We start from the raw sequence: 110,988 nt of genomic DNA, 5'->3' as shown, positions 1-110,988 counted from the left end.
CGACTTCGACAAAGCCGTTCTGAAACCAGAAGGCAAAGCGAAGCTGGACGACGTGACCTCGAAACTGGGTTCGATCAACCTGGAAGTGATCATCGCCGTCGGCCACACCGACTCCGTTGGTACCGATGAATACAACCAGAAGCTGTCGGTACGCCGCGCTGAAGCTGTCAAGGCCTACATCATCTCCAAAGGCGTTGAAGCCAACCGCGTGTACACCGAAGGCAAGGGCGAGAAACAGCCGGTTGCAGACAACAAGACTGCAGAAGGCCGCGCCAAGAACCGTCGCGTAGAAATCGAAGTCGTGGGCACCAGCAAGTAATTGCTCGTCCCGTAGGACAGAAACCCCGCCCCGGCGGGGTTTTTTTACGCCCGCTGCTTTAGAATAGCGGGATGAGTCCCGTAGCATTTATTTAGTCCTTACCAGAGCCCATGAACGCCGATCCATTAGAACTGCAAAAATTCTCCGACCTCGCGCACCGCTGGTGGGACCCGACCTCCGAGTTCCGCCCGCTGCACGAAATCAATCCGCTGCGCCTGGAATGGATCAACGCGCGCGCACCGCTGGCCGGCAAGAACGTCATCGACATCGGTTGCGGCGGCGGCATCCTCAGCGAATCGATGGCGCGCAAGGGCGCCACGGTGACCGGCATCGACCTGTCCGAGAAGGCGCTGAAGGTGGCCGACCTGCATTCGCTGGAATCGGGTGTGCAGGTGCGCTACAAGCTCATCGCCGCCGAAGAGATGGCGGCGCAGGAAGCGGGCCGCTACGATGTGGTGACCTGCATGGAAATGCTCGAGCACGTGCCGGACCCGGCCGCCATCGTGCGCGCGGCCGCCACGCTGGTCAAGCCAGGCGGCCATGTGTTCTTCTCCACGCTGAACCGCAACCCCAAGGCCTACCTGTTCGCCATCCTCGGCGCCGAATACCTGCTGCGCATGCTGCCCAAGGGCACCCACGACTACGACAAGTTCATCACGCCGTCCGAACTGTCGCAATTCATCCGCAGCGCCGGCCTTGAACTGCAAGGCTTCAAGGGCATGGGCTACAATCCGTTGACCAAGATCTATTCCCTGAACGACGACACCAGCGTCAATTACCTGGTCGCCACCACCCGTCCGCTGTAAGAACTCATCCATGACCCTACCTACTCCTCCGCGCGCCATCCTGTTCGACCTCGACGGCACGCTGGCCGATACCGCGCCCGACCTGGCCGCCGCCGTCAACCTGCTGCGCGCCGAGCGCGGCCTGGCGCCCACCGCCTATGAACTGCTGCGCCCGACCGCCTCGGCCGGCGCGCGCGGCATGATAGGCGCCGCCTTCGGGCTGAAGCCGGAGGACGAAGGCTTCGTCGAGCTGCGCGACGGCTTCTTCCACAACTACCAGGCGGCGATGGCGGTGCACAGCACGCTGTTCCCCGGCATCGTCGAGCTGCTGGCCGGCATCGAGCAGGCCGGGCTGCAATGGGGCATCGTCACCAACAAGCCGTCGCGCTTCACCGATCCGCTGCTGCCGCTGATCGGCCTGGCACACGCGGCCTGCGTGGTGTCCGGCGACACCACGGCGCACGCCAAGCCGCACCCGGCGCCGCTGCTGGAAGCGGCCGGCCGCCTCGGCCTGGCGCCGGAGCAATGCTGGTACGTCGGCGACGACCTGCGCGACATCCAGGCCGGCAAGGCCGCCGCGATGAAGACCATCGCCTGCGGCTGGGGCTATTGCGGACCGGTCGAGCCGCAGGGCTGGCAGGCCGACTATCTGTTTGATAGTCCTTTGGAATTGTTGGTACTGATGCAACACTCGTTGACGGGCAATACCGAACTGGCCGCGTAAACTTGGCGACTTAGCATTTGATACCGCTAACCGTTGTATAGACGTATCAATGGTAACGGTGTCATTTGAATCCAGGCACTAAACGGTTGTTCAGGAAACTTAACTACGTATAATCGGCGCCTGACTGCGTAGTATTACTTATTTCCTCAAGGCCACAAACTCGCTGAACGGAAAGGGAGACAGTCACCAACTATCTCAACTTTCCAATCAGGAGCATCATGAATTTTCCTGAGATGGCTGCCACGACCTCGCAGCCTTACTCCGAGCAGTTCGCTGTCTTAGCCGCCAACCTGGACGAGCCAGGCGCCCCGCAAAGCTGGATGGCCAGCGTGGCCGACGCCAAATACCACTGGTACGACCTGGTGGCCGGCTTCCCCGAAACCCCTGACATCCGCGATCCGATCGGCCGCTACCAGCGCCGCATGCAGTTCGAGCTCGAAGCGCTGGCGGAAAAACGCCACCTGTTCTTCGCCGTCACCCGTCCGCGCGTGCGCTTCGACGTCGGCGGCGCGATCCAGTGGGGTTTCTTCTCGCTGAAGCTGACGCTGCCGCTGCTGATGGGCCTGGCCGAAACCAAGGAAACCATTTCCATCGAACTCAAGGTGCCGTTCGCCGCCACCCTGAAGAAGCCGGCCGTGACGCTGACGCCGAACTTCATCACGCTGAACTGGGGCGGCCTGGTCGAAGCGTTTTCGATCCACGACATCCTGCAAACCTACGCCCACACGCTGAAGGTGCCGAGCAAGGTGGTCTACGTCGGCCAGACCCGCGACGCCGAGGCCCGCCTGTCCAAGGGCCGCCTGCCGGCGCTGCAGAAGCTGCACGCGCAAGCGGCCGGCGAGCTCGACATGCTGCTGCTGGTGCAGCAGCTGGATGTGCAGGTGACCTGCGCCGACGGCGATCCGGCCGACGCCCCGCACAACGCGCATCCGGTCGCGGCCGACGCGCTGCAGGGCGAGCGCATGGACGTCATCGAGGCGGCGCTGATCCGCTACTTCGAAGGCAGCGCCGCCAGCCGCGTGCGCAGCCAGGAAGAGCGCACGCTGCGCGCCGCCCGGCTGCAGGACGCCCAGGCCAACAGCAGCCTGGCGCAGCTGACCATCGACCTGCAGCTCGACCAGGCCAGCCACTACCGCTACCTGGGCTCCGAGCACATGGCCGCCGCCAAGCGCCACCTGCTGAGTTGCTACATCGCCGACGGCGCCGCCATGGTCGCGCCGCTGCCGTTGCCGGTGCCCGCCAAGGGCGCAAAAAATTAAAGCTCCGGAGGCCGGCGCGGATGCGCGCCGGCCTTGCCAGTGTTACATTGTGTGTAGAATTACCAGATTCCCCAGATTGCCATGTGGAAATATTCACGTGGACGTACTATACTGGGGGAATACATACGAGACACTCTGGAGCCCGCCCCATGACGAGCGATTTGCCCGACTCGATCGCTGACGACTATCCCGACCCTTCGCCGGATGAGCTGGGCGTGGGGGCGCTGTTCGCCGAAGTGCAGGAACCCTTCCACGACCTGCTGGCGCCGCCGGTGGACCACGACGACCTGCTGCCGCTGGCGCCGCGGCGCACCGCGGCGCCGCAAACCTGGACCGTCACCGTGGCCGACGCCAAGTTCCACTGGTACGACCTGGTGGCCGGCTTCCCCGAGATTCCCGACATCCGCGATCCGGTCGGCCGCCACCTGCGCCGCATGCAGTTCGACCTTGAGGCGACCACCGAAAAGCGGCTGATTTATTTCGTCGTCAACCGTCCGCGGGTGCGCTTCGACACCACGCGCAGCACCAGCTGGGGCTTCTTCTCGCTCAAGCTGACGATCCCCATCCTGCTCGGCGCCGAGGAAAAACGCGACAGCCTCACCATCGAACTCGAAGTGCCGTTTGCCGCCACGCTGAAAAAGCCCAGTGTCATCGTCACCGACCGCTTCATCACGCTGAACTGGGGCGGCTTGATCGAGGCGCTGTCGATCCACGACATCCTGCAGAACTATGAGAACACGCTGACCTTCCAGAGCAAGGTGCAGTACGTCGGCCAGACCAAGGATCCGATGGGCCGGCTGGCGCGCGCGCGCCTGGCGCCGGTGCAGAAGATCCACCGCGACAATGAAGAGTTCAACGACATGCTGCTGCTGATACAGCGCATGAACATCGAGGTGATTTCCGACGACGGCGATCCGGGCGAGCTGCCGGAGAACCAGAACCCGATAGCGGCGGACATCCTGCTGAAGGACCGCATCGACGTCATCGAATGCGCGCTGATACGCTACTTCGAAGGTCCGCAGATGCACGGCCGCAGCGACAAGGAAGCGGAAGTGCGCAGGCAGCGTCTGCGCGAGGTGCAGGCGGCCAACCACCTGGAGCACTTCCGCATCGACCTGCGGCTGGACAATCCGGGCAAGTACGAAGATCTGTTCTCGGCCCACGCGGGCGTGTCGCGCACTCACATCATCGACTGCACCATCGTCGACGGCGAGGTGCTCGTCACCCGCGTGCCGGACAAGCCGGCCAAGGGCTGATACCCGGGTTTAAAGCTTGGCCGGCTGGTACAGCTGGTCGAACAGGCCGCCGTCCGAGAAGTGCGCCTTCTGCGCCTTGGTCCAGCCGCCAGCCACTTCGTCGATGGTGAACAGCTTCACTTTCGGGAACTGGTTGGCGTACTTCTTCGCGGCCTTCTCCACCGTCGGACGATAGTAGTTCTTCGCGATGATCTCCTGCCCCGCATCGGTGTACAGGTAATCCAGGTAGGCCTGCGCCACCTTGCGGGTGCCATGCTTGTCCGCCACCTTGTCGACCACCGCCACCGGCGGTTCGGCCAGCACGCTGATCGACGGCACCACGATGTCCACCTTGTCCGGGCCAAGCTCCTTGACCGCCAGGAAGGCTTCGTTTTCCCATGCGATCAGCACATCGCCGATGCCCCGCTCGACAAAGGTCACCGTCGAGCCGCGCGCGCCGGAATCGAGCACCGGCACGTTTTTAAACAGCTTGGAGATGTAGTCCTTGGCGGTGGCCTCGCTGCCGCCCGGCTGCTTCAGCGCATAGCCCCAGGCCGCGATGTAGTTCCAGCGCGCGCCGCCGGAGGTCTTCGGATTCGGCGTGATGACCGAGATGCCCGGCTTGACCAGGTCGTTCCAGTCCTTGATGCCTTTCGGGTTGCCTTTGCGGACCAGGAACACGATGGTCGACGAATACGGCGTGCTGTTGTGCGCCAGGCGTTTCTGCCAGTTCTTGTCGAGCAGGCCGTGCTCCGCCACCTCGTCGATGTCGTAGGCCAGGCCCAGCGTGACGACGTCCGCATCGAGGCCGTCGATCACCGTGCGCGCCTGCTTGCCGGAGCCGCCATGCGACTGCTTGATGGTGACGCTGTCGCCGGTCTTGGCCTTCCACTGCCTGGAGAAGGACGCGTTGACGTCCTGGTACAGCTCGCGGGTCGGATCGTAGGACACGTTCAGCAGCGAGATATCGGCCGCATGCGCGGTCGCCGCCACCGCGCCAAGCAGCAGCGCGGAATGAATCAGTTTTTTTACAAACATCAGTAGTTCTCCTTTTGGACAAGTTGATTTTTATGCGATGCCGCCACCGGCGGCACCAGGGTAATGCTGGCAATACGCGCCGCCATCTGCTGGTCGGTCAATGGGCCGGTGCCGCTGTAGCGGTCCAGCACCAGGTAGATCACCGGCGTGATGTACAGCGTGATCACCTGCGAAAACAGCAGGCCGCCAACCACGGCAAGGCCCAGCGGCTGGCGCAGTTCGGCGCCGGCGCCCCAGCCGAAGGCCAGCGGCAAGGCGCCCATCAGCGCCGCCAGCGTGGTCATCATGATCGGCCGGAAGCGCTGGATACAGGCCGCGCGGATCGCCTCCGGCGCCGGCAGCCCCTGATTGCGCTGGGCGTCCAGCGCGAAGTCGATCATCATGATGGCGTTCTTCTTGACGATCCCGATCAGCATCAGGATGCCGATGATGGCGATCAGCGTCAGGTCCATGTCGAACAGGCGCAGCGTGATCAGCGCGCCCACCGCCGCCGACGGCAGGCCCGCCAGGATGGTCAGCGGATGGATATAGCTCTCGTACAGCACCACCAGCAGCACGTAGATCACCAGCACCGCGATGGCGATCAGCACCAGCTGGCTCGATTGGGTGTCCTGGAACACCGCCGCCTCGCCGCCGTACTTGGTGATGATGGAGGCCGGCAGCTGCACTTCCCTGCCGATCGCCGCGATGCGGTCGGTGGCGTCGCCCAGCGCGGCGCCGGGCGCCAGGTTGAACGACAGCGTGATCGCCTGCAGCTGCCCCTGGTGGTTGACGGCCGTCGGCCCGACCGTGCGCACCACGCGCGCAAAGCTGGACAACTGCACCAGCGCGCCGCCGCTGCCGCGCACGCTGACCTTGTCGAGCGCGGCGTCGAACTGGCGGTCGGCCGCTTCCATGATGACCTGGTAACTGGCGCTCGGCGCGTAGATGGTGGAGATCTGGCGGTCGCCGAAGGCCAGGTACAGCGCGCTGCGCAGGTCCGCCATCTGTACGCCCAGGCCGCTGGCCTTGTCGCGGTCGACGTCCAGTGTCGCCTGCAGGCCCTTGTTCTGGGTGTCGCTGGTGACGTCGCGGAACAGCGGATCGGCGCGCATGCCTTGCATGACCTTGTCGGCCCAGCCCTCCAGCGCGTCCGGCGTCACGCTCTGCAGCGTGTACTGGTAGCGGCTCTTGCTGGTGCGTCCGCCCAGCTGCAGGTTCTGCATCGGACTGAAATAGACCGCGATGCCGGGCACCGTGCGCGCCGCCTTGCGCAGCGAGTCCAGCGTTTCCTTCATGCCGGCCCGTTCGCCCTTCGCCTTCAGCGTCAGGATCAGCCTTCCGCTGGAGGTGCTGTTGCCGCCGCCGGGACCGCCTGCGCCGGTAAAGGACAGCACGCCCTGCACGTTGGGGTCGGCCTGCAGCGCCTTCGCCACCCTGGCCTGCAGCGCCATCAGCGCCGGCATCGACACGTCCTCCGAAGCCTCGGTGATGACGCGGATGCGGCCCAGGTCCTCCTCCGGGAAGAAGCCTTTGGGAACGGACTGGTACAGCACCGCCGTCAGCACGAAGCTGGCCAGCGCCGCCAGCAGCACCGCGTTACGGTGCCGCAGGCCCCAGTCCAGCGTGCGCTCGTAGGCACCGGTCAGCCGTGCGAAGGCGGCTTCGAAGATATTGCTTTCGGCGTGCGCCGCGTTCTCGTGGGTGAGCAGGCGGCTGGCCAGCATCGGCACCAGCGTCAGCGACACCAGCGCCGAGACCAGCACCGCCAGCGACACCACCACCGCGAATTCGTGGAACAGCAGGCCGATCACGCCCGGCATGAAGAAGATCGGGATGAACACCGCCACCAGCGACACCGAAATCGAGATGATGGTGAAGCCCATCTCCTTCGAGCCGTTCAGCGCGGCCTTCAGCGGCGGCTCGCCGCCCTCGATGTGGCGCACGATATTTTCCAGCACCACGATGGCATCGTCCACCACCAGCCCCACCGCCAGCGTGATGCCGAGCAGCGAGACGTTGTCCAGGCTATAGCCGGCCCAGTAGAACAGCACCATGGAGCCCAGCAGCGAAATCGGCAGCGTGACCGCGGGGATCAGCGTCGCCGACGCGCGGCGCAGGAACAGGAAGATCACCAGCACCACCAGCACCACGGTCAGCGCCAGCGTCAGGTTGACGTCGTGGATGGCGTCGCGGATCGACAGCGAGCTGTCGCCGCTGAGCGTCACGCTGATCGACGCCGGCAGCTGCGCCTGCAGCAGCGGCATCAGCTTGCGCACCGCGTCCACCACCTTCACCGTATTGGCATTGGGCTGCCGCTGGATCTGCAGCACCACGGAGCCTGCGCCGTTGTAGTTGGCGCTGGTGCGGACCGATTGAAAGCTGTCCTCCAGCGAGGCCACCTCCTTGAGCCGTATCGGCAAGCCGTTGCGGTTGGCGATAATCAGTTCGCCGAACTGCGCGGCCTTCATCAGGCGCGCGTCGGCCTGGATGGTCAGCGTCTGGTCCGGGCCTTCGATGATGCCCAGCGGGGAATTGGAATTGGCCGCCTTGACGGCGTTGGCCAGCTCGTCGAGCGTGATGTTGCGGGCGTTGAGTTTTTCCAGGTCGGCGCGCACGCGCATCGCGAAACGCTTCTGGCCGTTGACGTTCACCTGCGCCACGCCGTCCAGCGTGGCCAGGCTGGGCGCGATGAGGTTCTCGGCAAAGTCGTTCAATTCGGTCAGGCCCAGCGACGGCGAGTTAAGCACGATGAACAAGGTCGGGCCGTCGGCGGGATTGGTCTTGCGGTAGGACGGCAGCTCCGTCACTTCCGGCGGCAGCGAGCGCTGCGCGCGCAGCAACGCGGCCTGCACGTCCAGCGCCGCGACGTTGATGTCGATGCTGGGATCGAACTCCAGCGTCAGCGCGGTGGTGCCGGACGAGCTGCTGGAGGTGATCAGGTTCAAGCCGCCGATGGTGGCGAACTGCTTCTCCAGCGGCAGCGCCACCGACGACGCCATCGTCTCGGGACTGGCGCCAGGCAGGTCGGCGTTGACGTTGATGACCGGCGTGTTATAGCTGGGCAGCGCGGCGACCGGAATGCGGAAGCACGCCATGACGCCGGCCACGATCAGCGACAGCGACAACACGAACACCAGCGCGGGCCGGCGGATGCACAACTCGGAAATGTTCATCGCGCGCTCCCGCCGGCGTCGGCCACCAGCGCGTCCTTGCTGGCGTCTTTGCCCGCCTTGACCTTGGCGCCGGGCTTCAGATTCTGCTTGCCTTCAATGATGATCTGCTCGCCGCCGGTCAATCCCGAGACGGCGGCCTGGTTGCCGAAGGCGTGCAGCACCCGCACCTTGCGCGGCTGCGCCAGCTGATCGGCGCCGACCGCGTACACCACCGCGCCCTCGGGATGGGTCAGGATGGCCGCCAGCGGCACCACGACGGCGTCGCGAATAGTCGCCAGCGTGACGCGCGCATGCACGTACTGGCCCGGCCACAGCCGCGTATCGGTATTGTCGAATTGCGCCTTGACGCGTATGGTGCCCGCCACCGCATCGACGGAACTGTCGATGAAACTGAGCTTGCCTTGCAGCGTGCGCGCGGATGTGCCATCGCCCAGGCTTGCGCTGACCGCGACCGCGCCTGCCTTCTGCCCGGCCAGCAGCGCGGCCAGTCCACTCTCGGGTATCGTGAAGCTGACGGCGATAGGATGAATCTGCGTCACGCTGGCCAGCGGCGTGTTGGCCTGCACCAGGCTGCCCGCAAAGACATTGACCGCGCCGACGCGCCCCGCCGACGGCGCGCGTATCGTCGTGTAACTCAGATCGACCTGCGCGGAACGCAGCGCCGCCTGATCGGCCTGCAGCAGCGCGCGCTGGCTCTCAACCTGGGTTTGCAGGCTGTCCGCAGCACTGACGGAGATGAAGTTTTGCGCCGACAGATCCTGGCTGCGCTTGAACTGGCGCTCCAGGTCGGCCAGCGTGGCCTGATCGCGCAGCAGTTGCGCCTGCGCGCGGTCCAGCGCCGCGCGTTCGCTGCGGTCGTCCAGCGAGAACAGCAAGGCATCGGCCGCGACAAACTGGCCTTCCTTCACATGCACCCGCGTCAGCAGGCGGCTGACGTGGGGACGGATTTCCACCGTATTCAAAGGCACCACGGTGCCGTTGGCTTCCAGCTCGACCGGCACGTCGCGCCGCAGCGCCGGCGCCAGCCGCACGCTCGGAACGCCGCCGGCTGCCTTGGCCGATGGAGCGGCGACCGCCTGCGCAGGCTGCGGACGGCCGAGCGCGAAATAGCCGCCCGCCGCCACGCAGGCCAGCGCGGCCACCGCCACACTTGTACGCTTCGCCTTCAACCGCCCGGCTCCGTCAATACCGACAGCTTGGTCACTCCGGAGCGCTGGATATTGGCGATCACCTTGGCCACGGCGCGATACGGCACGCCCTGGTCGGCCTGCAGGCTCAGCGCCAACTCGGGATCCTTGGTCACCAGGTCCTTCAGCTCCGGTTCCAGCGCGGCCGGCTCCACTTCCCGCTTGTCGATGAAGATCTTGTTGCTGCCGTCAATACTCACCGTCACCGTCTTCGACGGATTCGCCGGAGTGGTGGTGGAAGTCTTCGGCAGGTTGATGCGCACCGCGTTGTTTAGCAGCGGCGCGGTGAGGATGAAGGTCACCAGCAGCACCAGCATCACATCCACCAGCGGCGTGATGTTGATCTCGCTGACCACGTCGCTGCTGTCTCTACCAGTCGAGAAGGCCATTATGCGTATGCTCCCTGCTGGACCGGCCGCACGGCTTGCGGCGCGGTGCGCGATGCGGGACGCGTCACGCGGAAGCCGTTCTTCTGCGCCAGGTTGACGAAGTCGGTGGCGTAGTTATCCAGCTCGGCGGCCGTCACTTTCAGCCGGCGCACGTAGAAGTTGAACGCCAGGACCGCGGGCACCGCCACCGCGATGCCGACGCCGGTGGCGATCAGCGCCTCGCCGATCGGACCGGCCACTACGTCGATGCTGGCCGAACCGCTCTTGCCGATGGCGCCCAGCGCATGAATGATGCCGAATACGGTGCCGAACAAGCCGACGAAGGGCGCGGTGCTGCCGATCGACGCCAGCACCGCCAGCCCGCTTTCCAGCGACTGGTATTCCTTCTGGATTTGCTGGCGCAGATGGCGCTCCAGCAGCTCCTGCCTGTCCCAGCTGTGTTCCAGGTCACTGCTGGCGTCGCCCGATTCGCTCACATGCAGCGCTTCGAAGCCTATGCTGGCCAGCCGCGATTTCGGACTGGCGTCGCTGGCCAACGCGCTGGCGGCGTCCAGCGTGCTGGCGCTCCAGAACTGTTTGGTAAATTGTTTATCCCGTTTTCCCAGCCGGTAGTGCTGCACGCCCTTGGCCAGTATCAACACCCAGGTAACGACGGAGAACAGCACCAGTGCGTACAGGGCGCCTTGAACGATAAGATCTAAGTAATAGGAAGACATGGAGTGCACCCTTAGTATAAAAAGTCAGGAAAGTTTGAAATTCAGTGGAACCTTGACCCAGCCGTCGATCGGCGTCTGGCCGCGCTTGGCGGGATCGAACGACCACGCCAGCACCGCCTTCACCGCAGCGTCGTCGAGTATCTTGTGACCGCTGGATTTATCGACGGCGACGTTGTCCGGTTTGCCCGAGGCCAGCACGTGGACCTTCAGCACAACCTGCCCTTGCAGGCCGCGGTCCTGCGCCAGCGCCGGATATTCCGGCGCCGGATTGCTGCGGTAGCCCGCATAGCCGCGCGGCTCGGTGATTGGCTCGGGTGCCGGCGGCGCAGGCGGCGCGGCCACTGGAGCCGGCGGTGCCGGTGTCGCCACCTGTACGGTGTTCGCGCTTGGAGGGCCGTCGTCGATCGGTGCCTGCGCCACTACCGGCACTTGCGGCGGCGCTTTGGCCGGCGCAGGCGCCACCTTGGCGACCTGCGGCTGAATCTTGGGCGGCTCGGGTGGCGGCGGTGGCGGCGGCGCAAACTCTATCGCCAGCGGTTCGGCCGCTTTCGGCGGCAGAGGTTCGATTTGACCGCCCTGGTGGAAGGCGATGATCACGCCTGCATGCAATACCACCGCAAGGCCGACCAGCGCAGCCAGGCCGCGCTTGTTGCCTTTGCCGGCAATGCCGGTACGTGGAATCGCAGCGCTGACCGGTGCAGCCGCTTCAACCGGCTGCACGCGCGGAGCGGGCCGCGCCTGCCGGCGCACCGCCGCGCGGCGCGGCGAATAATTCATACTCTCAAAAGTCAGTGCGGTCATGATGATGCCCTTTCGCTATTGTCCTTGCACATCCTTGAGCAGAAACCGTGCCCGGACTTCAAGTGACTGATTTCATTGAAAACTCTGTATTTCATCGGCCGCCAGCTGCTGCGCAGCCAACAGCCCGCGCACGACGGCTGCTTACCAGTGAACAGCGCCGCTGGCGGCGGACACCACCGCAGTGGCGGCGGCCAGCGCCAGCACCAGCGCGGCCCAACTACCCTTGATCGCGGAGGCGCCAACGCGCACCTCCTTGAATCCGGTCACCATCGGCTTGACCAGGTTATCCTTCTTGAGAACGAGGTAGACCAGGATGGCGACGATGTGCAGCGCCAGCACCCCCAGCAGCACATACGCCAATTGCTTGTGCAGGCCGGTCAGACGATTTGCCAGCCCCTCCTCCACCAGCGCGAACAGCGGGCCGGTGAACGAGATCTCGTCGTTGCCGAACAAGCCCGTGGTGGCCTGCACCGCCAGCAGCCCAAGCAGCGCAAACACCGACAGCGCGCCAAGCGGATTGTGCCCCTGCCCCTTCCAGCGGCCGCGCAGATAGGCCCGCAGCTTGCCGGCGGTCGGCGCGAAATTCACGAAGCGGGCATGCGTGGAACCGGCGAATCCCCATACCAGCCGGAAGGTCACCAGTCCCAGTATCGCCAGGCCCGCCTTGCCGTGGATTTCCATCCAGTCGCCGCCGATCTCGCCGCTGACGATGGCGACCGTCACCGCCAGCACCAGCGACCAGTGAAATATCCGCGTCGGCAGGTCCCATACCAGGATGCGTTTGCCGGCCGGTGCCGCAATCTGCGGCTGCACTTCCTCATAGGTGGCGCGCTTGTTCATGGCTGGACTCAGTTCGGGGCTGCGGCGGCAACCTGCTTGACCGGCGGCGCGATGCGGACAATCTTGCCGCCCTGCGATTCATAGTCTTCCGAGCCGGCGGCGCCGGCCACCTTGAAGCCCTTGGCGGTCAACAGGTCGCCGACGGCGCCGGCGCGATGGGCGTGGTTCGAGACGGTGACGATGACGCGGTCCTTTGGAATATAGGCCAACTGGTTTTCGACGTCCTTGGCCTGGATATTCAGGAAGACAGGGAAGCTGCCCTTGGTCGTTACTTCGTCCGGACGGCGCACGTCAATCACGACCAGCTTTTCCGGCTTGGCCAGCAGCGCGTCGACTTCAGCGCGCTCCAGTTGTTTGGTCTTGTAAGTCCAGGGTTGCGCGGCTTGCTGCGCGAATGCGGAAACGCTGGATACCAGCGCCAGTGCCAATGCTGCTATGTGGATTTTTTTCATGGTGTGTGCTTTCGAAGTGAATGAGTGAGATGGCTCATCCGCTTCGTTCGCAACTATCATGCCAAGCACCTGCGTATCGCGGAACGCCCGTATTTGCTGGCTTCCTGCAGTTTTTATCCGCAACGGCCTGGTGATGCGCCAACAGAAAATACAGCAGAGCTGTTGTGGATTCAACAGCGCCTTCAGTCGTTCCACGCGCAGTCGCTACCCCGTACGCAAGCATGCGGGCACGCCAATACTGGTGCTTAAACATATACGTTAATCGTATAAACAATTTATCCGTGATGGCACGTAACTTGCGAAATAGAGCTCAATACCACCGCCACCATCAGGAGAGCAAAGTAATGAGCAAAACGCATAACGTTTTACCGAACCACTTCCGAGCGGCGCCGTTGGCCGCAGCTGTTGTCGCCGCGCTGGGCCTGCTGGCTACGGGTTCGCTGCATGCCGCCGACGCGCCGACCATCGCTGATCTGCAGGCGGAAATCGCCCGAGTACTGGCGGAGAACGCCAAGCTGAAACAGGCGCTGGCCGCGCAGGCGCAAGGCGGTTCGGCAGCCGCCCCGGTGGCGCCGGCTGCCGAGGCTCCGGCGCCTACCCCCACCGTCGCTGCGGCCGAAGAAGAACCGCAGGCATTGGGCGCCGTCACCGTGCGCGGCAAGAAGAAGATCGAACTGCTGAAAGACGTGCCCTTGTCCGTCTCCGTAGTCAGCGGCGCGGAGCTGGATCGCGAACTGGCGCAAGACCTCAGCGCCATCACCAAGCGTAGCGCCGGCATCCAGTTCAACCAGAACAACACACGCGGCGCCTCGCTGTCGATACGCGGCCTGGGCAAGCGCTCGTTCACCGAAACGCAGGATCCGAGCGTCGGCATGGTGGTCGATGGCGTCAGCTACGGCTTGTCGCAACTGGCTAACTTCGATTTCTACGACGTCGATTCGGTCGACGTCACGCGCGGCCCGCAAGGCACGCTGGGCGGCAAGGGCGCCAGCTCCGGCGTGGTCAGCGTCAACACCAAGCGTCCGTCGTTCTACCCGAGCGCCGACTACCAGATCACCTACGGCCAACGCGACACGCTGATCGCCAAGGCCAATCTCGGCGGCCCGATCATCGACGACCTGCTGGCCTGGCGCGGCTCCTTCGTGGTCGACCGCAGCCGCGGCTACTACGTCAACAACTTCGATACCAACTACAGCCTGTATAACAAGAACCGCGTCAGCGGCCGCACCCAGTTCCTGTTCACGCCGACCGCCGACTTCAACGTCCGCGTCAGCTTCGATCTCGAGCCGCACGCGCCGCAAGTACAGAACGGCCTGACCTTCTACAAGAATCAGCCCGACCGCTTCGCCGACGGCTCGCTGACGGACCCCAGCGGCACCACCACGCGCGCCAAGCTGACCGGCTTCACCAACGCCACCGGCGTCTACACTCCGGGCCGCGCATGGTTCGCCGGACGAGATTTCAACGGCACGCCCTACACCTATGACAACAACTACATCGGCGACAACAACCTTAACTTCAACGAGAACCAGGGCCAGACCGTGCATAACAAGGGCGGCCAGATTGACCTGACCTGGAACGTCGCCAACCACACGCTCAGCTCCATCACCGCCACCCGCAAATACACCTTCGACGCGCACAACGACGAAGGCACGCCGTTCGACATCAACCGCAACGGCGGCGGCGGCGTGGATTACCAGCAGTTCAGCCAGGAGTTCAAGCTCAAGTCCAAGCCGGGCGGCGCCTTCGACTACGTGGCCGGCCTGTTCTACCTGAAGACCGACGACGACATCGCCTCCAAGACCGGCTGGGGTTCGGACGCCGGCGCGTGGTTCGCCACCGTCGGCCAGTACAACACGCTGGACCGCAACGCCGGTGCCAACCGCGGCGCGGGCCTTGCGCTGCTCAAGGACTCGCTGGACGACGCAGTGGCTAAAGGCGACACGGTGGTGCACACCAAGAGCTCGGCGATCTACGGCAACGCCACCTGGCACGCGACCGACGCGGTCAGCCTGACCGGCGGCCTGCGCCTGACGCACGAAAACCGCAACACCACCGACACGCGCTTCCTGACCGCCAACGGCGCCGGCGCGGCCCTCAATCCGGTCTCCGTGCGAGGCGTGCAGCTGGGCGGCTTCAACTCCACCGCCAGCGGCGCGCTCGCCACCGGCAACAGCTCTGCGCAACTGGCGCTGGCCGATGCTGTGGCCAACCGCTACTTCGGCGCAGCCTCGTACGGCGCCCTGACCACCGCGCAACTGGCGCAGGTGGCGGCGGCCAAGGCGCTGCGCGCAGGCCAGGTCGGGCAGCTTATCAGCGGCATCACCAGCTATTACAACGACAACCTGACCACCTCGACGCTGAGCCCAAGCTACCGCTTCAACGACAACGTCACCGGCTATACCTCGTGGCAGTATGGGGAGAAGTCCGGTTCGGCGCTCAACGTCAACGGCTTGTCGGCCAACGTGCGGCCGGAAAAGACCAACGCGTTTGAAGTCGGCCTGAAATCGAGCCTGCTGAACAACACGCTGATCGTCAACGCCGACCTGTTCCAGATGAATATCCGCGACTACCAGTCGACGGTGCGGGTGGTGGACGACTTCACCACGCAGACCAACATCGCCAACGGCCAGGCCAATCCGACCGCCTACGTGACGGCGCAGGGCAACGTGCCCAAGGCGCGCGCACGTGGCCTGGAGTTGGATGCGGTGTACTCAGGCATCCAGAACCTCAGCATCCGCGTATCCGGCGCCTACACCGATGCCCGCTACATCAGCTTCCCGCAGGCGGCCAAGCCGGACGAACTGGGCTACCTGACGGCCACCTACGTCGACCAGAGCGGCCTGACGCTGCCCGGCGTGGCCAAATGGACCGGCAACGTCGGCGCCGAGTACCGCGCGCCGGTGTGGGCGGACAGGCAGTTCCACACCAGCTTCAACACCGCCTTCACCAGCCGCTATAACAACAGCGACACGCTGTCCTCCTACGGCTACGTTCCGGGCAATGCGATAACCGACTTCGCCATCGGCCTGTCGACCAAGAGCGGCTTCGATGTCAGCCTGATCGTGAAGAACCTGACAGACAACCGCAAGCACGAGCCGGCATGGGTCAGCTATGCGCCAAATCCGTATCCGCGCTGGTACGGCCTGACCTTCAGCGGCAAGCTGTAAGTCCAACAGCGGCCTGCTGTTTATTCAACAGCAGGCCGCAGCATCTGCCCGCGCAGCAGCAGGCGCCTTCCTCGCACTCGGAAGAAATCCCAGTCAAATCAATCACATGGGCGATATGAAGGCGCTGGCCCGGTAGTTGCTATCTAAAGCTTAGAGAGCCGCATTAACACCTATCAGAAGGAGCAAGTCAGTGAACAAGCCCGCAATAAAGATACTATCGATCGCCGTGCTGCTGTGCTTTTCCGCCGTGCTGTCGGCTGCGCCGGAGGACGCCTCCAAAGCCGCAACACCGACCGCTGGAAAGGCATGGGCCTATACCACGCCAACCCAGCCGACGGTCCCCGTGGTCAAGCAGAAGGCCTGGGTGCGCACGCCGGTCGACGCCTTCGTGCTCGCCAAGCTTGAAGAGAAAGGCCTGAAGCCATCACCGGACGCCGACCGCGCCACCTTCATCCGCCGCGCGACACTGGACACCTGGGGCCTGATCCCGACGCCTGAAGAGGTTAAGGCCTTCGTCAACGACAAGTCGCCGGACGCCTATGAAAAGCTGGCCGACCGCCTGCTGTCGTCGCCGCATTACGGCGAACGCCAGGCGCGCCGCTGGCTGGACTTGGCGCGCTATGCCGACAGCGCCGGCTTCCAGAACGACACCACCCGTCCGAACAACTTCCGCTACCGCGACTACGTCATCAACAGCTTCAATGCAGACAAGCCGTTCGACCGCTTCACCCGGGAGCAGCTGGCTGGCGACGAGATCTGGCCTGACAGCCAGGAAGCGAAGATCGCCACCGGCTTCCTGGCCGGCTATCCGGACAACTCGAACTCACGCGACCTGGTGCAGCGCAAATACCAGATCGCCACCGACATGACGGACCTGGTCGGCGAGACCTTCCTCGCCGCCACCGTCGGCTGCGCGCGCTGCCACAATCACAAGGCGGACAAGGTCACCCAGAAGGAATACTTCCAGCTGCAGGCCTACTTCGCCAACACCAGCTTCGACGAAAAAGCGCCGGCCGCCAAGGGAGAGGGCGAACTGGCTTACGAGAAGCAGCAGAACGCCTACCGCGAAGCGACCAAGGATATCCGCGCGCAGCAGAAAGCCATCCTGGACACCGTGCGCGCCGTGGCCGTCAAATATCACAAGGAACGCTACCTGACCGACAGCCGCGAGGCCATCTTCAAGCCGGAAACGGAATGGAACGCGATGGACCGCTGGGTCAACTTCCGCCTGAAGTCCGTCAGCTCGGAGCAGGACGTGGTGGCCTACCTGAAGCTGACCGCAGAAGACAAGGACACGCCGGACTACAAGCCGGAAAACGTCGAGAAGTGGAAGCAATACCAGAAGCTGACCGCCGACTTGAAGAAGTTCGACAAGCTGCGTCCTGAAAAAGGCAGCCTGACGCTGACCACCGCCACCGAGCTGGGTCACCCCGACGCGCCGCCGACCTTCGTCCGCTTCGGCGGCGTGCATGAGCGGCCGACGGATGAAGTACAGCCTGCGCTGCCGGTGCTGTGGGCCGGCGCCAACGCCAAGCTGGAGATCAAGCCCACCGCCACCTCGTCAGGCCGCCGCACCGCGCTGGCCAACTGGCTGGCAAGCCCGGACAATCCTCTGACGGCGCGCGTGTTCGTCAACCGCGTCTGGAGCCAGTACTTCGCCAACGGCATCGTCGGCACCGTGGCGGACTTCGGCCGCGCCGGCCAGAAGCCTACCCACCCGGAACTGCTGGACTACCTGGCCACGGACTTCGTCAAGCAAGGCTGGAGCGTCAAGAAGCTGCACCGCGAGATCCTGCTGTCGAGCGTCTACCGCCAGTCCTCCGGCCAGCGCGACGATGTGCTGAAGGTCGACCCGGACAACAAGCTGCTGGCGGTCTATCCACGCAAGCGCCTCGAAGCCGAGGAAATCCGCGACTCGCTGCTGGCCGCATCCGGCCAGCTGGAAGACAAGATCGGCGGCCCTGCCGTATTCCCGCCGGTGCCGTCGAACTTCAACGCCGGCAATCTGTGGACGCCGTCGAAGGATCCGGCGGAGCAGAACCGCCGCAGCGTATATGTGTTCGTGCGCCGCAGCGTGCCGTATCCGCTGATGCAGAGTTTCGACCTGGCCGATCCGTCGCATGCCCATCACAAGCGCGACGTCACCACCACGCCGCTGCAAGCCCTGACGCTGTTCAACAGCGACGTGGTGTTCGGCTGGTCGCAGGCCCTGGCTGGCCGCGTGATCCGCGAAGCCGGCAAGGATGAATCGGCGCAGATCAACCGTCTGTACGAGATCCTGTTTGCCCGCGTTCCGAACAAGAACGAAAAGGCGGCGCTGAAGGACTTCCTCGACAAAGAGGAAAAAATCATCCTGGCCAAGAACGCGCAAGGCAAGTTTGAAATCGCCGTGCCGTCGGGCCTGAAAGAGAACCAGCAAGTTAATCCGGTCCGGGCGGCGGCGTTTGTCGACCTGGTTCACGCAGTCGCCAATTCCAACGACTTCGCCTACCGCTTCTAATCATTCATACAAAGGACAGCACCATGAGTATCAATTCCCGTCGCGACTTCCTGCTTAAATCCAGCCTGGGCCTCAGTGCCGGCGCCCTCACCGGCCTGCTGCCGGGCGGAGGCCTGCTGCACGCGGCCAGCGCCGCCGAGCTGGCCGATCCGCTGGCGCCGAAGCAGCCGAACTTTCCGGCCAAGGTCAAGTCCGTGATCTGGCTACACATGAACGGCGCGCCAAGCACGCTGGACCTGTTCGACTACAAGCCTGACCTGATCAAGTTGGCGGGCCAGGACGTGCCGGCCTCCTTCCTGAAAGGGATCAAGACCAGCACCCAGGGCGGCGTCGGCAAGCTGTATGCATCCAAGCGCACCTGGAAGCAGCACGGCGACAGCGGTTCGTGGTTCTCGGACCTGGTGCCGAGCATCGCCACCCAGTCCGACAAGATCGCCTTCATCAAGTCCAGCGTGACGGTCGGCGCCACGCACGACATCTCGATCCTGAAGCTGAACACCGGCGACCTGAGTCCAGGCCGTCCGTCGCTGGGCGCGTGGGTCAGCTACGCGCTGGGCTCGGCCAATCCGGACCTGCCGCCGTACGTGGTGCTCTATAACGGCAAGAGCGAGCCTAGCGCCGGTTCGGTCAACTGGAACTCCGGCTTCCTGCCGGCGGTATATCAAGGCACGGCCTTCCGTCCGGGCCCGTCGCCTATCCTGTACCTGGAACGTCCGGAGCTACGCACGGCGGCCCAGCAGCGCGCTTCGCTGGACCTGCTCAAGCGCCTCAACAACGACGGTGCGGCGCGCTACTCGGCTGATACCGAGCTGAAAGCCCGCGTACGCTCCTACGAACTGGCCGACCGCATGCAGGTGGCCGCGCCGGAAGCCGTGGACCTGACCAAGGAAAGCGACGCCACCAAGGAGCTGTATGGCCTGAACGACGAAACCAGCGCCAGCTACGGCACCACGCTGCTGCGCGCCCGCCGCCTGGTGGAACGCGGCGTGCGCTTCATCCAGGTGGTGTCCGGGGCGCCGGACGGCCAGACCGAAATCACCAGCTGGGATGCGCACAGCGAACTGGAAAAGAATCACACCGTCAACGCCCGCATGATCGACAAGCCGATCGGCGGCCTGCTGGCGGACCTGGAAGCGCGCGGCCTGCTGGAATCGACGCTGGTGGTGTGGACTTCGGAATTCGGCCGCACCTCGTATGGCCAGAGCGGCAATGGCCGCGACCACAACCCCTGGGGCTACACCCAATGGGTGGCGGGCGGCGGCGTCAAGGCCGGCACCACCTACGGCGCCACCGACGAAATCGGCCTGCAGGTTGCGGACAAGGACAAGGCGGTCGACACCTACGACCTGCATGCGACCGTGCTGCAGCTGCTGGGCCTCGACCACCTGAAAACCACTTTCCTCAACAACGGCCGATCGGAGCGTCCGACCGTCGTCTACGGAAAAGTCATCAAAGAACTGTTGGCATAAGAAAGAAAATACACATGAAAAAATACAGCATAGCCGTGATCCTCGCACTGGCCACCGCAGCGGCCCACGCTGGCGACACCAAGGTAGTCCTGACCGGCGCTGAAGAAACGCCGGCCGTCGCCACCAGCGCCAGCGGCAGCGGTACGATCTCGGTCGGCGCCGGTGCCGAGCACGCGGTCAGCGGCGGCATCACCACCAAGGAAGTGCAGGCCACCGCCGCGCACATCCACCTGGCCGCCCCGGGCAAGAGCGGTCCGCCGGTGATCACGCTGGCCAAAACCGGCGACAACACCTGGTCCGTTCCGGCCGGCGCCACGCTGAACGACGAGCAGTACGCCAGCTACCTGGCCGGCAACCTGTATATCAACGTGCACAGCGCCGACCACAAGCCAGGCGAGATTCGAGGCCAGTTGCGTCCATGAGGTCAGGTAAAGCCATTTTTGTGATTGCAGTGTCGATGCTGCTGTCGGCCGGAGTCCGGTCGGCGGAGGAGCTCAGCGTCGACCTGATGCAGACCATCGAGGACACCAACAAAAGCCTGTCTTCCAATATCGCCCTCAGTAACAAGCAAGGCGCCACCGCCGACGCGAAGGAACTGACGCAGATGTTTGCGGAGGTCGAGACATTCTTCGACCACAAGGGCGATGCGAAGAACGCGGTGGACCTGGCGAAGCAGAGCAAGGACCTGTCGTCCGAGATCGTCGGCTACGTGGCGGCCAACAATTTTGAATCGGCCACCACGGCTGCCACCACGCTGTCGCGCACCTGCCGTACCTGCCACACGTTTTACAAGAAGGAGTAGCTTATTTTCAGAGTATTGCAGACGGCGGCGAAGTTACTGACGCTGTTGCTGACGATGATGCTGTCGCCGGCCCTCGCCGCGCCGCCGGGCGATCCGGTGGCCGGCAGGGAAAAGGCCGATACCGAGCGATGCCTTGAATGCCACGGCACCGCCGGCGAAGGCCAGGGCTTCAGCAACGGCACCGACGGCAAGTTCGCCAAGCTGGGAGGCCAGTATCCGGCGTATATCGTCAAGCAGATACAGGACTTCCGCAGCGGCAAACGCAAGCACGAGTTCATGAAGATGATGGCGACCGGGATCAGCGACGCCGACCTGGCCGACATCGCCGCCTACTTCGCCACGCTGCCGGCCCTGGCCGGCACGCCACGCGCCGCCCCGGCCGCAGCGCAGGACGCCACGGCCCATCCGGTCGCGCGGCAGCTGTATGCGCAAGGCGACCCGGCGCGCAAGCTGCCCGCCTGCGTCGCCTGCCACGGTGACGGAGGCAAAGGCGTGGCCGGCGTGGCGCCGGTGATCGGCGGCCAGGGACAGCGCTACCTGGAGCAGCAACTGCAGGACTGGCGCAACGGCAGCCGCAACAACAGCGCCGGCGGCGTCATGAACCAGCTGGCGGCACCGTTGACCGACGCCGAGATCGAATCGCTGGCGCGCTACGTATCCGAGATGTAGACATCCAACCAAAACAGGAATATCAATGAAAAAACTGATCATCGCATCACTGCTGGCCGCAACGGTCGTCCTGCCGGCCAGCGCCGCGCTCAAGGAAGGCGACGCCGCACCGGCCTTCAAGGCCCAGGCTTCGCAGGCCGGCAAGGCTTTTGCCTTCTCGCTCAAGGACGCGCTGAAGAAAGGCCCGGTCGTGGTCTATTTCTATCCTTCCGCCTTCACCGGCGGCTGCAACATCCAGGCCCACACCTTCGCCGTCAATCATGACAAGTTCAGCGCCGCCGGCGCCACCGTGGTCGGCGTCTCGCTCGACAGTATCGCGCGCCTGAACGAATTCTCGGCCGATCCGAACTACTGCGCCGGCAAGTTCCCGGTCGCGGCTGACGCCAACGGCGACATCGCAAAATCGTACGATCTGGCGATCAGGGAAATCGCCGCCGGCAAGAAGGATACGCGCGGCATCGAGATCGACCACGCCGCCGCCGAACGCACCACCTTCATCGTTACGCCGGACGGCAAGATCGCCGCCACCGTGGGCGGCCTGACGCCTGAAGCCAACGTCGAGAAGGCGCTGGCGACGGTGCAGCAGTTGGCCCAGCATCCTTCCAAAAAATCCTGATGAGGCGCGGACGATGAAGAACCTCACAATCTGGAAACCGCACCTGGCCGTCGCCATCGCCGCGGGCGTGGCGCTGGTGGCAGCCGACCTCACCGCCCATGCACAGATCACCGCCGCTGCCGCGCTGACACCCGCCATCGCCGGCGTAGTGGCAGCCGGCACGCCGATACAGCTGATCAAGGAAGGCTTCACCGGCACCGAGGGCCCGGTGGTACTGCCAGACGGCAGCCTGATCTTCACCGAGACTCAGGCCAACCGCATTACCCGCATCGCCGCCGACGGCTCCACGTCCATCTTCCTCGACAACACCAACGGTTCCAATGGCCTGGGCTTCACCGCCAATGGCGACCTGTACGCGGTGCAGGTGCTGAAGCCGCGCGTCGGCATCGTCTATCCGGCCTCGCATGCGCGCACGCTGGCCGACCAGTATGAAGGCAGGCCTTTCGGCCGGCCCAACGACCTGGTGGTCGACCGCAAGGGCGGTGTCTACTTCACCGATTCCGGCGCACCACCCCGTCCTGCAGGCACGCCGGCACCGGCGGAGCAGCCGGTGGTCGCCAAACCGGCCGTGTACCACATCACGCCGTCAGGCGAACTTCAGCGCATCGCTGCCGACATCGAACGCCCGAACGGCATCCAGTTGAGCCCCGACGAGAAAGTGCTGTATGTCGCCAACACCGCCGGCGAGCACGTGCTGGCCTACGACATCGCCGCCGACGGCAGCATCGGCGCTCGCCGCAATTTCGCGAAACTGGAAGGCTGGCGCAAGACGGACACCGGCGCCAGCAGCGGCGCCGATGGATTGGCGGTCGATGCCAGCGGCAGGCTGTATGTGGCGTCCACCGCCGGCATCCAGGTGTTCTCGAACAAGGGAGAGGCGCTGGGCATCATCGCCTTGCCGAAAGCACCGCAGAACCTGGCCTTCGCCGGCCCGGACAAGAAAACCCTGTACGTCGTCGGCCGCGGCGCCGCTTACAAGATCGCCCTGCTGGCGGAAGGCTACGGCGGACGCGCCAAGTAGCGATTTTTAACCTCACGATGGAAAAACGATGAATCAACGACTCAAGAAAATCCTCGCACCATCCCTGGCGATCGCCCTGCTCGCCGGTTCCGCCAGCGTGCTGGCGCAGCAAGCGCCCAAGCCGGAGAACCTGATCAAGTGGCGCCAGTCGGCGTTCCAGATCGTGGCCTGGAACACTGGCCGCATCAAGGCGTCGGTCGAAGGCACGTACAACAAGGACGAAGTGCAGCGCGCCGCCAACGTCATCGCCGCCATCGCCAACTCGGGCCTGGGCGGACTGTTTGCGGCCGGTACCGAACAGGGCAAAGGCTGGCACGACACCAGCGCCAAGCCGGAGCTGTTCAAGGATCCGAAAAAATTCGCCGACCTGAACGCCAGCTTCGGCAAGGAAGCCGGCGAACTGGCGGCCGTGGCCGGCGGAGGCGACGTCGCCGCCATCAAAACCCAATTCGGCAAACTGCAGCGCACCTGCAAATCCTGCCATGACGACTTCAAATCCAAAGACTGAACATGACTACTTTCTTACGTAAATCAGCACTGATCTGCGGCGCCGTCACGACGCTGTGCCTGGCCACGGCGGCTTCCGCGCAAACGCCGGCGCCCGCACAGCAACCGAACACCGCGCGTTCAACCGACCCGGCCAAGCCGTTGAGCTTTTTCGTCACCAGCGAAGGTTTGGGCAAAGGCGCGGACCTGGGCGGCCTGGCCGGTGCGGATGCGCACTGTCAAAAACTGGCCGAATCGGCCGGCGCCGGCAAGCAGACCTGGCGCGCCTATCTGAGCACGCAGGCGGCCGATGGCAAGCCGGCCGTCAACGCGCGCGACCGCATCGGCAGCGGGCCGTGGTTCAACACACGCGGCGCGGCGGTGGCCAAGGATGTCGCGCACCTGCACGGCGACACGCTCGATGCGGCCCGCCTCGGCAACAACCTGACCCGCACCACCGTCTTCACCGAGAAGAACGAGCCGGTGAAGGGGGCAGGCGACAAGCCGAACGAGCATGACATCATCACCGGCTCGCAGCCGGACGGCCGTGCCTTCGCCGACGCGGCGGATCACACCTGCAAAAACTATACCAGCAGCGCTGCCGACGGTTCGGCGCAACTGGGCCACTTCGACCGCACTGGCGGCGGCAACTCGTCATGGAACGCTGCGCATCCAAGCCGCGGCTGCGGCCAGGCCAACCTGGTCGCCACCGGCGGCGCCGGCCTGCTGTACTGCTTCGCCGCGAACTGACGTCCTCCCCACGCGCCGGACGGATCCCCGATCCGCCCGGCGTTTTTGTTACAGCTTCCCGCTTACCATCAAACCCAGCCAGCGCGGCGACGAAGGCGTGACCGTGTTCCAGGTCTGCGCACTCGGCGTACGATCGTTGAACAGGTTCTTCGCGATCACGCTGAAGTCGAAGCTCTTGTCGCGCTTACCCAACCCTATCGAGAAGTCCGTGATGCTGTAGGCAGGTATCCAGCCATAGGAGGACAGGGCGATATCCGAATTGGCTCGGCTGCTGTATGAGGTATTGAAGCTGGTGTGGAACTCGTGAGCGGCAAACACCGGCACCCGATACTCGGCTCCCACGGACAGCGTGAACTTGGCGGCACCCGGCAGGTTCTGGCCGGAGACGTCGGTGTACGGCGCCGCGCCAGGGTAGCCATTCTCCGCCGGCTGCGCGGAGTTCTTGAAGTCCTTGTAGACGGCATCGTTGTAGGCGCCGGCCAGCCGCACCGCGGTGTTCGGAATACCGGTATAGGTTCCGTCAATTTCCAGCCCCTTGACCTGCACCTTGGCGACGTTGCCGGTGGCCGCGACGTAGTAGTTCTTGCCATCGTTCTGCAGTCTGGTGGTGTAGGCGTCGAACACCTGTACCGCCTGCTGGTAGTCCTTGATATTGCTGAAGAAGACATCGGCATTGAGTATCAGGGTCTTGCTCAGCAGCGCCGTCTTCAAGCCCAGCTCATAGGACTGCGTCTTCTCCGGCTTGATCGGATTCGATATGCCGTTGGTGTTTTGCGAGATGCCGGCCTTTTCGCCATACTGTACGGAGACATAGCCGGTCACCTCTTCATTGAAGCGGTAGCTCGGGCTGAGCACCAGCGAAGGCTGCGTCTTTTTGAACGGCGCCGCATCGACATCGTTCCACAACACGCCCAGGTTGGTCAGGCGCAGCGCCTTGGCCGCCGCCACCTGCGCCAGCTGGGTAGTACTCAATGCCGCATAGGTTGGCACGTTGAAGTACTTCTGCGCCACGGAGTTGGCCAGCGCGATTTGCGCCGCCGAATTGCCAGGATTGAGCTTACCGGAGGACGCCGAATCGAAGCCGCCCAGCTGCACGTTGTTGACCGCGACCGGGTTCAGTTCCGGAGCATAGCCATTGTCGGCCACCAGATTGTTCGTGATGTTGTGGCGGTCCTCGCGTGTCAGGCGCAGGCCGGTGGTTAGCGTCAACGGCTCGGACAGATGCCAGTTCGCCTGCCCGTAGATCGCCGCATTGCGGTTGTGGATGCGCTGCAGTGGCACCGTCAGCAGGCCACTGAGCGAATTCTCCAGCAGGTAGCGGCCATTGCCATCGGCGTCCAGGGCCTTGTACTGCGCGGCATTGGCAAACCAGGCGCCGGCGTCGCTGCCGAAGCCTTTGGCCGAGTCATAGGCATTGCGGCTGGTGAGCAAATAGATACCGGTCTGGTAGTCGACCAGGCCGCCCTGCGCGCTGGCCAGCCGCAGTTCGGTGCTCAGTTGCGAGAAGCGGTCCAGGTGGCCCCCGCCCTTTTTGCTGATGTCGAACGGCGTGCCCTCGTCATTGCGCACCTTGAAACGCATGTCCTTGTAGCCGGTGATGGAAGTCAGCGTGTGCGTACCCAGGCTCCAGACCAGTTCCGCGCTGGCGCCTTTGGTATCGGTCAGCGTCGGCGTCTGCGCGTCGAGGTTGACGACGCCTGTGCCCGCGCCGTTCAGATAGTTGGCCGCATAGCTGTAGTTGCCCTGCTGTGTGAACCAGCGCCGGGCCAACCGCGTTTGCGCATCGGATGTCAAGGGATTGTCGGCGCCGTTGGAATATTTGAGCGGCGTTTGCTTGTAAAAGAGTTTACCGTTGAAGGATTCGCCGGTCTGCGGTGTCAGCTCCACCGCGAGTCGCGCGCTGAAGTCGGCGCTCGGCGTCAGCAGGAACTGCACGCGGCCTGAGACGCGATCATGATTTCCGTAAGCGCTTTCGTCATCGTAGGCGTTCTTCACGTAGCCGCTGCCGCGATCGACCTCGAACGCACCGCGCCAGGCCAGCAGGTTGTCGATGACAGGGCCGCCGATGGCGCCGCGCGCGATCAGACGCTGGTTTTCGCCCAGCGTAAGGGAAAAATCGGAATCTGGGGCAAAGCTGGGACGGCGTGTATTGATGCTGATGACGCCGAGGTTGGCGCTGCGGCCGCCGGCCGTGCCCTGCGGGCCGCGACTGACCTGCACCGAATCGACATCGTAGAAATCGAAGCTGGCCAGCGGGTTATACGAATAGGCCAGGCCGTCGACGACGATGCCCACGCTGGGGTCCATCGCATCCGTCTGCGACTGCTTGCCCAGGCCGCGCAGCGACAGGCTGCTGGTGCGTGCGTTCCCAGGGTTCCACGAGACGTTGGCCGCGCGCTTGGTGATCGAATCCAGGTCGGCCGCGCCCTCGCGCTCCAGCTCCTTGCCGGAGACGACGGATGCGGATACCGGCACGCTTTGCAGTTTCTCCAACCGGCTGCGCGCACGCACAGTGACTTCGCCAAGTGCCGCAGCCTCCTCTTGCGGAGCCGCCGCAGGCGCAGGTTCGGCCACGGCCACCGGGGTAGCCTGTTGCGACGCCGGCGATCCGGTTGCGGGCCGCGCAGCCAACTCCTGCTGCGCCTGCGCGAGTGCCTGCCTGAGACGCGCCACCTCCTGCTGAAGATCTGCGACCGCCTTGTCATCGGCACCCCACGCCGGTCCCGCGCCCATCGAGGCCGCAGCAACCAATATAGCCAATGGCTTCTTATTCATAACTTGAAATTCCTACCAAAAAAGTAAAGAACCATGCAAAACGCAAGTCGCGTGCCATGTGTGGATATTCGTGCATTCCCGGGCTATCGCCACTGATGCATGCAGCTGAGCTGCTGGTTGGGCAGCAGCGTGACAACAATCGCTGCTGTCGCCGCAACAGCCGGCGTGCAAAGCAGGCCTTATACGTACAGGCGCTAAGCTAATGCGGATGTCTTACTTTGACGCCTGCCGCCGCCCACCTACAATCGGTGCACATTCACAATGAAGGAACAGCATGGCAGCGAAAGAAGTGATATTCGGCGACAGCGCCCGCAGGCGCCTGGCTTCCGGCGTCGACATCGTCGCCAACGCGGTCCGCCTGACGCTGGGCCCCAAGGGGCGCGACGTCGCGCTGGAGCGCGGCCACGCGAGTCCCGTGCTGACCAAGGACGGTGTGACCGTGGCGCGCGAGATCGACTTGGAAGATCCGCTGCAGAACATCGGCGCGCAGCTGATCAGGGAAGTGGCGGCCCGCACCGGCAACGATGCCGGCGACGGCACCACCACCGCTACGGTATTGGCACAGTCCATCGTGCGCGAAGGTCTCAAGTATGTCAGCGCTGGCTTCAGCCCGATTGAGCTGAAGCGTGGCATAGACAAGGCCGTGACAGCCATCGTGGCCGAACTTGCGGCGTCAGCCCGGCCAGTGTCGGGCAATCGCGAAATCGCGCAGGTGGCGACCGTGTCGGCCAATGCGGATGCGGTCATCGGCGGCATCATCGCCAAGGCGTTCGAGCGCGTCGGCAACGATGGCGTGATCACGGTGGAAGACGGTCCATCGCTTGAGGATGATCTGGTCATCGCTGAGGGGTTGCAGTTCAAGCGCGGCTATCTGTCGCCCTACTTCATCAGCGATGCGGAGCGCCAGGTGGCGGAGCTGGAACGGCCGCTGATACTGCTGGCGAATGTCAAAATAGCCAACGTGGGCGAACTGCTGCCATTGCTGGAGCTGGTGGTCAAGGCTGTGCGTCCGCTACTGATCGTGGCGGAGGACGTGGAGGGCGAGGCACTGGCGGGGTTGGTGGTCAATCATTCGCGCGGCCTGCTGAAGTGTGTGGCGGTCAAGGCGCCGGGGTTTGGTGAACGGCGGCGAGACAGCCTGGAGGATCTCGCCGCGCTGACAGGTGCCCGCGTGGTGTCTGCCGATTCAGGATTGACGCTGGCGCAGGTTACGCTGGCGGACCTTGGCGAAGCACGCCGCGTGGAAGTGGGCAAGGAACACACCATCGTCATCGATGGCGGCGGCACTGCCGAATCGATACAGGTACGTGCAAGCCGGATCAAGGCGCAGATCGACACCACGCCCGCCGGCTATGACCGCAACAAGCTGCAGGAACGCTTGGCTGGATTGGCAGGCGGTGTAGCGGTTATCCGGTTGGGCGCCGCCACCGAAGCAGCGCTGTCGGAGAAAAAGGCGCGGCTGGAAGACGCATTGCATGCCACCCGCGCGGCGCTGGCGGAGGGCATAGTCCCCGGCGGCGGCGTGGCCCTGCTGCGTGCGCGCCAGTCGCTGGGCGAGCTATGCGGCGCGAACGCCGATCAGGATGCGGGTATCGCCATCGTCCTGCGGGCGGTGGAGGAGCCGCTGCGGCAGATCGTCAGCAATGGCGGCGGTCAGCCAGCTGTGGTGCTTGCGCGCCTGCTGCAGGGCAGCGGAAACTTCGGCTACAACGCCGCCGACGACAGCTACGGCGACCTGCTTGAACTGGGTGTACTCGACCCGGCCAAGGTGACGCGCGTGGCGCTACAGAACGCGGCTTCGGTGGCCGGCCTGCTGCTGTCCACCGAGGCCGGCATTTATTCCATCCCGTTGCCGCCATCGGTCGACGACCATCATCATCACGAAGAAGCAGCATAACGCCGTGCCTCGGCTCAGTTCTACTGGGCCTTGGCGATATTCTCCGCGATCGACTTGCCGACATCGGAATCGGCCGGCACCAGCGCCAGTATCTTCTTCCACGGCTTGACCGCACTAGCGACGTCGCCCCGCTCAAGTGCCGCGCTGCCCGACAAAGCCAACGCCTGTATGTGGTTCGGATCGATGGCCAGCGCGCGGCCGATCAAGGCTTCCGGTTCGCCAACCAGCGTGCGGTTCAGTGTCATGCCCAGCACCACCGCGTAGTCCACCAGCAAATCCGGGTTTTGCGGCTCCAGCGCCAGCAGGTGGCGATATGCATCCGCAGCTTGGTCGAAGCGGCGCAGCGTTTCGTAGGACCGGGCCAGCATGCGCCAGCCGTCCGCATCGTCGGGCTGCTTCGCCAGCCGCTGCGCCAGGCGGGTGACCATGCTTTCGATCTGCTCCGGTCCGACCGCGCCGGCAGCGTCGGCCTGCACCGATTCCAGCGGCGGCAGCAGCCCTTTCAAATTGCCGATCCCCGCATACAGCGAGGCGGCCAGCGCAGGTACCGCAACGGCGATCAACACCAGCGGCCATCGCTGGCGTGGTGCCGGTATGCCGTCGCCGCATCCAGCCTCTCGGCGCAACAGCACCGGCAAGACGAAACCCAGGCTGCAAGCCAGCATGACCGTAGCGATCAAGATAAATCCTGTCATGTTTTCTCCTCCCGCTGTCGCAGGATGTACAGCAATGTGGCCAGCCCGGCAGCCAGCAGCAGGAACGGTCCTGTCCACAGCAGCCAGGTATTTGGTTTGAACGGCGGCCGATACAGCACGAAGTCTCCATAGCGTTGAACCATGAAATCGATCACGTCCTGCTCGGACCGTCCTTGCGCCAACTGCGTTCGCGCCTCGTTCTTCAAGTCCAGCGCCAGTTGCGCGTGCGAGTCGGCGATGGTCTGGTTCTGGCAGACCAGGCAGCGCAGCTGCTCGGCCACATGATTGACCCGCAGCTCAAGCGCGGCGTCGGCTGGCGGTGCTGCCTGCACAACGCAGCACAGCATCGCCGTGCAGAAGGCCAGTAGCTGTCGTCGAATCTCAAGCATGATTCAACTCGCGTATCAACGGCAGCAGCTTGTCGCGTATAACGTCCGACGTCAACGGGCCGGTCAACTTGAGCCGTATCTGCCCGCGTTTGTCGATGACGAACGTCTCCGGGACGCCGTACACGCCGAACTCGATGCCGGTCTTGCCATCGCCGTCGAATGCCGACACCAGATACGGATTGCCGAATTCCCGCAGCCATCTCTGGCTGTCGCCGCGCGCGTCGTTGTAGTTCAAGCCGACGACCGGCGCCGCGCCCAGTCGCGAAAACTCAAGCAGCACCGGATGCTCGGCACGGCAAGGTGCGCACCACGACGCCCACACATTCAGAACCCAGACCTTGCCATCCATGTCCTTCGATCGGAAGGTGCGGCCTGCATCCTCCACCTGCGGCAGCGCGAACGCCGGCGCGCGTTTGCCGATCAGCGGCGAAGGAATTTCCTGCGGCTTGAGCCGCAAGCCCACGCCCAGGAAGGTCAGCAGCACAAGAAATCCCCCCAAGGGCAACAGATATCGTTTCATGTTCAACTCCAGTTCAAGCGGGAACGGCGGCGGACGACGCCACCGTACGCGACCGGTGCGCCAGCCGGTAACGCCGGTCGGACGCTGCCAGCAAACCTCCGCCGGCGATAATCAGGCAACCCGCCCAGATCCAGCCGACAAACGGCTTGTACTGCATGCGTACCGCCCAGGCGCCGTCCTTGGTCGGTTCGCCCAGCGACAGGTAGATATCGCGCGAGAAGCCGCGATCGATCGCAGCTTCCGTCATCGGCATTTGCTGCACCGTGTAGTAACGCTTTTCCGGCTGCAGCAGCAATGCCTTTCCATTGGGGTTGCGTACGTCGAAGGTGGCACGCGCGGCGATGTAGTTGGGGCCATCCACCTTGTTCAGCGCTGTGAAGCTGTAGCGCCAACCGTTGCTGACGATGCTGTCGCCAACCCGCATGCTGGCGTCGGCCGACACCTCGCCGCCCTTGACCAGGGTGACGCCGACCACGAACACCGCCACGCCGGCATGGGCAGCCAGCATGCCCCAGTAGCTCAGGGGCTGCTTGGCCAGGTGGCGCCTGAGCGGCACACCCTCCACCGGCTCGGCAAGACGCTGGTACAGATGCAGCGCGTTTCCCAGCAATATCCAACCCGCCAGCATCAGGCCGCCCGCCACTGCCGGCGAGACTTTCCAGCCGAACCAAGCGGCCAAGCCAAGCAGCAATGCCGCCTGTGCGATGCGCGAGACGCGCGCCAGCACCGTCCGCAGCGAAGCGGACTTCCACTCAACGAACGGCGCGGCGGCCATCAGCAGCAGCACGGGCAGCATCAGCGGCACAAACACCGCCTCGAAGTAAGGCGCGCCGACCGATATCTTGCCAAGGTCCAGCGCATCCAGGAACAGCGGGTACAAGGTGCCCAGCAATACCGTGGCGGCCGCGGTCAGCAGCAGCACGTTGTTCAGCAACAGCAACGTCTCGCGCGAGAACAACGCGAACCTGCCGCCCAAACCCACCGACGGCGCACGCCATGCAAACAGCGTCAGCGAGCCGCCAATGACGATAGCCAGGAACACCAGGATGAACAGGCCGCGACGCGGATCGGTGGCGAAGGCATGCACCGACGTCAGCACGCCCGAACGCACCAGGAAGGTGCCGAGCAGCGACAGCGAGAACGCGACGATCGCCAGCAACACCGTCCAGTTCTTGAAGCTGCCGCGTTTTTCCGTCACGGCCAGCGAATGGATCAATGCCGTGCCGACCAACCATGGCATGAAGGAGGCGTTTTCCACCGCGTCCCAGAACCACCAGCCGCCCCAGCCCAGCTCATAGTAAGCCCAGAAGCTGCCCATGAAGATGCCCAGCGTGAGGAACGACCACGCCACCAGCGTCCATGGACGCGACCAACGTGCCCACGCCGCATCCAGTTCTCCGCTCAGCAGCGCCGCGATGGCGAACGCGAACGCCACGGAGAAGCCGACATAGCCCATGTACAGCAAGGGCGGATGGATGATCATGCCGAAATCCTGCAACAGCGGATTGAGATCGCGGCCGTCGCGCGCGGCCGGCAGAAGACGGTCGAATGGATTGGACGTGAACAGCATGAACAGCAAGAAGCCGACGCTGATCCAGGCCATCACGCCCAGCACGCGTGCCGTCATGGCTGCCGGCAGCCGTCGGCTGAACACTGCGACCGCGAGCGTCCACAGCGCAAGTATCTGCACCCACAGCAGCAGCGAGCCCTCGTGGCCGCCCCAGACGGCGGCCACGCGGAAGTGCAGCGGCAGCATGGAGTTGGAATTGGAGGCTACGTAAGCCACCGAAAAATCGTTGGCGATGAAGGACGCCAGCAGGCAGCCGAAGGCGAAGCTGACAAACACGAACTGTCCCGCCGCCGCCGGCCGCGCCAAGGCGATCCAGCGCCGGTTGCCGCGCCAGGCGCCAAGCAACGGCAGGCTGCCCTGCACCAGCGCCAGGCACAATGCCAGTATCAATGCGAAGTTGCCGAGTTCTGGAGTCATTTGTCCACCTTGGCGGTCTGGCGGCCTTTTTTCAGCGCGTAGGCGGCGTCCGGCGGCATGTAGTTTTCATCGTGCTTGGCCAGTACCTCGTCGGCGACGAAGCGGTGGTCGTCGCCCAGTTTTCCCTGTGCGACCACGCCCTTCCCTTCCTTGAATAAGTCCGGCAGGATGCCGCGATAGTGAACCGGCAGGCTGCGCACGGTGTCCGTGACGACGAAGCTGACGGTAATACCGTCGGCTTCACGTCTCAGGCTGTTCGGTTCAACCATGCCGCCCATGCGGAAGCTCTTGTTGCGCGGCGCCTCGCCGGCCAGTATCTGGCTTGGCGTAAAGAAGAACACCAGGTTCTTTTGAAACGCCGACAGGACCAGCCAGGCCGCGAGCAGCAGCGCGCCCAAGGCGGCGGCCAGCAGCGCCAGGCGTTGTTGACGGCGTGTCATACGCGCTTCCCGACCGCCTTGCGCGCGGCGCGCCAGCGCAGGATCAGCGCCGCTTGCTCGCCCACGATGGCAACCGCCACGACGGCGAACGAACCCCATACATACCTGGCGTATCCGCCCATTGCGATGAAATCGCTCCAGCTATCCCAATTCATTGCTGCTCCGTGATGTAGCGTTGTACCCATTCCGTATGCCGTTCGCGCTCCAGCACGATCGTCCTGAGCCTTTGCAGCGTGGCGGCGATGGCGTAGACCCACAGGGCCAGCGTCATGATCAGCATCCCTTGCAGCATCAGCGCCGCCATCGTTGGCGCGCTGCGCAGCGATACCGACGAGCCTTGATGCAGCGTGTTCCACCACTGGACGGAAAAATAAATCACCGGCACGTTGACCATGCCGACCAGCGCCAGCACGGCGCCTGCGCGGTCGGCGCGGCGCGGATCGCTGATCGCCGCCTGCAGCGCCATGAAGCCGATGTAGAGGAACAGCAGTATCAGTTCCGACGTCAGGCGCGCGTCCCACACCCACCATGCTCCCCATGTCGGCTTGCCCCAGAGTGCCCCGGTCCACAGCGCCAGGAAGGTGAACAGCGCGCCGGTCGGCGCCAGGGCGCTGGCCATCATTGACGACAACCTGGTGTTCAGCACCAGGCCGACGGCTGCCCAGAAGGCCATCGCCAGGTAGATCAGCATCGACAGCCATGCGGTGGGAACATGGACGAAGATGATGCGGTAGGCATCTCCCTGCTGGTGATCGGTCGGCGCCGCGAACAGGCCGATATACAGGCCGGCTATCGTCAGCAGCAGCGCGGCGGACAGCAGCCACGGTATCAGGCGGCCGGCCACCGGAAAGAAAGCCTGCGGCGCGGCGTGGCGCAGCCAGCTGCCCGCGCGCGCAGGCCCGTCGGCGGCGGGGTAAGGTGTTCGGATAGTCGGCACGGTGGTGTTCCTTTTCTATTCATTCAAGCGAAATGCGCAATGCCGAGGCGGTAGCCCACGGCGACAACGCGGCGGCGCCGGCCAGCAGGCCGCCCAGCAGCAGCAGGTTGGCTTCGGCGGCGCTGCTGCCAGCTTCCGCCACCGCCGCGCCGGCGCCGAAGATCAGCACCGGCGCGTACAGCGGCAGCACCAGCAGTGCCAGCAGCACGCCGCCGCCTCGCACATCGAGTGTCAGCGCTGCGCCGATGGCGCCCACCAGGCTTAGCGCCGGCGTGCCGACCAGCAGGCTGACTGCCAGCGATGCTGTGGCCTGCGGGCCCAGATCGAACTGCAACGCCAACACAGGCGTCAGCAATACCAGCGGCAGGCCACTGATCAGCCAGTGCGCCACCACCTTGCCGGCGACGATCAGCACCAGCGGCTCGGACGACAGCAGCATCTGCTCCAGCGTACCGTCCGCGTGATCGAGGCCGAACAGGCGATTCAGCGCCAGCGTGCTGGCCAGCAGCGCGGCCACCCACAGCACGCCCGGCCCCAGTGTGCGCAGCAGCTCCGGCTCCGGCCCCACGCCCAGCGGGAACAGCGTGCAGACGATGACGAAGAACACCAGGGTGCTCAACACGTCGGTGCGGCGGCGGAACGCCAGCAGCAAGTCGCGCCGTATCACATGACCCAGCGCGGTCAGCATGGCAGCAACTGATCGAGGTCGAACTGCTCCAGGCGGCGCGCCCGCAGCGCCTGCGCCTGGTGCGTGGTATAGACCAGCATGCCGCCGGCGGCCAGGTGCCGGTTCAGCGTGCGGCACAGCGACTGCACGGCGGCGGCGTCCAGCGCGACAAACGGTTCGTCCAGCAGCAGCAAAGGCGGCAACGGCTCGACCGCCAGCCGCGCCAGCGCGACGCGGCGGCGCTGCCCCTGCGACAAGGTCCGCGCCGGCAGGTCGGCGGCGCCGCCCAGCCCCACGCTGACCAGCGCCACCACCGCCTGCTCGCGGCTGCACGCCACGCCGGACAGGGTGCTGGCGGTGGCGACGTTCTCCCATGCCGACAAGTCGTCCTTGACGGCGCTGGCGTGGCCGCAGTAAATCAGTTGCCGGTGAAAATCCTCGCGCAGATGCTGGATAGGCTTGCCGTTCCAGCGCACCTCTCCCGCCAGCGGCCGGCCCAGGCCACACAGCAATCGCAGCAGACTGGTTTTTCCGCTGCCGTTGCCCCCCTTGAGCCACAAGGCTTCGCCGCTTTGCAGCTCAAGATTCAGATCGCTGAATAGCTGCCGCTCTCCGCGCGCGCACGCCAGCTGGTGCGCCTGCAGACGCATGGTCGCCGCCGCCATCAGTGCTGCAGCAGTTCGCCGTGGCCGCCCGCGACGGCGCCCACGGCTGCGATGTCCGCGCCGGCCTCGAAGCCGATCAGGCCGAAGCGCTTCAAATGCGTACGCAGGATGTTGCGGCTGATGCCCAGCACCCGCGCGGTCTGCACCTGGTTGCGGTTGCAGGTGTCGAACGCGGTGCGGACCAGGCCTTCTTCCAGCCGCTCGAACAGGTCCGGCTGGTCGGCGTCGATCATGCTGTTGACCAGCACCGACAGCTGCTGCTGGAAGCTGTCCGCATTCGACAGCGGCGCGGCCGCCACCGGCGCCTGGCGCGCGTGATGGTTCTGGTGGCGATGCGAGATGCCGGTCAGCTTCAAGTCTTCGGCCTGGATCTGGTTGTCGCGGCAGACGATCAGCGCAAAGTGGATGACGTTTTCCAGTTCACGGATATTGCCCGGCCATTCGTAGGACAACAACGCCAGCTTGGCGTCCGCCGACAGCGTGACGTTCTCCAGTTTCAGCTTGCCGCTGTAGACGTCGATGAAATGACGCGCCAGCGGCAGGATGTCGCCGGTGCGCTCGCTCAGCGGCGGCAGGTGCACGGTCGCCACGCCGAGGCGGTAGTACAGGTCGGAGCGGAAGCGCTCGGCCGCAATCGCCTTGTGCAGGTCGACGTTGGTGGCAGCCACCAGGCGCACGTTCAACGGAATCGGGTGACGCGCGCCCAGGCGCACCACCTGGCGCTCCTGCAGCACGCGCAGCAGCTTGACCTGCAGCGCCAGCGACAGGTCGCCGATCTCGTCGAGGAACAGCGTGCCGCCGTTGGCCGCCTCGAACCAGCCGGAACGCGCCTGCGTGGCGCCGGTGAAGGCGCCCGCCTCGTGGCCGAACAATTCGGCGTCGATCAGCGATTCGCTGAAGGCGCCGCAGTTGACGGCGACGAAGGGACCGCGACGTTCGCTCTGGTTGTGGATGTGGCGCGCGATCAGCTCCTTGCCGGTGCCGGTCTCGCCGATGATCAGGGTCGTGGCGTCGCTGCGCGCGATACGCTCCACCTGCAGCAGCAGCTCCGACGAACGCGGATCGTGAAACAACATCGCCTTGGCGCGGATCGACAAGGTCATTCCTGACTGATCGGGGAAGGTAAGTAGTTTGTCCACGGCGGTTCCCGTTGTTGATAAGAAGTCATGCCAGCGTAAGGGGATTTTTGTGCGCCGCACACGAATCATTTTGTACATCTAAATTCACATTCTGGATAAAGAAGCCCTTCTCCCTCTTGTGCACTGGTGCGGCGTGCGGCATGGACCGCGAAGAAAACGTAAAATTATTTTTATCGCAGTGTTGTATTTTTTTGCTGCGTCACGAGGTGCTGCGAAACCAACATGGGATCAACAGATAAGCAACAGCCAATCAACAGTTGTGCAACACTGTCACAAACCGGAACGCTGCCGCGTCTAACCATCATGACCGACCAAAACTCCCCCGCCGAACTGGCCACATTTGCCGCGCTGCGTCCGCGGCTGTTTTCAATCGCCTACCGCATGCTCGGCACCCGCGCCGACGCCGAGGACGTGGTGCAGGATGCCTGGCTGCGCTGGCACGGCAGCGAGAAGGAGACGGTGCAATCGGCCGAGGCGTGGCTGGTGACCATCACCACCCGGCTGGCGATAGACCGCCTGCGCTCGCGCATGGCCGAGCGCGAATCGTATGTGGGCTGGTGGCTGCCGGAACCCATCGTCGAGATGGACGAGCGCACGCCCGAGAGCAGCGCCGAAATGGCCAGCGAAGTGTCGATGGCGTTCCTGTGGGTGCTGGAGCGGCTGTCGCCGGAGGAGCGCGCGGCGTTCCTGATGCGGCAGGTGTTCGATCACGATTACGCCGATATCGCCAACATGCTGGGCAAGAGCGAATCGGCCTGCCGCCAGATGGTGCATCGCGCGCAGGAGCGCGTGCAGCGGCAGAAGCCGCGCTTCGACGTGCCGAAGGAGCAGCATCACGACCTGCTGGGTAAGTTCATGGAGGCGGCCAAACTGGGCGACCGTTCCGCGATGAAGGCGATGATGGCGGACGACGTACAACTGGTGGCCGACGGCGGCGGCAAGGTCAACTCCTTCCTGCACATCCTGCACGGCGCGGGACGGGTGGCCGGCGTGTACTGGTCGCTGGAACACCAGAATCCGACGCAGGTCGCCTACCGCCAGGCGCGCGTCAATGGCGAGCCCGGACTGGTGCGCTATGTGAACGGCAAGCTGGAGTCGGCGCAGTCTTTCCTGGTGGAGGACGGACGCATCGTTTCGATCTTCATCGTGCGCAATCCGGACAAGCTGACCGGCGTGCCGCAATTTATTTGAGTTTTTTTGCGTGGGCTGTCACAAGACGGCAAACCGCCCCGTCTTACAGGTATGGAGGGCGCAATGGTGTGCCCTCAACCTGACAGAAAGGCCTCATCATGAACCACGCTGCCCGTCTCAATTTCTTCCAACTCGCTCCTGCCAACCTGCAGGCCATGATCGCGCTGTCCGGCACCGTCAAGAAAAGTTCGCTGGGCGCGCGCCTGGTGGAGCTGATCAATCTGCGCATCTCGCAAATCAACGGCTGCGGCGTGTGCGTCGACATGCACTGGCGCGACCTGATCAAGCAGGAAGCCAATCCACGCCACGTGAACGCCATCGCCGGCTGGCGCGAAGCGCCGTTCTTCAGCGACCGCGAACGCGCCGCGCTGAACTGGGCCGAAGCGGTCAACGCGATGCCGCACCAACATCCGACCGATGCCGATTTCGCGCTGCTGAAGGAGCATTTCAGCGACAACGAAATCGCTGAAATGAGCTACGCCATCGCCGTGATCAAGGGTTGGAACACCATCAACGCCAGCCTGCGCAACCAGATCCCGGAAGTGCCGGCGCCAGGCTTCTAAAAAATACGGGCCGCCTGGGCGGCCCGTACTCACGACATCAGAACGAGTACTGCACCTACGAACTGAAGCTAATCCCGCTAAAGCAGCGGAGGCCTGACTTTAACGGCCACACCCGCGACGATCTCATAGGGCACACGCACTAACGGTCCTTCGCCCCCAAAGTCGCCGGGATTACGGGTAATAATGATCCGCCCGGATGCTTCCGCAGTCGCTCGGATAATACAATCTGGGAGCCTGAATTTAGGCGGGTGAGCGATACTGTTGCCTCGGATCGTCGTTGCACGGCGCATGATGTCGTTGTTCGGATGCACAATGCGAATGCCAGCGTCGTCAAGGAAGGCTTGAAACTGAACCTTGGCGGGCTCGTCCATCACGCATGCCACTTCCATCCAGGTGATTGAGCTGATGATCGCGTCGTCGTAGCTCAGAATCTCCAACGCTGCAGCGGCATGGCCGTTCAGGTTGTCTATCAGGATGCTGCTATCAAAAAGTGCTATCGCCATTCGGCACGCATCTCGCGTTGATAGTCGCCCCCATCTTTCGGCTTGGTCGGGTCATCCTTCCATATGCCATGCACACTCATAATGGCGGCCAAGCGTTTGGCGCGAGCGGCGCTGGGCTTTTGCGCGGTCAGCAGGTTTAGCAGCTGCAGCTTGGTCATATGTGTCGGATCGATGCTACGGGCACGTGCAGCGGAATGCAGCACCGCCATCTCGCGATCATCCAATTCCACGGTAAGTTGCTCCATGACATACCTCAAATCAGTCATCACTACAGGTAGTGTATAGCATTTGAGCGGAAGTGCCAGCGTCCGGGTCTCAGGCTGCGGCGAGCACCTTGCCGACGACCTCGCAAACACGGTCGACGTCGTCCATCGACATATCCGCATGCAGCGGCAAGGTGACGGTTTCGCGCCCGATGCGCTCGGCGTTCGGGAACTGGCCGTCGGTGTAGCCGTATTGCCGGCCGACGGTGGTCAGGTGGCAGGCTTCGTAGGACATGCCGATGCCGATACCCTGCTCCTGCAACGCGGCGCGGAAGCTCTTGCGCGTGTGGCCGAACTGCTCGTACGGAATCAGCACATTGAACATGTTCCAGCTTTGGCGCGGCTGTCCTTGCGGCGGCAGCACCACGCCGGGCAGCTGCGGAAAACGCTCGAAGTAACGCCTGGCCAGCGCCGCGCGCTGCGCAAGGAAGCGCGGCAACTGCTTTAGCTGGTGGATGCCGATCACCGCCGACACGTCGGACATGTTGAATTTGCCGGCGGCGATGGCGACATCGCGCGTGTCGTCCGGCAGACGCTGGATGCCGTGGAAGCGCAGCACGTCGACCAGTTTGGCCTCATCCTCGCTGGCGACGACGATGGCGCCGCCTTCGATGGTGGTCATGTTTTTGTTCGGATGGAAGCTGAACGTGGCGATGTCGCCGAAGCTGCCGATCGGCTGGTCCTTCCAGTACGAGCCCTGCACCAGCGCAGCGTCTTCGATCACGCGCAGCTGGTGGCGTTTGGCCAGAGCGTAGAGCGCGTCGATGTCGCCCAGGGCGCCTGGGAAGTGCGTCGGCATGATGGCCTTGGTGCGCGGCGTGATGGCTGCCTCCACCTGGGGCAGATCGATGGCGCGGGTGTGCAGGTCGCAATCGACGAACACCGGCGCGGCGCCGACCTTGACGATCATGTTCATCGCCGAGAAGAAGCTTTGCGCCGAGGTGATGACTTCATCGCCGGGACCGATGCCGCAGACCTGCAGCGCAATCTCCATCGCGCCGGTTGCCGACGTGACGACGCGTGTAGGCCGCGAACCAAAGCTCTCCGATAACGCCCGCTCAAGTTCGGCCACCTTTGGGCCGGTCGCAATCCAGTTGGAGCGCAGCACGGCGGCTACTGCCTGGATGGTGTCTTCATCGAGTTGAGGTTGGGCGAATTTGAGCATGATGTGGCCTGCGCGGCAGAACTGGGAAAACCGATTCTAGCAGCGCCAGCGAATGCCCGCTTCGCAACACCTTAATTCGTCAGGTCTGATTTGACGAAGTACTTGCGTGCATAGGTCAGCAGCTGGCCGTCGTTCGGATGATCGACGGTTTCGACACTGATCACTTTTTCCGCTGTTTCGCCATAACTCTTGGCCATGTGACGCATGAGCACGAGCTTTTCCACGCCGGGGCCGACCACCAGGATCTGCTTGGCGTCGGTGACGGCGGCGATCACTTCGTCCATGTAGGTATGGTCCGGCTCGGCACGGTGGTTGCCGGTAACGCCGGCTTTCTGATGCTGCGAGGTGGTTTTAATGACTTCCGTCATAGCGTCATCACGCGTGAAATGGATGACATGAGCTTCGGTCTGGTCGAGCCAGACGACTGCGTGTTGGAACGGCATGGGGATTTTCCTTGAGGTGGGGATGGCCGATAAGAAGGCCAGTGCGTGCAGCTTGCGCGCCTGTCCCCTGCCCGTCTGTACGAAACCGTACCCAGCTGCCATTCAATCAAAGGTTTCGGCCGGCGTCGCGCGTCTCCAGTACCTGGTCGATCAGGCCATATTCCACGCCCTGGCGGGCCGACATGTAGTTGTCGCGGTCCGAATCCTTTTCGACCTGCGCCAGCGTTTGCCCGGTGTGCTCGGCCATGATGGTGTTGAGGCGGTGACGCTGGTACAGCACTTCGCGCGCCTGGATTTCGATATCCGACGCCACGCCCTGTGACCCGCCGTGCGGCTGGTGGATCATGATGCGGGCGTTGGGCAAGGCATAGCGCTTGCCTTTCGCGCCGGCGGCGAGCAGGAAGGAACCCATGCTGGCGGCGAAGCCGGTGCACAGGGTAGATACGTCGGGCCTGATGAACTGCATCGTGTCGTAGACCGCCATGCCGGCATACACCGAGCCGCCCGGCGAATTGATGTACAGTGAAATATCCTTGTTGGGATTGTCCGATTCCAGGAACAGCAACTGCGCGACGATCAGGTTGGCCGATTGCTCGGTCACCTCGCCCACCAGGAAGATCACGCGCTCCTTCAGCAGGCACGAGTAAATGTCGAAGGCGCGCTCGCCGCGTGCGGTTTGTTCGATGACGGTGGGTACCAGCCCCAGTCCCATGGGAGAATTCGAAGTCATGATCGTCCTTTGGCGGTGGAGTTGAATCACGGAGTTGATTCACTGCCCGCTTGACGTCCGCGGCCGGGTGCCGTGTGACGCGAAAAAAATATATAGTTGGCGTGTCACATCCGGGCACCGCCAAGCGTCAAGTGGTACCACCACCGCAACAGGAGATTCAATATGCCACGCACCACCGATACCGACTGCGCCATGTTCGAGCAACTGCGCCCGCGCCTGAAGGCGATCAGCAGCCGCATCGTCGGCAGCGAGGCGGAGGCCGAGGATATTGTGCAGGACTGTTTTCTCAAGTGGCATGGCGCCGAACAGGGGACGCTGGCTACGCCGGCGGCGTGGCTGACCACCGTCGTGCAGCACCAGTCGATCGACCGCCTGCGCAAACGCGGCCGGGATGCGGTGGCGGCACGCGTCGCAATGGAACTGGTGCCCGATGTGCCGCCTGCATTGCCGGAGGATGAGCTGCTGCGACGCGCTGAACTGGGTGAGGCGCTGGCCCGCTTGCTGGCATGCCTGACGCCGTCCGAGCGCCTGGCGCTGGTGCTGCATGAAGTCTTCGAATGCGAACATGCCGACATTGCGGCGGCACTCGGCACGAAGACGGCCAATGCGCGGCAATACCTTGCGCGTGCGCGCCGGCGGCTGCGTGAGGAGAGGGATGAGGCCTCGTCGGACGAAAAGCTGTGCCGCGAACTGGTGCTTCGCTTCCAGGCCGCGATCAACGGCCGGGACGTACCGGCGATGGTGACGCTGCTTGCTGACGAACAGCCGATGTCCGTGCACGAAACCCCGCAGTTGCGGATCCGCGTTGGCTCATGTGCCAATGATGCGTGGTATGGCCTTGCGTTGGCAGCCTAAAGACGTCTACAAGTTCAGTTGTTCCGGCAAGATGCCCAGCGCCAACGCGATCTTTTCACGGGTCGATTTACGGAGCTTTTCGCTATTCTCCTGGACGGCGTAGGACGGCTGCGAAATCCCAAGCCTGCCGGCAACTTCCGCTTGGGTCAGCCCAAGATATTCACGCCACGCGCGGATCGGCGTAACACCGTCCTTGATGATCTTGCCGACCACGGCGTTAGGAACGTCGCGTGCCGGCACTTGCTTGGTCAGCACCAGGTAATCATTGTAGGGAATGACGGCGAACGCGGGCTGGCCATCCGGTCCGTTCAGGAACTGAATGTTAGTAGGTGCGTTCATTTCGCTTTCTCACTTGGGAGATGGTGATGATGACCGGGTTGCCGCCTTGGTCGATTTCAAAAATCACTCTGTAGTCCCCCACGCGCAAACGGTAACCAGCTACTCCTTGCAAGCGCTTGATATCCCCGACACAGCTCGGCCACAGCGCCAAAGCCTGGACTGCGTCATAGATCGCATCACGCTTCGCCTTTTCCGCAATCTTGCGAAGTTGGCGTACGGCTTGAGATTTCCAAACGATAGAGTTCACAGAATTATAGACCAAATATAGTCTTACAAAAATAAGGCTATAACGCGAATCCACTTGCGAACTTGCTCAAGCTTCCATACGGAATTAGATGATGTAAAGCAAAAAACCGCCTCCGGCGGTTTTCTAGTCGGACGAATCGGAGAGGCCTTGCGCTTGCAAGCGCAAGACCGCTCCGCAGGCGCCCCGCATGCGGGGCGAATTCCCTGCTCCGCCCCGCGTCCCGCGGTTTCGATTCCCGACCAGCGCCAGCAATAGGATTAAAAACAAAGCCCCACCAGGCTTTCGCCTGGCGGGGCTTTGTTTTTAATCCAGTGGTGGAGACGGCGGGAATCGAACCCGCGTCCGCAAGCACTCCACAGACAGTTCTACATACTTAGCACTATCATTTAATTTAACCAGTACAACACGGACGTGCACGTTTTGGACTAGCGATTCACCTTAGATTTAGCGCGGATTGAAGTGACCCCTCACAGCGCGAGTCCCTGTAAATGACTCCACAGCTTTTAACGGCCCACCCCAGGGACGAGGTGTTGTGGAGCTAACAGCAATTAAGCTGCCAGTGCGTACGAGTTATCGTTTGCAGTTAAGTTTTTTCTGGGTGTATTTACGAGGTAACCAGCCCTCGGTATGCCCTGCTCTGCTTTGCAACCCACGTCGAAGCCAGGTCGTCCCCACAGAACTTCATTTTACCGCATTTCGGGCCATGCCGTACATTCCCTTGCCCACCACGTCAAACGCCCGTCATATTTGGCCGTTATGATGGCTTCAGTTCTCACATGGAACGACCATTTAGCGCCTTGTACAGGCGGCTACTACCGGCGCCGGCGGTCGGGAAATATACCGGCACCAAATTCTCTGTCACTCACACCAGGCGGGCGTACAGCCCGCCTATGCCGAGAAGCAATGTGACCAGCAAGCCCATCAGCCAACGGAACTGGACTTCGCTGTGCCGCGTGGCCTCTTTTCTGAATTCGTCCAGCTTCATATCCAGGAATCGGTAGTTGTCCCAGGTTTGTTGTCTCGCCTCGTCCAGTTTGGCATCGAGGAGTTTGTAATTGTCCCAGGTTTGCCGCCTTGCCTCCGCCAGCTTGCCTTCAGCCAGAGCAAAGTTTTTTTCCGTCTGGTTTCTAAACTCTCGTATATTCTCCGCCGTCTGCTTTCTGGTTTCTTCAAGCTTGCCCTCGATCAGCATCAGACCATCTGCGGTCTGCTTTCTAAGCTCCTGCATGTTTTCTGCCGTCTGCTTCCTGGCTTCTTCCAGCTTGGCCTCAATCAACCGCGAATACTCGACCGCCTCGCGACGGGATTGTTCGATTTTGACCTCGGTCAGCTTGAAGTTCTCTGCAGTCTCCTTGCGCAACTCGTCTATCCGGGCGGTCACCTCCCGGCGCACTTCGTCAATGCGGGCGTTGACCTCCTTGAAGCCGGCACCCATTTCCTGTCTCATCAGAGTTAGTTCAGCGTCCATATTCCCATCCTCGGCGGCACCATTGCCTGTGTCAAGCTGAGCCAACGCTGTATTGGTCGAGTTCATCCGCACACCTTACGCCTTCAACCGCGCCATCTACTGATGCGTATCAATCGCTCTTTTGAGACAATTTGTTGCAATGCAGCACAAAATGCGCTAAATGGCTGAGAATTTTGAATTTGCCCCAGACACTGCATTAAAATGATAGTCATCACCTCCCCCGCACCGGTCCTCGATCATGCCCGACGCCGCCTCTGATACCGCTCCCAGCCCGAAGAAACGCGGGCGTCCCCAGAAAGGGGAAAGCGGCGGCCTGCGCGCGGAATTGATCGAGAAATCGGCCCAGCTGTTCCGTACCAAGGGCTATGACAACACCACCGTGCGCGACATCGCCGCCGCCGCCGGCATCCAGGCCGGCAGCTGGTTCTACCACTTCAAGACCAAGCAGGACATCCTGGCCGCCATCATGGAACAGGGCATGGAGCGCTCGCTGGCCGAGATCGAAGCCATCGCCAGCCAGACGCTGCCGCCGCGCGAGATGCTGCGCCGGCTGGTCGAGGTCCACCTGCACACCCTGCTTGCGCCCGACCACCATTTCATCGCCGTGCTGCTGTACGAATGGCGCTCGCTCGACGAGCCGGCGCGCGAGCGTCTCGTCGCGCTCAAGGACCGCTACGAGGCGGTCTGGGACCGCGCGATCGCTGCACTGCATCATTCGGGCGACTGGGCCATGCCGTCGCAGTTCGACCGCCTGCTGATCTTCGGCGCGCTGAACTGGACCGTGCAGTGGTATAAACCCGGCAACGGCGCCGACGTCAAGGAATTGGCGCAACAGGCCATGCTGTTCATCCTGCGCACGCCGGCCGCGCTTGAGGCACAATAGGGGCATCCGCAGAAATTAAGGAATGCCCATGATTTATGAAATCGCCGAGCTGTACATCAAGCCCGAATCCCACGCCGCCTTCCAGGCCGCGGTCGCCGAGGCGGTGCCGGTGTTCAAGGCCGCCACCGGCTGCCTGTCGATGCGCCTGGACCGCGACATCGAGGTGCCGGATACGTATCACTTGGTGGTCGGCTGGCAGACAGTGGACAACCACATGGTCGATTTTCGCGGCAGCCCGGGGTTCCAGACTTGGCGCGGCCTGGTCGGCAACCACTTCGCCCTGCCGCCGAAAGTCGAACATTTTGAAACCGTGGTGGCCGGCTTCTGAGCCTGCCATCGACAGCGCAGTCTCACTCCGGAGGCTATCATGACCCGCACCATCCACCGTAACTTCGAGCAGGTGACGGACGCCGAAAGCGCCCGCAGCGCCCTGCTGTCGAACGGCTTTCCCATCGCCAGCGTCAAGCTGACCAAGCACACGCCGCTGCCGCCCAACGTGGCCACCAGCACCGTCGGCAACATCCTCGACTCGCTGACGCCCGGCGGCCCGGCCGCCGCCGCCCAGGCGCGCATGCGCAGCGGCGCCATGCTGACCGTCGATATCTACGATGACGACGACCGCGAAAAGGCCGACGCCATCATGAGCGGCTTCGGCGCCCATCCGGCCTAAGCCGCCCGGCCAGCCCCGTCACCCCGCCAGCGCGGTCGGTTCGTCGTCGCCGGCCGACGCCCGCTCGCGCCGCATCCAGTCGCCGGCGTCGGCCACCGTCAGCGGACGGGCATAGAAGAAGCCCTGCAGCTCGTGGCAGCCGGCGTCGCGCGCGGCGATCGCCTGCTCCAGCGTTTCGATGCCTTCGGCCACCACCTGCAGGTTCAGCGCGGCGGCCAGCTGGCAGATCGCCGTCACCACCGCCACCGCGTCCGGCGCCGGCAGCGGATCGATCAGGCCGCGGTCGATTTTCAGGGTGCTCAGCGGCAGCTTGCGCAGCATGCTCAGCGACGAGAAGCCGGTGCCGAAATCGTCCATCGCCACGTCGATGCCCAGCCCGCTCAGGTGCTGCAGCTGCTGCTGCGTGTCGTCCAGGTTGTCGATCGCCGCGCTTTCCGTGATCTCCAAGGTCAGGCAATGCGGCGGGATGCCGGTTTCCTGCAGCGTGCGCTCGACCAGTTGCAAGAAACCGCGGTTGAGCAGCTGCACCGGCGACACGTTGACCGCCACCGGCACGCAGTGGCCGATCTCGGCGCGCCAGGCGGCGATCTGGCGGCAGGCGCGCTCCAGCAGCATCGCGCCCAGCTCGCCGATCAGGCCGGTGCGCTCGGCGATGGCGATGAACTCGACCGGGCTGACCATGCCCACGTCCGGCCGCATCCAGCGCGCCAGCGCCTCGAAGCCCAGCAGCCTGCCGCTAACGGCGTCGATCTTGGGCTGGTAGTCGAGGTAGATTTCCTGGTTCTTGATGCCCTTGCGCAGCGCCTGCTCGTTTTCCAGCGCCTTGCTCGACATCAGCTCGAAGCGCTGCTCGGCCATCGCCAGCGACGTGCCCGGCGTGCGCTTGGCCTGGTACATGGCGGCGTTGGCGGCGCGCAGCAGGCCGTCGGCGTTGCCGGCGTGGTCGGGGAACACCGCCATGCCCATCGAGGCGTCGATGTAGTATTCGCTGCCGCCCACCTTGAGCCCCTGCTCGCACGCGCTCAGCAGGCGGCCGGCGATGTCGCGCGCGTTGCTGGCGTCGGGGTCGACGATGGCGAACTCGTCGCCGCCCAGGCGCATCAGCTCGGCGCGCGCGCCCAGCGCCTGCTTGACGGCGGCGGCGAAGGCCTTGAGCACCTGGTCGCCGGCCAGCTGGCCCTGGCTCTGGTTGAACAGCTTGAAGCGGTCGATGTTGACCACCACCAGCGTGCACTGCAGCGTGCCGTCGGCCAGGTAGCAGTATTCCTTGAGCCGCTGCATCAGCACCGTGCGGTTGGGCAGGCCGGTCAGCTTGTCGTGCGTGGCCTGGTGCACCAGCGCGCGGGCGCTGGCGTTGCGCTCGGTGTCGTCGGTGATCAGGATCTGCGTGGCGGCCACGCCGTCCCACTCGACCCGCCACGCCTCGAAGCGCAGCTCCAGCTCGCGGCCGCCCGCCACTTCGCGCCGGCCTTCCCAACTGGCGATATCGAGCTGCTGCGTCTGCAACAGGCCGTGGTAGTGCTGCAGCGTGTCGTCGCTGAAGCTCTCCGGCGGCAGGTCGGCAAACACCACGTAGTTGCCCAGTCCCAGCGGCATGCCGTAGATGCCGCGCACGGCGGGATTGGCGTACAGGATGCGCTTGCCGTCGGTCACCACCACGCCCTGCACCGAATGCTCGGTCAGCAGCTGGAAGCGGGCCGCCACCTTGCCGGCGTCGCGCACCGCGCCTTCCAGCGCGGACAGGCCGAACATCACGCCGATGGCCGCGCGCAGCAAGGTGGCGACCAGGATGTTGGCGGCGATGCCCTGCTCGCCGTACAGCACCACCGGCAGCTGGCCCAGGCTCAGCAGCAACAGCATCGGCCCGACCAGCCGCTCCAGCGGCTGGTCGCGCCACAGCCAGCGCGTGGCCAGCAGGCCGAGACCGGCCAGCAGCGCCATGTTGAACAGCGGCCAGGTCAGCATGCGGTAGCCGGGCGCCAGCAGCGCGACGGCGGCGCCCAGGCCGATGGCGATGGCGGCGCCGCGCGTCAGCCGGCGGCCGGTCAGGTGCAGCACGCCGGAACTGAGGAACAGCACGTTGGGTATGGCGCCGGCCACCATCAGCGGCAGGCCGACGGCGTTGAACGGCGCCGGCGCCGAGATGCGGATCAGGTAGCCGGCCGACAGCAGCGAGGCGAACAAGGTCGACCAGCCCAGGTCGCAGGTGAAGCGCTGGGCCGGATGGCGCCGCCACACCTGCAGCAGCGCCACGCCGATGATGACGAACATGCCGAAGTTGATCAGGTACAGATAAGTCATGTCTGGCCGCCGGCCGCCTGCGCCGGATGGTGGAACACCTGGCGCAGGTAGGCCAGGAAGGTCTCGTCCTTGCACACCGTCTTGCCGGGCGAGTCCGACAGCTTGGCCACCGACTGGCCGTTGCAGCACACCAGCTTCATGACGATGTTCAGCGGCACCAGGCCGACATCGTTGGTCAGGTGGGTGCCGATGCCGAAGCCGGTCATGATGCGGTCGGCGAAGTGGCGGTACAGGCGGAACGCGGTCTGCAGGTCGAGGCCGTCGGAGAACACCAGGCGCTTGGTCTTGGCGTCGATGCGCAGCGCGGCGTAGTGCGCCAGCGCCTTTTCGCCCCACACCACGGGGTCGCCCGAATCGTGGCGCAGGCCGTCGAACAGCTTGGCGAAGTACAAGTCGAAGTCGTCGAGGAAGGCGTCCATGCCGACCACGTCGGTCAGCGCGACGCCCAGGTCGCCCCGGTATTCCTGCACCCAGGCCTCGAGCGAGGCCTTCTGGAAATCGCGCAGCCGCACGCCGAAGGCCTGGAACGATTGCATGTATTCGTGCGCCATGGTGCCGATCGGCACCAGGCCGAACTTCATCGCCAGGTAGACGTTGGAGGTGCCCTTGAAATACTCGGGCACTTCGCGCGCCAGCCGCTGTACCACCTCGTCGTGCCAGGCGCCGGAATAGCGGCGGCGGGTGCCGAAGTCGGAAAACTCGAACGGGTTGCGGCAGGCCGGCTCGGCGCCGAAGGCCTTCAGCGCGGCGATCTTGGCGCCCAGCCGCGCGCGTCCCTCGGCCAGCGCGGCGGCCGCGTCGAAGCGGCGGAAGTACAGCTCGTTGACGATGTACAGCACGTAGATTTCAAAGCCCATCACGTGCACCTGGGGGCCGCTGGCGTGGATCGCCAGGGTGTCGCCGTCGGCGCGCACGGTGATGAACTTGCGCTGGAAGCGGAACACCGTCAGGAAGTCGACGAAGTCGCTCTTGATGTAGCGCAGCGAGCGCAGGTAGCTCAACTCCTCGTCGCTGAAGCTCATCGAACACAGGTGGTCGAGTTCGCGCTCGACGTCGGCCAGCAGCTCGGCCAGCGGCCAGGCCGGCGTGTTGCGGCAGACGAATTCGTACTCGGTGTGCGAGTTCGGATGGCCGTGCAGCAGCGCCTGCCACATGGTGAACTTGTACAGGTCCGTCTCCAGCAGGCTGCGGACGATGGGCTCGGTCATTGCGCTTCCTGGGCGTTGGCCAGCAGTTCGGGCAGCACGTCGGCGGCCTGCATCAGCTGCACGCCGCGCGCCTGCATCGCACGCAGGAAGGCCTGGTACTGCGGCTCGAAGCCGGCGACCGGGCTCATGCAGTCGGTCACCAGCACCAGCTTGGACAGCGGCTGGCCGCCGAAGTTGTCGGCGATGTGCTCGACCGTGGCCTTGACGCAGTGGCTGCCGGCCTCGCCGGCGATGTAGATGCGGTCGGCCCCGGCCAGGGTGGCGATGAATTTGGTGTTGAGCTGGGTGTCGGGATCGTCGGCGTCCGGCACCTCGGCCATCACGGCGGAATAGTGCTCGGTCCACGGGTTGGAGCCCTTGGCCAGCTTGGCGACGATGCCCAGCGAGGCTTCCTCCCAGGCGCCGTAGGCGGCGCGCACGTCGTCGTGCACGTTGTTGCCCCAGGTGCCGATCTCGCAGTGCACCGGCCACACCATCAACTGGTAGCGCCCGGCCGCTTCCAGCTTGTCGAGGTAGTTCAGCGCCAGCGGCAGGGCGGCCGGATGGCGCGGCAGGTATTTTTGCGCGCGCACGTCGGCCGCGCTGATGGTGGTGTAGGGCTGCACCGGCGCGCCGTCGGCGGCGATCCAGAAGGTCGGGTGGGCGATGTCGAAGCGGTGGTGCGAGTCCAGCGTGATGCTGATGGCGCTGATGCCGGCGCGGCCGCGGTTGATCAGGCCGGCCAGCCGCAGCATGTCCTGGTGCGCGCCCGGCACCGGCAGCGCCGGCACATGGGACGCGCGGTGGCTGGCCGGCAAATCGCAAAAATCGTTTTGCGGGTCGATGACCAGCAAATGCAGATTCCGTTTCATGTAAGGCTCCATGACGATGTATGCCTTCATGATACCGTAACCATCAAAAAGCCCCGCAAGCGGGGCTTTAATTACGACAAATACTGTTGCTTACAGGCGCTAGGCATCACACGGCGATCGCGGCGATCGAGGTGCGGCTCTTGGCGATGGCGGCGGCCACCGCTTCTTCGCCCATGGCCACGCCTTCGGCGACGATGAAGGTGACGTCGGTCATGCCGAGGAAGCCCAGCACCGAGCGCAGGTAGGTGGTCACGTGGTCGTAGGCGGCGGCCGGGCCTTCGCTGTAGGCGCCGCCGCTGGCGACGAACACATAGACCTTCTTGCCGCTGACCAGGCCTTCAGGGCCGTTGGCGCCATACTTGAAGGTGCGGCCGGCGCGGGCCACGTGGTCGATCCAGGCCTTCAGGCCGGAGGTGACGGAGAAGTTGTACATCGGCGCGCCGATGACGATGGTGTCGGCGGCCAGCAGCTCGTCGACCAGCGCGTCGGAGGTCTTGATGGTGTGGGCCTGGTCGGCGTTGCGCTGCTCGGCCGGGGTGAAGTAGGCGCCCATCATCTGCTCGGTCAGGTGCGGCACGGGGTTGGCGGCCAGGTCGCGGGTGATGACGGTGCCCGACGGGTTGGCTTCCTGCCATTTTGCGACGAACTCGGCGCCCAGCTGACGCGACAGCGAGCCATTTTGACGAACACTGCTGTTGATGTGAAGTACGGTTGCCATGATGTGCTTCCTTTCAAAGAGATTGGTTGCATGCATCATAGATCGAGTTTAATATCGATGAAACGGTGTAAATTTAAATGCTACTTATCGATAATATCGATATCAAACTTTCAAGATAACCCCATCATGCGCGATCCCGGCCTCCCCTCCCTCGACCAGCTACGCGTGTTCATCGCGGTCATCGACCACGGCGGCTTCGCCCACGCGGCGCGCGCGCTGCACCGCACGCAGTCGGTCATCAGCTACACCATCGCCAACCTGGAGGAACAGCTCAACATCGAGCTGCTCGACCGCAGCAAGCGCAAGCCGGTGCTGACCGAGGCCGGCAAGGCGCTGCTGGCCGACGCCCGCGCCGTGTCGCTGAAGGTCGACGGCATGCGCGCCCGCGCCAAGGCGCTGTCGTCGGGGCTGGAGGCGGAGGTGTCGGTGGTGGTCGACGTGATGTTCTCGACCTGCAAGCTGGTGCGCATCCTGCACGCGTTCCAGAAGGAATTCCCGACCGTGTCGATGCGGCTGCGCACCGAGGCGCTGGGCGCGGTGACGCAGCTGGTGATGGAGCGCGAGTGCCATATCGGCATCAGCGGCTGGATGCCCGGCAGCCAGGACGTGGTCGAGCGCCAGAGCTGCGGCTTCGTCACGATGGTGCCGGTGGTCTCGCCCGAGCATCCGCTGGCGCAGATCGAGGGCCGGGTGCCGACCGACATCCTGCGCGAGCACATCCAGCTGGTGCTGACCGACCGCAGCACGCTGACCAAGGGCCAGGACTTCGGCGTGCTGGCCCTGCGCGACTGGCGCCTGGGCGACCTGAGCTCCAAGCACGCGCTGCTGCGCAGCGGCATCGGCTGGGGCAATATGCCGCTGGAGTTCGTGCAATGGGACCTGGACGCCGGCCGCCTGGTGCAGCTCGACATCGCCGAGGGCAATTCGTTCAGCTTCCCGCTGTACGTGATACGGCGCGGCGACGAGGAGCCGGGGCCGGCCACGCGCTGGCTGATGCAGCAATTCCTCGAGCTGGAGCAGCCTGGCGTGGCGCTGCCCAATCACGACGCCCGCCCGCAGCCGGTGCCCGGCGCGCCCAGCGTCGCCTACCACCCGCCCGGCGGGCACAAGCCGGCCGGCGCGCCGTCGGACAAGGCGGGCAAGGCGGATAAGCCGGGCAAGGCCGCGCGGCCGCGGCCGCCGATGGCCGAGCTGCAGGCCGGCGCCAGCGCGCCGTCGCCTATTTCACTCCGGCGGCGCTGAGCTTGCCGCGCAGGCGGCGGATTTCTTCCGACAAGTCGACCACCAGCGCGGCGACGTCGTCGTTGGCCTCGAAGTCGCGCTCGATCTGGCACAGCCGGCGCGCGCGCACCAGGTCGGCGCTGGTGAAGCGCCAGCCGGCCGTGCTGTCGGGCGCGTCGTCCAGCAGGATGCCGGTGCGCACCCGCTGCACCACCCAGTCCGGCTCGACGGCGCAGGCTTGCGCCAGTTCATCGAGCGTCAGCGCGGCCTCGTCGACCAGCACCGCGGTTACTATTGCCTGTCCCATCGCTCGTCCTCCATGACTTGTCCTCCATCGTTCATCCTGCCGCGCGCGGGTTGAACGCCAGCTCGCGCGCCATCGTTCGATACACTTCGCGGGCCTGTTCGGTGTTGGCCGGCGGCAGCACCACTTCCAGCAGCAGGTACAGGTCGCCGGCCTCCTTGCCGGGAATGCCGCGCCCGCGCAGGCGCAGCTTGCGCCCGCTCTGCGAGCCGGCCGGCACCGTCACGGTGACCTTGCCCGACGGCGTGCCGACCTCGATCTCGCCGCCCAGCGCCAGCTCCCACGGCGCCACCGGCACCGTTTCGTAGACGTCGCGCCCGTCGATGCGGTAGCGCGCGTTGGGGCGGAACTGGATTTCCAGATACAAGTCGCCCGGCCCGGCCGCGCCCGGCTGGCCCTGGCCGCTCAGGCGCAGCTGCTGGCCGGCCGTCACGCCCTTGGGAATGTTGACGCTGAGGTTGCGCTCGCGCGTGACGATGCGGTCGTGGGCGTCGCGTTCGGCCACCATCAGGCTGATGGTGCGGGTGGCGCCGGTGTAGCTGTCGCCCAGGTCGATGGCGATGCTGGCGTGGCTGTCCTCGCCGCGCCGCGGCGCCTGCTGGCGCCGGCGGCCGCCGCCGCCCAGGTTGGCGAACAGGTCGGCGAAGAAGTCGCTGCCCATGGCGTCGCCGCCGAAGCCGCCCGGGCCGGCGCCGGCGCCGCCATTGCCGAAGCCGCGGCCCCAGTCCGGCGGCGGGCGGAATTCCTGGCCGGCGCGGTACTGGTGGCCGCGCCCGAGCTCGTCGTAGGCGGCGCGCTTTTCGGCGTCGCCCAGCACGCCGTAGGCCTCGTTCAGCTCCTGGGTTTTCTTTTGCGCATCCGCTTCCTTGCTGACGTCCGGATGGTATTTCCGGACCAGCTTGCGGTAGGCTTTCTTGATCTCTTCCTCGGTGGCCGTCTTCGGCACGCCCAGGGTCTGGTAGTAATCCTTGTATTCCACGTCGCGCGCTCCCGTAGTTCGTCCAGCACAGTCTACCGAAAAACGCGGCGCACCGTCGTGCGCCAGCTCACTTGCGGCCGGGCTTGTCCTTGTCGGCCTGCTGGGCGTCGCGGTTCGGCTCCAGCTCGCGCACCGACGACATCATGTCGTTGAAGTTCTTCAGCTCGGCGTATTCGCCCTTTTCCAGCACCAGGCACTTGCCCTTGTAATGCTTGCTTTCGCACACTTCCCAGGTGCCGCTGTGCACCACCACGCTGGAGGTGCGGTCGTTGAAGCCCAGCTTGTCCAGGTCCGGCTCCGAGCCGTGCAGCTGCAGCGCCGGGCCGCCGAAGTGGTCGCGCGTGTACAGCGTGATATCGCCGGCCTGCGCCGCCGGGACGGCGGCGGCGCTCAGCAGGATGGTGCACAGCAGGGTCTTCATGACGGTCGTCTCCGCGGCGGGGGTGTGGCCCGAATGATAACGCATGCGCGTCAGCGCAGGCGGCGCAGCGACGAGATGCGGTCGTTCATATTGTCCAGCTGCTCGTAGCGGCCCGGCTCGAGCACGATGCAGCGGCCGCCGAAATCGGCATGCTCGCACAGCTGCCAGCGGCCTTCGTTGACGATGATGGAGCCGGTCTGGTCGTTGAAATCGTAGTCGGTCAGCGTGCGCACGACGTCGTTGTGCAGCTCGACCTTGGCGCCGCTGAAGCCGGCGTGCGAGTACAGGATGATGGGTTCACCGCGGCGGCCGTAGCCACGGTCGTCGTCGCGCCAGCCATGGCGCCCGTCGCGCTCGCCGCCGCGGTAGTCACGGTTATCGCCGCGGTTGTCACGGTCGTCGCGGCCGTCCCGGTAATCGCGGCCGCGGCCGGCAACCTCGCGCGCCGACGACACCTGGTCGTTGAAGCCTTCCAGCACCGGGTACTCGCCGCGCTCGAGGACCACGCAGCGGCCGCGGAAATCGGCGTGCTCGCACAGTTCCCAGGCGCCGGAGCGCACCACCACGCTGGAGGTGCGGTCGTTGAAGCCCAGCGGCACCAGGTCCGGCGTGGTGTTGCGCAAGGTGACCGAGGCGCCGCCGAAGTTGGCGTGGGTGTACAGGGTGATCTCGCCCGCCTGGGCGCCGGCGGCAAACAGCAGCGGGGCGGCCAGCATCAGGGCGGCGGAAGTCAGGCGGTGCAATAAGGTTTTCATTTGGAATACCGATGTTAGTTGTTGTTCAGCCATAACGTGCGGGCCGGCCGTTGCGACGACGGCCGAATTTTACTAAATTGCAAGCAATTGTAATCGAGCGCGAAATCGAACACGATGCGGCGGCGGCCTCGGCGCGGTAAAATCGCCGGCCCGACGCCACCGCCATCGTTCGCCATCCTTATGCCGCATACCATCAAACCCGCCAACATCCGCCTCGAAGCCGCCGCCCTGTGGCGCCTGGCGTGGCCGATGCTGGTCGGCCAGCTGGCCACCGTCGGCATGGGCGTGGCCGACGTGGCCATGACCGGCCACGCCAGCGCCGACGAGCTGGGCGCGGTGTCGCTGGGGGCGTCGATCTGGTCCATCATCCTGGTCACCGTCAGCGGCACCATGATGGCGATTAACAGCGTGGTCGCCCACGACGTCGGCGCCGGCGCGCTGGCGCGCGTGCCGCACGTGGTGCGCCAGTCGCTGTGGAAGGCGCTGGGCGTGGGTGTGGTGGCCATGCTCTTGGCCAACCTGGCCACGCTGCTGTTCGACCACCTGTACCTGACGCCGTACGTGCACCGGCAAGCCTCGCTGTTCGTGCACGTGATCAGCATCGGCCTGCCGCCGTACGCCGCCTGCCGCACGCTGTACGGCTACAGCACCAGCATCAACCAGACCAAGCCGATGATGGTCATCGCGCTGCTGGGCCTGGGCTTCAACATCGTCGTCAACTGGCTGCTGATCTTCGGCCACTGGGGCCTGCCGGCGCTGGGCGGGGTCGGCTGCGCGGTGGCGACCGGCCTGTGCATGTGGCTGATGCTGGGCGCCATGCTGGTGTGGATGCGCCTGGCGCCGGCCTACCGCGCCACGTGGCCGTTCACCCACTGGGAATGGCCGCACTGGCCGGAGATCCGCGCCATGCTCAAGCTGGGCCTGCCGATCGGCGTCACCTATTTCGCCGAGGTCAGCGCGTTCGGCGCGGTCAGCCTGCTGGTGGCGCGCTACGGCGTGGTGCAGATCGCCGCGCACCAGATCGCGCTGAACTTCACCTCGCTGGTGTTCATGGTGCCGCTGAGCTTTGGCATCGCGCTGATCACCCGCGTCGGCCAGTCGGTCGGCGAAGGCGATCCGCGCAAGGCGCGCTTCGTGGCCTGGGTCGGCGTGTGGATGTCGCTGGCGTTCGGCGTGCTGTCGGCGCTGTTCATCGTCGTGTTCCGCCAGCAGATCGCCGCCGCCTACACGTCGGACGCGGCGGTGCAGGCCGTGTGCGTGCGGCTGCTGCTGTTTGCCGCGCTGTTCCAGCTGTCGGACGCCACCCAGGTGGCGACCTCGTGCGCGATCCGCGGCTACAAGGTCACGCGCCAGCCGATGCAGATCCAGCTGCTGGCGTTCTGGGGCTTCGCGCTGCCGCTGGGCTGCTGGCTGGGGCTGGCGCCGCAATGGCTACCGTGGACGCCGGCCGCGCCGATGGCGGCGGCCGGCTTCTGGATCGGGCTGGTGATCGGCCTGACGGTGGCGGCCGTGCTGCTGAGCTGGGCCTTGCAGCGGCTGGCGCGCCAGCGCGTGGCGGCGGGCTAGAAACATAGCGATACATTACGCCGAAGGAAAAACGGTTTTCCATAGCGCATTCAGAATATTGCCATCTCGCCACAACCGGGCCGGTCTGGTATCGTCTTGGGTTCCGATAACCGAGAGACACTCACTCCATGCGATTTATTCTCTGCTTCCTTGCGCTGCTGGCCGGCGCCCAAGCCTCCGCCGAAAAACTGACGCTGGACCGCCTGCAGGCCGACCCGTCGCTGAGCGGCCCCGGCGTGCGTAGCCTGAAGGTGTCGCCGGACGGCGCCCGCGTGACCTTCCTGCGCGGCCGCGAAGACAACCAGTTCCAGATGGACCTGTGGGAATACAATCTGCACGACAAGTCCACCCACCGCCTGGTCGACTCCAAGACGCTGGTGCCGGACGAGAACCTGTCGGCCGCCGAGAAGGCCCGCCGCGAGCGCGAGCGCACCGCCAGCCTCAAGGGCATCCTCAGCTACAGCTGGTCGCCGGACGGCAAGCAGCTCTTGGTGCCGATCGCCGGCAACCTGTACCTGATCGACGTCAGCAAGCCCGACGCGGCGCGCATGGTCGCCTCCGGCAACGTGCTCGATCCGAAGATCTCGCCCAAAGGCCGCTACGTGTCCTTCGTGCGCGACCAGAACCTGTACATCCTCGACCTGGCCAGCGGCAAGGAAAAGCAGCTGACCAGCGACGGCGCCGGCACCGTCCACAACGGCGAGGCCGAATTCGTCGCGCAGGAAGAGATGGCGCAGACCACCGGCTACTACTGGGCGCCGGACGACTCGGCCATCGCCTACAAGCGCTACGACGAGGCGCCGGTGCCGGTGGTGCGCCGCTTTGAAATCTTCGCCGACCGCACCGACGTGGTCGAGCAGCGCTACCCGGCCGCCGGCGATCCGAACGTGCTGGTGCAGCTGAAGATCGTCTCTACCGCGACCGGCGCGACCCGCGACGTCGACCTCGGCGCCAACCAGGACATCTACCTGGTGCGCGCCGACTGGAGCGCCAGCGCCAAGGCGCTGCTGTTCCAGCGCCAGAGCCGCGACCAGAAGAAGCTGGAACTGGTGTCGGTCGATGCCGCCACCTTGGCGCAAAAGGTGCTGGTCACCGAAACGTCGCCGACCTGGGTCAGCATCTTCGACGACCTGCGCTTCCTCGGCAACGACAAGGGCTTCATCTGGTCGTCCGAGCGCAACGGCCGCAAGCACCTGTACCTGTACGACATGAGCGGCAAGCTGCTGCACCCGATCTCGCGGGGCGAATGGGGCATAGACCGCGTGCTGGCGGTGGACGAAAAAGGCGGCCGCGTGTTCGTGCAGTCGAACCGCGACGCCGTCATCGACAGCCAGACCTACGCGCTCAAGCTCGACGGCAGCACGGCCGACAAGCCGGTCCGCATCACCCAGGGCGACGGCTGGCATGACTCGTCGTTCGCGCGCAACGGCGAAGTGTTCGTCGACACGTACTCCGACCCGAGCACGCCGCCGCAGGTCAGCATCCGCCGTCCGGACGGCGCCATGATCAGCTGGCTGGAGCACAACGAACTGAACGCGTCCCACCCGTACGGCAAGTACATGGACGCCCACCTGAAGACCGAATACGGCACGCTCAAGGCCAAGGACGGCCAGACCTTGTACTACTCGATGATCAAGCCGAGCGGCTTCGACGCGTCGAAGAAATACCCGGTGTTCCTGTCGACCTACGGCGGCCCGCACTCGCAGCACGTGGCGCGCAAGTGGGGCAACTTCTTCGACCAGTACATGGCGCAGCAGGGCTTCATCGTCTGGCGCCTGGACAACCGTGGCGCGTCGCGCCGCGAACGCGCCTTCACCGACGCCAACTACCATCAGCTGGGCAAGGTCGAGGTCGAAGACCAGGTCACCGGCATCGAATGGCTGGGCAAGCAAAGCTACGTCGACGCCAAGCGCGTGGGCGTGTTCGGCTGGAGCTACGGCGGCTTCATGACCTTGCGCCTGCTGGCCGAGGCGTCGGACAAGATCGCCATGGGCGTGTCGGTGGCGCCGGTGACCGACTGGTCGCTGTACGACACCCACTACACCGAGCAGTTCATGGGCATGCCGAAAGAGAACGCGGCCGGCTATGACTACAGCGGCGTGTACTCGCACCTGGACGGCTTGAAATCGCCGCTGCTGCTGATGCACGGCATGGCCGACGACAACGTGCTGTTCACCAACACCACGCGCATGATCGACGCGCTGGTCAAGCGCAACGTGCACTTCGAGCTGATGACCTATCCGGGCGCCAAGCACGGCATCTCGGGACGCGGTCCGCAGCGCCACGTGTACGGCAACATCGAAGCCTTCTTCAAGAAAAACCTGATGCCGGAAGCGGCGAAGTAATTCGAACACGGGTAAACCAAAAACAGCCGCCTCGTTCACCGAGGCGGCTGTTTTTTTATGGGCCGCGGCAATTAGTTGCGGTTGCCTTTGGTGATGTCCTTGACGGCTTCTTTCGCGTCGCCCAGGCCTTTTTGCAGCTTGCCTTCAGCTTGCTTGTTCAGGCCCTTGGCTTGCTGCTCCGAGCTGCCGACCAGCTTGCCGGCTTCCTGCTGGATTTTGCCGCCGATGTCCTTGGCCGTACCTTTGACTTGATCCTTGTTCATGGTGAACTCCTTAGTGGGTGATGAAGCTACAGGGACACGCAGCGTTGTGCTGTGTGCATGCGTTCCACTATAGGCCGCTGCGCGCACAGCTTCTGTGCGCTCGCGAACGCAGTCCATCGATCAAGATTTCCTCCAGACACTAGCCAACCATGGCTGCTGATCGCGCGGCAACCCTGCCGGGCGATAGTAATGTTGGACAGCGATAAAACCTGCTGCGGTCAGGTAACGTTCCCATGTGTCGTAGTCGTAGTAGCTGCCGTAGCGCGGGCCGTTCCAGCCTTCGCGGTTGTCGCCGCGCGGATTGGAGCTGAACAGGACGCCGCCCGTCTTCAATGCCAAGTGCAAGTCGCACAGCACTTTCGGCAACGCCGCGCTGGGCACGTGGAACAGGGAGGCGTTGGCGTAGATGCCGTCAAAAAACCCGGCCGGCAGGTCGAGCTTGACGAAGTCCTGCTGCCAGGCCTGGCAACCGCTGTAGGCGCGCGCCATCTCGACGAATCGCGCCGAGCCGTCGACGCCGATCGCTTCGTGCCCCATGTCCTTGAACGTTTTCAGGTCGCGCCCCGGCCCGCAGCCCAGGTCCAGCAAGCGGTAAGGCGCCGGCGCGTCGATCGCATCGAGCAAGGCGGCGATGTTCTGGCTGACGTCATGGTCGATGGTGCCGGCGAAAAACTGCTCCGCGTTGCGCTCGTAGTGCTGCAGCGTGGTCTGCGTGATTTGTTCGATGTCGTCGGAATTCATGCCGCTAGTATACATACCGGGGTACCCGCACTCCACTCTCTCGTACAAACATGCTCTTTTGTATAGCTCTTTTTTGCTCTTTTCGCTTCAAATGAACTTCAGGCGGTGGACCTGGTCAACAGAGGCAGGAAGAAGCAAAAACCGTCAAAAAGAGCAAGGAGAAAGAGCATGAATGCACGAGAGGCTTGTTTGCCACCACCCGCTGCCTGTGCCCGACTGAAAGATTTTCTGCGTCGCAGCGGCAAGCGCTGACCACCGCAACTAAAACCATGGGCGACGCGTTGCACGCCGCCCTGCTATTGATCGAACACGTCGACCATCAATCGAAAACATTAATGGAACGCCGCCTGCCTAAGCACCGCCGCGAATACGACGAACTCAGCGACGATCACTGACCGTCGCCGCGCTTTACCAGACCCGCACCCGGTCCTTCGGCGCCAGATACAGCGTCTGCCCCGGCTGCACGTTGAAGGCGTTGTACCACGCATCAAGATTGCGCACGGTGGCCGTGCGCCATTTGTCCGGCGCGTGGCCGTCGGTCAGGATGGCGCGGCGCAGCGCCTCGTCGCGCTCCTTCTCGCGCCAGCTCGCCGCATAGCCGATGAAGAATTGCTGGTCCGCCTCCGGCGTCACGCGCTTGTTGGCCAGCGTCGCATGATAAGCGTCGTACGACGCCGACAGCCCGGCCAGATCCGCCAGGTTCTCGCTCAACGTCTGCTGGCCGTTGATGGCCAGGTCCGGGAACGGCTTGTACGCCGAATACTGCGCCGCCAGCGCCGCCGATGCCTGCTTGAAATGCTTGCCGTCGGCAGCCGTCCACCAGTCGCGCAGGCGCCCCTTGGAATCGAATTGCGCGCCCTGGTCGTCGAAGCTGTGGCTGATCTCGTGGCCGATGGTCGCGCCGATGCCGCCATAGTTGACGGCGTCGCCGGCACTCGGATCGAAGTACGGCGGCTGCAGGATCGCGGCCGGGAAATTGATCGCGTTCTGCATCGGCATGTTGACCGCGTTGACCAGTTGCGCCGGCATGCACCACTCGGCGCGGTCCACCGGCTGGTGCAGCTTGGCCAGTTGCTGCTGCGTGTGCAGGCGTTCGGCGCGCAGCAGGTTGCCCAGCGCGTCGCCCGGCACCACCTGCAACTGCTCATAGCTGGCCCACTTCTCCGGATAGCCTATGCCCACATACAAGGTCTTCAGCTTGGCGTGCGCCTCCTTCTTGGTGGCCGGCGCCATCCAGTCCAGCTTGTCGATGCGCAAATGGAAGGCGTCGACGATATTGCTGACCATCTGCTGCAGGCGCTGCTTGGACTCGGGCGGGAAATACTTGGCCACATAAATCTTGCCCAGCGCATCGGGCATCGCCGCGTTGACTGCGGCCAGGCTGCGTTTCCAGCGCAGCGATTGCTGCGGCGTGCCGTTCAGGGCGCGGCCGTAGAAATCGAAATGCTGGTCGGCCAGCGCCTTCGGCAAGGCCGCGCTGACCTGGTTGATGCTGTGGAAGGCCAGGAAATCCTTCCACGTTTCCAGCGGCACCGAGTTGACCAGCCTGGCCGCGCCGGCGATCGCGGTCGGATGCCAGACAATGAACTTCTTCTGCCCGCCCAACCCGGCGCTTGCGAAGAACGCGGCCCAGTCCATGCCCGGCGCCTTGCGCGCGAAATCGGCCGCGCTCCAGTTGTTGTTCGCCTTCAGCACGTCGGCCGAATCCTCGCGGTTGGCATGGGTGGCGGCGATCTTGGTTTCAAGCTCGAACACGCGCGCCGCGCGCGCCTCGGCATCGGCGATGCCGGCCAGCCTGAAGGTGGCGGCGATGTGCGCCAGGTACTTGCCGCGCAGCTCCTTCATCGACGGCGTGTCGTCCAGGTAGTAGGCCCGGTCCGGCATGCCCAGTCCGCCCTGCAGCAGATACGACGTGTAATGCGCGCTGTCCTTCAGGCCTTGCGCGATCCACAGGCCGAACAGGTTTTCGGTGAAGAAATTGGTGGCGTTGAGCGGATCGACGTCGGCCTGCAGGCTGGCTCCCAGCGCCTTGGTCAGCGCCCGCTTGTCGCCGATGGCGGCGATCTGCGCCAGCGCCGGCTGCAGCGGCGCCAGCCCCTTGGCCTCGATGCCCGCCTCGTCCATGAAGCTGGCGTAGTAGTCGGCGATTTTCTTCGCCTCGGCCGACGACGGCTCGGCCGCCAGTCCCTCGATCAACTTGACGATGCGCAGATTGGTGTCTTCGACCAGTGCCGCGCCCACGCCCCAGCTGCTGCGGTCGGCCGGGATCTCCACGCTGTTGAGCCACTCGCCGTTGACGTAATCAAAAAAATCGTCGCCCGGCAGGACCGGCGCGGCCCATGCGGCCGGCAAGGCGGCCAGCGCGCTGGACAAAACGGCGATACTGATGGCAAGGCGGCGCGCTGAAGTGGAGAGGTGCATGATTTTGTCCCGGGATTGTCAATTCCAGCGAATATATCACGACATAAAAGAGACGCCGCCATAGCAAAATTCTTTCATTCGTCCGGGGAATCGCTATATAGTTAGCCTATAGCAACGCGCTAATCACCACGGAGATAATTATGAAGCTTGAAGCCCTGTTCCAGAATCCCACTGCGTTGCCCACGGCGCCCAAGGTCGTCGAAGAACTGATCAGCAGTTTCGACAAAGCCAGCGTCTCGACCGAAGAGATCGCGAAAAAATTATCGACCGATCCGGTGCTCAGCGCCAAGCTGCTGCGCCTGGCCAACTCCGCCTACTACCATGTGTCGCGCAGCATCGGCACGGTCGAAGACGCGGTGCTGATGCTGGGCTTCGTCACCGTGCGCACCTTGGTCATCAGCTCCGGCCTGGTCAGCGGCTTCAAGACCGTGCCCGGCCTTGACCTCAAGCAATTCTGGCGCTACAGCCTGCACACCGCCGTGTGCGCCAAATGGATCGCCAAGAAAACCAAGGAAAATACCGACCTCGCCTTCACCATCGGCATGATGCACGCCATCGGCCAGCTGGTGATCCACTCGGCCATGGCCGAGCAGGCGATGGCGCTCGACAAGGTGGCCGGCCCGATGGACTCGCGCCGTCTGGACGTCGAGCAAGCCTCGTTCGGCTACACCTTCGCCGACGTCGGCGCGGAACTGGCCAAACGCTGGAAGTTCCCGCAAACCTTCTCGGAAACCATCCTGGCCTTCCCCGAGCCGCACCACAACGGCGAGCTCAACCGCCTGGCCGCCGTGGTTTCGCTGGCCGCCTGGCGCGCCCGCGTCGAGCAGGCCGGACTGAGCGACGATGAAATCGCCGCCTGCTACCCGGCCGACCTGGCCGAGGAACTGGGCCTGGACGACGACGCGCTGACCGACGAGATGCCGTCGCCGGACGAACTGAGCGCCGGCCTGGAAGAGCTGGTCAAATAAGCCAGATTAAGCAATACACAAGCAAAAGCCGCCGGTTTTCGGACCCGGCGGCTTTTTTTTGCCTTTTTTCAAAAATATTTAAAAAAGACCCTAAAGTTCCGGTTTAAGGCGACGTTAATCTGGACATGCGGTAATCCGTCTTGCCGCTTAAACGAGCCCAAGGTGCGAACATGACCGCCAGCGAAGTCCTCTCGATGTACGAAAACATTGCCGGTTTGAGCAACCAGATGGTCGCCGCCGCGCGCATCGGCGACTGGGACGGCCTGAGCGACCTGGAAGGCCAGTGCGCCAGCGAAAGCCGCGCCGTCGCCACCGGCGTGCCGGCCCTGAGCGGCGCCCCGCGCCTGCGCAAGATCGACCTGCTGAAGCAAATCCTGGCCAACGACCGCGAAATCCGCGACGTGACCGATCCATGGATGAACAAAGTGCCGGGCATGCAATAAAATGCTCCGGTGACTAGTCCTGGAATACGTTGACAGGCTAGACTAAGCAAGAATCGCCAGATTCTTGCTTTGGTTGAAACGCCCGATGCACCTCGTCGGGCGTTTTGTATTTTAGGCTGTGGTGCGGCCGTTCGTAGTTGTAGATGTCGACAGATTGTCGAATCATGCGTTTTGCTTCAGCCAAATCGAATGGCTTCTCCAGCAATAGCTCGGTCTTTAGGATTCCGTTCACTCGCTCGGCAAGGGCGTTCTGATAGCAGTCGTAGCCATCAGTCATAGAGCAGATGATGCTATTTTTTGCATGTAAGGCTTGGTAGGCACTTGCGCAATACTGGATTCCGCGGTCTGAGTGATGTATCAGTTGGTCGTTGGAGGCCCTAGAGCGAAGCGCCATCTTAAACGCCTGCGCTACTTCCTCAGTCTGCAGGGAGGCGTGGACATGCCACCCCACAATCTTTCGGGAAAATGCATCGGTGACCAGACTCAAATACGCACATCGCTGCTGAGTCGGGATATAGGTTATGTCGGCCACCCAAAGTTGTTCTGGGCGTTGCGCCTTAAAAGTGCCGGGCTGCAGCAAGTTGGGATGCTTGTAGAAGCGATGGAAGCTGTTCGTGGTCTTGTGATATGCCCGTGCCCTGGGCACGAGTAGTTGCATGCGTCTTAGGGTGCTGAACAGCGCGTCCCGCCCCAGTTTAATGCCGACCTCTATCATTGAATCACGCAGCAAATAATGCAACTTACGGCCGCCGACACGCGGCTGCCGGCACCTAATCTGCCGCACCATTTCAGCCACTTTGACATCACGAGCGTCTATCGCCTGCTCGTTTTTTATCTGCTGATAGTAGGATTGCCGACTGATCCCCATAAACCGGCAGGCCATGGCGATACTGAGATCAGCTACTCGCTTTTGTTCGATGACCCGCCGAAAGGCTTTTTTACCAACTTGACTCCGTATTCCTTACGGATGACATCAAGCATCGCTTCCAAGAGTTCAGCCTTCTGATTGGCGTCTCTGAGTTGCACCTCCAACTGCTTGATCCGCTGCTCTGGCGTGAGTGGCTCGGTTTGATTGCTCATGGCGTGACTCCTGCCTTGAATCGACCCGCTCAGCCTACTCCAATCCTGGCTTCCATGCTTACGCAACCAAGTTAAAACCGTGGAGCGGCCTTGGATACCGTAGCACCTCTGAGCCTGCTTATAGGTCAGTTCGCCCTTTTCGACTTGCCTCACTACCGACAATTTAAAAGCCAACGTGTAATCGGACTGCGTCCGTCTTTCCCTATGGTCCATGTGACACTCCTCAAAAGTGTCAACCTATTCCAGGACGGGTCACGGACGTAAAAAAAAGCGCCTTCAAGGCGCTTTTTTTACGTCCGTACGACAGCAATCAGCCGGCCAGCGCCACCCGCAGCGACAACGCGATACCCTGCGCCGCCTTGGTGATCTCGTCCAGCGACGGGAAGCTCGGCGCGATGCGGATATGGCTGTCCTTCGGATCGTTGCCATAAGGGAAAGCCGCGCCGGCCGGCGTCAGCGTGATGCCCGCCTCCTTGGCCAGCGCCACGGTGCGCTTGGCCGAACCTTCCGGCGTCACCAGGTCGATGAAGTAGCCGCCCTGCGGGCGGGTCCACGACACGCCCGGCACGTCGCCCAGGTAGTGCTCGAACTGCGCCAGCACCGCGTCGAACTTCGGCTTCAGCAGCAAACGGTGCTGTTCCATCAGCGCCTCGACCGTCGCCACATCCTTCAGCAGGCGCACGTGGCGCAGCTGGTTGATCTTGTCCGGGCCGATGCTGCGGATGCCCGCGTGCTTGGTCCACCAGGCGATATTGGCCGGCGACGCCGCCAGCGCGGCAATGCCCGAACCGGCCCAGGTCACCTTCGACGACGACGCGAACACGATCGCGCGGTCCGGATTGCCGGCCTTGGCGCAAGCGTCCAGGATATTGGCCACGGCCAGCTTCTGCTCGCCCAGGTGATGGAAGCGGTAGGCGTCGTCCCACATCAGGCGGAAGTCCGGCGCCGCGGTCTTCATCGCCGCCAGGCGCGCGACCACCTCGTCCGAATACACCACGCCGCCCGGATTGCTGTACTTCGGCACGATCCACATGCCCTTGATGCTGGCATCCTCGGCCACCAGTTTCTCGACCAGGTCCATGTCCGGGCCGGCTTCGCTCATCGGGATATTGATCATCTTGATGCCGCGCGCCTCGCAGATGGCGAAGTGGCGGTCGTAGCCCGGCACCGGGCACAGGAAGGTCACCGGCTCGCGCACCCACGGCGCATGGCCGGGCGTGCCGTTGAGCAGGCTGTAGATGATGACGTCATGCATCAGCGACAGGCTGGCGCTGCTGTCGACCACCACCTGCGCGGCCGGCACGTCCAGCAGCTTGCCGAACAGTTCGCGCGCTTCCGCCAGGCCGATGGTACCGCCGTAGTTGCGGCCATCGGTGCCGTCGGCGGCCTTGTAGCCGTCCAGCGCATCCATCAGGGCATGGGACAAATCCAGTTGCTCGGGCGCTGGCTTGCCGCGGGACATGTCCAGTTTCAGGCCGAGTTGTTTGAAAGCTTGGTATTGCTCTTGATGCTGAGATGGCAGATCTGCTGCGGTCATAAGACTCTTTCAATAGTGGGTAGACGGGGGGACGTCGAATACTATAACCCAGATCGTCGAGCCTGAATAAGAGCTTGCAGCTATATGCTTATTACGGTTGCAACATGGATTCCGGCGTCACTTCGTGCAGCGGCTGGGCTTCCTGCGCCGCGCCGCCCTCGCCGGCAGGCTTCTTCTTGCGGAATCCTTGCCAGATTTTCAACGGCCCGCTGCCGCGTTTTTTGCGCAGCAACACATAGCCGCCCACCCCCAGCAACAGCAGCAGGCCGGCGCCGGCGGCGACCATCGTCGTGGTGCCGAAGCCGCTTTCCGCCGGCTTGTCCTTTTCCTTCTTGTATTTCAGCTTGGGCAACACGCGCACCTTCTTGACCGAAGCCGCCGCCTCGGCCGACGCACCGCCTGACGCCGCCGACGCCGCCGAAGCAGCTGTCGCGGCCGATGCCGCCTTCGCCGAGGCGGCTCGCGCCACCGGCGCCGGCGCCTGCGAGGCCGAAGCCGAGGCCGCAGCCGGAGCTGGCGATGCCGGCGCCGCCACGGCCTTCCGCGCCGGCGACGTGGCCGCCCCCAGCGCGCCCTGCAGCATCTTCACCTTGCCCTCCAGCTCCACCAGCTTGCTGGACAACGCCGCGCTATGCCCGTCCAGCGCCACGCACTCCTTCGCCGTCATGCCCGACGGCGCGCACGCCGCCGGATCCGCCGGCCGCTTGACGCCCTTCGGCAGCGGCAAAGGCGGCAACGGCAACAAAGCCTGCGCCACCGTCAACGGCACCATGCCCTCCGCACGCGCCGGTTCCGCGCTGACGGCCGGTTTGGCAACCGGCGCAGGCGGCGATACCCGCCGCGAAGCAGGCGCCGGCCCGGCGGCGGCCTTCAAATCCCCCGGCTTGCCCACCTCCGACTCGTGCGCGGAAGGCAAAGGCGCCGGCCGCGCCCGCTGCGGCGCAGCCGGTACGGCCGGCACAGCGGCCACCGGCACGGCTGGCGCGGCAACAACCGGCTCCGCCACCCTGGCCGCCGGCAAGGCCACCTGCACCGGCGGAGGCGGCGGCGCCGGATTCGGATCCACCTGCAGCCATACCGTGGCCGCCCGCACATCCTGCCGGCCGGCCGCGCTCAACTCCAGGAACAAATGGACGTACTCCGCATCGATATTGCGGGTGGTGGTCACATGCAGGAACTGCCTGCCGTCGCGCCGGTAGATCGACATGTGCACCGAGCCCAGCGCCGGATTCATCGTGATGTTCGCGCCGCGAAACACATCCGGCTGCGCCAGCTTGACCTGCAAGGCCGACACCTCGTCCGGCGCCAGCTGCACCAGCTCGATATCGGCCGCCAGCGGCTGGCCGATGAAGGACCGCACGGTGACATCGCCCAGTTCGGCCGCCCGCGCCTGGGCAGCCGCCAGCAGCAGCGCGGTCGCGCCGGCAAGGATCGAGGTCAGAAAAGGTGTGCGCTGCTGCATGTCGGAGTCGCTGTGACGCGAATGTTAAAAGTGTATATCAGCTATAACGGCTGATTTTCCCCGTTTTGTAGCCCCCGGTTAATTTTTGCAGACTGCGCTACACTATATCGTCCTTGTCAAACTCACATCATTGCACCCCAGCGCAAAGGAAAAACCATGAGTACCCGAAGCGAACGTGACAGTTTTGGACCGATAGCCGTGCCCGACGAGCAGCTGTGGGGCGCGCAAACCCAGCGCTCGCTGGAACATTTCCGCATCTCCAGCGAGCGCCTGCCGCTGGAACTGATCCACGCGCTGGCCAGCGTCAAGCGCGCCGCCGCCCACGTCAACCTCGAATTGGGCCTGCTGGAAGGGCCGAAGGCGGTCGCCATCACCCAGGCCGCCGACGAAGTGCTGGCCAACCGCCACCCGACCGAGTTCCCGCTGGCGGTCTGGCAGACCGGCTCCGGCACCCAGTCCAACATGAACATGAACGAAGTGCTGGCCAACCGCGGCTCCGAGCTGATGGGCGGCGTGCGCGGCGAGCGCCGCATGCTGCACCCGAACGACGACGTCAACAAGGGCCAGTCCTCGAACGACATCTTTCCCACCGCCATCCACGTCGCCGCCGCGCAGGCGCTGGCCAACCACGTGCTGCCGTCGCTGCGCCAGCTGCGCGACAGCCTGCACGCCAAGGCCGAAGCGTTCGCCGACATCGTCAAGATCGGCCGCACCCACCTGCAGGACGCCACGCCGCTGACCCTGGGCCAGGAATTCTCCGGCTACGTCGCCCACCTGGACTTTGCCGAGCGCGCCATCAGCACCGCGCTGCCCGGCGTGCTGCAGCTGGCGGCCGGCGGCACGGCGGTCGGCACCGGCCTCAACGCGCACCCGGAGTACGCGCACCGCATCGCCGCCGAGCTCGAGCACAACCTGGCGCTGCCCTTCCGCAGCGCCGACAACAAGTTCGCCGCGCTGGCCGGCCATGACGCGCTGCTGTCCGCCCACGGCGCGCTCAAGACCTTGGCCGCCGCGCTGATGAAGATCGCCAACGACGTGCGCTGGATGGCGTCCGGCCCGCGCTCCGGCCTGGGCGAGATCACCATTCCCGAGAACGAGCCGGGCAGCTCCATCATGCCGGGCAAGGTCAACCCGACCCAATGCGAAGCGGTCACCATGCTGTGCTGCCAGGTGTTCGGCAACGACGTCGCCATCACCATGGGCGGCGCCTCGGGCAACTTCGAGCTGAACGTCTACAAGCCGATGATCGCGCACAACTTCCTGCAAAGCGCGCGGCTGCTGGCCGACGGCATGCGCAGTTTCGACGAGCATTGCGTGCACGGCATCGAGCCGAACCGGGCCCGCATCGCCGAGCTGATGGAACGCTCGCTGATGCTGGTGACGGCGCTGGCGCCGCACATCGGCTACGACAAGGCGGCGGAAATCGCCAAGAAGGCCCAGCACGAAGGCACCACCTTGAAACAGGCCGCGCTGGAGCTGGGCTACGTGAGCGCCGAGCAGTTCGAGCAGTGGATCGTGCCGCTGGACATGACACGTCCGGGCGCCAAAGGCTAGGTGGAAAGCTAGAAGCCGTAGGAGTAGCGCACGCCGGTCAGCCAGTCCGGCCGGGCGTTCGCGTCGTGGCCGGGATTGACGCGCCACATGACGGCGCCGGTCACCTTGCCCAGCCGGCCATCCTTGCCGAACATGGTGGTGTAGCCGAATTCCAGGTCGCGCTCGGTGGCCGTCGGCCGCAGGTTCAAGGTCGGCGCGCCGTAGACCGGGGCGCCGGCATCGCCGCCCTGCTGCGCCGGCCCGCTGAATTGCAGCGTGCCGCTGCGCACCTTGGCCGGGATCGAGAACGTCACCGCGAAGCGGTCGTGGTTGTTGAACAGCTCGCGCGTGGCCACGCCGACGCTGAACGCCACCGTCCGCACCGACGACACCTGCGCGATCAGGCTGTCCGGCGTGCCGATGCCCTCGGTCCGGCCGTAGGACGCCATCGCCATCAGCGAGCTGCGCGCGCTCAGCGCATAGCCCAGCGATGCCGACGTGAAGGTGGTGGTGGGGCGCACATACGAGGACAGCGTGGGCGTCTGCTGCGTGCCCAGCGCGGTGCCGTTTTCGCGCAGGATGCCGATGGTCACGATGCCGACCGCGCGGCCGATTTTCTTTTCGAACTCCGCACTGCTGAGGAAGCGCCTGCTGTGCTCGTTGAGCATCGGTCCCAGCGGATCGAGCAGCGCCAGGTTGTCCGGCAAGGCGCCGAAATGCAGCCGGGGGCCGCCGCTGAAGATGCGCGACTGGCCTTCATTGCGCGCCTGCACCTGCTCGCTGAGCGCCGACTGCCGGTCGGCCGTATCGAACAGCAAGGACGAACTGGCCCGTTTTTCAAACGCGGGCGGCAGGCTGGAAGAAGGGAAAGGGTCCGATGCGGCTGCGCCCACCACTGCTGGGAGCGGTAACAACATCCAGGCGACAAACCGACAAGACTTATTCATGATGCAACTCGCTGAGGGACAACCGTGCTGCACAAATATTCAGCAGTTAATTCAGCATAGCCTGTTTTTTTCTCGACGGCAACCTCAACCGGAACGCCGTCGGGGAGTAAACTGCGGGCCTGTCGGAATGCCGCTACACTACCGGAAAGGCGGAGCGGCGCCGATTTCACATCATAGCAACAGAGGATAAAATGCAGAAAGTAAGTTTTGAATTGAGCGGCGAATTTGTTGAGCTGAATCAGTTATTGAAGCTGGTCGGCCTGTGCGACAGCGGCGGCGGCGGCAAGATGATGGTGGCCAGCGGCACCGTCAAGGTCGACGGCAAGCAGGAGTTGCGCAAGACCGCCAAGATCCGCGCCGGCCAGCAAGTGACCGTCGGCGACATCCGCATCAGCGTCGACGCCGTGTAATTTTATCTTGCATTTGAGCAACAACGAGCTAAGCTGAAGGTAAGGGGTGGCGCGTTTGACGGCGCGCAAACCGGCGGACCGGCCCGTCGCTATATTGGGATAGCTTGTCGTGCGGCTTTTTCAACCAGTTTATTTATGAGCAGGGGAACGTCATGGACGATCCTGAACACAACTTGCCCACCCAGGAGCGTCTGCTGGACGACCTGCGGCAAGTGATCGAAAACGCCGAAGAGTTGCTGAAGAATACAGACCAGTACAATGGCTCGTTGTACCAGACCGCCCGCGCCAAGCTGGCGCAGGCGCTGCAGACCGCCACCGAAGAACTGGCGCGCTTCGAAGACATCCAGCTCGACCGCATGATCGAGCTGACCGCCGCCGCCAACCGCCTGCACCGGGACCTGACCGGCGAGGCGAAAATCCTGCGCGCCTTCAAGCCGACCTGATCAGCGACGCCGCGCCAGCCACGCATCCAGCGACACCTTCCCCGGACCAAACGCCACCAGCACCAGCAGCAGCACACCCCAGTAAAAATGATCGTTGATGGCGGCCGGACATTCAAAGCTGAACAGCTGCGGGTAGGAAATCACCGCCATCGCATTGACGAAAAACAGCGCCAGCGCCGCCGGGCGCGACACCAGTCCGACAAACAACAGCAGCGGCAGCAGCAGCTCGCCGGTGGCTCCGGCATACGCCGCCACATCCGGCGGCAGCAGCGGCACCTTGTATTCGTCGTGGAACAGCGCCAGCGTGGCGCTCCAGTCGCCGACCTTGACCATGCCGGCCTTGATGAATTGCCAGCCCACATACCAGCGCAGCACCAGGCTGATCAGTGAACCGCCCCACTCCGTCAGCGCGGCGTCGTAGCGGGACAGTTGTTGATGAATGCCGAGGATAGCTCTCATGATTCTGCTTTCAAAATTGGTTAGTCGCCGTTATGCGGCTATCCTGACAATCAAAGCGCAATCCATCCACAGCCGCAGATTGCCCGCCACGTCGTAGGCCTCGTCAAGCTCGAACGCCGCGTCCAGCGCCGCGCCGAACTCGCCGCCGGCCGCCAGCGCCGACAACGCCGCGTGGCTGGCCGCGTCGAGCGGCAGCACCTGCGTCTTCCACTGCGGCCGCGTGACCAGCCCGTGGCAAGGCAGCGCCAGCTCGGCGGGAAACTCGACGCCGCTGTCCGGCTGGTGCGCCTGCCACAGCGCGATCGTGGCCCAGTCCGACGCCAGCAGCGTGCACGCCGGGTGCAGCTGCATCCGCGCCGTTTCGATCTGTTCCGGCGACAATGCCGCCATCTGTTGCGGCGTCACCGCTTCCGCCGACGGCGCGTAGTGCGCGCGGTGCAGCGTCCATTCCAGCGTGGCCATGTCGGGCAGGTAGGGATAGTCGGCCACATGCGGGAAGTGGCGCAGGAAGGTGGCGAAGTGCGCGCCGAACCGGTTCAGGTCGCCGCTGTCGGACGGATGTGCGCGGCCATAGGCCTGCGCCAGCCCGCCAAAGAATTCCTCGCCCACCAGCTGCCGGATCACCGGATAGACGGCGGCCAGCGTCTTGTCCCAGGTGGCGGTCAGGTTGCCGCGATACAGCGCGAAGCGATGCTCGTTCTGTTCGCCCTTGAACTGCGCCAGCACCTGCGGCGTCTGCCGGGTGTCGAACAGCGCGCCGGCAAACAGCTGCTGGCTGGCCGCCAGCGCCGGGGCGTCTTCCTCCACCGCCGCATCCGCCGGTACCGCCGGCACCGCCGCCGGGCCGATGCCGTTGCCGGCGGCGTGGCGCCGATGCAGCACCCTCGCCTTTTCCGCCTCGCCCAGCAGCACTTCCAGCGCGGGTATATCGGTATCCCATTCGATCAAGGTCGGCACCGCGCCAAACCGTTGCAGCGCCGCCTCGTACAGGCGCCACACCGGCTCCGCCACCGTGTCGCCATGATGGTCGATCACCGCCTGCGGCGTCACCAGATGGCCGGCCAGATGCATCTCGCCCACCATGCCGGGTTGGATCGCGGCAAGCGCGGCCAGCGCATCCTCGCCGTGGTTGCATTGGTTGACGTACAGGTTGTTGATGTCCAGCAGCAGGCCACAGCCGGTGCGCGCCGCCAGCGCCGCCATGAACTCGGCCTCGCTCATCGAGTCCTGGTGGAAGCGCACATAGGTCGACACGTTTTCCAGCAGCAGCTGGCGCTGCAGCGTGTCCTGGACCCGGCCGACGCGGGCGCTCAGCAAGTCGAGCGCGGCGCGGTCCAGGGTCAGCGGCAACAAATCATTGAGCTGGCGGTCGCCGACGGCGCCCCAGCATAAGTGTTCGGATACCAGCACCGGCTCCACGCGCCGCACCAGGTCGCCTACCCGTTGCAGATGATGTTCGGAGAAGCCGCGCGCCGAGCCCAGTCCCAGGCCGACGCCATGCAGGCTGATCGGATAATCGCGCCGCAATTGCTGCAGCACATGCCAGTCCCAGCCGGCTTGATCGAGATAGTTTTCTGTATGAACTTCGAGCCAGGCGGCGCGCGGCCGCTGCTCGATAAACTGCCGATAATGCGGAGCCCGCAGCCCCACGCCCACACCCGGCATCTGCTCCGGTAGACGTGGCGACGTCATGGCTCCGCGACAGGCTGACGGATTACTTGGCTGGCGCGGTGGTTTTGCCGCCGGCCTTTTCGCAGGTGCCCTTGGCCACATATTTCCACTCGGCGGCGCCGTTGTCGGTTTTCGACTGGCCGGCGCAGGAATGCGCACCGTTGGCAGCGGCGCAATCGTTCTGGCCAGCCTTGGCGATGCCGTAGCACTTTTCCTTGTCATCGGCGGCGGCGGCGGAGCCGGCGCTTGCGGCGCATACGGTAACCAGGGCGGCGGCGATCAGGGCTTGACGTTTGTTCATGGTAAGTCTCCTAAGTGGAAGAAAAGGTTGAATGTGCAACGTAATCGTCTGCAACTGTACGATAGTCGGCAGGCGATGGTCCAGCCTTACAGGATTTTTTAGGTTTTTTTTCAAAAAAGGGAATCTCAACCCGAAAACAGACGCAGCGTACCAGCAATAACGCTTGTACGCATCAAACTGTTGACTGGATTCAAAACGGGAGAGAAAGCGCGGCGCAGGAATACACCAGCGCACCGCGCGCCGGGATGGAACGCGGTGAGTTGCCGCTCAGGCGGTCGTATTGATGGTATTGCCGAGATGCGAAGGCAGATTCGGCGCCGATGGCACCGGAGGAATCGCCTCGATCAGGGCAGCAGCACTGGATGCCTGGATGTCCTGGGCTTTCTTCAATACGGCAACGCCGACAGCCTGTTTGGTACCAGTGTCTGCAATAGTCGTTGCGGCTTGAGCAATACCTGAAACGTCCATGTGATTCTCCATTAAGGCGTATCCCTGATTTACGGACGTTTCGGGCGTAACTTTAGGCGTTTGGCGGACTTTTTTTCAGATGGTCGCGCAGCCAGGCCAACACCAGCGGCGGCTGGTTCAGCTCCAGCCACGCCATACCGGCCGGCAAGTCGGCCGGCGCCGGCTGGTCCGAAGCCACCGCGATCACATGCGGATCGTGCGGATACAGCGGCGGTTTGCCGGAGGCGGCGCGGTAGACTTCCAGCTTGTCGATCGGATAGGACTTGAAGCCTTCGAGCAAGGTCAGGTCGGCCGGCGCCAGGCGGTCGAGCTGTTCTTCCAGCGATGGCTCGGGCGCGCCGCGCAGCTCGCGGATGATGGAGACGCGGAACGGCGATGCTACCATCACCTCGGCCGCGCCCGCCATGCGCAAGCGCGCGCTGTCCTTGCGCGGTGGCTCCAGTTCCAGGTCGTGGTGGCTGTGCTTGATGACATTGACCTTCAAGCCTTCGGCCGCCAGCTCGGCGATGAGAAACTCCAGCAAGGTGGTCTTGCCGCTGCCCGACGTCCCGATGACCGCCAGGACCTGGCGCTTCTTTCCCTGCTCTTTCTGCATTCACGGTACCCCACAGCACGATCTTGCCGCCATTATACGCAGCAGTCGGCAACCGGAGGGCTGCGGCTTATTCTTCCTTCAGGGGTTTGAAACTTTCTCTGCGGGCACCACCGGCGCCCAGCAGCAGCAAGCCGATGCAGGCCAGCGCCGCGCCGGAACCGATTTCCCGCTGCGGCGCTTCATGCTGTTCCGCCGCATGGGCACGCGGCAGGACGAAGGCGGCCGCTATCAGCAGCGGCAACAATTTCAAGTGTTTCATGATACTTCCCTTGCATTGAGTTCAATGATGGAAAAATATCATTTTTACGTGACGACCTTGTGACACGTTCAATACGGAACGCGGTAGCGATAGCCCTTGAAATTGAACACCGCTTCCTTCGGCTGCAATTTCTCCAGCGTCAGCCCGGGCGCCACCTCCTCCCCCTCGTGACGCAAGACCTTGTCGATCAACAGCAGGCGGTCCGCGGCATTTTTCGAATAGATATAGCCGCCGACGGCGATCTGCGGAATCGAACGCTGTATCGGCTCGGGCAGGTCGCGCAAGTTCATCACCGGCTCTTCCGGCGCGGCCTTGGACGGCGGCTGGACAGCGGCGGCCGGCTGGGGACGCGGCTGCGGCGTAATCGTCGCCACCGGCGGCGGCAGCGGGACGGGCGCCGGCGCTTCGGCCCGGGTCGCCTTCAGCACCAGGTCCGGCCGGGGAGCCTTGGGCGGCAGCTTTGCCGCAGGTGCGGCGGCCTGCTGCGCAACCTCCGGCTGGCCTTGCTGCCCGGGCCGCAGCACGATCGCCAGCAACACCAGGATCACCACGCCCATGCCCAGCAGCGCCAGCATCATCGGCTTCCTGCGATTGGCGCCGGCCGCCTGTTCGGCCGTCTGCAGCGTCGGCGCATGCAAGGTCGGCGCCGTGCCCAGCTGACGTTCCGCCTGCGCCTTCTTCAGCGCTTCCAAGATATAAGACATATTATTTCCCTGCCCCGGCGGCGCTGGCCAGCAAGCGCGGCTCCTGCACGCCGCCCAGCTGATACAAGCGGATGAAAGTTTTCGGACCGGCCACGCCGTCCGCCTTGAGATGCTGCTCCGTCTGGAAATCGACCAGATGCTTGCGCAGGCCGGCGTCCAGCGGCTGGTTTTCCTGCGGCTTCTTCAATCCGTAGATTTGCGCCAGGCGCTTGGCCAGCCAGTCGACGTCGGGACCGTGGTCGCCGGTCGAGATCTCGTCGCGCCAGCTGCGCGGCGCGCGCCAGAACGTGGTGAACTCGCCATCGAAGCGCGCCGCCAGCGCATCGACGGCGATGGTCTGCGGCTTGCCGCCGGCCGCCACGATGGTCGCGCCGTGTTCGTCCAGCGCGGTCAGCAGCACGTAATTGGGCGCGGTTGGATCGTCGCGCAGCGTCAGCATGGCTGGACGGTCGAGCAGGCGCAGGTCATCGATGCCGCCCCGGGTTTGCAGGCAGCGCAGGTTCAGCCGCGCCGCCGTCGGGCAAGGCTCGCCCTCCGGCAAGGCCAGGCCCCAGATCGCCGCCAGCTGGCGCAAGGCCGCGGCGCTGCCGCCGGCAGCAGGCGCGGCCGCCGGAACAGCTGATGCGGCCGGCACCGGCGCAGGCGCAGGCGTCGCCGCCACCGGTGCCACAGCCGCCTGCGCAGACCGCACCACCGGCTTGACATCATGCGCCGCCAATTGCCACACCGCGACACTGATCGCCACGCCGCCCAGCACGCCCGCCGCCACCAGCGGCCAGCGCGCACCGGACAGCCAGCCGCCCTGCCCGCCGGCCGCCGCATCCTGCCCGGCAAACACCTCGGCCGCCGCCTTGCGCAGGATATTGCGCGTCACCTGCGGCTGGTTCTCCACGTACGCGCCCAGCAAAGCCCGGTCGCACAGCAGATTGATGCGTCGCGGCACGCCTTTGGCCAGGCCGTGCACCAGCCCCATCAGCCGGCGCGGAAACGGCGCGATCGCGCCGGCCCCGGCCACCGCCAGGCGATGCTCGATATACGCCCCTGTTTCCACCTCCGACAGCGAACCCAGGTGATAGCGCGCGATCACCCGCTGCGCCAATTGCTCCAGCTCCGGACGGGCCAGCATCGTGCGCAGCTCCGGCTGGCCGATCAGGATAATCTGCAGCAGCTTGCGCTCGCTGGTCTCCAGGTTGGTCAGCAGGCGCAACTGTTCCAGCACCTCGGCCGACAGGTTCTGCGCCTCGTCGATGATCAACACGTTGTTGCGGCCCTGCGCGTGGCTGGCCAGCAGATAGGCATTGATCGCATCCACATAGCCCTTGACGCTGACCGCGCCCGCGCCCTGCGGTGCCAGCTTGATGCCGAACTCGTCGCAGATCGACAGCAGCAACTCCTCCACCGACAGCTTGGGATTGAAGATATAGCCCAGCTTGCAGTTCTCGGGGATCTGTTCCATGAAGCAGCGGCAGACGGTGGTCTTGCCGGCGCCTATCTCCCCGGTCAGCAGCACGAAGCCGCCGCCGCTGCCAATGCCGTACAGCAGATGCGCCAGCGCCTCCCGATGGCGCTCGCTCATGAACAGATAGCGCGGATCGGGCGCGATGGAAAACGGCGATTGCTTCAGATTAAAGAAATGCGTGTACATGAAGGCCCTGGCAACGCGCTATTTCAAGCGCTGCCGCACCGGCGGTGGTTGCACGGGAGGCAAGGGCTTGAACTTGGCGCAGTAAATCTTGGATTTGGTATCGAAATACACGATGCGGCTGGCCGGCTTGGCCTCGCGCACCGGGAACGCCGAGCTGTCGATTCTCGCATAATGCACGCCGACCTGGGTGATGATGGATTGCTCCAGCACCTCAGGGGTCGCCTCGGCCACGGCGCCGACGAAAATATAGGTGCTGGTGTCGTCGCTGACCATGACTTCGGAAATCGCCGTGCCCCACAGGCTGGCGCCGCCGGTCTTGAACCAGTAGGCGCCGCCGTCGTGCTTGTAGGGCTGGCCGAAGGCCTTGCGCAGATAGTCGTAGAAATAGAGGTTGTCGGTCTGGTCGCGGCACAGCAGGCCGTTGCCGATGATGGTGCCGAACGTGGTCGGCACCGATTGCGCGCCGGCGGCGCAGCAGGCCGCCATCAGCACGGCGCACAGGGCGCCGCGCGGCATGCGCGAGAGCGGCGGCATTATAACTTTGACAGCCAGGACCGGTTGGCGCTGATGCGTGCCTTGGCCGTGGCCGGAAGGGCTTCGTAACAGCCAGGGTATTGTTTCAAGGCGCTTTCCCGAATTTCCTTCTGCAAACCGTTAATCAAAAAGATATACAACACAGAGCCGTCGTCGGTGTTTTTAGTTCCCATGTATCGAATCATATGCGCTCCTTATTTCCTGCGCAGGTGTTTCCCCGGCAACACGTCATGATTCCTCATTATGACATTCCGGGGTAAAAACACATACTGTTTCGCAGCAGTGCGCCCTCCCTGTTGGTAACGGCCGCCACACAGCGAAGTTGAATTGCAACTCAGTGCCGGTTTTTTGCAGTTGATCCCATCGTTATGCGCATCCGTCCCATTCCGCGCGCCGTCGTGGTGGTTTTGTCATATTGTTCAATCCTCGCCACTTCCCATAATCGAGATAAAAAATGAAGCAGACGATCCAATACACCGCGCTGGCCGCCGCCCTGCTGATGGCTGCCGTCGCCGTCCAGGCTGAAAACAAGGATGGCAAGGAAGACAACACCATCGGCACCGAAACGCGCACCGTGGCGCCGTTCACCAGCATCGCGCTCAGCGGCCCGTTCCGCGTGATCATCACCGCCCAGGCCGGCAACGGCATCGAACTGTCCGGTCTGCGCCGCCAGTTCGCCGACATCGAAACCTCGGTCAGCGGCGACACGCTGACGGTGCGCCAGCCGCGCCAGAAAAAAGGCTGGAACTTCAACTTCAGCTGGGGCAAGGACAGCAAGCCGCCGATGACGATACGCATCAGCGCGGCCAACCTGAAGAGCCTGCGCAACTCCGGCAGCGGCGACGTCGACCTGCAGCAATTCCAGGGCCAGCAACTGGCGCTGACCTCGGAAGGCCCGGGCGACATCCACGCCAGCGGCAGCGTGCGCGACCTGACGGTGAACGCCTCGGGCAGCGGCGACGTCGACCTGCGCACCCTGAAAGCGGGCAGCCTGAACATCACCATGAACGGCCCCGGCGACGTCAACGCCAACGGCATCACGCAGGACGTCAACCTGGTGGTCAGCGGCTCGGGCGACCTCGACATCGGCGACATGCACGCCGGCAAAATCAACGCCGCCATGCACGGGCCGGGATCGGTCACGCTGCGCGGCACGGCCAAGGAAATCCGCGCCGAAGTGGCCGGTTCCGGCGATCTCGAAGCATGCTCGCTGTCGGCCGACGCCGCCAGCGCCATGCTGCACGGCCCCGGCGAAGCCTGCCTGGCCGGCAACATCAAGAAATTCGACGCCGAAGTGCACGGCTCGGGCGACCTGACGGTGCGCGGCCTGCAGGCGCCGACGGTGCGCGCCCTGCTCAGCGGTCCGGGCAATATGAACCTGTCGGGCAGCGTGGGGATGCTGAGCGCGGAAGTCAGCGGCTCGGGCGACCTCGACGCCAAGAGCCTGCAGGTGGCGCGCGCGGTCACGCGCAGCCGCGGCCCGGGCAACATCTACCTGGCCAAGGTCAGCGACGCGCTGGAAGCGGAAGTCAGCGGCTCGGGCGACCTGAGCGCCACTACCGACTGCAAGGACGTGCGGCTGAACATGCACGGCCCCGGCGAGGTCAAGCTGGACGGCAAGACCGCCAATCTGACCGCGCAGCTGAGCGGCTCCGGCAACCTGAACGCCCGCCAGCTGTGGACCAAGCAAGCCGACGTCACGGTACGCGGCCCCGGCAACGCCGTCGTCAACGTCAACGACAAGACCACCACCTACGAGCGCAACCGCCAGCATACCAACTAAACTAAAGCGGGGTCAGTTCCGGCAACCTGCCACGCGTGGCAGGTTGCCGGAACTGACCCCGCTTTTTTAATCGAAGCAGAGGCGCTTCTTGGTGGCGGCGATCAGTTTCGCGTCGTATGGATGCAGGTTCTCGATAAACAGCAGTTCCGTCTCGTCCGGCTCTTCCAGACACATCGTAATCATCATCGGACCATCTTCCATGCGGCCCAGGAAATGCTTGGGCCAGCGGTTCTTGCGGTGGGTCTTCAGCACTTCCATTCCCAGCTTGGCCAACGGCGCCTTCACGCCGGCCGCCAACGCTTCGCGCTGCCAGTCGTCCCAGTAATCACTCATCTTCTACTCTCAAAATTGCACTAAACCGCTAGTGTACTCCCTCGGCCCCTCCGCCTACCAAAACCAGACCAAAGTGGCATGCAAATGCGACACCTGACCACTTGCTGCGTTTTTATTCAATAGCCAATAAAAACAATAACTTACAAATACATTCAAAGACGACAACGCCAGTCCACTTCAATATTTTATAATACCAGTTAAATACCTGTTGACAAGCTGGTTTGCCAACCATATAGTGCCCTCAACTCTCCGGATTACCGGATATCCCAGCGACAGTTTTCTCAGATAACCATGATCGAATTTTTAATCGGCGTTGATGGCGGCGGCAGCGGCACCCGGGTACGCCTGGCCCGCACCGACGGCGTTGAATTGGCGGAAGGCGTCAGCGGACCGTCCGGCCTGCTGCACGGCATCGCCAACGCCTGGGCGTCTGTCGAGGATGCCGCCGGCATGGCCTTCCGCGCCGCCGAACTGGAATTCCCGGCCAAGGACAAGATCGCCATCGGCCTCGGCCTGGCCGGCGTGCACAACAAGCAGTGGGCGGCTGAATTCGTCGCCGCCAATCCCGGCTACGCCCGCGTGGCGCTGGAGACCGACGGCCACACCACGGTGCTGGGCGCACATCGCGGCCAGCCCGGCGCCATCATCGCGCTCGGCACCGGCAGCGTCGGCGAGATCAAGCGCGCCGACGGCAGCCACGTCGAAGTCGGCGGCTGGGGCTTCCCCGCCGGCGACGAAGCCAGCGGCGCCTGGATGGGCCTGCGCGCGGTCAACCATATACAGCAAGTGCTTGACGGCCGCCTGCCCGGCAGCGCCTTCGCCGACGACGTGGCCAACGCCTGCGGAGGCGAGCGCAACGCAATCCAGAACTGGCTCGCCAAGGCGACGCAGACCAATTACGCGCAACTGGCGCGCATCGTGCTGCAGCACGGCGAATCGAACGAGGCGGCGCGCCTGATCCTGCTCGAAGCGGGACGCGAAGTGGAAATCATGGCCAACGCGCTGGACACCACCGGCACGCTGCCGATCGCCCTGTGCGGCGGACTGGCCGCGCCGCTGCGCCCGTACATGCCGGTATCGATGTTGAAGCGGATCGTCCTGCCGCAAGGCGATTCCGCGGCAGGTGCCCTGCGGCTGATCCAACAACGCCTGAAGGAGTGAACCAGTGCTAGCCCAGTTGAGCGATTTCAAGCCGGATGCAGACAGCGATACCCCGTTATACATGCAGCTTGCGAACAAGCTGTCCGACGGGATCGCCGACGGCGGCTGGCGCGCCAACGAGGCTTTGCCGTCCGAGCGCGTGCTGTCGGAGATGCTCAACATCTCCCGCGTCACCGCCCGCAAGGCGATCGACATGCTGTGCGACCGTGGCATGCTGACCCGCAAGCGCGGTTCCGGCACCTACATCACGCCGAAACTGGAGCAGCCCTTGTCGCGCCTGACCAGCTTTTCCGAGGAGCTGCGCGAACGCGGCTTCACCGCCGGCTCGCGCTGGCTGCAGCGCGACATCGGCATCGCCTCGCCGGTCGAGCTGCTGTCGCTGGGCCTGTCACCGAACATGCCGGTGGCGCGCCTGAAGCGCCTGCGCACCGCCGACGACGTGGTGATGGCGATCGAGACGACCACCATCCCGGCGCAGTACATGTCGAACCCGCACAGCGTCACCGATTCGCTGTACGGCTACCTGGAAGCCAACGGCACCATCCCGATGCGCGCGCTGCAGCATATCCGCGCCGTCAACGCCAGCGCCGAGCAGGCGCGCCTGGCCAATATTCCTGCGGGTGCTGCGATGCTGCATATCACCCGCGTCAGTTATCTCGACAACGGCGCAGCGGTGGAACTGACCCACTCGTATTGCCGCAGTGATTATTATGAATTCGTAGCGGAGTCGCGCAGATGAGCGATGCAATCAAAGGCAATATCCTGACATCGGCGGGCTGGGTCCGCGGTGAGATCACGTTCGGTGTACGCATCGCGGCCATCCAAGGCAGCAGCGTCGACCCTTCGCAAAACGAAGACGTCTATATCCTGCCGGGGTTTATCGACCTGCACGTGCACGGCGGCGGCGGCAAGGACGTGATGGAAGGCGGCGACGCCGTCCACACCATCGCCGCCATCCATGCAAAGCACGGCACCACCAGCATGCTGGCCACCACGATGACGGCGCCGCCGGACGATATCGACCTGGCGCTGAAAGGCATCGGCGCCGCCGCCGTCAGTCGCGGCAAGGGCGAGGCGCGCGTGCTCGGCGCCCACCTCGAAGGCCCGTACATCAACTCCGGCAAGCTCGGAGCGCAGCCGCCGTTCGCGCGTTCGGCCAAGCTGGCCGACGTCGAGCGCCTGGAAACCATGGCGCCGCTCAAGCTGATCACCGTGGCACCGGAAATCGGCGGCCATCTGGAACTGGTCAAGGAACTGTCCGACGCCGGCATGCGCGTGCAGATCGGCCATACGCTGGGCACCTATGAAGACGGCGTCGCCGCGCTGAAGCAGGGCGCGCACGGCTTCACCCATCTGTTCAACGCCATGACCGGCCTGCACCACCGCGAGCCGGGCATGGTCGGCGCCGCGCTGGCCCACGCCCAGTACGCCGAATTCATTCCCGACCTGCTGCACGTGCACCCGGGCGCCATCAAGACCGCGCTGCGCTGCATACCCAACCTGTACTGCGTCACCGATTCGACCTCCGCCACCGGCATGCCGGACGGCGAGTACATGCTGGGCCGCCAGGTCGTCATGAAATGCATGGGCGGCGTACGCCTGCCCGACGGCACGCTGGCCGGCAGCACACTCACTATGGACCAGGCGCTGCGCAACCTGGTCGGACTCGGCCTCGATCTGGCGGATGCCTCGGCACGGGTCTCAACGTATGCGGCCGATTATCTCGGCTTGCAAGAGCGGGGCCGCCTGGCCCCCGGCGCCTACGCCGACTTCGTGGTGCTCGACCGTGACCTGAACCTTAAAGCCGTCTATATCGAAGGAGAATTGTTGTGACCTCAATGATGTTGAAAGAAGCCCTGTCCGCAGCTGATTGCGTAGCCCTGCAACTGGCCAGCGACGGCGATCGTTACGCGGAACTGGGCCGCAAATTGAGGAGCACTTCCTTCTCGACCGCGCTGACCATCGCGCGCGGCAGTTCGGACCATGCCTGCGCCTACGCCGCCTACCTGATCATGGCGCGCCTGGGCCGCGTGGTGGCGTCGCTGCCGATGTCGCTGGTCACGCTGAACAAATCGCCGCTGATCACCCGCGACACGCTGGCCATCTCGATCTCGCAATCGGGCCAGAGCCCGGATGTGGTCGAGCCGATCAAATACTTCCGCGACGGCGGCGCCACCACCATCGCGCTGGTCAACGACATCGATTCGCCGCTGGCCCATGCCGCCGAATTCGCGATGCCGCTGCGCGCCGGCAAAGAGCAGAGCGTGGCCGCGACCAAGAGCTTCATCACCAGCCTGGTGGCCGGTGCCCGCCTGGTCGCGCAATGGCAGAACGATCCGGAGCTGTTGGCCGGACTGGAAGCCTTGCCCGACTCGCTACGTGCAGCCGCCAAGGAAGACTGGACCTCGGCGCTGGAAGTGCTGGCCCCTGCCCGCAACATCATGGTGGTCGGTCGCGGCATCAGCTTCCCTGTGGCGCTGGAAGCCTCGCTGAAGTTCAAGGAAACCTCGGCATTGCAGGCGGAAGCCTTCAGCGGCGCGGAAATCAAGCACGGCCCGATGGCGCTGATCGAAGAAGGCTATCCGCTGGTGATCTTCGCCACCCGTGGCCCGACGCAGGCGAGCCTGCTGCAGCTGGCGACTGAAATGCGCGGCCGCGGCGCGCGCGTGCTGCTGGCCGCTCCGGCCGACGTGGCCGAACGCGACCTGACCTTGCCTGTCGCGGCAACGCCGGATCTCGATCCCATCGTGGCGATCCAGGCCTTCTACGTGATGGCGGCCCAGCTGTCGGCGGCACGCGGCATGGATCCGGACGCTCCGCGCCACCTGAGCAAAGTCACCAAGACTAACTAAGCAATGTCGCCAGCAGCCCCGCCGTCATTCCCGCGCAGGCGGCGGTGCGCCGTCGCGCAATCCATACTGAAGTGGAGCTCACGCTCAGCATGGATCCCCGCTTTCGCGGGGATGACGGCGGTGACGCTATGTATGTCCGCTGCACTCGCCTCGGAAAAAATCGAGTTCTGGACCTTCAGCATGAAGCCCAAATTCACGCCCTACTTCGAGACGCTGGTGAAGAACTACGAAGCCGGCAATCCGGGCGTGAAGGTGGAGTGGGTGGACTTCCCCTGGGACGTCATCCAGACCAAGCTGGTCACCCGCATCGTCGCCGGCACGCCGCCTGCGCTGGTCAACCTGAACGTGCCGTGGGCCGATGAATTCGCCCGTGACGGTTTGCTGACGCCGGTCGACGCCCTGCTGGCCGACGCCCGCCCGCGCTACCTCGCCAGCACGCTGGAGGACCTGACCTTCGGCGGCAAGACCTACGGCTTCCCCATGTACAGCAACGTCGCCGTCATCGCCTATAACACGCAGATCTTCAAGGCAGCCAGCATCCCCCACGCGCCGCGCGACCTGGACGAGCAGCTGCTGTTCGCCCGGCAGATCGCCGCGCGCACCGGCAAGGCCGGCCTGTGCCCAGCGCTGTCCAAGATCGACGGGCTGATGATGCAGCAAGGGCTGGCCGTCATCAGGGACGGCAAGGCCGTCTTCAACTCGCCCGCGCACATCGCGCTGATCAAAAAGCTGGCCGATACCTACAAGGCGGGTGGCCTGCTGAAGGATGCGCTGTTCGCCGAAGATAACTTCCCCGCCGCGATCGACGCCTACAAGGGAGGCCGCCTCGGCATGCTGCTGGCGCCGCCCACCGCGGTCAAGCGCATCCAGAGCGACGCCAAGGACATCTACGCCATCACCGACGTCGCGCCAGCACCGCTGGGCCCCACCGGCATCGCCGACGGCGGCTGGCTGATTCACTTTGCAGTGCCGAAGAACGTCGATGCGAAGCTGCTGCCCGCCATCGGCAAGTTCGCCCGCTACCTGACCAACGACGCCAACCAGCTGGCCTTCGCCAAGCAGGCCAGCGTCTATCCTGCGATGGCGCAGGCGGCCAACGATCCCTTCTTCATGACGGTGCCGCCGGGCGCCGGCGCGGCGGAAAAGGCCGTATCGGCGGGCGCGGTGTCGATGCCGCATTCGCATACGCTGTACGTGGCCGGCATCACCGACTACGACGAACTGCGCCGCTACCTGGTCAAGGCTGTGGAAGCCGGCGTCACCGGCAAGCAGGACGTGAAGCAAGCGCTGGACCAGGCCGTCGCGATCTGGAACAGGAAACTCGCCTCGCAGCGGAGCTATTAAGATGAGCGCAGAGCAAACCACCGTCATTCCCGCGAAAGCGGGAATCCATGCCGAACCAGCTGGCCAGCGTTCTATGGATTCCCGCATGCGCGGGAATGACGGCGCGCGCCCCGTGAACCTCGCCGCCTGGCTGTTCCTCGCCCCCGCGCTGGCGCTGCTGGCGGTGTTCTCGTTCTGGCCCGTGGCCTTCGGTTCGCTGCTGGCCTTCACCGACTACAGCCTGATACGCGAAACCCACTGGGTCGGGCTGGACAACTTCCGCTACATCTTCGACAACGAGATGTTCGTCACCGGTCTGAAAAACTCGCTGATCTTCCTGCTGATGGTGCCCTTCGTGCAGATCGGCGCGCTGAGCCTCGCGGTCCTGGTCAACAACAAGCTGCCCGGTATCCGCTACTTCCGCGCCGCCTTCTACGTCCCCGTCGTGACGACGGTGTCGGTGGTCGGCATCATGTGGGGCTTCATGTTCCACGAGCAGGGCGCGCTCAATTACGTGCTGATGACGCTGCAACTGGTCGGCGCACCGGTGGGCTGGCTGTCCAACGACAGCCTGGCGCTGTTCGCCATCATGTTCGTCACGCTGTGGCGCGGCCTGGGCTGGTACATGGTGATGTACCTCGCCGCGCTGCAAGCCGTCCCCGCCGACATGCAGGAAGCCGCCATCCTCGACGGCGCCAACCGCTGGCAGCGTTTCTGGAAGATCACCGTACCGATGCTGCGCCCGACCATCATGGTGTGCTCCATCCTGTCCGTACTGGCCGCGCTGAAGGCCTACCAGGAAGTCGACGTGCTGACGCAGGGCGGCCCGATGAACTCCACCTTCACCGGCCTGTATTACGCCTATGACCAGGGCCTCAAGCACCTGAAGCTGCCGCGTGCGCTGGCCGCCAGCTTCGTGATGTCGATCTTCTGCATCGGCATCGCCTTGCTCTGCCTGCGCTACATCAAGCCGAAACACAGATGATGAAGACCGCCCTCCACTATCTGCTGCTCTGCGCGATCGCGGTCGTCTGCGTGTTCCCGTTCTGGTGGACGCTGGTCACGGCCGTCTCCACCGAAGGCAACATCTTCGCCTTCCCGCCTACCTTCTGGCCGAACCAGCCGTCGCTGGACAACTTCATCGAAGTGTTCAATGCCATTCCGATGTGGTCCTTCTTCCGCAACTCGGTCTTCATCGCCGCCTGCACGGTGTTCTGGAAGCTGGCGCTGTGCTCGGCCGCCGCTTACCCGCTGGCGCGCATGCAGTTCAAGGGACGCAAGCTGGTGTTCGGCCTGATCCTCGCCACGCTGGTGCTGCCGTCGGAAGTCAACTTCCTGGTCAACTTCATCACGGTGACGAAACTGAGCCTGGTCGACACCTACACCGGCGTGATCCTGCCCAACGTGGTGACGGCGGTCGCCATCCTGCTGCTCAAGCAGGCCTTCGAGGAAGTGCCGCAAGACCTGATCGACGCAGCGCGCGTCGACGGCGCCTCCGAATGGACCATCTTCAGCAAGATCATGCTGCCGCTGATCGCCCCGTGGCTGGCCACGGTCGGCATCCTGACGGCGGTCGAAGCATGGAACGAATACATCTGGCCCTCGATCGTGATGAGCAAGCCGGACGAATTCCCGCTGTCGGTGGGCGTGCTGTATTTGCGCGGCACCTTCGGCAGCAGCACACGCGTGATCGCCGCCGGGACAGTGCTGACCATCCTGCCCACGCTGGCAGCCTTCTTATTTACTCAACGATTCTTCATGCGCGGCATGGACGGAGCAGTGAAATGACTACACAAAACGAACTGAGAAAAATCGCCGGCCAACTCATCATGATCCGCTTCCCCGGCACCGTGCTGGACGCGGCCACCGCCGACTTCCTGAAAGCGAACAGCATCCGCGCCGTCTGCCTGTTCCGCGGGAACATGACCGACTCCGAACAGCTGGCCAAGCTGACCGCCGACCTGCGCGCGGTGATGGGCCCCGAATCGCTGATCGGCATCGACCAGGAAGGCGGCGCCGTGGTGCGTTCGACCTGGGTGCCCGCGCCGCCGGCCGCGATGGGCCTGGGAGCCGCCAACGACACCGACCTGGCCTACCGCACCGGCGCCGCCGTCGCGCGCGCCGTCAAGGCGCTCGGCTTCAACTGGAACTTCGCGCCGGTGCTGGACCTGAACAACAATCCGCACAACCCGGTGATCGCCGAGCGCTCCTTCGGCGCCGAGCCGAAACGCGCCGCCGAACTGGCGATGTCGTGGATGGCAGGCAGCCATGCGGAAGGCGTGGCCTGCTGCGTCAAGCACTTCCCCGGCCACGGCGACACCAACGTCGATTCGCACCGCGACCTGCCGACCGTGAACAAGCCGGTCGAAGAGCTGGACCGCCTGGAACTGGCGCCGTTCCGCATGGCCTCCGGCGCCGCGCCGGCCATAATGACCGCCCACATCGTCTACCCGACGCTGGACCCGGACAATCCGGCCACGATGTCGCGCCGCATCCTCACCGGCCTGCTGCGCGACGAGTGGAAGTACAAGGGCATCGTCATCACCGACGGCATGGACATGCACGCCATCGCCGGCCGCTACGGCGTCGGCAACGCCGCCGTGCGTGCGCTGACCGCCGGCGCCGACATGGTCATGGCCCTCGGCACCACCGAAACGCAGAACGAAACCCTGGACTCCATCGCCGCCGCCATCGCATCGGGCGAGTTGACGATGGACGAAGTCAAGGCCCGCCTGAACCGGCTGGCCTCACTGGCCCTGGCCTATCCATGCAAACCGCGCTCCTACAAGGAAGACGCCGCCGACCGCGAAGTGATGGCCGAAGGCTGGCGCCGCAGCCTGACCGCCTATGGTGCACCGCGCCGTCCGGCCAAGGGCGCCAATGTGCGTCTGGTGGTGCGCCAGGACGTCGTCAGCGATGGCGTTTCCGAAGCCGGCGTGCCGGCCGAGGAAGTGGCCGCATCGCTGCGCCGACTATACGATGTCGAACTGGTGACTTTCGCCAACGCCGACACCTTCGACTGGAGCGCGCTGCCGAAAGACGGCCGCTTCACCATCCTGGCATCGACCTCGCGCCTGCGCTACGGCCAGCACGCACGCGACACCTGGCGTCCCGACCTGCACCTGGCGTTATGGAACCCGTACCAGGCGCTCGACATCCAGGCGCCCTCGCTGATGACCTACGGCTTCGCCAGGCCGGCGCTGGACGCCGTCAATGGCTGGCTGTCCGGCGAACTGGAAGCCACCGGCCACGCGCCGGTGCCAGGCTTCGCATAAAAATACACGGGGAGGACACAGCATGGACAACAAACAAAACATACGCAATCCGAAGTTCTGGGTACCCAGCCTGTACCTGGCGCAAGGCCTGCCGTTCTTCGCGGTGGCCATCGTCGCCAACCAGATGTTGAAGAGCATGGGCGTGCCCAACGACGAGCTGAATCACTGGACCGGCTTGATCGGCTTCGCATGGGTGTTCAAGCCGTTGTGGAGTCCCTTCCTGGAACTGGCCAGCAGCAAGAAGCTGGTGGTAGTCGGCTTCCAGATCCTCGGCGGCCTGTGTCTCGGCGGCGTCGCGCTGGCGCTGCACGCGCCGTTCTGGTTCGCCGCCTGCATGGCGATGCTGGCCCTGGTCGGCATCTCCGCCGCCACCCACGACATCGCGTGCGACGGCCTGTACATCACCAGCCTCGATGAAAAAGGCCAGGCGCAGTACGCCGGCTGGACCGGCACCTTCTTCAACGCCGGCAAGTTCTTCACCACCGGCGGCCTGCTGCTGCTGGCCGGCCACTTCGAGAAGACCATGGGCGTGGTACCTGCATGGACCATCTGCTTCTGCATCCTGGGCGCGATCATGATCGGCCTGGGCCTGTACAACAGCTGGGCCCTGCCGCTGGCGAAGAACGAAGTCACCGCCGACACCAACGCCGCCGCCATCGCCCGCACCTTGTGGGAAGTGATCGTCGAATTCTTCAAGAAGCCCGGCATCTGGGTCTCGATCGTGTTCATCATCCTGTTCCGCGCCGGCGAAGCGCAGGTGCAGTCGATCGGCCCGCTGTTCCTGCGCGAGGCGCGCAACCTTGGCGGCCTGGGCCTGACCACCGCCGAAGTGGGCGCCGTGTACGGCACCGTCGGCACCGTGGCCTTCGTGGTCGGCAGCATCGCCGGCGGCTACTTCACCTCGTGGCTCAGCCTCAAACGCGCCATCCTGTGGCTGATCCTCGCGGTCAACCTGCCCAACCTGGCGTTCTACCTGCTGTCCTACTTCCAGCCGACCGACCTGTCGGTGATCGGCGCCGCGCTCAGCGTCGAGATGTTCGGCTACGGCTTCGGCTTCGTCGGCCTGATCCTGTACATGATGCAGGTGGTCGCGCCGGGCAAATACCAGACCGCGCACTACGCCTTCTCCACTGGCATCATGCAGCTGGGCTTCGTGCTGTTCAAGCTGTTCAGCGGCGACATCCAGATCTCGCTGGGCTACCAGCACTTCTTCATCTGGGTCATGCTGTGCGCGATTCCGGTGGCGGTGCTGTCGCAGATCATTCCGATGACGGCGCGCCCGCAGCCGGAACAAGAGCAGCCGGCGCCGCAAGCGGCCCACGCAGGTTAATCCCATGGCCAGCGTCAGCCTCAAACAGATCGTCAAGAGCTACGACAAGACCCCGGTCATCCACGGCGTCGACCTCGATATCGCCGACGGCGAATTCATGGTCTTCGTCGGCCCGTCCGGCTGCGGCAAGTCCACGCTGCTGCGCATGATCGCCGGACTGGAATCGATCAGCGGCGGCACGCTGCACATCGGCGGCACGCTGGCCAACGACATCGCGCCCGCTCAGCGCAAGCTGGCGATGGTGTTCCAGTCGTACGCGCTGTACCCGCACATGACGGTGTATGAAAACATGGCCTTCGCGCTCAAGCTGGCCGGCCACAAGCCGGTCGAGGTGCAGGCCGCCGTCGAACGCGCCGCCGCCATCCTGCAGATCGCGCCGCTGCTCAAGCGCCGGCCGAAGGAGCTGTCCGGCGGCCAGCGCCAGCGCGTCGCCATCGGCCGCGCCATCGTGCGCAAGCCGGAGGTTTTCCTGTTCGACGAACCGTTGTCCAACCTGGACGCCAGCCTGCGCGTGCAGATGCGCGTGGAAATCAGCCGCCTGCACCAGGAGCTGAAGACCACGATGATCTACGTCACCCACGACCAGGTCGAGGCGATGACGCTGGGCCAGCGCATCGTCGTCTTCAACGGCGGCCGCATCGAGCAGGTCGGCACGCCGCACGAACTGTATAACCATCCGGCCAATTTGTTCGTGGCCGGTTTCCTCGGCACGCCGAAGATGAACTTCATCCCCGGCGAGATCGTCTCGGTATCGCGGCATGGATCGCAACAGCGTGCCGGCGTGCTGCTGCCTGGCGGCGCCATCGTCGATGTCGATATCGATGCCGCCGCCGGCCCACAGTGCGGCGACAAGGTCACGCTGGGCGTGCGCGCCGAGCATTTGTCCATCGCCGTCGAAGGTCAGGCCGACAACGTCATCGACGTCGGCGTCGGCCACGTCGAGTACCTGGGCGACCTGTCCATCGTCTACGCCACGCTGGCCGGAGTGCCCGAGATGATCGCCGTCAAACAGACCGCCGAGGCGGCTCCGCTGCATGCCGGCAGCCGCGCGCGCGTGCACCTGCCGCCCTCCCGTTGCCTGTTATTTAACGCCGGGGGCCGCGCTCTTGCGCGGGCGCAGGCACACGTTTGAAATTCGGAGTTTCGAGCGGTTTTATGTAACAATACGCAGGTTTACTCTACCGCGACGGTCTGGCGCATCCGCCGCCCGTCTAATTTGTTTGATTGAAGGATAACCATGTCCCACATTCGTCTCGCTCGCATTAGCCTGATCCTGGCCGCCATCGGCCTGAACGCCGCACCAGCCATGCTGGGCATGTCCCCGGTCTATGCCGCCGAAGCCGCCAAGCCGGCCGAACCGCCGAAAGACGCCGTGCGTCCGGAAATCTACAAGCTGATCGACCCGGCCCAGACCAAAGAACTGCTGGCAGCCAAGAACTACACCGAATTCCAGAACCGCATCAACACCGCTGCGGCGATGCCGAACATCACCCCATACGAAGCCTTCGTGCTGAATCAGATGCGCGTGCAAGTGGGCCAGGCCAGCGGCGACAATCCAGGCACCATCAAGGCGCTGAGCGAGATGATCGATTCGGGCCGCCTGAAGCCTGAAGACAAGCTGCGCTTCATCGACGCCGTCGCCGGCATCTACTACAGCAACCTGAAGGACTACGACAACGCCATCGTCTGGTTCAACCGCTACGGCACCGAGTCCGGCGACGTGAACAAGCAGCGCCAGTACATCGTCCGTTCCTACTTCCTGAAGAACGATTTCGCCACCGCGAAAACCGAAGTGCTGAAGGATATCGAAGCGGCCAAGAAAGCCGGCGTCGCGCCACCGAAGGATGAGCTGAACCTGCTGGGCAACGTCGGCATCAAGACCAAGGACACCGAGTTGTACCTGCAAGCCGTTGAAGAACTGGCCCGCTACTACCCTACCCCGGACTACTGGTTCGACCTGCTGAACCGCACCCGCGGCAAGAAGTCCTATGCGCCGCGCCTGGACCTGGACATCGCCCGCCTGAAAGCGGTCGCCACGCCGACCAAGATGGAGCCGGAAGACTACGCCGAACAGGCCGAGCTGGCCGTGCTGGGCGGCTTCTTCACCGAAGGCAAGATCGCGATGGACAAGGGCTATCCGGACGGCATCCCTGCCGGCAAGAACAAGGCCGCGCTGCAGAAGATCCGCGACAGCGCCAACAAGGGCGCCGCCGACGATGCGAAAAACATCGACAAGGGTGTTGAAGCTGCGCAGAAGTCGAAAGACGGCGTCGGCCTGGTCAACCTGGGCTACAACTACATCACCCTGGGCCAGTTCGACAAGGGTATCGACCTGATGAAGCAAGGCATCGCCAAGGGCGTGGCCAAGAATCCTGAAGACGCCAAGCTGCGCCTGGGCTACGCCCTGGCCATGGCCGGCAAGAAGGACGAATCGATCAAGATCCTGGAAACCATCAACGCCCCCGACGGTCGTGGCGACCTGGCGCGTTACTGGATCATGTACCAGAACAAGCCGCCAGTCGCTGAAGCGCCTGAAGCAGCCAAGTAAAAACAAAGCCGGCGCAAGCCGGCTTTTTACATCAGGGCCGCATCGCGGCCGACAGGGCATCCAGCATCTGGTGCCCGCCGTCGCCACTGAGCTCCCAGAACATCGCCCCGCGCAGCCCCTGCGCCTTGATGTAGCCGGCCTTCTCCTTCAGCGACGCCGGATCTTCGTACGTGATCCAGACCTGCTCCGCCGGGTTGTACAGGTACGGCACCTTGGCCGACGCATTCCAGTATCGCTGGTAGCCCTTGCCGCCCACCGTGGAGCCATCCGCCGCCAGCGTAATCACGCCCTGCTTCAGCAGATGGCTGAAGCCATACGAGTTGCCGCCGTTGGTGCCGCCGGTCGCGCTGCCGTCGCAAGGCTGGTACTGGCCGTCGCCATCGGCGCCCGCTGCGCAGCCCTTCCAGCCGTAGCCATAGAACGGCACGCCCAGCACCAGCTTGTCCGTCGCCACGCCGGCCTGCAGGTAGCGCTGCACCGAAGCGGCGGAATAGAATCCGCTGGCCGTCACCGGATCCCTGGCGTCGGCCGACAACGCCGCATGATGGCCGCTGTTTTTCTCCCATGGCATGTGAAAGTCGTAGGTCATGATGTTGATCCAGTCCAGACTCCGCGACAGCTCCTTGATCCACGCGCTGCCGCCGCCGTTTTCACTGATGTAGTTGGCGTTGCCGCCGGCGGCGATGGTGATGCTGTAATGCTTGCGGTCCTTCTTGCCGGCGCTGTCGAACGCCGCGCGCAGCTCGCGCGCCAACACGATGAAGTTCTGCTTGTCGGCCGGCCGCGCGCACACCGCGCCCGCCACGCAAGGCACGCCAGCCTCGGTCGGATACTCCCAGTCGATGTCCACGCCATCGAGCCCGAAGCGGCGCATCAGCCGCACCGACGACGCCACGAAGCTGGCCCGCGCCGCTGCCGAATCGGCTATGTTGGAAAACTGGTTCGACCAATCCCAACCGCCCACCGACACCACCACCTTGAATTTCGGATGGCGCTTCTTCAGCGCCACCAGCGCGCGCAGGTTGGCGCCGTCAGCCGCATCATCGCGGAACGCCAGCGTGCCATTGGCTCCCTGGCACGGCGCGACGTAATTCACCGAAGGTTCCGGGTTGCCATGCTTGCCGTTCCAGCAGACGTCGACGAAGGCGTACAGCGCCATCGTCAGCTTGCCGGCATCGACGTTGGCGGCGGTGACGGGGAAATCGGCAGATTTCCAGCCGGGATAGTAGCCAACCACTTCAGGCGCTGCTCCTGCTGCTGCGGCGGGCAGACTGAAGGCGCAGGCAAGCGCCGACGCCAGGGCCCATCGAGTTAAACGAGTATTCATAATTCCCTAAGGTCAGGTGGCGTTCAGTTCAGCCACAAAGTCATACATATCGCCGCGAAAGTAGGAGCGGCAAAACTCCACCGCGCGGCCATCGCGCAAAAAACCCAGCCGCTCGACGGAAAGGCCGGCATCGCCCTCCTTCGCCTGCAGCAGCATGGCCTGCTCGGCATTGAGCAGCAACGCGGAGAGGCGCTGCAAGGCACGCACCGGACGGTTGCCGGCCTTTTCCAGCGCGTCGTACATGGACACGTCCACCGCGTCCAGCGACGGCAGGCAGGACGCCACGATGGTCGCGTACTCCAGGCACATCGGCACGTCGTCCGCATAGCGCATGCGGTTGAAGCGGTAGACCGCCGCGCCGGGACTGAGCCGCAGCCGCATCGCCTCGTCCGGCGTGACGGTGCCCTCGGAACGCTTCAGCCACACGCTGCGCGGGGTTCGCCCACGCGCCCGCATGTCCTCGGAGAACGACGTCAGCTTGGCGAAGTTCTTCTCGATGCGCGTGTTGATGAAATTGCCGGAGCCGGGCCGCCGCACCAGCACGCCCTCGCCGACCAGGCCGTCGATCGCCTTGCGCACCGTGATGCGGGAGATCTCCAGGTCGGCCGCCAGCTGGCGTTCGGCCGGCAAGGCGTCCTCCGGCTTGAGCAAATGCTGTTCGATGGCCGAGCGCAGGGCCCGCTGCAGGCGCTGGTAGAGGGGTAGGTTACTGGTCTCATTGAGGTGCTGCCGGATGTGTACCAGTGGGGCCATATGATCGCGTTCCATAACGATGAAGACATCCTCTCCGTAGTTGTCGGACGATAATACCAAAAAAAGACCACAAGTCATCCAGCATTGCCAGCCCATCTTGCAAATATTTTGCGCAGTTTGGCAGAAACCCTTATAGCTACAGGCTTCTTGCCTGTTGTATATCGTCACAGGCGCGCACCATACCACCACCCAGCCGGTATTACATTGCTCTACAGCATGGAGTGTGTATGCCTTATACAACAAACAAAAAAGAATTTTAAAGTGGTAGTGATCTGGTATTAAAACACGGGTATATTGGCGTTGGATTGGTTTTGTAGGTGGTTTTGAAAAGAAGTGAAAAGAATTACACATCAACAATCAGTGGGCTCGGCGGAGCCTTCATCAACGGGAGGGAACATGTATCACAATACTAACAACACGAAAATGTCCAAACTGACGCCTATCGCGACCGCGGCTGCCATCCTGGCGCTGAGCGTTTCGATGACCGCTCAGGCACAACAAGCCGCGACCGAGAAAGAGCCGGAAGTGGTGATCGTGAGCGGCATCCGCGGCTCGCTGCAGCAATCGCTGTCGGTCAAGCGCAATGCGTCGAGCAACGTCGACGTGATCACCGCCGAAGACGTCGGCAAGATGCCGGACAAGAACGTCGCTGACTCGCTGCAGCGCGTCCCAGGCGTGAACATCTCCACCTCGGGCGCTGGCTCGGGCGGCTTCGACGAAAACGACCGCGTCTCCATGCGCGGCACCGCTCCTTCGCTGACCCAGACCCTGATCAACGGCCACGCCGTATCGTCGGGCGACTGGTTCGTGCTGGACCAGGTGGGCGGCGCAGTCGGCCGTTCGGCTTCGTACTCGCTGCTGCCTTCGGAAATCGTCGGCCAGGTCGTGGTTTACAAAGCACCGACCGCCGACCAGATCGAAGGCGGTTCGAGCGGCTCGATCGACATCCGCACCCGCCACCCGCTGGACTTCAAGGCTCCGCTGTCGATGGAGGCCAACGTGCAGGCGGTCTATTCGACGCTGGCTGAAAAAACCGATCCGCAAGTAAGCGCGTTGATCAACTGGAAAAACGAAGCAGGCACCATCGGCTTCATGGCACAGGGCTTCTCCGAGAAGCGCAGCCTGCGCCGCGACGGCCAGGAGCTGTTGCAGTGGACCCAGGTGTCGCCAACCAACGCCGCGGTCAAGACCAATCCTGACCTGGCCAACGTCTGGTTCCCGCGCCTGATCGGCTCTTCGCTGTTCCAGCAGGAGCGCAAGCGCAAGGGCGGCCTGCTCGACGTGCAATTCAAGCCTAGCCGCGACTTCAGCCTGGAAGCGACCTACTTCCGCTCGAAGATGGACGCATCGAACTACAACACCAACTACATGACCGACATGAACGGTTCGGGCATGCTGGGTTCGGGCGTCGCGCCTGATCCAGGCTACGTGGTCCGCAACGGCACGCTGGTGTCGGCATCGTTCGCCAACAAGGGCACCGCCGCCGCACCACTGCGCTACGGTATCGTCGACGACATCGTCCGCGAAGGCGCTTACGCACAGACCGAGTTCTTCGACCTGGACGGAAAATGGCGCGTTACCGATAAGCTGGTACTGACCGCCAAGGCCGGCGCCACCAAGGGCAAGGGTGTAACCCCGAGCCAGGGCGTGTTCGAAGGTGACGTCAACAACTCCGGCGCCAGCTACACGCTGAACGGCCTGGGCAGCCCGGCGACCGTCAAGTTCCCGAGCATCGACGTGACCAAATTCACCGGCACCCCGCTGGACTGGGTCTTCGGCGTATCGCCTGCGACCACCGACGACAAGGAAAGCTATGGCCAGATCGACGCGGCCTTCCAGCTGGACAGCGGCGTGTTCCGCGAAGTCAAGTTCGGTATCCGTGGCACCCACCACACCCGTTCCAACTTCGAAGTGGCGCAAGGTCCTAACTGGGCCAACACCGATGTCGGCGGCACCAGCACCAACCCGGCCTGGAACGGCACCACCTATCCAGGCAATTTCGGCCAGGACCTGGGCGGCGACTTCCCTAAAAACGTCTGGATCCTCGATCCCGCGATCCTGAACGCATGGGGCAACCTGCACTCGAACCGCGATGTCAGCCGCACCTACTACCAGGACATGTTCGACCTGACGGAAAACACCAAGGCGTTCTACGTCCAGGGTGAAATGGAAGGCGAAGGCTGGAGCGGCAACGTCGGCGTGCGTGTCGTGCGCACCGAAGGTACTTCGAACGGCTACCAGATCCTGCCGAACCAGCCAGCCGGCGAAACGCTGCCAGCGTATCCATGGGGTGGTTTCGTCAAGAAGACCGCGATCGACAACAACACCACGATCCCGCTGCCTAGCCTGAACCTGAAGTTCGACCTGCGTTCCGACGTGGTCGCTCGTCTGGGCCTGTCGCGCACCATGACCCGTCCCGACTACGGCGCATTGGGCGGCGCGGTGATCCTGACCGACGAAACCCACACCGGCAACGGCGGCAACTCGGCACTGAAACCGGTCAAGTCGAACAACCTGGACGCCAGCCTGCAATGGTACTTCGCACCACGCGCGCTGCTGTCCGCAGGTATCTTCTACATGGACCTGCACGACTACGTCGGCTACGGCACCAGCACCGGCAACTTCATCGACACCCGCGCTTCGCAGGAACAGAAGAAGCCAGTGTTCGCCAACTACACCATCACCTCGCCGATCAACGTCGGCGCCAAGGTCAAGGGTCTGGAACTGGCGGCACAGGTACCGCTGGGCATGGGCTTCGGCTTTGACGTGAACGGCACGCTGGCTGATTCGCACCTGGACTTCGGTGCCTGCCCTGCGATCCAGACGTCGACCTCGGGCGATCCGTGCGACATGCTGGGCGCTTCGAAGACCACCGCCAACGCCGGCGTGTACTTCGAAAACGACAAGTTCAACGCACGTATCGGCTACGCATGGCGTTCCTCGTTCCTGGCAGCCCAGGACCGCGGCACTCCGCTGTACCAGGATGCGTCGGGTCAGTTGTCCGCATCGTTCAACTACAACATCAGCAAGAACATCCAGCTGACGATCAGTGGCCAGAACATGAACAACCCGATCCTGAAGAACTACATCTTCAACAAGGACCAGCCGGCACGCTTCTATGCCAACGGCGCCCAGTACTACGCTGGTCTGCATATCAAGTACTAAAACGTAACCGTTTCATTGTGTAGTCTGTTCCCGCCACGGCTCTCCCGGCCCTGGCGGGTTTTTTTATGCGATCATACGTTTCATGAACCAGCCTATCGAATACCGCGACCTGGATCCGGCCCGCTTCTTCAGCGAGGTCGCCGGCAGCTACCGCCCGGCCGTCCTGCGCGGCTTCGTCAAGCACTGGCCGGCCGTGCACAAGGCGCGGCAGTCGCCGGAAGCGCTGTGCCAATATCTGATGGATTTCGACAGCGGCCACGAAGTCGACGCGGTGATGACGCCGCCGGCCGAGCGTGGACGCCTGTTCTACAAGCCGGACATGGAAGGCTTCAACTTCGTCCGCAACAAGGTGCCGGTATCGAAGGTGATCGAACAGCTGGCGCGCTACTCGCAGTTCGACGCGCCGCCGTCGGTGGCGGTGCAGAGCGCGCTGATCGACGACTGCCTGCCGCGCTTCGCGCTGGAGAATATCGCCCCCGCCCTGCCGCCGTCGGTGCGTCCGCGCATCTGGCTGGGCAATACCATCACCACGCCCGCGCACTTCGACGAATCCTACAACCTCGCTTGCGTGGTCAGCGGCGAGCGCCGCTTCACGCTGTTCCCACCCGAGCAGGTGGACAACCTGTATATCGGCCCGCTGGATTTCGCGCCGACGCCGACGCCCATCAGCATGGTCGATTTCCGCGATCCGGATTACGCAAGGCACCCGCGCTTCAGGCAGGCGCTGGACGCCGCGCTGGTGGCCGACCTGCTGCCCGGCGACGCGCTGTACATCCCGACGCTGTGGTGGCACCACGTGCAGTCGAACGGCGTCCTGAACATGATGGTGAACTACTGGTGGAAGAACGAACAGCCGGCTGCGGACGCCGGCACCACGTTCGACGCGCTGCTCGCCACGCTGAAGTCCATGAAGCACCAGCCGCCGGAAGTGCGCGCCGCATGGGGCGCGATCTTCCGGCACTATGTGTTCGATCCGGAGCAAGACCCGGGCGCCCACATTGCGGAGCACAAGCAGGGCGTGCTGCAAAACGCCCGCCCACCGCGCCGCCCCTGACGCAACGCATCTAGGCGGCTTTGTCCAGGCCGAAGATCAGCGACTGGTGCGCGGCCGCGCCGGCCATGCCGCCGTCGGCCACGGCCATCCCTACATTCCCGAACATGCGCGCCGCGTCGCCGCAGACAAACACGCCTGGCACGCTGGACGCCTTCATCGCATCGGTGCGCACGTGCGATCCGATCGCGCCTTGCTCCAGCACGCAGCCCAGCTGCTCGGCCAGCGGGCTGGCGCTGTGGGTGCGGGTCAGCACGAACAGCCCCGCCATCTCCAGCGTGCGACCGTCCTCGAGTTCGACGGCGGCATGGCCGCCGATGGCCTTGACCTGCGTGCGCTCTATCGCGACACCGCGCTCCTTCAGCGATGCCAGCTGCGCCTCGTCCGGCTCGAACGCGCCGTTGAGGAAGAACGTCACCCGCCCCCAGTCCGGCAGCATCAGCGCGTGATGGATCGACATCGGACCGGTGGCCAGCACGCCGATCGCGCCCTCCATCAATTCATAGCCATGGCAGTACGGGCAGTGGAAGGCGCTGCTGCCCCAGCGCTCGGCCAGGCCGGCGACAGGCGGCAACTCGTCGACCACGCCGGTGGCCAGCACCAGCCTCAGTGACTGGAACGTGCTGCCGTCGCTCAGCGTGACGCGAAAGCCGTGCTCCGTTCGCGCCGCCTGCTCCGCCGCGCCCTCCAGCCAGCGCACCGTCGGATACTTCATCAGCTGCGCGCGGCCGTCGGCGACGATGGCCGCCGCTTCGCGGCCATCCTGGCCAAGAAAGCCATGCGAATGCCGGGCGTACCTGTTGCGGCGCTGGCCAGCGTCGATCACCAGCACGCGGCGGCGGGCGCGCGCCAGCGGCATGGCGGCGGACAGGCCGGCGTAGCTGCCGCCGATGACGATGACGTCGAACTCAGTCGTCGGATGGGGGATGTGCATGGGAAGCTCCTTTGTGATGTGCGTATCCGTCGTTGAAGCGGGCCGACAGGTCGGCAAGCGTCACGTCCTTGAAACGTTCGATCAGCAAGGCCTCGGCCTCATCGAAGGCGCTGGCCAGCGCGTCGTTGACGGCGCGCTCCACCAGGCATTGAGGGTTCTCATCGCGGTTCCCCATCGCGAACACCGTGGGCGAACCGACCGCCTCGTAGATATCGCGCAGCGTCACCTTGCGCAGGTCGCAGGTGATGCTCCAGCCGCCGCCGTGCCCCTTGCCGGAGCCGACGTAGCCGCGCTCGCGCAGCCCAGCAAGCACGCGCCGCACCAGCACCGGGTTGGTGCCGAGGAAGCCCGCCAGCTCGTCGGAAGTGAACGGCCGCCCGGCGTGCGCCATGTGCAGCAGCACGTGCAGGATGGAAGATAGTTTGCTGTCTCGTCTCATGTAACTAATGATAGTACATAATCGGAAAGCGTGCACGCGGCACTATCGTCGCATCATGTTCAGCAGTTGCGCGCGCAGCTTGCGCGCCGCGTCCTGGTCGAACGGGGCCAGCACCCCGCGCGCGGCCGGCGGAATATGTCCGGCCTCGCCGCCATCGCTGTCGAACACGTAGTGGCGGAACAGTTCCTTCCAGGCCTGCCTCTGCTCCGGCGGCAAATCGCGCACCGTCATCAGCGCCAGCAGCAGCGCGTTCATCGGCGTGTCCATGAAGCCCGGCGACTGCCGCCACCAGTAGTTGACCAGCACATTGAAACTGTCCAGCGCCTCGATATGGTGCCACCACATGCTGGGAATGAAGACCGCGTCGCCGGCTTCCAGCTCGGCCACCTGCGCATGCTCCAGCGCGGTGGCGAATCGCGGAAACACCGCGAAATCGGGACGTGCAAAGTCGACCATGCTGATCGCCTGCCCCGCCGGCGTAAAGTCGAGCGGCCCGATATACAGATTGTCCAGCTGCGCGGGCGGGAACAGCGTGAAGCGGCGGCGGCCGGCGGCCACGCAGGCCAGGTTGTCCGGCAAGTCGTAGTGCGCCGGGATGCGCGTGCGGTTGCCGACCCAGATGCTGGCCAGCGGATCGCGCGCGCCGAAGCCGATATCGTTTTCCGCACGGAAGCCCGGCAGGCAGGTGTCGACCGTGGTCGAGCCGACATACAGCGCGGGAGGCTTGTCGTCATTCAGGTGGTCGCGCAGCGCGTCGAGCACCGTGTCGAAGCGCACCCGCGCCGTGTTGAAATTGAATCCGCTGACGTCGTCGTTGTAGAAAAAGCGCCCTTCTATCTCCGGGCCGCCGTGCATGGCGTTGACGGTGGCGTCGCGGTAGAAGCGGCGCAGGTAAGTGTCGGCCGCCTGTGCCGAAGTCCGCGCCGCGCCGACCATCGGCCAGGAAGCGGCCAGGCCGCGCAGGACAACGGGCTGGGTCGAGGTCAGTATCTCGTCCGTCAGCTGCTGCGGACCGACGCCCTCGATTTCACGGATGCGTTTAATGGCGGGCGGCATTCAGGCGGTTCTTTCGGTCCTGGTGATCTATATTGTTGAGTAAAACAGCCTTGGGCATGGGAATTAACAGTGCTTGATATGAAACAGGCCATCTTACGCCCGTTGCCGGGCAGACGGCCTGTTTCGTTAGGTTATAACCCGATTAGAACTTGTAGCGCGCACCCACCATATAGCGTGGGCCTGCCTGCGTGACATTCAAGGTCGACATTTCGGTACGGCCATGCTGACGCTGGATGGAGTCGCCCAGGTTGATCGCTTCAAGCTGGAAGCTCAAGTTCTTGTTGAGGGTATAGCCGATGCTGACGTCCACCTGGCCATACTTGTCGGTGTAGACCGGAGCGGCGCGACCGCCGCCGTCGACCGTCGACGCCAGGAACTCGCCGCGCCAGTTGTACGCCAGGCGCACCGACCACTGCTTGTCCTCGTAGATACCCACCAGGTTGGCGGAATTGCTCAAGCCCAGGATGGCGAACTGGTCGTTGACGTTGGCGTTGTCGTACTTCAGCGGCGAGTGCACATAGGTGTAGTTCGCCTGCACGCCAAAGCCGCTGCGGCCGAACATATGCTGTACGTTCAGTTCCGCGCCGTTCACGCTGGCCGACTTCTGGTTGGAGTACGTGGTGGTCAGGAAGCTCTCCAGCGGATCGGTCGGCAAGCCGGTGATGTTGCCGGCGATATTGCCGTCGGCATTCACGCCGGTCTTCTGCACGCCAGGCTGGCCGTTGAAGTTGTTGAAGATGTAGTTGCGGATGCAGCTGGTATCCGCCACGGTGCAGCCATGCGACAGCGCCGCGTTGTAGTAGGCGCCGCCGACCGGGGTGTGCAGGTTGTACAGCGGTTGCGGGACGACAGTCTGGCCGGCGTAGTTGTCCAGCCCCTTGCGGAACAGGCCCAGCGACATCAGGCTTTCCTTGTCGTAGTACCATTCCCAGGACAGGTCCAGGTTTTTCGACTTGACCGGTTTCAACGCAGGGTTGCCGGTCGACGCGGTGCCGTTGTAGGTGTTGGCGATGGTACCCAGGGTCAGGCCGCCCTGCAGCTGGTCGTAGCGTGGACGGCCGATGGTTTCGCCCGCGCTGGCGCGCAGTTTCATGTCGCTGCGGATATCGAAGTCCAGGTTGATGCTCGGCAGGACGTTGGTGTACGACGCGGTCGTGGTCGACATCGAGGTGCCGGCAAAGGTGACCGGCAGTTCATTCTGCGATACCCATACCAGCGCCGTCGCCGGCATCACCTGCGCCACCGAGGTCACTTCCGTTTTCTCAAGGCGAACGCCGAACGACGAATGGAACGGGATGGCCGTATCCCAATCGGTGTTGAAGGAGGTGTAGGCGGACGTCGATTTTTCCTTGAGCAGGCGATCGGTGTCGGCGGTGGCGAAGTTCGGCAGGTAGGCTGCCTGGTTGCCGACGGCGTTGGCCGTGGCCGCGCGCACGGCGGCGAAGTCGAAGGTGTACAGCGTGTTGTACGCGCCAGCCGTATTGCCGCCCGGGATCTTGTTGAAGTAATCGCTCAGGTTGTTGGCCTGGAACAGCGAGCCCGGATAGTCCGACGCCTTGGTCGCGCCGCTCCAGGTATTGTTCTGCACGTTCGAGAACGTGGAACGGTTCTGCGAATCGGTCAAGCCCAGGCCGAAGTTGACGCTCGATGCCTCGAACACCTGGATGGCGCCGCTCGCCTGCACCTGGTTGATCGTCGATTTTTCATAGCTGTTGTGGAACCACGAGCCGGCCGCCTGGATCGGCTGCGCCGTCAGGTTGGCGGCAGGCATGCTCAGCACCGGCAGCTTGTGGGTGAAATCGATGGTGGTGGTGCCGCGGCTGAAGCTGGCGTTGGCCAGGTCGTTCTCGGAACCGAACGGGCTGTCCGCGCCGGATTCGGCGGTCGAGTGGTGCGCATCGAACTCCAGACGCACTTTCGGCGAGTACTTCCATACGGTGTTGAAGCCGATCGACTGGTTCTTGGTCTTGGTGGCATAGTCGCCGCCGATGACCGAGATGTCCTGCGGGGTCGAATAGACTTCCGAATACACCAGCGGCGACTGCACGTGGCCGCCCGGCCAGGTGCTGGTCGAGGTTGGCGTTTGGCCGAACCAGACGCTCAACTCGTTACGCTTGGTCTGGACCTTGTTTTCCGAATAGGTCAGGTCCAGCGTGGTGGTCAGCTCCTTGACTGGACGGAACTGCAAGGCCAGCTGGCCATTGGTGCGCTGGCGCTCGATGCCGTTGACGCCGTAGCCGAAGTTCTGCGGGATCGAATACAGGTCGGTAGGACCGGGACGGTTGGTGATGTTCTGCGAACCCGGCTGGCCTGGCTGCGGCAGGGTCGAGCCGGCGGTGGTGTCCGAACCCAGATACGGCCCCTGGTAGCCGTTGGCCAGGCCGGCGCGGTTGAAGCCCGAATCGCGCACCTGGTAGCTGCCGCTCAGCGCCACGCCGAAACGGCCGTCTTCGCTGGTGTTGGTGTAGATGCCCGAGATTTCAGGCGTCACGCTGGAGCCCTGCAGCGAACCCGGCAGGTGCTTGTTGGAGGTATCGGCGACGCCCTTGATGCCGATGCTCGAGTGCATGCCAGGATTGTCGAACGGACGCGCGGTCATCACGTTGATGGTCGCGCCGATGCCGCCGGTCGGGCTGTCGGCACGGCCGGTCTTGTAGACCTGCAGCTGGGAAATCGCTTCCGACGCCAGGTTGGAGAAGTCGAACGAACGGCCGGACAGGTCGCTCAGGTCGGTGGTCGGCATCTGGCGGCCGTTCAACAGCACCAGGTTGAAATCGGGACCGAGGCCGCGCACGGTGACCTTCTGTCCTTCGCCGTTGCTGCGGTCGATCGACACGCCGGAAATGCGCTGCAGCGACTCGGCCAGGTTGGTGTCCGGGAATTTGCCGATGTCCGAAGCCACGATGCCGTCGACGATGCCGTCGGCGTTGCGCTTCAGGTTCAGCGTGGACTGCATGCTGGCGCGCAGGCCGGTGACGACGACGGTGGTTGAACTGTCTGCCGGGGTTGCGGCCGAGGTGGCTGCTTCCTGGGCATATACCGGAGCAACCAGGCCGGCGCAGGCGCTGGCAACTGCCAGGCTCATTAAGCGCTGCTTGGTGTTGGGATGGAACTTGTTAGCTTTGTGATGATGTCGCATGTCTCTTCTCTTTCCTCGTTTGAATAATCAACACCGTTACGCGTCTTGCAACAGTGTCTTGTGGCACTACAAAAAACTCTTTACGGCCGAACATGAAAACGTTTTCATAAAAGGTCGAACTGACCGCCGGGGAACTGTGCAAAACCCGGAAAACGGTTGGATGAAAGGGGTGATTGGGGCTGGGGAGGGTTGGGAACCCGGCGCGACAGGGTCTAATGCAAATGATTGCGCAACCATTTTAATTTGAAATTAAAAATGACTAACGTTTTCAAGGCGCTAGTCTTGGTTGTTTTTTGACTGTCCAACATGCTTGTCTCCTCCGGCGCATTACCGCGGTTTATTGTTTTTTGTCGCCTGCTGCCTTCTAAAGGCGCCGCGATCAATTCAGTGTAAGAGGGTTAAAAAGTCATTGTCAATCAAAAATATATTTCAATTGTTATACGCTACCATTTGCTACCAATAAGGTACCTACTTGATGACGGAAAAATAACGCTATCGTCGCGGCTGCACAGGAGCCGGACTCGGGTGGAAGAATCGGAGTACCCCAGAAGCAAACTTGCAAAGTGTGGCATTACCGCCACGGCTCTGATCGCTCGGGCTGCTTGCGTTCCCGGGGCTGGGGAGTTTACAGCGTCGGCAGGATCTTGAAGGCGCCGTCCGCCGACGCCTGGCCCGCGACATCTTCGACCACGACATTCGATACGAAGGCGGCGGGCGGACCGAGCCTGGCCCAACCGACGAGGGCATCGACCGCCTGCCCATCGCCGTCCACGCCCGCCTCCACCGAGCCATCCCGGCGATTGCGCACCCAGCCGCCCAGGCCCAGCGCGGCCGCCTTCTTGGCGAAGGCGGCGCGGTAGCCGACGCCTTGCACCCGTCCTTCAATCAGCAGTCGGATCACGATACCTCCACAGCCTTTACGGCTTCTTCGCCGGCGCCGTCGCGGCGCCAGCCCTGGCCTTGGCTTCGTCGCCCGCCACCACCACGCTCAGCTTGGCCGGATCGACGGCCTTGCGGAAGGCCGCGTTGACTTGCGCCAGCGTCGCCGCCTTCAGCTTGTCCTCGTAGTCCTTGCTCCAGCTGTAGGTGCGGCCCAGATACAGGTTGCGCGTCCAGCCGGCGGCCAGCACGTTGTCCTTCGAGCGGTTCTGCACGCGCTGCTGCAGCAGGCCGGACTTGGCGCCCGCCAGTTCGGCGGCGGTGAAGCCGTCCTTCACCGCGCGCTCCAGTTCCTGCCTGATCGCCGCCTCCAGTTTCTGCAGGTTCTGCGGCGCGGCGATGGCGTCGATGCCGAAGCTGCCGGCGCGGTCGATCTCGCCCGGCTGCAGGCCGGTGCCGCCGCCGTACGACAAACCGTCCTTCTGGCGGATGCGGTCCATCAGGCGCGATTTCAAGCCGCCGTCACCGAAGATGAAGTTGGCCAGGTCCAGCAGCGGATAGTCCGGATCGTCGATGTTCAGGTCGAGGTTCAGGCGCGCCGTGTAGAAGCCGTTTTCCTTGTCCGGCGCGTTGATGCTCTTGTGCAGCGGCGCCTTGTCCTCATTGGTGCTCTTCACCGGCGCGTAAGCCACCTTGCTGTCCCAGCCGGCGAAGCTTTCCTCTATGGTCTTGCTGATCGCGGCCTTGTCGAAATCGCCGACGATGGCCAGCTCGCCGTGATTGGCGCCGTAGTAATTACGATGGAAGGCGATCACGTCTTCCAGCTTCAGCGCCTTGACGGCGGCCAGCTGCTCGTCCACCGTCATCGGCGCGCGCACGTCGCCCTTCGGATAATGGTTGAAGTACAGGTCGACCTCGGTGCGCGCCAGCGACTGCGGCTCGTTGCGCGACGCTTCGATGCCCACCAGCCATTGCTGGCGCAGCTGCTCGAATTCCGCCGCCGGGAAGCTGGCGTCCTTCAGCACATGCGCCACCAGCCGCAACGCGGCGTCCAGGTTCGGCCCGGTGGTGTCGAAGCGATACAGGCTGCCGGAGATCTTCAGCTTGGCGAAGGCGTCGGCCAGCTGCTCGCGGCTATACTTGCTGGTGCCGCGCATCAGCATCTCGTTGGCGGCCGTCGAGACGATGGTCGTGTTGAACAGGTTCTTCTCGTCGCCCCAGTGCAGCTGCATGTCCACCGACACCGCCTCGCCGCGATTCTTCTTGGTCAGCAGCGCCACCTTCAGGCCGCCAATGGTCTTGATCTCGGTGCGGGCGTTGATGTTGGCCTGGCTCGGGTCGAACACTTCCGACGTCAGCACGCTGTCCTTGCCCTTGAAGTCCTTCATCACCTCGGCCACCGTCGTTGCCGGCGGAATCTCGGCGCGCAGCGGCGCGTCTTCCGGCACGAAGCTGCCGACCACGCGGTTGTCGCGCTTCAGATAGCGCCCGGCCGCGGCGGCCACCTGCTCCGGCGTGATGCTCGGCAGCTTGTCGCGGCCCTCGAACAGCAGGCGCCAGTCGCCCAGCGCGATCTCCTCGGACAGGCTCACGCCGACCTTCTGCGGATCGTTCAGCGACTTCTCGATGCCGTTGGCGAAGTTGCGGCGCGCCCGCTCCATCTCTTCGGCGGTCGGCGGCGTCTGCGCGAAGCCTTCGACCGTCGCGATCAGCGCATCGCGCACCGGCTCCAGCGGCTCGCCCGCCTTCACCACCGCGCCGATGAACTGCAGGCCGGGCGCATAGCCGGTCTGGCCAAAGCTGAACACCTGCGCCGCCTTGCCGGTTTCCACCAGCGCCTTGTGCAGGCGGCCGGTCGGCGTATCGCCCAGGATCTCGGACATGAAGCTCAGCGCATCGCTGTCCTGCTGCAGCGCCGACGGAATCTTGTAACCCAGCGCGATCAGCTGCATGTCGCCCTTGCGGCGCACCACGAAGCTGCGTTCGCCGTCCTGCGTCGGCTCGACCGTCCAGAACGGCGGCAGGCTGCGCTTGGGTTTCGGGATCACACCGAACGATTTGGAGATCCATGTCAGCGTCTGCGCCGGGTCGAATTTGCCGGCCACCAGCAGCACCGCGTTGTCCGGCTGGTAGTAGGTGCGGTAGAACGCCTGCAGGTTCTCGATGCGCACGTTCTCGATGTCGCTGCGGTTGCCGATGGTGGAGCGGCCGTACGCATGCCAGTCGTAGGCCACGCTCTGCATGCGCTTCATCAGCACCGAGAAGGGATCGTTCTCGCCGCTCTCGTATTCGTTGCGCACCACGGTCATCTCGGAATCGAGGTCCTTGCGCGCGATGAAGGAATGGACCATGCGGTCCGCCTCCATGTCCAGCGCCCATCTCAGGTTGTCCTGGCTGGCCTGGAACACTTCGTAGTAGTTGGTGCGGTCGTAGGACGTGGTGCCGTTGAATTCCATGCCGCGGTTGGAGAATTCCTGAGGGATGCTGCGGTTCTTGGGCGCGCCCTTGAACATCATGTGCTCCAGCAGGTGGGCCATGCCGGTCTCGCCGTAGTTCTCGTGCCGCGAGCCGACCAGGTAGGTGACGTTGACCGTCACCGTCGGCTTGGACGCATCCGGAAACAGCAGCACCTTCAATCCGTTCGGCAGCCGGTATTCGGTGATGCCTTCGACGGAAGGTCCCTTGACCACGCCCGCCGGCAAGGCCTGCGCCCAGGCGCTGCCGGTGGCGATGAAGGACAGGCCGCACAGCATCAGGCTGGCGGCGGCGGCTTGTTTCAGACGGCTGTTGTTCATGGTCCCTCGCGAAAAAAACTGAAGAACAGGCAGCATACGCCCTACCCCGCCATCGTGGGTAGACGCTTAAGCAAATTTTAATTTCAGTTTTTTTCGGGCAGGATGCAGGCGTCGACCATCTGCAGGTCGTTGTCCTTGGCGAAGGAAATCACGAAGTGGTAAGCCAGCGGTTCCAGCGCGCGCAGCTTGCCGTTGACCACCACCGACTTGACGCCGTTGACGACCGTCGGCGTGACGTAAGGAGAGAACTGCAGGTGGGAGTCGCGGCCGCCGCCATAGCCTTCCGGCTTGAAGCAGGCCATCACGCCGCACAGGCGCTCAGCCCAGTCGCTGGGACGGAACTGCCTGCCATCGCTGGTTTGGCCAAGGATGAAGAACGAGTCCTGCTGTTCTACCGGTTTTTGAACTGACTCTGCCATAGGCGGCTGCTTATGAGTAGATACTTGTTGGTAACAAGAATGCGTGGAAGACCCCGACGGGTTGCCTCGGGCGGATATCATTCTGTAAGAATCTTACGTATTATATCTTATAGAAGACCTGAATACGTAAGCCATTGATTTCAATCCATTTTCCTGCGCACTACGCCACTTTGGTGCAGAAAAATCATCTTACCGCACCACAGCAATGCCGCTATTGTACTCGCTTAGGGGGTCGCTCCGAGCCACACGGCGCCCGACAACAGCAATAACAACATCATCCACAGCAGCAGCGCGCGCCACACCAGGCCGACCGTGCTTTGCAGCGCACGGACATTGGGCTCCTCGCCCGGCAGCACCTCCGGCTCCTCGTCGCCGGCATCGACGGTGGCGGCATCCACCGGCAGCACCTTGGCGGCATTTTCCGCCGGCGTGCCCAGGCGCACGCCCATAGCGCCGCCGCCCGCCGACAGGATGATGCCGATCGCCTCGTCGGACCAGCGGTGGGCGAAATTGCGCCAGGCGTAGATAGCGTCTTCGAAGTTGCCGACCACGGCGAACGCCACGGCGGTCAGGCGCACCGGCAACCAGTCGATCCAGTAGAACGCGCGGGCGGCGAACTGGCCGAACGCCTCGTTGCGCATGTGTTCAGGCTCGTTCCAGGCGCGCGCCAGGTGTTCCGACACGCGGTACATGACGGCGCAGGCCGGGCCCAGCGGCATCAGGAACCAGAAGAACACGCCGAACACATTGCGGTGGGTGGTGATCAGCGATTTTTCCACGGCGATGCGGGCGATCTCGGACGTTTCCATGCCGACCGTGTCCTGCCTGGTCCACTCGGCCAGCAGGGCGCGCGCGGTGGCGTCGTCGCCGGCGTTCAGCGCCAGCTGGATCGAGGTGAAATAGTGGCTGTAATGACGAAAGCCGAGCGTCAGGTAGACGATCAGCACGTTCCAGGCGAAGGCCGCCAGGAACCAGTTGTAATGCTTCAGCACCCAGTAAATCAGCGCGGTCGGCACCATCAGGATCGCCATCATCAGGAACCAGCCCATGCGGCCGTGGGTCGGGTGGCCGGCGTTGAACCAGGTTTCCATCCGCAACGCCAGCCGCTTGATTTCAGCGTAGATCGGATTGTCCGCACGCAGCGGTTTCATTTGCTCGATCAGCAGCGCGCATAGAATGGAAAGAAAAGTCATTGATGGTCCTTTAAGTCGGCAGTGCCTTGATGCCCGCTACGATAGCTTAGTGTGACTATGCACGCAAGAAATGGAACAGATTGCGCAGCATGCCGGCGGTGGCGCCCCAGATGTAATAGTCGTTGTACGGCATGGCGTAGAAGGTGCGGCGCCCGCCCGGCAACTCCACCGTCAGGCGCTGGTGATTCAGGCCGTCCATCAGGAAGGCCAGCGGCACCTCGAAGATTTCCGCCACCTCGGACGGATCGGCCGCCAGCTCGAACGGCGGCGTGACCAGGCCGACCACGGGCGTGACGCAATAACCGGTGCCGGTCAGATACTTGGGCAGGGTGCCGAGGATGTCGACGTGGCGGCGCGCCAGGCCGATCTCCTCTTCCGATTCGCGCAGCGCGGTGTCGATGGCACTGCTGTCGTAGTCCTCGGCGCGGCCGCCGGGAAAGCTGATCTGGCCGGCATGATCGGTCAGGTGCGCGGTGCGCTGGGTCAGCAGCAGGGTCAGGCCGCTCTCGCGCGGCACCAGCGGGATCAGCACCGAGGCGGCGGTCGGCGGGCGCTCCGCCCTGCCCGGCAGCGCCTGCTCGCCGGTTTCCGGCGTCCACAGCGGCTGTTCGGCGAAACGGCCGCGCAGCCACGCGGGCGTCAGGCGCTCCGGCGCGACGGCGGCTTCGCCGGCGATCGATTCAATCGGCAATTGTTGCGGGTCGAACATAAGCTTGGCCAACTTGCTACCTCCAGATAAAAGAAAAGGCGCCAGCGGCGCCTCTTCCATCCAAACACAAACGCGGCTATTAAGCTGCGGTTGCTTTCGCCGCTGGGCGACGGTTTGGCAGTTTTTCCTTGATACGTGCCGATTTACCGGAACGATCACGCAGGTAGTACAGTTTAGCGCGACGTACGTCACCGCGGCGTTTCACTTCGATCGAAGCGATCAGCGGGGAGTACAGCTGGAAGGTACGCTCGACGCCTTCGCCGGACGAGATCTTGCGAACGATGAAGTTCGAGTTCAGGCCACGGTTGCGACGGGAGATGACCACGCCTTCGTATGCCTGGGCGCGCTTGCGGGTGCCTTCGACTACGTTGACGTTGACGATCACGGTATCGCCAGGGGCGAAATCAGGGATGGTCTTGCCCAGGCGAGCGATTTCTTCTTGCTCGAGTTGTTGAATCAGATTCATTTTTATGACTCCATAAACCATCATGCTGGCGCGCAATGAGTTTTAAAAAACTCGCCCAGTAGAGGATGGGGGTTAAACAAGCAGGTTTATAAGCCTGCCAAAAATCGCTCGTCGTGCTTGGTGAGCAGTCCTGCCTCACGCGCTTTGACAAGCAAATCGGGGCGCTTGCGCGCGGTCGCTTCCAGCATGCGCTGGCGGCGCCATTTCTCGATCTCTGCGTGGTTGCCGCCCATCAGCACCGGCGGCACGCCCACACCTTCATATGTTTCCGGCCGCGTGTAGTGCGGCGAATCCAGCAGGCCGTTGACGAAACTGTCTTCAATCGCCGAGGCATCCGTGTTCAGCACGCCGGGAATCTGGCGGATCACGGCATCCATCAAGGCCATCGCCGGCAGCTCGCCGCCGGACAGCACGAAATCGCCGAGGCTGATTTCCTCGTCGACGCAGCGGTCCAGCAAACGCTGGTCCACCGCCTCGTAGCGGCCGCACAGGATCACCAGACCGGGCTCCTGCTTCAGCTGCATCACGCGCTCGTGCGTCAACTGCTTGCCCTGGGGCGACATGAACACCACGCGGGGCGCGGGCAGACCGGCATCGGTCTGGCGCTGCTTCGCCGCGTTGAGCGTCGCTTCCAGGGGTTTGGCCAGCATCACCATGCCGGGGCCGCCGCCGTACGGGCGGTCATCCACGG

111 protein-coding genes and 1 other RNA gene (2 of these 112 only partly in view) are annotated in these 110,988 nt (G+C 64.1%); 45 read left to right on the top strand and 67 right to left on the bottom strand.

Annotation, left to right across the window (positions count from 1 at the left end; all coding sequences use genetic code 11):
- The 5 genes from ompA to ACSQ3S_RS09335 form a co-directional block, all read left to right on the top strand.
- On the top strand, nt 1-319 hold the 3' portion of the coding sequence (ompA, locus tag ACSQ3S_RS09355; protein ID WP_176655227.1) for an outer membrane protein OmpA. 395 nt of this gene lie to the left of the window's left edge; only the last 319 of its 714 coding nucleotides appear in the window; its start codon lies off the left edge, out of view; it ends in the stop codon at nt 317-319.
- Nucleotides 320-429: 110 nt separating this feature from the next.
- Nucleotides 430-1,125 (top strand): bifunctional 2-polyprenyl-6-hydroxyphenol methylase/3-demethylubiquinol 3-O-methyltransferase UbiG, encoded by a 696-nt coding sequence (gene ubiG, locus ACSQ3S_RS09350; RefSeq protein ID WP_436142210.1) that lies wholly within the window; start codon nt 430-432, stop codon nt 1,123-1,125.
- 10 nt (nt 1,126-1,135) lie between these two features.
- Nucleotides 1,136-1,828, top strand: coding sequence for an HAD-IA family hydrolase (locus ACSQ3S_RS09345; protein ID WP_436142209.1), 693 nt, complete (start codon nt 1,136-1,138; stop codon nt 1,826-1,828).
- A gap of 218 nt (nt 1,829-2,046) precedes the next feature.
- The gene (locus tag ACSQ3S_RS09340) at nt 2,047-3,087 is read left to right on the top strand and encodes a hypothetical protein (protein WP_436142208.1); all 1,041 of its coding nucleotides are present in this window, start codon (nt 2,047-2,049) and stop codon (nt 3,085-3,087) included.
- Between the two features lie 149 nt (nt 3,088-3,236).
- Nucleotides 3,237-4,343 carry a hypothetical protein gene (locus ACSQ3S_RS09335; protein ID WP_436142207.1) on the top strand — a complete coding sequence of 369 codons (1,107 nt, stop codon included), beginning with the start codon at nt 3,237-3,239 and terminating at the stop codon, nt 4,341-4,343.
- Between the two features lie 9 nt (nt 4,344-4,352).
- On the opposite strand, the gene ACSQ3S_RS09330 is transcribed toward ACSQ3S_RS09335, so the two are convergent.
- The 8 genes from ACSQ3S_RS09330 to ACSQ3S_RS09295 form a co-directional block, all read right to left on the bottom strand.
- On the bottom strand, nt 4,353-5,360 hold the full coding sequence (locus ACSQ3S_RS09330; RefSeq protein WP_176655072.1) for a sulfate ABC transporter substrate-binding protein: 1,008 nt from the start codon (nt 5,358-5,360) through the stop codon (nt 4,353-4,355).
- Nucleotides 5,360-8,515 carry an efflux RND transporter permease subunit gene (locus tag ACSQ3S_RS09325; protein ID WP_436142206.1) on the bottom strand — a complete coding sequence of 1,052 codons (3,156 nt, stop codon included), beginning with the start codon at nt 8,513-8,515 and terminating at the stop codon, nt 5,360-5,362. Before ACSQ3S_RS09325 ends, ACSQ3S_RS09330 begins: the two co-directional genes overlap by 1 nt.
- Nucleotides 8,512-9,684, bottom strand: coding sequence for an efflux RND transporter periplasmic adaptor subunit (locus ACSQ3S_RS09320; protein WP_436142205.1), 1,173 nt, complete (start codon nt 9,682-9,684; stop codon nt 8,512-8,514). Before ACSQ3S_RS09320 ends, ACSQ3S_RS09325 begins: the two co-directional genes overlap by 4 nt.
- A complete protein-coding gene (locus ACSQ3S_RS09315; RefSeq protein ID WP_176655069.1) occupies nt 9,681-10,091 on the bottom strand; it encodes an ExbD/TolR family protein in 411 nt (136 codons plus the stop codon). The genes ACSQ3S_RS09320 and ACSQ3S_RS09315 overlap by 4 nt, the downstream gene beginning before the upstream one ends.
- A complete protein-coding gene (locus tag ACSQ3S_RS09310) occupies nt 10,091-10,807 on the bottom strand; it encodes a MotA/TolQ/ExbB proton channel family protein (protein ID WP_413448391.1) in 717 nt (238 codons plus the stop codon). Before ACSQ3S_RS09310 ends, ACSQ3S_RS09315 begins: the two co-directional genes overlap by 1 nt.
- A 24-nt stretch (nt 10,808-10,831) precedes the next feature.
- Nucleotides 10,832-11,608, bottom strand: a complete 777-nt coding sequence (locus ACSQ3S_RS09305; protein ID WP_436142204.1) for an energy transducer TonB — start codon at nt 11,606-11,608, stop codon at nt 10,832-10,834.
- Nucleotides 11,609-11,749: 141 nt separating this feature from the next.
- Nucleotides 11,750-12,448 (bottom strand): cytochrome b/b6 domain-containing protein, encoded by a 699-nt coding sequence (locus ACSQ3S_RS09300; protein ID WP_436142203.1) that lies wholly within the window; start codon nt 12,446-12,448, stop codon nt 11,750-11,752.
- Between the two features lie 8 nt (nt 12,449-12,456).
- Nucleotides 12,457-12,900, bottom strand: a complete 444-nt coding sequence (locus ACSQ3S_RS09295; RefSeq protein ID WP_176655065.1) for a rhodanese-like domain-containing protein — start codon at nt 12,898-12,900, stop codon at nt 12,457-12,459.
- A gap of 344 nt (nt 12,901-13,244) precedes the next feature.
- On the opposite strand from ACSQ3S_RS09295, the gene ACSQ3S_RS09290 reads away from it, so the two are divergent.
- From ACSQ3S_RS09290 to ACSQ3S_RS09245, 10 genes are all read left to right on the top strand, one after another.
- Nucleotides 13,245-16,070 carry a TonB-dependent receptor gene (locus tag ACSQ3S_RS09290; protein WP_436142202.1) on the top strand — a complete coding sequence of 942 codons (2,826 nt, stop codon included), beginning with the start codon at nt 13,245-13,247 and terminating at the stop codon, nt 16,068-16,070.
- A 190-nt stretch (nt 16,071-16,260) separates the two neighbouring features.
- The gene (locus ACSQ3S_RS09285; RefSeq protein WP_436142201.1) at nt 16,261-18,570 is read left to right on the top strand and encodes a DUF1549 and DUF1553 domain-containing protein; all 2,310 of its coding nucleotides are present in this window, start codon (nt 16,261-16,263) and stop codon (nt 18,568-18,570) included.
- Between the two features lie 23 nt (nt 18,571-18,593).
- Entirely contained in the window at nt 18,594-20,039 is a 1,446-nt protein-coding gene (locus tag ACSQ3S_RS09280; protein WP_436142200.1) for a DUF1501 domain-containing protein, read from the top strand.
- Between the two features lie 14 nt (nt 20,040-20,053).
- The gene (locus ACSQ3S_RS09275) at nt 20,054-20,461 is read left to right on the top strand and encodes a CHRD domain-containing protein (protein ID WP_436142199.1); all 408 of its coding nucleotides are present in this window, start codon (nt 20,054-20,056) and stop codon (nt 20,459-20,461) included.
- Nucleotides 20,458-20,841: a hypothetical protein gene (locus ACSQ3S_RS09270; protein ID WP_436142198.1), complete on the top strand. Its 384-nt coding sequence runs from the start codon at nt 20,458-20,460 to the stop codon at nt 20,839-20,841. Before ACSQ3S_RS09275 ends, ACSQ3S_RS09270 begins: the two co-directional genes overlap by 4 nt.
- Nucleotides 20,842-20,895: 54 nt before the next feature.
- Nucleotides 20,896-21,510, top strand: a complete 615-nt coding sequence (locus tag ACSQ3S_RS09265) for a c-type cytochrome (protein WP_436145002.1) — start codon at nt 20,896-20,898, stop codon at nt 21,508-21,510.
- Nucleotides 21,511-21,535: 25 nt separating this feature from the next.
- Nucleotides 21,536-22,126, top strand: coding sequence for a peroxiredoxin (locus ACSQ3S_RS09260; RefSeq protein WP_436142197.1), 591 nt, complete (start codon nt 21,536-21,538; stop codon nt 22,124-22,126).
- A gap of 13 nt (nt 22,127-22,139) precedes the next feature.
- Nucleotides 22,140-23,147 (top strand): SMP-30/gluconolactonase/LRE family protein, encoded by a 1,008-nt coding sequence (locus ACSQ3S_RS09255; protein WP_436142196.1) that lies wholly within the window; start codon nt 22,140-22,142, stop codon nt 23,145-23,147.
- A gap of 28 nt (nt 23,148-23,175) precedes the next feature.
- Nucleotides 23,176-23,655, top strand: coding sequence for a c-type cytochrome (locus ACSQ3S_RS09250; RefSeq protein WP_436142195.1), 480 nt, complete (start codon nt 23,176-23,178; stop codon nt 23,653-23,655).
- A gap of 2 nt (nt 23,656-23,657) precedes the next feature.
- Nucleotides 23,658-24,383: a lectin gene (locus ACSQ3S_RS09245; RefSeq protein WP_436142194.1), complete on the top strand. Its 726-nt coding sequence runs from the start codon at nt 23,658-23,660 to the stop codon at nt 24,381-24,383.
- A 48-nt stretch (nt 24,384-24,431) separates the two neighbouring features.
- Here ACSQ3S_RS09245 and ACSQ3S_RS09240 read toward each other — a convergent pair whose 3' ends face one another.
- Nucleotides 24,432-27,158: a TonB-dependent receptor gene (locus ACSQ3S_RS09240; RefSeq protein WP_436142193.1), complete on the bottom strand. Its 2,727-nt coding sequence runs from the start codon at nt 27,156-27,158 to the stop codon at nt 24,432-24,434.
- 274 nt (nt 27,159-27,432) lie between these two features.
- Here ACSQ3S_RS09240 and groL point away from each other — a divergent pair, with 274 nt between their 5' ends.
- Nucleotides 27,433-29,055, top strand: a complete 1,623-nt coding sequence (groL, locus tag ACSQ3S_RS09235) for a chaperonin GroEL (RefSeq protein ID WP_436142192.1) — start codon at nt 27,433-27,435, stop codon at nt 29,053-29,055.
- Between the two features lie 20 nt (nt 29,056-29,075).
- On the opposite strand, the gene ACSQ3S_RS09230 is transcribed toward groL, so the two are convergent.
- Genes ACSQ3S_RS09230 through ACSQ3S_RS09185 form a run of 10 tightly spaced genes read right to left on the bottom strand, consistent with a single transcriptional unit; the run spans nt 29,076 to nt 36,494 of the window.
- Entirely contained in the window at nt 29,076-29,750 is a 675-nt protein-coding gene (locus tag ACSQ3S_RS09230; RefSeq protein WP_436142191.1) for a tetratricopeptide repeat protein, read from the bottom strand.
- Nucleotides 29,747-30,139 carry a cytochrome c-type biogenesis protein gene (locus ACSQ3S_RS09225; protein WP_436142190.1) on the bottom strand — a complete coding sequence of 131 codons (393 nt, stop codon included), beginning with the start codon at nt 30,137-30,139 and terminating at the stop codon, nt 29,747-29,749. Before ACSQ3S_RS09225 ends, ACSQ3S_RS09230 begins: the two co-directional genes overlap by 4 nt.
- A complete protein-coding gene (locus ACSQ3S_RS09220; RefSeq protein ID WP_436142189.1) occupies nt 30,132-30,659 on the bottom strand; it encodes a DsbE family thiol:disulfide interchange protein in 528 nt (175 codons plus the stop codon). Before ACSQ3S_RS09220 ends, ACSQ3S_RS09225 begins: the two co-directional genes overlap by 8 nt.
- 13 nt (nt 30,660-30,672) lie before the next feature.
- Entirely contained in the window at nt 30,673-32,646 is a 1,974-nt protein-coding gene (locus tag ACSQ3S_RS09215) for a heme lyase CcmF/NrfE family subunit (protein ID WP_436142188.1), read from the bottom strand.
- Entirely contained in the window at nt 32,643-33,086 is a 444-nt protein-coding gene (ccmE, locus tag ACSQ3S_RS09210) for a cytochrome c maturation protein CcmE (protein WP_436142187.1), read from the bottom strand. The genes ACSQ3S_RS09215 and ccmE overlap by 4 nt, the downstream gene beginning before the upstream one ends.
- Nucleotides 33,083-33,241, bottom strand: coding sequence for a heme exporter protein CcmD (gene ccmD / locus ACSQ3S_RS09205; protein WP_436142186.1), 159 nt, complete (start codon nt 33,239-33,241; stop codon nt 33,083-33,085). The genes ccmE and ccmD overlap by 4 nt, the downstream gene beginning before the upstream one ends.
- Nucleotides 33,238-34,023 (bottom strand): heme ABC transporter permease CcmC, encoded by a 786-nt coding sequence (gene ccmC, locus ACSQ3S_RS09200; protein ID WP_436142185.1) that lies wholly within the window; start codon nt 34,021-34,023, stop codon nt 33,238-33,240. The genes ccmD and ccmC overlap by 4 nt, the downstream gene beginning before the upstream one ends.
- Nucleotides 34,024-34,042: 19 nt before the next feature.
- Nucleotides 34,043-34,711 (bottom strand): heme exporter protein CcmB, encoded by a 669-nt coding sequence (ccmB, locus tag ACSQ3S_RS09195; RefSeq protein WP_436142184.1) that lies wholly within the window; start codon nt 34,709-34,711, stop codon nt 34,043-34,045.
- Nucleotides 34,705-35,355, bottom strand: a complete 651-nt coding sequence (gene ccmA, locus ACSQ3S_RS09190; protein ID WP_436142183.1) for a cytochrome c biogenesis heme-transporting ATPase CcmA — start codon at nt 35,353-35,355, stop codon at nt 34,705-34,707. The genes ccmB and ccmA overlap by 7 nt, the downstream gene beginning before the upstream one ends.
- Nucleotides 35,355-36,494 carry a sigma-54 interaction domain-containing protein gene (locus ACSQ3S_RS09185; RefSeq protein ID WP_436142182.1) on the bottom strand — a complete coding sequence of 380 codons (1,140 nt, stop codon included), beginning with the start codon at nt 36,492-36,494 and terminating at the stop codon, nt 35,355-35,357. Before ACSQ3S_RS09185 ends, ccmA begins: the two co-directional genes overlap by 1 nt.
- Before the next feature lie 303 nt (nt 36,495-36,797).
- Here ACSQ3S_RS09185 and ACSQ3S_RS09180 point away from each other — a divergent pair, with 303 nt between their 5' ends.
- Both ACSQ3S_RS09180 and ACSQ3S_RS09175 read left to right on the top strand, forming a co-directional pair.
- Nucleotides 36,798-37,685, top strand: a complete 888-nt coding sequence (locus ACSQ3S_RS09180; protein WP_436142181.1) for an RNA polymerase sigma-70 factor — start codon at nt 36,798-36,800, stop codon at nt 37,683-37,685.
- 98 nt (nt 37,686-37,783) lie between these two features.
- On the top strand, nt 37,784-38,248 hold the full coding sequence (locus ACSQ3S_RS09175; protein WP_436142180.1) for a carboxymuconolactone decarboxylase family protein: 465 nt from the start codon (nt 37,784-37,786) through the stop codon (nt 38,246-38,248).
- Between the two features lie 77 nt (nt 38,249-38,325).
- Here the strand turns inward: ACSQ3S_RS09175 and ACSQ3S_RS09170 are convergent, their stop codons facing one another.
- The 5 genes from ACSQ3S_RS09170 to clpP form a co-directional block, all read right to left on the bottom strand.
- Nucleotides 38,326-38,751: a PIN domain-containing protein gene (locus ACSQ3S_RS09170; protein WP_353400658.1), complete on the bottom strand. Its 426-nt coding sequence runs from the start codon at nt 38,749-38,751 to the stop codon at nt 38,326-38,328.
- Nucleotides 38,742-38,996, bottom strand: a complete 255-nt coding sequence (locus ACSQ3S_RS09165; protein WP_176655042.1) for a hypothetical protein — start codon at nt 38,994-38,996, stop codon at nt 38,742-38,744. The genes ACSQ3S_RS09170 and ACSQ3S_RS09165 overlap by 10 nt, the downstream gene beginning before the upstream one ends.
- A 70-nt stretch (nt 38,997-39,066) precedes the next feature.
- Entirely contained in the window at nt 39,067-40,179 is a 1,113-nt protein-coding gene (locus ACSQ3S_RS09160; protein ID WP_436142179.1) for a DegT/DnrJ/EryC1/StrS family aminotransferase, read from the bottom strand.
- Between the two features lie 71 nt (nt 40,180-40,250).
- Nucleotides 40,251-40,622 carry a translational machinery protein gene (locus ACSQ3S_RS09155; protein ID WP_436142178.1) on the bottom strand — a complete coding sequence of 124 codons (372 nt, stop codon included), beginning with the start codon at nt 40,620-40,622 and terminating at the stop codon, nt 40,251-40,253.
- A gap of 106 nt (nt 40,623-40,728) precedes the next feature.
- Nucleotides 40,729-41,352, bottom strand: a complete 624-nt coding sequence (gene clpP, locus ACSQ3S_RS09150) for an ATP-dependent Clp endopeptidase proteolytic subunit ClpP (RefSeq protein WP_436142177.1) — start codon at nt 41,350-41,352, stop codon at nt 40,729-40,731.
- 162 nt (nt 41,353-41,514) lie between these two features.
- On the opposite strand from clpP, the gene ACSQ3S_RS09145 reads away from it, so the two are divergent.
- Nucleotides 41,515-42,207 (top strand): sigma-70 family RNA polymerase sigma factor, encoded by a 693-nt coding sequence (locus ACSQ3S_RS09145; protein WP_436142176.1) that lies wholly within the window; start codon nt 41,515-41,517, stop codon nt 42,205-42,207.
- A 6-nt stretch (nt 42,208-42,213) separates the two neighbouring features.
- On the opposite strand, the gene ACSQ3S_RS09140 is transcribed toward ACSQ3S_RS09145, so the two are convergent.
- The 4 genes from ACSQ3S_RS09140 to ACSQ3S_RS09125 all read right to left on the bottom strand — a co-directional run bounded on the left by ACSQ3S_RS09140 (nt 42,214) and on the right by ACSQ3S_RS09125 (nt 44,327).
- Entirely contained in the window at nt 42,214-42,546 is a 333-nt protein-coding gene (locus ACSQ3S_RS09140) for a helix-turn-helix domain-containing protein (RefSeq protein WP_436142175.1), read from the bottom strand.
- Nucleotides 42,530-42,793: a type II toxin-antitoxin system RelE family toxin gene (locus ACSQ3S_RS09135; RefSeq protein WP_436142174.1), complete on the bottom strand. Its 264-nt coding sequence runs from the start codon at nt 42,791-42,793 to the stop codon at nt 42,530-42,532. Before ACSQ3S_RS09135 ends, ACSQ3S_RS09140 begins: the two co-directional genes overlap by 17 nt.
- 312 nt (nt 42,794-43,105) lie before the next feature.
- Nucleotides 43,106-43,466: a transfer-messenger RNA gene (gene ssrA / locus ACSQ3S_RS09130) on the bottom strand.
- A 189-nt stretch (nt 43,467-43,655) separates the two neighbouring features.
- Nucleotides 43,656-44,327 carry a hypothetical protein gene (locus ACSQ3S_RS09125; protein WP_436142173.1) on the bottom strand — a complete coding sequence of 224 codons (672 nt, stop codon included), beginning with the start codon at nt 44,325-44,327 and terminating at the stop codon, nt 43,656-43,658.
- Nucleotides 44,328-44,499: 172 nt separating this feature from the next.
- Here ACSQ3S_RS09125 and ACSQ3S_RS09120 point away from each other — a divergent pair, with 172 nt between their 5' ends.
- From ACSQ3S_RS09120 to ACSQ3S_RS09110, 3 genes are read left to right on the top strand one after another with little or no spacing between them, the layout of a single operon-like run.
- Nucleotides 44,500-45,144: a TetR/AcrR family transcriptional regulator gene (locus tag ACSQ3S_RS09120; protein WP_436142172.1), complete on the top strand. Its 645-nt coding sequence runs from the start codon at nt 44,500-44,502 to the stop codon at nt 45,142-45,144.
- 28 nt (nt 45,145-45,172) lie between these two features.
- A complete protein-coding gene (locus ACSQ3S_RS09115) occupies nt 45,173-45,472 on the top strand; it encodes an antibiotic biosynthesis monooxygenase family protein (RefSeq protein WP_176655034.1) in 300 nt (99 codons plus the stop codon).
- A gap of 39 nt (nt 45,473-45,511) precedes the next feature.
- Nucleotides 45,512-45,814 carry a hypothetical protein gene (locus tag ACSQ3S_RS09110; protein ID WP_176655033.1) on the top strand — a complete coding sequence of 101 codons (303 nt, stop codon included), beginning with the start codon at nt 45,512-45,514 and terminating at the stop codon, nt 45,812-45,814.
- A gap of 18 nt (nt 45,815-45,832) precedes the next feature.
- Here the strand turns inward: ACSQ3S_RS09110 and ACSQ3S_RS09105 are convergent, their stop codons facing one another.
- From ACSQ3S_RS09105 to ACSQ3S_RS09090, 4 genes are all read right to left on the bottom strand, one after another.
- Nucleotides 45,833-48,115 carry a putative bifunctional diguanylate cyclase/phosphodiesterase gene (locus ACSQ3S_RS09105; protein WP_436142171.1) on the bottom strand — a complete coding sequence of 761 codons (2,283 nt, stop codon included), beginning with the start codon at nt 48,113-48,115 and terminating at the stop codon, nt 45,833-45,835.
- On the bottom strand, nt 48,112-49,323 hold the full coding sequence (gene pncB / locus ACSQ3S_RS09100; RefSeq protein WP_436142170.1) for a nicotinate phosphoribosyltransferase: 1,212 nt from the start codon (nt 49,321-49,323) through the stop codon (nt 48,112-48,114). Before pncB ends, ACSQ3S_RS09105 begins: the two co-directional genes overlap by 4 nt.
- Nucleotides 49,320-50,174 carry a cysteine hydrolase gene (locus ACSQ3S_RS09095; protein ID WP_176655030.1) on the bottom strand — a complete coding sequence of 285 codons (855 nt, stop codon included), beginning with the start codon at nt 50,172-50,174 and terminating at the stop codon, nt 49,320-49,322. The genes pncB and ACSQ3S_RS09095 overlap by 4 nt, the downstream gene beginning before the upstream one ends.
- Before the next feature lie 106 nt (nt 50,175-50,280).
- On the bottom strand, nt 50,281-50,892 hold the full coding sequence (locus ACSQ3S_RS09090; protein WP_176655029.1) for an FMN-dependent NADH-azoreductase: 612 nt from the start codon (nt 50,890-50,892) through the stop codon (nt 50,281-50,283).
- A gap of 126 nt (nt 50,893-51,018) precedes the next feature.
- On the opposite strand from ACSQ3S_RS09090, the gene ACSQ3S_RS09085 reads away from it, so the two are divergent.
- Nucleotides 51,019-52,134 carry a LysR family transcriptional regulator gene (locus ACSQ3S_RS09085; RefSeq protein ID WP_436142169.1) on the top strand — a complete coding sequence of 372 codons (1,116 nt, stop codon included), beginning with the start codon at nt 51,019-51,021 and terminating at the stop codon, nt 52,132-52,134.
- Here the strand turns inward: ACSQ3S_RS09085 and ACSQ3S_RS09080 are convergent.
- The 4 genes from ACSQ3S_RS09080 to ACSQ3S_RS09065 form a co-directional block, all read right to left on the bottom strand.
- Nucleotides 52,112-52,420 (bottom strand): chaperone modulator CbpM, encoded by a 309-nt coding sequence (locus tag ACSQ3S_RS09080; protein ID WP_176655027.1) that lies wholly within the window; start codon nt 52,418-52,420, stop codon nt 52,112-52,114. The two genes, ACSQ3S_RS09085 and ACSQ3S_RS09080, sit on opposite strands and share 23 nt — an antisense overlap.
- A gap of 31 nt (nt 52,421-52,451) precedes the next feature.
- Entirely contained in the window at nt 52,452-53,396 is a 945-nt protein-coding gene (locus ACSQ3S_RS09075) for a DnaJ C-terminal domain-containing protein (RefSeq protein ID WP_176655026.1), read from the bottom strand.
- Nucleotides 53,397-53,463: 67 nt separating this feature from the next.
- Nucleotides 53,464-53,817, bottom strand: a complete 354-nt coding sequence (locus ACSQ3S_RS09070) for a beta/gamma crystallin family protein (RefSeq protein WP_176655025.1) — start codon at nt 53,815-53,817, stop codon at nt 53,464-53,466.
- Between the two features lie 50 nt (nt 53,818-53,867).
- Nucleotides 53,868-54,572, bottom strand: coding sequence for a beta/gamma crystallin family protein (locus ACSQ3S_RS09065; RefSeq protein WP_436142168.1), 705 nt, complete (start codon nt 54,570-54,572; stop codon nt 53,868-53,870).
- Nucleotides 54,573-54,752: 180 nt separating this feature from the next.
- Here ACSQ3S_RS09065 and ACSQ3S_RS09060 point away from each other — a divergent pair, with 180 nt between their 5' ends.
- Together ACSQ3S_RS09060 and ACSQ3S_RS09055 are read left to right on the top strand one after the other, a co-directional pair.
- Entirely contained in the window at nt 54,753-56,138 is a 1,386-nt protein-coding gene (locus tag ACSQ3S_RS09060; RefSeq protein ID WP_436142167.1) for an MATE family efflux transporter, read from the top strand.
- Between the two features lie 128 nt (nt 56,139-56,266).
- Nucleotides 56,267-58,483 (top strand): S9 family peptidase, encoded by a 2,217-nt coding sequence (locus ACSQ3S_RS09055; protein ID WP_436142166.1) that lies wholly within the window; start codon nt 56,267-56,269, stop codon nt 58,481-58,483.
- Nucleotides 58,484-58,554: 71 nt separating this feature from the next.
- Here ACSQ3S_RS09055 and ACSQ3S_RS09050 read toward each other — a convergent pair whose 3' ends face one another.
- Both ACSQ3S_RS09050 and ACSQ3S_RS09045 read right to left on the bottom strand, forming a co-directional pair.
- On the bottom strand, nt 58,555-58,746 hold the full coding sequence (locus ACSQ3S_RS09050; protein WP_176655021.1) for a CsbD family protein: 192 nt from the start codon (nt 58,744-58,746) through the stop codon (nt 58,555-58,557).
- Between the two features lie 120 nt (nt 58,747-58,866).
- A complete protein-coding gene (locus tag ACSQ3S_RS09045) occupies nt 58,867-59,502 on the bottom strand; it encodes a class I SAM-dependent methyltransferase (protein WP_436142165.1) in 636 nt (211 codons plus the stop codon).
- A gap of 170 nt (nt 59,503-59,672) precedes the next feature.
- Here ACSQ3S_RS09045 and ACSQ3S_RS09040 point away from each other — a divergent pair, with 170 nt between their 5' ends.
- Nucleotides 59,673-59,882 (top strand): hypothetical protein, encoded by a 210-nt coding sequence (locus ACSQ3S_RS09040; protein WP_436142164.1) that lies wholly within the window; start codon nt 59,673-59,675, stop codon nt 59,880-59,882.
- Between the two features lie 13 nt (nt 59,883-59,895).
- Here ACSQ3S_RS09040 and ACSQ3S_RS09035 read toward each other — a convergent pair whose 3' ends face one another.
- Entirely contained in the window at nt 59,896-61,908 is a 2,013-nt protein-coding gene (locus ACSQ3S_RS09035; protein WP_436142163.1) for a M13 family metallopeptidase, read from the bottom strand.
- A 140-nt stretch (nt 61,909-62,048) separates the two neighbouring features.
- On the opposite strand from ACSQ3S_RS09035, the gene ACSQ3S_RS09030 reads away from it, so the two are divergent.
- Nucleotides 62,049-62,876 (top strand): HDOD domain-containing protein, encoded by an 828-nt coding sequence (locus ACSQ3S_RS09030; RefSeq protein WP_436142162.1) that lies wholly within the window; start codon nt 62,049-62,051, stop codon nt 62,874-62,876.
- A 170-nt stretch (nt 62,877-63,046) separates the two neighbouring features.
- The gene (locus tag ACSQ3S_RS09025; protein WP_176655016.1) at nt 63,047-63,319 is read left to right on the top strand and encodes a flagellar protein FliT; all 273 of its coding nucleotides are present in this window, start codon (nt 63,047-63,049) and stop codon (nt 63,317-63,319) included.
- Nucleotides 63,320-63,356: 37 nt separating this feature from the next.
- Here ACSQ3S_RS09025 and ACSQ3S_RS09020 read toward each other — a convergent pair.
- From ACSQ3S_RS09020 to ACSQ3S_RS09010, 3 genes are all read right to left on the bottom strand, one after another.
- Nucleotides 63,357-64,612 (bottom strand): IS3 family transposase gene (locus ACSQ3S_RS09020; RefSeq protein ID WP_436142161.1). Its coding sequence is split into 2 segments (ribosomal slippage): nt 63,357-64,267 and nt 64,267-64,612, totalling 1,257 coding nucleotides; the frame shifts between segments, so codons are not numbered across the junction.
- Between the two features lie 97 nt (nt 64,613-64,709).
- Complete coding sequence (locus ACSQ3S_RS09015; protein WP_176655015.1) at nt 64,710-65,936, bottom strand: aminotransferase class I/II-fold pyridoxal phosphate-dependent enzyme; 1,227 nt, start codon at nt 65,934-65,936, stop codon at nt 64,710-64,712.
- A 91-nt stretch (nt 65,937-66,027) separates the two neighbouring features.
- Nucleotides 66,028-67,398 carry a type IV pilus assembly protein FimV gene (locus tag ACSQ3S_RS09010; protein WP_436142160.1) on the bottom strand — a complete coding sequence of 457 codons (1,371 nt, stop codon included), beginning with the start codon at nt 67,396-67,398 and terminating at the stop codon, nt 66,028-66,030.
- 156 nt (nt 67,399-67,554) lie between these two features.
- On the opposite strand from ACSQ3S_RS09010, the gene fumC reads away from it, so the two are divergent.
- Nucleotides 67,555-68,952: a class II fumarate hydratase gene (gene fumC, locus ACSQ3S_RS09005; protein ID WP_176655013.1), complete on the top strand. Its 1,398-nt coding sequence runs from the start codon at nt 67,555-67,557 to the stop codon at nt 68,950-68,952.
- A gap of 8 nt (nt 68,953-68,960) precedes the next feature.
- Here fumC and ACSQ3S_RS09000 read toward each other — a convergent pair whose 3' ends face one another.
- The gene (locus ACSQ3S_RS09000) at nt 68,961-69,848 is read right to left on the bottom strand and encodes a hypothetical protein (protein ID WP_436142159.1); all 888 of its coding nucleotides are present in this window, start codon (nt 69,846-69,848) and stop codon (nt 68,961-68,963) included.
- Nucleotides 69,849-70,069: 221 nt separating this feature from the next.
- Here ACSQ3S_RS09000 and ACSQ3S_RS08995 point away from each other — a divergent pair, with 221 nt between their 5' ends.
- Nucleotides 70,070-70,288 carry an RNA-binding S4 domain-containing protein gene (locus tag ACSQ3S_RS08995; protein ID WP_436142158.1) on the top strand — a complete coding sequence of 73 codons (219 nt, stop codon included), beginning with the start codon at nt 70,070-70,072 and terminating at the stop codon, nt 70,286-70,288.
- Nucleotides 70,289-70,440: 152 nt separating this feature from the next.
- Entirely contained in the window at nt 70,441-70,731 is a 291-nt protein-coding gene (locus tag ACSQ3S_RS08990) for a hypothetical protein (protein WP_176655010.1), read from the top strand.
- On the opposite strand, the gene ACSQ3S_RS08985 is transcribed toward ACSQ3S_RS08990, so the two are convergent.
- The 10 genes from ACSQ3S_RS08985 to ACSQ3S_RS08940 all read right to left on the bottom strand — a co-directional run bounded on the left by ACSQ3S_RS08985 (nt 70,732) and on the right by ACSQ3S_RS08940 (nt 77,540).
- The gene (locus ACSQ3S_RS08985) at nt 70,732-71,190 is read right to left on the bottom strand and encodes a DoxX family protein (protein ID WP_436142157.1); all 459 of its coding nucleotides are present in this window, start codon (nt 71,188-71,190) and stop codon (nt 70,732-70,734) included. It lies immediately after the preceding gene.
- A gap of 30 nt (nt 71,191-71,220) precedes the next feature.
- Complete coding sequence (gene bufB / locus ACSQ3S_RS08980; protein WP_436142156.1) at nt 71,221-72,882, bottom strand: MNIO family bufferin maturase; 1,662 nt, start codon at nt 72,880-72,882, stop codon at nt 71,221-71,223.
- 22 nt (nt 72,883-72,904) lie between these two features.
- Entirely contained in the window at nt 72,905-73,162 is a 258-nt protein-coding gene (locus tag ACSQ3S_RS08975) for a BufA1 family periplasmic bufferin-type metallophore (RefSeq protein WP_176655007.1), read from the bottom strand.
- Between the two features lie 267 nt (nt 73,163-73,429).
- Complete coding sequence (locus ACSQ3S_RS08970; RefSeq protein WP_176655006.1) at nt 73,430-73,630, bottom strand: YjfB family protein; 201 nt, start codon at nt 73,628-73,630, stop codon at nt 73,430-73,432.
- A gap of 52 nt (nt 73,631-73,682) precedes the next feature.
- Nucleotides 73,683-74,225 carry a molybdopterin-guanine dinucleotide biosynthesis protein B gene (gene mobB / locus ACSQ3S_RS08965; protein WP_176655005.1) on the bottom strand — a complete coding sequence of 181 codons (543 nt, stop codon included), beginning with the start codon at nt 74,223-74,225 and terminating at the stop codon, nt 73,683-73,685.
- A gap of 67 nt (nt 74,226-74,292) precedes the next feature.
- On the bottom strand, nt 74,293-74,484 hold the full coding sequence (locus tag ACSQ3S_RS08960; RefSeq protein WP_353400601.1) for a hypothetical protein: 192 nt from the start codon (nt 74,482-74,484) through the stop codon (nt 74,293-74,295).
- 68 nt (nt 74,485-74,552) lie between these two features.
- Nucleotides 74,553-75,188, bottom strand: coding sequence for a general secretion pathway protein GspB (locus ACSQ3S_RS08955; RefSeq protein ID WP_436142155.1), 636 nt, complete (start codon nt 75,186-75,188; stop codon nt 74,553-74,555).
- A 1-nt stretch (nt 75,189) separates the two neighbouring features.
- On the bottom strand, nt 75,190-76,833 hold the full coding sequence (locus ACSQ3S_RS08950; protein WP_436142154.1) for an AAA family ATPase: 1,644 nt from the start codon (nt 76,831-76,833) through the stop codon (nt 75,190-75,192).
- 18 nt (nt 76,834-76,851) lie between these two features.
- A complete protein-coding gene (locus ACSQ3S_RS08945; RefSeq protein WP_436142153.1) occupies nt 76,852-77,367 on the bottom strand; it encodes a hypothetical protein in 516 nt (171 codons plus the stop codon).
- Nucleotides 77,367-77,540 (bottom strand): hypothetical protein, encoded by a 174-nt coding sequence (locus ACSQ3S_RS08940; protein WP_353400589.1) that lies wholly within the window; start codon nt 77,538-77,540, stop codon nt 77,367-77,369. Before ACSQ3S_RS08940 ends, ACSQ3S_RS08945 begins: the two co-directional genes overlap by 1 nt.
- Before the next feature lie 281 nt (nt 77,541-77,821).
- Here ACSQ3S_RS08940 and ACSQ3S_RS08935 point away from each other — a divergent pair, with 281 nt between their 5' ends.
- A complete protein-coding gene (locus ACSQ3S_RS08935) occupies nt 77,822-79,150 on the top strand; it encodes a GIN domain-containing protein (protein WP_413447114.1) in 1,329 nt (442 codons plus the stop codon).
- A gap of 66 nt (nt 79,151-79,216) precedes the next feature.
- On the opposite strand, the gene ACSQ3S_RS08930 is transcribed toward ACSQ3S_RS08935, so the two are convergent.
- Nucleotides 79,217-79,483, bottom strand: a complete 267-nt coding sequence (locus ACSQ3S_RS08930; protein ID WP_353400583.1) for a hypothetical protein — start codon at nt 79,481-79,483, stop codon at nt 79,217-79,219.
- 291 nt (nt 79,484-79,774) lie between these two features.
- On the opposite strand from ACSQ3S_RS08930, the gene ACSQ3S_RS08925 reads away from it, so the two are divergent.
- The 11 genes from ACSQ3S_RS08925 (at nt 79,775) to ACSQ3S_RS08875 (ending at nt 91,972) form a co-directional block, all read left to right on the top strand.
- Nucleotides 79,775-80,644: a BadF/BadG/BcrA/BcrD ATPase family protein gene (locus ACSQ3S_RS08925; protein WP_176654997.1), complete on the top strand. Its 870-nt coding sequence runs from the start codon at nt 79,775-79,777 to the stop codon at nt 80,642-80,644.
- A 4-nt stretch (nt 80,645-80,648) separates the two neighbouring features.
- Nucleotides 80,649-81,383: a GntR family transcriptional regulator gene (locus tag ACSQ3S_RS08920; protein ID WP_436142152.1), complete on the top strand. Its 735-nt coding sequence runs from the start codon at nt 80,649-80,651 to the stop codon at nt 81,381-81,383.
- Nucleotides 81,380-82,477 carry an N-acetylglucosamine-6-phosphate deacetylase gene (gene nagA / locus ACSQ3S_RS08915; RefSeq protein WP_176654995.1) on the top strand — a complete coding sequence of 366 codons (1,098 nt, stop codon included), beginning with the start codon at nt 81,380-81,382 and terminating at the stop codon, nt 82,475-82,477. The genes ACSQ3S_RS08920 and nagA overlap by 4 nt, the downstream gene beginning before the upstream one ends.
- A 5-nt stretch (nt 82,478-82,482) precedes the next feature.
- The gene (locus ACSQ3S_RS08910) at nt 82,483-83,496 is read left to right on the top strand and encodes an SIS domain-containing protein (protein WP_176655224.1); all 1,014 of its coding nucleotides are present in this window, start codon (nt 82,483-82,485) and stop codon (nt 83,494-83,496) included.
- Between the two features lie 132 nt (nt 83,497-83,628).
- Complete coding sequence (locus ACSQ3S_RS08905; protein ID WP_436142151.1) at nt 83,629-84,840, top strand: ABC transporter substrate-binding protein; 1,212 nt, start codon at nt 83,629-83,631, stop codon at nt 84,838-84,840.
- Between the two features lie 85 nt (nt 84,841-84,925).
- Complete coding sequence (locus ACSQ3S_RS08900; RefSeq protein WP_436142150.1) at nt 84,926-85,804, top strand: carbohydrate ABC transporter permease; 879 nt, start codon at nt 84,926-84,928, stop codon at nt 85,802-85,804.
- Nucleotides 85,801-86,607, top strand: coding sequence for a carbohydrate ABC transporter permease (locus tag ACSQ3S_RS08895; RefSeq protein WP_176654993.1), 807 nt, complete (start codon nt 85,801-85,803; stop codon nt 86,605-86,607). Before ACSQ3S_RS08900 ends, ACSQ3S_RS08895 begins: the two co-directional genes overlap by 4 nt.
- The gene (nagZ, locus tag ACSQ3S_RS08890; RefSeq protein ID WP_436142149.1) at nt 86,604-88,094 is read left to right on the top strand and encodes a beta-N-acetylhexosaminidase; all 1,491 of its coding nucleotides are present in this window, start codon (nt 86,604-86,606) and stop codon (nt 88,092-88,094) included. Before ACSQ3S_RS08895 ends, nagZ begins: the two co-directional genes overlap by 4 nt.
- 22 nt (nt 88,095-88,116) lie before the next feature.
- Nucleotides 88,117-89,424 (top strand): MFS transporter, encoded by a 1,308-nt coding sequence (locus ACSQ3S_RS08885; protein ID WP_353400567.1) that lies wholly within the window; start codon nt 88,117-88,119, stop codon nt 89,422-89,424.
- A gap of 4 nt (nt 89,425-89,428) precedes the next feature.
- Complete coding sequence (locus ACSQ3S_RS08880) at nt 89,429-90,556, top strand: ABC transporter ATP-binding protein (protein ID WP_436142148.1); 1,128 nt, start codon at nt 89,429-89,431, stop codon at nt 90,554-90,556.
- A gap of 105 nt (nt 90,557-90,661) precedes the next feature.
- Nucleotides 90,662-91,972 carry a hypothetical protein gene (locus ACSQ3S_RS08875; RefSeq protein WP_176654989.1) on the top strand — a complete coding sequence of 437 codons (1,311 nt, stop codon included), beginning with the start codon at nt 90,662-90,664 and terminating at the stop codon, nt 91,970-91,972.
- Nucleotides 91,973-92,003: 31 nt separating this feature from the next.
- Here the strand turns inward: ACSQ3S_RS08875 and ACSQ3S_RS08870 are convergent, their stop codons facing one another.
- Nucleotides 92,004-93,299, bottom strand: coding sequence for a glycoside hydrolase family 18 protein (locus ACSQ3S_RS08870; protein WP_436142147.1), 1,296 nt, complete (start codon nt 93,297-93,299; stop codon nt 92,004-92,006).
- Nucleotides 93,300-93,311: 12 nt separating this feature from the next.
- On the bottom strand, nt 93,312-94,052 hold the full coding sequence (locus ACSQ3S_RS08865; RefSeq protein ID WP_176654987.1) for a GntR family transcriptional regulator: 741 nt from the start codon (nt 94,050-94,052) through the stop codon (nt 93,312-93,314).
- A 396-nt stretch (nt 94,053-94,448) separates the two neighbouring features.
- On the opposite strand from ACSQ3S_RS08865, the gene ACSQ3S_RS08860 reads away from it, so the two are divergent.
- The gene (locus tag ACSQ3S_RS08860) at nt 94,449-97,217 is read left to right on the top strand and encodes a TonB-dependent receptor (protein WP_413447123.1); all 2,769 of its coding nucleotides are present in this window, start codon (nt 94,449-94,451) and stop codon (nt 97,215-97,217) included.
- 82 nt (nt 97,218-97,299) lie between these two features.
- Nucleotides 97,300-98,271 carry a cupin-like domain-containing protein gene (locus ACSQ3S_RS08855; RefSeq protein WP_436142146.1) on the top strand — a complete coding sequence of 324 codons (972 nt, stop codon included), beginning with the start codon at nt 97,300-97,302 and terminating at the stop codon, nt 98,269-98,271.
- Between the two features lie 10 nt (nt 98,272-98,281).
- Here ACSQ3S_RS08855 and ACSQ3S_RS08850 read toward each other — a convergent pair whose 3' ends face one another.
- The 11 genes from ACSQ3S_RS08850 to trmD form a co-directional block, all read right to left on the bottom strand.
- On the bottom strand, nt 98,282-99,202 hold the full coding sequence (locus ACSQ3S_RS08850; protein ID WP_436142145.1) for an NAD(P)/FAD-dependent oxidoreductase: 921 nt from the start codon (nt 99,200-99,202) through the stop codon (nt 98,282-98,284).
- Nucleotides 99,177-99,641 carry an Rrf2 family transcriptional regulator gene (locus ACSQ3S_RS08845; RefSeq protein WP_176654984.1) on the bottom strand — a complete coding sequence of 155 codons (465 nt, stop codon included), beginning with the start codon at nt 99,639-99,641 and terminating at the stop codon, nt 99,177-99,179. Before ACSQ3S_RS08845 ends, ACSQ3S_RS08850 begins: the two co-directional genes overlap by 26 nt.
- A 42-nt stretch (nt 99,642-99,683) precedes the next feature.
- The gene (locus tag ACSQ3S_RS08840; protein ID WP_436142144.1) at nt 99,684-100,697 is read right to left on the bottom strand and encodes a cupin-like domain-containing protein; all 1,014 of its coding nucleotides are present in this window, start codon (nt 100,695-100,697) and stop codon (nt 99,684-99,686) included.
- A gap of 142 nt (nt 100,698-100,839) precedes the next feature.
- On the bottom strand, nt 100,840-103,782 hold the full coding sequence (locus ACSQ3S_RS08835) for a TonB-dependent receptor (RefSeq protein ID WP_413447126.1): 2,943 nt from the start codon (nt 103,780-103,782) through the stop codon (nt 100,840-100,842).
- A gap of 679 nt (nt 103,783-104,461) precedes the next feature.
- Nucleotides 104,462-104,737, bottom strand: a complete 276-nt coding sequence (locus tag ACSQ3S_RS08830; RefSeq protein ID WP_436142143.1) for an acylphosphatase — start codon at nt 104,735-104,737, stop codon at nt 104,462-104,464.
- Nucleotides 104,738-104,753: 16 nt separating this feature from the next.
- Nucleotides 104,754-107,510: a M16 family metallopeptidase gene (locus ACSQ3S_RS08825; RefSeq protein ID WP_436142142.1), complete on the bottom strand. Its 2,757-nt coding sequence runs from the start codon at nt 107,508-107,510 to the stop codon at nt 104,754-104,756.
- Nucleotides 107,511-107,593: 83 nt separating this feature from the next.
- Nucleotides 107,594-107,929 carry a DUF3579 domain-containing protein gene (locus ACSQ3S_RS08820; protein ID WP_176654979.1) on the bottom strand — a complete coding sequence of 112 codons (336 nt, stop codon included), beginning with the start codon at nt 107,927-107,929 and terminating at the stop codon, nt 107,594-107,596.
- 224 nt (nt 107,930-108,153) lie between these two features.
- Nucleotides 108,154-109,122 carry a CobD/CbiB family protein gene (locus tag ACSQ3S_RS08815; protein ID WP_176654978.1) on the bottom strand — a complete coding sequence of 323 codons (969 nt, stop codon included), beginning with the start codon at nt 109,120-109,122 and terminating at the stop codon, nt 108,154-108,156.
- A 55-nt stretch (nt 109,123-109,177) separates the two neighbouring features.
- Entirely contained in the window at nt 109,178-109,843 is a 666-nt protein-coding gene (locus ACSQ3S_RS08810; RefSeq protein WP_436142141.1) for a CoA pyrophosphatase, read from the bottom strand.
- Nucleotides 109,844-109,910: 67 nt separating this feature from the next.
- A complete protein-coding gene (gene rplS, locus ACSQ3S_RS08805; RefSeq protein ID WP_176654977.1) occupies nt 109,911-110,297 on the bottom strand; it encodes a 50S ribosomal protein L19 in 387 nt (128 codons plus the stop codon).
- Between the two features lie 86 nt (nt 110,298-110,383).
- On the bottom strand, nt 110,384-110,988 hold the 3' portion of the coding sequence (trmD, locus tag ACSQ3S_RS08800) for a tRNA (guanosine(37)-N1)-methyltransferase TrmD (RefSeq protein ID WP_176654976.1). The gene runs 142 nt beyond the window's last position; only the last 605 of its 747 coding nucleotides appear in the window; its start codon lies beyond the right edge, outside the window; it ends in the stop codon at nt 110,384-110,386.

The sequence above is a fragment of the Duganella sp. LjRoot269 genome (assembly GCF_964254095.1).
Lineage (GTDB): Bacteria > Pseudomonadota > Gammaproteobacteria > Burkholderiales > Burkholderiaceae_D > Rugamonas > Rugamonas hordei.
The sequence above is the reverse complement of the archived record's forward strand: the minus strand, read 5'-3'. Positions and strand labels throughout refer to the sequence as shown.

Coding starts and splice junctions, on each gene's coding strand:
- ubiG (WP_436142210.1), top strand. CDS start 430: ATGAACGCCGATCCATTAGAACTGCAAAAATTCTCCGACCTCGCGCAC.
- ACSQ3S_RS09345 (WP_436142209.1), top strand. CDS start 1,136: ATGACCCTACCTACTCCTCCGCGCGCCATCCTGTTCGACCTCGACGGC.
- ACSQ3S_RS09340 (WP_436142208.1), top strand. CDS start 2,047: ATGAATTTTCCTGAGATGGCTGCCACGACCTCGCAGCCTTACTCCGAG.
- ACSQ3S_RS09335 (WP_436142207.1), top strand. CDS start 3,237: ATGACGAGCGATTTGCCCGACTCGATCGCTGACGACTATCCCGACCCT.
- ACSQ3S_RS09330 (WP_176655072.1), bottom strand. CDS start 5,360: ATGTTTGTAAAAAAACTGATTCATTCCGCGCTGCTGCTTGGCGCGGTG.
- ACSQ3S_RS09325 (WP_436142206.1), bottom strand. CDS start 8,515: ATGAACATTTCCGAGTTGTGCATCCGCCGGCCCGCGCTGGTGTTCGTG.
- ACSQ3S_RS09315 (WP_176655069.1), bottom strand. CDS start 10,091: ATGGCCTTCTCGACTGGTAGAGACAGCAGCGACGTGGTCAGCGAGATC.
- ACSQ3S_RS09310 (WP_413448391.1), bottom strand. CDS start 10,807: ATGTCTTCCTATTACTTAGATCTTATCGTTCAAGGCGCCCTGTACGCA.
- ACSQ3S_RS09305 (WP_436142204.1), bottom strand. CDS start 11,608: ATGACCGCACTGACTTTTGAGAGTATGAATTATTCGCCGCGCCGCGCG.
- ACSQ3S_RS09300 (WP_436142203.1), bottom strand. CDS start 12,448: ATGAACAAGCGCGCCACCTATGAGGAAGTGCAGCCGCAGATTGCGGCA.
- ACSQ3S_RS09295 (WP_176655065.1), bottom strand. CDS start 12,900: ATGAAAAAAATCCACATAGCAGCATTGGCACTGGCGCTGGTATCCAGC.
- ACSQ3S_RS09290 (WP_436142202.1), top strand. CDS start 13,245: ATGAGCAAAACGCATAACGTTTTACCGAACCACTTCCGAGCGGCGCCG.
- ACSQ3S_RS09280 (WP_436142200.1), top strand. CDS start 18,594: ATGAGTATCAATTCCCGTCGCGACTTCCTGCTTAAATCCAGCCTGGGC.
- ACSQ3S_RS09275 (WP_436142199.1), top strand. CDS start 20,054: ATGAAAAAATACAGCATAGCCGTGATCCTCGCACTGGCCACCGCAGCG.
- ACSQ3S_RS09270 (WP_436142198.1), top strand. CDS start 20,458: ATGAGGTCAGGTAAAGCCATTTTTGTGATTGCAGTGTCGATGCTGCTG.
- ACSQ3S_RS09265 (WP_436145002.1), top strand. CDS start 20,896: ATGATGCTGTCGCCGGCCCTCGCCGCGCCGCCGGGCGATCCGGTGGCC.
- ACSQ3S_RS09260 (WP_436142197.1), top strand. CDS start 21,536: ATGAAAAAACTGATCATCGCATCACTGCTGGCCGCAACGGTCGTCCTG.
- ACSQ3S_RS09255 (WP_436142196.1), top strand. CDS start 22,140: ATGAAGAACCTCACAATCTGGAAACCGCACCTGGCCGTCGCCATCGCC.
- ACSQ3S_RS09250 (WP_436142195.1), top strand. CDS start 23,176: ATGAATCAACGACTCAAGAAAATCCTCGCACCATCCCTGGCGATCGCC.
- ACSQ3S_RS09245 (WP_436142194.1), top strand. CDS start 23,658: ATGACTACTTTCTTACGTAAATCAGCACTGATCTGCGGCGCCGTCACG.
- ACSQ3S_RS09240 (WP_436142193.1), bottom strand. CDS start 27,158: ATGAATAAGAAGCCATTGGCTATATTGGTTGCTGCGGCCTCGATGGGC.
- groL (WP_436142192.1), top strand. CDS start 27,433: ATGGCAGCGAAAGAAGTGATATTCGGCGACAGCGCCCGCAGGCGCCTG.
- ACSQ3S_RS09230 (WP_436142191.1), bottom strand. CDS start 29,750: ATGACAGGATTTATCTTGATCGCTACGGTCATGCTGGCTTGCAGCCTG.
- ACSQ3S_RS09225 (WP_436142190.1), bottom strand. CDS start 30,139: ATGCTTGAGATTCGACGACAGCTACTGGCCTTCTGCACGGCGATGCTG.
- ACSQ3S_RS09220 (WP_436142189.1), bottom strand. CDS start 30,659: ATGAAACGATATCTGTTGCCCTTGGGGGGATTTCTTGTGCTGCTGACC.
- ACSQ3S_RS09215 (WP_436142188.1), bottom strand. CDS start 32,646: ATGACTCCAGAACTCGGCAACTTCGCATTGATACTGGCATTGTGCCTG.
- ccmE (WP_436142187.1), bottom strand. CDS start 33,086: ATGACACGCCGTCAACAACGCCTGGCGCTGCTGGCCGCCGCCTTGGGC.
- ccmD (WP_436142186.1), bottom strand. CDS start 33,241: ATGAATTGGGATAGCTGGAGCGATTTCATCGCAATGGGCGGATACGCC.
- ccmB (WP_436142184.1), bottom strand. CDS start 34,711: ATGCTGACCGCGCTGGGTCATGTGATACGGCGCGACTTGCTGCTGGCG.
- ccmA (WP_436142183.1), bottom strand. CDS start 35,355: ATGGCGGCGGCGACCATGCGTCTGCAGGCGCACCAGCTGGCGTGCGCG.
- ACSQ3S_RS09180 (WP_436142181.1), top strand. CDS start 36,798: ATGACCGACCAAAACTCCCCCGCCGAACTGGCCACATTTGCCGCGCTG.
- ACSQ3S_RS09175 (WP_436142180.1), top strand. CDS start 37,784: ATGAACCACGCTGCCCGTCTCAATTTCTTCCAACTCGCTCCTGCCAAC.
- ACSQ3S_RS09170 (WP_353400658.1), bottom strand. CDS start 38,751: ATGGCGATAGCACTTTTTGATAGCAGCATCCTGATAGACAACCTGAAC.
- ACSQ3S_RS09165 (WP_176655042.1), bottom strand. CDS start 38,996: ATGGAGCAACTTACCGTGGAATTGGATGATCGCGAGATGGCGGTGCTG.
- ACSQ3S_RS09160 (WP_436142179.1), bottom strand. CDS start 40,179: ATGCTCAAATTCGCCCAACCTCAACTCGATGAAGACACCATCCAGGCA.
- ACSQ3S_RS09155 (WP_436142178.1), bottom strand. CDS start 40,622: ATGCCGTTCCAACACGCAGTCGTCTGGCTCGACCAGACCGAAGCTCAT.
- clpP (WP_436142177.1), bottom strand. CDS start 41,352: ATGACTTCGAATTCTCCCATGGGACTGGGGCTGGTACCCACCGTCATC.
- ACSQ3S_RS09145 (WP_436142176.1), top strand. CDS start 41,515: ATGCCACGCACCACCGATACCGACTGCGCCATGTTCGAGCAACTGCGC.
- ACSQ3S_RS09140 (WP_436142175.1), bottom strand. CDS start 42,546: ATGAACGCACCTACTAACATTCAGTTCCTGAACGGACCGGATGGCCAG.
- ACSQ3S_RS09125 (WP_436142173.1), bottom strand. CDS start 44,327: ATGAACTCGACCAATACAGCGTTGGCTCAGCTTGACACAGGCAATGGT.
- ACSQ3S_RS09120 (WP_436142172.1), top strand. CDS start 44,500: ATGCCCGACGCCGCCTCTGATACCGCTCCCAGCCCGAAGAAACGCGGG.
- ACSQ3S_RS09115 (WP_176655034.1), top strand. CDS start 45,173: ATGATTTATGAAATCGCCGAGCTGTACATCAAGCCCGAATCCCACGCC.
- ACSQ3S_RS09110 (WP_176655033.1), top strand. CDS start 45,512: ATGACCCGCACCATCCACCGTAACTTCGAGCAGGTGACGGACGCCGAA.
- ACSQ3S_RS09105 (WP_436142171.1), bottom strand. CDS start 48,115: ATGACTTATCTGTACCTGATCAACTTCGGCATGTTCGTCATCATCGGC.
- pncB (WP_436142170.1), bottom strand. CDS start 49,323: ATGACCGAGCCCATCGTCCGCAGCCTGCTGGAGACGGACCTGTACAAG.
- ACSQ3S_RS09095 (WP_176655030.1), bottom strand. CDS start 50,174: ATGAAACGGAATCTGCATTTGCTGGTCATCGACCCGCAAAACGATTTT.
- ACSQ3S_RS09090 (WP_176655029.1), bottom strand. CDS start 50,892: ATGGCAACCGTACTTCACATCAACAGCAGTGTTCGTCAAAATGGCTCG.
- ACSQ3S_RS09085 (WP_436142169.1), top strand. CDS start 51,019: ATGCGCGATCCCGGCCTCCCCTCCCTCGACCAGCTACGCGTGTTCATC.
- ACSQ3S_RS09080 (WP_176655027.1), bottom strand. CDS start 52,420: ATGGGACAGGCAATAGTAACCGCGGTGCTGGTCGACGAGGCCGCGCTG.
- ACSQ3S_RS09070 (WP_176655025.1), bottom strand. CDS start 53,817: ATGAAGACCCTGCTGTGCACCATCCTGCTGAGCGCCGCCGCCGTCCCG.
- ACSQ3S_RS09065 (WP_436142168.1), bottom strand. CDS start 54,572: ATGAAAACCTTATTGCACCGCCTGACTTCCGCCGCCCTGATGCTGGCC.
- ACSQ3S_RS09060 (WP_436142167.1), top strand. CDS start 54,753: ATGCCGCATACCATCAAACCCGCCAACATCCGCCTCGAAGCCGCCGCC.
- ACSQ3S_RS09055 (WP_436142166.1), top strand. CDS start 56,267: ATGCGATTTATTCTCTGCTTCCTTGCGCTGCTGGCCGGCGCCCAAGCC.
- ACSQ3S_RS09050 (WP_176655021.1), bottom strand. CDS start 58,746: ATGAACAAGGATCAAGTCAAAGGTACGGCCAAGGACATCGGCGGCAAA.
- ACSQ3S_RS09045 (WP_436142165.1), bottom strand. CDS start 59,502: ATGTATACTAGCGGCATGAATTCCGACGACATCGAACAAATCACGCAG.
- ACSQ3S_RS09035 (WP_436142163.1), bottom strand. CDS start 61,908: ATGCACCTCTCCACTTCAGCGCGCCGCCTTGCCATCAGTATCGCCGTT.
- ACSQ3S_RS09030 (WP_436142162.1), top strand. CDS start 62,049: ATGAAGCTTGAAGCCCTGTTCCAGAATCCCACTGCGTTGCCCACGGCG.
- ACSQ3S_RS09025 (WP_176655016.1), top strand. CDS start 63,047: ATGACCGCCAGCGAAGTCCTCTCGATGTACGAAAACATTGCCGGTTTG.
- ACSQ3S_RS09015 (WP_176655015.1), bottom strand. CDS start 65,936: ATGACCGCAGCAGATCTGCCATCTCAGCATCAAGAGCAATACCAAGCT.
- ACSQ3S_RS09010 (WP_436142160.1), bottom strand. CDS start 67,398: ATGCAGCAGCGCACACCTTTTCTGACCTCGATCCTTGCCGGCGCGACC.
- fumC (WP_176655013.1), top strand. CDS start 67,555: ATGAGTACCCGAAGCGAACGTGACAGTTTTGGACCGATAGCCGTGCCC.
- ACSQ3S_RS09000 (WP_436142159.1), bottom strand. CDS start 69,848: ATGTTGTTACCGCTCCCAGCAGTGGTGGGCGCAGCCGCATCGGACCCT.
- ACSQ3S_RS08995 (WP_436142158.1), top strand. CDS start 70,070: ATGCAGAAAGTAAGTTTTGAATTGAGCGGCGAATTTGTTGAGCTGAAT.
- ACSQ3S_RS08990 (WP_176655010.1), top strand. CDS start 70,441: ATGGACGATCCTGAACACAACTTGCCCACCCAGGAGCGTCTGCTGGAC.
- ACSQ3S_RS08985 (WP_436142157.1), bottom strand. CDS start 71,190: ATGAGAGCTATCCTCGGCATTCATCAACAACTGTCCCGCTACGACGCC.
- bufB (WP_436142156.1), bottom strand. CDS start 72,882: ATGACGTCGCCACGTCTACCGGAGCAGATGCCGGGTGTGGGCGTGGGG.
- ACSQ3S_RS08975 (WP_176655007.1), bottom strand. CDS start 73,162: ATGAACAAACGTCAAGCCCTGATCGCCGCCGCCCTGGTTACCGTATGC.
- ACSQ3S_RS08970 (WP_176655006.1), bottom strand. CDS start 73,630: ATGGACGTTTCAGGTATTGCTCAAGCCGCAACGACTATTGCAGACACT.
- mobB (WP_176655005.1), bottom strand. CDS start 74,225: ATGCAGAAAGAGCAGGGAAAGAAGCGCCAGGTCCTGGCGGTCATCGGG.
- ACSQ3S_RS08960 (WP_353400601.1), bottom strand. CDS start 74,484: ATGAAACACTTGAAATTGTTGCCGCTGCTGATAGCGGCCGCCTTCGTC.
- ACSQ3S_RS08955 (WP_436142155.1), bottom strand. CDS start 75,188: ATGTCTTATATCTTGGAAGCGCTGAAGAAGGCGCAGGCGGAACGTCAG.
- ACSQ3S_RS08950 (WP_436142154.1), bottom strand. CDS start 76,833: ATGTACACGCATTTCTTTAATCTGAAGCAATCGCCGTTTTCCATCGCG.
- ACSQ3S_RS08945 (WP_436142153.1), bottom strand. CDS start 77,367: ATGCCGCCGCTCTCGCGCATGCCGCGCGGCGCCCTGTGCGCCGTGCTG.
- ACSQ3S_RS08940 (WP_353400589.1), bottom strand. CDS start 77,540: ATGGGAACTAAAAACACCGACGACGGCTCTGTGTTGTATATCTTTTTG.
- ACSQ3S_RS08935 (WP_413447114.1), top strand. CDS start 77,822: ATGAAGCAGACGATCCAATACACCGCGCTGGCCGCCGCCCTGCTGATG.
- ACSQ3S_RS08930 (WP_353400583.1), bottom strand. CDS start 79,483: ATGAGTGATTACTGGGACGACTGGCAGCGCGAAGCGTTGGCGGCCGGC.
- ACSQ3S_RS08925 (WP_176654997.1), top strand. CDS start 79,775: ATGATCGAATTTTTAATCGGCGTTGATGGCGGCGGCAGCGGCACCCGG.
- nagA (WP_176654995.1), top strand. CDS start 81,380: ATGAGCGATGCAATCAAAGGCAATATCCTGACATCGGCGGGCTGGGTC.
- ACSQ3S_RS08910 (WP_176655224.1), top strand. CDS start 82,483: ATGATGTTGAAAGAAGCCCTGTCCGCAGCTGATTGCGTAGCCCTGCAA.
- ACSQ3S_RS08905 (WP_436142151.1), top strand. CDS start 83,629: ATGTCCGCTGCACTCGCCTCGGAAAAAATCGAGTTCTGGACCTTCAGC.
- ACSQ3S_RS08900 (WP_436142150.1), top strand. CDS start 84,926: ATGCGCGGGAATGACGGCGCGCGCCCCGTGAACCTCGCCGCCTGGCTG.
- ACSQ3S_RS08895 (WP_176654993.1), top strand. CDS start 85,801: ATGATGAAGACCGCCCTCCACTATCTGCTGCTCTGCGCGATCGCGGTC.
- nagZ (WP_436142149.1), top strand. CDS start 86,604: ATGACTACACAAAACGAACTGAGAAAAATCGCCGGCCAACTCATCATG.
- ACSQ3S_RS08885 (WP_353400567.1), top strand. CDS start 88,117: ATGGACAACAAACAAAACATACGCAATCCGAAGTTCTGGGTACCCAGC.
- ACSQ3S_RS08880 (WP_436142148.1), top strand. CDS start 89,429: ATGGCCAGCGTCAGCCTCAAACAGATCGTCAAGAGCTACGACAAGACC.
- ACSQ3S_RS08875 (WP_176654989.1), top strand. CDS start 90,662: ATGTCCCACATTCGTCTCGCTCGCATTAGCCTGATCCTGGCCGCCATC.
- ACSQ3S_RS08870 (WP_436142147.1), bottom strand. CDS start 93,299: ATGAATACTCGTTTAACTCGATGGGCCCTGGCGTCGGCGCTTGCCTGC.
- ACSQ3S_RS08865 (WP_176654987.1), bottom strand. CDS start 94,052: ATGGCCCCACTGGTACACATCCGGCAGCACCTCAATGAGACCAGTAAC.
- ACSQ3S_RS08860 (WP_413447123.1), top strand. CDS start 94,449: ATGTATCACAATACTAACAACACGAAAATGTCCAAACTGACGCCTATC.
- ACSQ3S_RS08855 (WP_436142146.1), top strand. CDS start 97,300: ATGAACCAGCCTATCGAATACCGCGACCTGGATCCGGCCCGCTTCTTC.
- ACSQ3S_RS08850 (WP_436142145.1), bottom strand. CDS start 99,202: ATGCACATCCCCCATCCGACGACTGAGTTCGACGTCATCGTCATCGGC.
- ACSQ3S_RS08845 (WP_176654984.1), bottom strand. CDS start 99,641: ATGAGACGAGACAGCAAACTATCTTCCATCCTGCACGTGCTGCTGCAC.
- ACSQ3S_RS08840 (WP_436142144.1), bottom strand. CDS start 100,697: ATGCCGCCCGCCATTAAACGCATCCGTGAAATCGAGGGCGTCGGTCCG.
- ACSQ3S_RS08835 (WP_413447126.1), bottom strand. CDS start 103,782: ATGAGCCTGGCAGTTGCCAGCGCCTGCGCCGGCCTGGTTGCTCCGGTA.
- ACSQ3S_RS08825 (WP_436142142.1), bottom strand. CDS start 107,510: ATGAACAACAGCCGTCTGAAACAAGCCGCCGCCGCCAGCCTGATGCTG.
- ACSQ3S_RS08820 (WP_176654979.1), bottom strand. CDS start 107,929: ATGGCAGAGTCAGTTCAAAAACCGGTAGAACAGCAGGACTCGTTCTTC.
- ACSQ3S_RS08815 (WP_176654978.1), bottom strand. CDS start 109,122: ATGACTTTTCTTTCCATTCTATGCGCGCTGCTGATCGAGCAAATGAAA.
- rplS (WP_176654977.1), bottom strand. CDS start 110,297: ATGAATCTGATTCAACAACTCGAGCAAGAAGAAATCGCTCGCCTGGGC.